This is a genomic window from Vibrio sp. QJM3NY_39, assembly GCF_057785895.1.
In genome coordinates this window covers 1,554,405-1,669,747 of the sequence record NZ_CM173505.1, presented here as the reverse complement: position 1 = coordinate 1,669,747, position 115,343 = coordinate 1,554,405, and the positions used below count along the sequence as shown (strand labels likewise).

Sequence of the window (115,343 nt, the reverse complement as noted above, 5' to 3'; positions counted from 1 at the left end):
CCGGTCAGCACATCTAATCACGTCATTTTGTGAATAGGTACGCCAGTAATCCCAGTCAACATCGTTGTAGGAATATGGTGATACATTCGTTTTATAGTTGTCTTTGTAGCTCAACTGGCTTGTCGCCCGAGCTTGATTTCCCGAGACAATCTCCCTCGTTCGAACGTTAAAAGGCACAAAACCAACTCGATTAAGCAGTTTGTCTCCGGTTGTATCTTCTCCGGGCTCATCACAAACGTATTTCCACTCGCCATCGACATAGTCCTGTTTAATCGATGTGCAAAGAATTTTGCTGGATATTGCGTCGATGGCTGTCTTTAGATCGTCGATTTTTATGTGTCGACTTGAACCCCACCTGTCGTTCATTGAACCGGAAAAGTCCGATACAAAAACAATATCGATGTTGTTATCACCAAGATAAACGGGGTACTTTCTCGCTAACGAACGTCCCGCTAAGTCCTGCTGCTGATCAAACGAAGGGATAAAGCTACTCGCAAACCAAGAGTCATGCGTGGTCTTGGCATTCACTGTGTATTGGATGTATTCAAGAACCCCAGCGCCCTCATCTTCCGCTTGATGGAGTCGTTCTGCTGAGAGGTTGGTTGATTTGATGTCTCGAACGTAGTTTTCGACATACTTGGTCGCGAGCCCACGAGCCTGATCCGGTTGGTCTTCAATGGTTACCGCTATCGCCGCAGCCTCTGCTGAATCTCTGAGTCGGCTGGTCTCTTGTACATAGCGTGTGCCCTCAACCGCCCAAAAAGTCATGCCCATGATTGGAACAAGCAATAAACCCATCCAAACCGCGGCAACCCCTTGCTGTCTTTGGAGACTGAGATGCTGGCGATTGATATGGCGATCGTGCTGCATTTTCATTTCATTATCTCCCAGGCATTATTGAAGAAGAGCCAATCTGAACCGTGGTACTGGTGCCACTGTTGAAGAAGGGTTTAAACCAAGAACTCTGCTCTTCACAAAGACTGATTCGGTACAATGGATACACAACGCCCTTTTCTACCGGCGCTAAATCTGCATGATCGAGAATCGAATCAGTTTGGCAATTTAAGCTTCTGTACTTGCTGGTTGAGAATTCAGCGACATTAACTTTATTGGTCAATGACTCTATCTTGATCGCCACGTTATCAACTGGTGTATTGAGCATTCGACTTGCCACTTTAGCCATGTCTTCTAACTCTGAATTAGTTACAGGTAGGTTTTGTCCTGCCAATACATCGGCTTCAAAATAACGAGTACGCTCTTTGATCACATTGACTAAAGCAAAGCTGGATCGATCGAGCTTGGCGCGCGCGAGTAATTGATAGCTCAAGTCTGCGCCAAACAGGTAAACGCCCCACAAGGCCACTAGAATGAAAACTAACTCAATCGTATACGAGCCTTGTTGGTGTCTTTTAGAAAGCACACGTTGTTTACGGAGCATCATCTTTCCACCCCTCGTGTTCTAGGTTCAAAACCATAGTGCTTGAAATATCCCTATCCGCAGCACCAGCCAGTTTAATGACTGGGGTGTAGCGGTAGGTCACGGTGATCTCGGCTAAGTTGTAATTGAAGTTCAACCCTTGATCAGAGTGTCCCCTATTCGCGATAAAATCATCATAGGTTTTGAAGTACTGACCTGCGATAGAGAACCTTGAGCTATCAATTAAGAAACTCCATAGATTGTCATCATCTTCGATTAGCGATTTGAACTTAGTTTCGTACTGCTCGTTGATCCCTTTACCTTCATATATTTTGGTATTCCTGATGGTTTCTCTGAGCGAATACTCGGTCATGTTCACGACGTAAATTTGGTAACTCGATTCGAAGATCGCAAAGGTGGCGAAAAACAGAACAAGCGCACCCAACACAAACTCAATCGCTGTCACGCCCTTCTGCTTATTAAGAATCTTCATCGTTAACTCCTAGCTGAGTTAATTCAGCGGCAATGCTCTTGATCTCTTCCGCTGAAAAATCGCCTTTAAGTAACTTTTTGGCCGAGTCGATTTGCTGGGTTTTCATTAGTGCGATAGCTAGGTTCGCTTTAACGATCTTATTCGCTGGGTCTTCTTTTAAAACCGGGGCTAACGTTTCGATCGCCTGTTGGTACTCGCCATTCGCCATTTTAATCATCGCAATGTTGTTCTTAACAACGACATCGTCATAACCGCGTAAACGGGCTCGATTCAGTTCTTGGTAAGCTTCATTAAATCTTCCAACTTTGGTGTATGACACACCGAGTAAGACGTGAATTTGACCCGTTGTATTTCCCGCGTCGATAGAGGCTAGATAAGCGGCAATGGCTCTTTCAACGTCATTTTTAGCATCAAACACTTGTCCTTCTAACTGGTACAAATTGGGATTTTCAACACCCTCTTTTTGCAAGTGTTGAACATAGAAGTCTGCCGACTCGATATCCCCTTTATGAAAATATGCCCATGCCAGTTTCTCTTTTACCTCTGGGTCTTCGGAGCCCTGCTCTAGCTCGGATTTGTAATAACTAATCAAGCCGTCATAGTTCTTCACTTTTTCCATGCTAGTGACGTCGGCAAGCTGCAAGTCTTGTGCTGAAGGGGCCGATTGACAGCCCGCCAACACACTCATCGACAACAAAATGAGACAAAAACGTTTTCCAATCACTCGTCGTGTCCCTATATATTCAATGTCATTTGCATGATGCTCGGCGCGAGAATCAAGATAACGATCGGGAACATGATGAAGAGGATCAATGGGACACTCATCTTCGCAGAGAGCTTACCTACCTTTTCCTCGACCGTAAGAATTTGTACTTTTCGCATGTCTTCCGCGAGGTCACTTAACACACTCGCCACGGATGTACCGTATTGCAGGTTTTGAATGATGGTCAGTACAAAACTTCGTACTGGTGGTGTCGGGATACGTTCACTCAGATCATTGAGCGCCTTCTCTAGTCCGTGTATTTTTGCAGAATCAGATGTGCGCTTAATCTGGTAACAAAGGTCTGAGTCAAATTCAGCCAGCTCCTTGCCCAAATAAACCAGCGCCGCTTCAATCGTCATACCGGTTTGAACACATACCGACATCATGTCAAGCAAATACGGCAATTGAGCTGAGGTTCGACTGATCAACATCTTGCGGCGCATTTGAAGCATTGTATCTGGGACGACAATGACGCCAATCAGCGAGAAAATAACCACGATCAGTTTGTTGGTGGATGTCATATCCCCTAACAAAACCAAGCCTGAAACCAACGCCAATACCAACAACTTGGCCGGAAAATAAAATTTGGCCCAATCCGTGTTGTAATAACCCGCCTCTATCATTTTTTGCTCGAGTTCATGGCGATATTCTTTACCAAAACGAACAAAAAAGCGATTTACGCGTGAAGGTGCGCGAGCCGAATTATCCCCGATATAGAGCGCAACCTTCTTATGTCGTTGCTCTTTACGAATAGAGTCGATAATCAAAAAGAGTAGCGAAAAAAACAACACAATAAGGGAAGCCAATAACATCATGCGCGAACTCCTCTCACTAACAACCAAACAAGAAATAGACCGAACAGTTCACTACCAAGCACGTAAAACAATACAAGCCTTCCTTCTGGATCGTAGAGAACAAACTCCACATTATCGGGATTAACGTAGTTGAGAATAAGCATAAAAATCAGAGGAATAGCCGCAACTATTTTGGCGGAAATTCGAGCCTCCGAAGTCATCGCCATTTTCTTTTTCTCTAGCGTTCGAGAGTCCACTAGCACTCTAATCAGCCGCGCCATCACGCCCTTAAGTTGCCCACCTCGAGCTATATTCGCCCTGATAGTCACGGTAAAGAATAGAAACTCTGGGTAGGGGTAGTTCTTGCACGATCGTTGAAGCACCACCTCTGGTGACTCACCCAACTTAAGTCGGTCGCCCATTAGCTTAAATTCGCGGCCTATCGGGTTGTACATCACATCGCCTACATAACTGATGGCTTGCATTAAGCTGTCACCGGCAGTGACCGCACTCATTAGAATATTCAGCGCATCTGGGAACGTATTCTCAAATTCGCGACGTCTTCTTGTCACTAGGAACCGATAACCGCAAAGTGTAAATACCATAGATGAGCCCAGCACTAACCACGTATTGGTGATTGATAGCAACTCAACAACAATGTACCAAGATGCGATGATGCTGCCCGTAATATAGAGCGCAATGTAAAGAGAAGAACGCGGGCCTAACACCATTAACGTAGGTGATATGGACTCTTTGAACTTTTGCCAGTTTTGCTTACGAACCAAAGACTTGACGTTAATGGCATTGAAGTTTTCAGCTTCTACTTCTTCAATATTGAAAAACTGATTAACCTTTTTCACCTTTGAATCTCGGATCAAAAGCAGCAGGAATGCAAAGAGGATTAACGAAAGCCAAAGCATGCTAGGCCCCCTTAAATGATGCTTTCAGCTCTTCATAGAGCCCGAAGAATTGCGCTTTTTTCACAAGCTCAGATCGTTGCATAATGCCATCGGTGACGAATTCGCCTTTTACGGTTTCTCCATAATGGGCATCGTCAGAACGAAAACGATAAATCTCTTCCATCACCACGCTGTCGCCTTCTAGGCCAACGATTTCCGAGATGCTTGTGATCTTGCGAGACCCATCGCGCAACCTGTTAACCTGAACAATCATTTGAACGGCACTCACGATCGTTCTTCTAATCGCATCAAGAGGCTGATTTAGGTTCGCCATCATCACCATCGATTCAACACGGGCAATCGCATCGCGCGGCGTGTTGGCGTGCAACGTAGACATCGACCCATCGTGTCCGGTGTTCATGGCTTGCAGCATTTCAAACGCTTCAGAACCACGACACTCGCCAAGAATAATGCGGTCTGGACGCATACGAAGCGCGTTAATAACCAATTCACGCTGCGTTACCGCTCCGGTTTGCTCAACACTTGAGGTTCGCGTTTCGAGTCGAACCAAGTTGGGTTGTTGCAGACGCAGTTCAGCCGCATCTTCAATGGTGACGATACGTTCATCCTCAGCAATGTATTGAGATAGCGCGTTAAGTAAAGTGGTTTTGCCTGAACCGGTACCACCAGAAATCAACACATTGATACGGCAACGAGAAGCGATCATCAGCACTCGCGCCATATCTGGAGACATCGACCCAAAGCCAATCAAATCTTCAAAACCGATGTTTTGCTCTCTGAACTTACGAATTGAGATCGATGTGCCATCCAACGAAATGGGAGGAATCACTATGTTCACACGGCTGCCGTCTTCTAACCTGGCGTCGACCGTCGGTGAAAGTTCATCCACACGCCTTCCGACACGTGACGCAATGCGCTTAGCAATGGCTAACAACTGTTCTTCATTCACAAACGAGACTTCGGACTTTTTCACCTTGCCGTGTCGTTCGAAAAAGATGTTGTTGGGCCCGTTCACCATGATGTCGGAAATGGACTGATCTTCGACCAAAGGCTGTAAAGGCCCTAAGCCAAACAGCTCGTCGATTAGGCTTTTCACTAACCCGGACTTCATCATCGAGGTGATCGGTCTTTGGTAGCTATTTGCTAACAAATCAACCGCCGCTTGTATTTGGGATTCAAGGTCTCTGCGGCTCATTTTCTGAACCGCTTCTGCATCTAGGGCTTCAAATATCTGGCCACGAAACGCGAGGTATAAGTCTTTGTTAGAACTCATTTAGCACGCACCTTTTTCAACCAAGAGTTCATGCCCTTCTGATCCATAGGTTGACCATTAATCAGCTTCACCAACTGTTCCATAGAACGACTAATGTGACGGTCATGCTTATGCCCGCGTTTTCCATCGATAATGATGTGCGCCAGCGCTTTGCAGTAGTCGACTTCGAGATCGACTTCTGCGCCTAGATACTTAATAAGATCAGGCTTTTGTAAGACGTAAGCGTTTTCCGGGCGATGGTAGTTCACCACCGTAATCACGCGAGTACGCGACGATAACGAAAGCTGTAAGTTGGAGACTTTTTCATACAGTCGTTTTGCACTTCTTACTGAAGACACAGATGCGTCTAACACCAACACAACCACATCAAAGTTTTCTACCAAGAGTTGAGGTTCAACTTTGAAATCCACACCACCAGAAAAGTCTTCGATAATGAAATTGGTGTTGCGCGCTAACAACTCGCACAAGGTTTGGTTGTAATTAAGAACATCGCTTTGGCTCATGTCACCATCAATCGCCAACAGTCGTAAATTTTTGCGAGCGTTGATGAGGTAACTCAACGCCCCTTCTTCATCCATTTCGTGCAATGGTGCCGTGAACTCGTCGATGGTTCTCGGCTTAAAATCTTTTAGGCCGAGCAAAACATCAATGTTGGTATCCGCATATTGATGATCGACGAGAATCGTGTCCGAGCCTTGCGTCGATAACAGTGAGCTCAACTCAGTTGTGATAAACGATGCGCCAACGCCACCTTTTGAACCGACAATCGCCACGCGCTTCGCTTTACGTTTTTGACTCACACCAGAGAACGTCTTCAGGTTCTTGCTAACGTGGTTTAAGAAGTCAGCAAACTCCTGCTTATTCACCGGCCAGAACACGTAGTAAAAACCCATGTCTTTAAGAGAACGAAGCGTAGAAATAGCATCCTCTTTACCAATCACCACCACGCCTTTGTGTGTGGGTAGTTTGCTGGCAAAGGCTTTAGCATCCTCAACAACATTGGTCGATTCATTAAGTTCCAAAATAACGATATGGCTACTCTGTTGCTCTGTCAGTTTGGTCAAACCCGCTTTGGCTTTAACACATGCAGGATCATTCCACCCTTCAAATCGAAAGACTTCTTGAACAAGATCTAAACACTCTTGAGATTGATAGAACAAAGTACACCCGGCAACCCCTGTCGTTCCGGTTTGCACTGGCTTGGCCTTTGTTGTTAACGCTTTAGTCAGGTCAAACATTATTGCTCTCCTACCAATCGAGACTTGTAAGCCACTTGCTTCAAGCGCATCGATTCAGCAAAGCAGTCTGGCTGCCTCAACCGAACGTGAATCTGTGCTGGCGCGCATTGTTGAGTCTTCAAACGCGTTAAGGTCACCTGAATCTTTAAGTCGCTTGGTAACAACGGAGCGCTTCGATACGAGACTCTTAGTGGCGCGATGACATGTGACGGATATTGATCGAAGATCTTTTGCAACATCGCTTTGCTGCGGGTTGATTTGTAATCCACGACATAAGTGGCTTCTTTGTCCGTTGATTCGATATCTTGAATCAAAGCGGTAATCTGCTTGGTGGTTTCAGCGCGGTTTTTCATCGCAAACTCAAAGCTGTGGTGTTCTTTGTACACCAAGGCTTCAGCACCATGTCCGACAAAATATTGCTCAGAGGCGCAGCCTAAAAGTGACGTGGTAAATAACGCCATTAATAGTAATTTCTTCATTGGATAAATCCTCCTTGCGACAACAGACGAATCGTTGCATCGGAAGACGTTACCGACTTGCCGTCCCACTTAATGTTTAGCCAACGCGCTAGAGTAGAAGTCTTCTTGATGTAAGGCAGTTGAATGTCTTTCGGTTTCATCGGTTCAACAAGATTCACGGTGGCAACGATGATCAATTCAGTGCGTTTTCTTTCTGTGGTTGCTTTGCGGAAGGCGGCACCGAGTACTGGTATGTCGCCAACAAAAGGGATTTTTTGCATTTTTTCCAAATCAGCACTGCTCATCAAGCCACCAAGGACGAAGCTGTCGCCATCGGCTAACTCAACGGTTGTCATCGCACGTCGTGAAGCCAGTTGCGGAACTTTGATTCCGGCCGTTTCTATATAACCTTCAACTTCGCTGACTTCTGGCGCTAATTGCATGCGGATTCTGTCTTGGCTAAGCACTTTCGCGGTGAGATCGAGTTTGATGCCGAACTCTTTGAAGGAAATGTTCACATTGTTACTGGTAGTAACGATAACGGGCACTTCGCCGCCGACAAGGAAACTTGCAGACTCACCGGACAACACGGTTAAGTTAGGTTCAGCCAGAACCTCAGCAATTTGATCATTACCTAATGCAGTGATTAACGTGCTGAGGTTTGCCGCATCGAACTGGTCGAAAACAAATTCGCCAACACTTGAACCGACGGAGCTCCAATCAACACCAACAGTTTGTCCAAATGATTCGGTGACTTGAGCCACTGATATTTTGACGTTCACTTGTTGGGTCGTTGCGACTTCAATACGTTCGATGATCCCTTCCCACGTCATGTTGCGGGCAAACACCATACTTTCGGGCTCTTCATAATTTGAGTTGTCGGACTTAAACTCCAGTTTCACCGTTTTGTCCCATTTCTCTGTTTTTTCCCGTCCAAGTAGAGTGGCAACCAAACGATAGATGTCGTCACGAGTCGCTTCGGAATCAACAAGACCACTCACGGCGACTTGCTCTCCCACAGACTGAACCTTGACTTTGGCATCAGGGAAATGGAATTTAATTTGGCGTCTAATATCAGTTAAATCCAAATCAACAATGATGCGTTCGGAAAGCAGAACATCATCATCAATGCCGTAGACGATAAGTCGTGATTGCCCAATAGCATTGGCAAACACAACAAGTGTGTTGTCGTTGATTATTTTGTAGTCGACGATATCGGGGTTATTAATGAACACTTGGCCAATCGGACTTTTTAGCTGGATGTGCTGACCATCGTTAAGCGTGATGGAACGATCAGCGGCAAAAGCGTTTGTTATAGAAAGTAAGCCAATCAGCGGTGCTAGAATGGAAGCAAACAGTACTTGCTTGATTCGATGGTGAATCATCATCACAAAGCCTCTCTCGGGTTGTTCTCGTTACCACGTAACTCAGCAATCCCGGTATAGTTATCGATAATATTGCGCACCTCTGCATACTCAGGTTGCGTGTAGGTTTGGCTTCGGTAAATTTCGATGTGCATTGTTCGTTGCGCTAATGCAAGTTTTGGTAACTCGTCGGGGCTAACTTCGATGACCACCGTAGTCAGTCCATCCTCTTTAATCGGGGCGCGTGCGGTAATAGAGCTATCGCCAGTTGCATCATTTCCAATGTTGAGTACTTTGACGTTTTTAAGAAACATCGACGCCTTCACCCCTCTAAAGCGCTTCGGTTTATCGATATTTCCAGCTAAGTTATCGTTTGGAGAACTTACAGTTAAGATATCGATGGACGTTCCAGGACGGATGTAATCGTTGATTAGGTTTTTGTCACTGACTTTAAGTGGGTATAACGTCATACCTTCCGCGATCAAAAGGTCGATGTATCCGGGCTGGCCAGGCGTCACTTGATATTCAGGTAGCACAACCTCACCTGCGCTAAGACTGCGATTGAGCAAAATGGAGGGTGAAAAGCTGATTTGTGCGTCTTCTCTGACGCCAAGCATTAATGCTTCACTAAGAGGGAGTTGTTGTTTAACGACACCTTGCGCATCGATCGCACGCCCTTTTTCATAAGGTTCCGTGGTCATCCAAACGGCAACATGTTCTTCGTTTTTTTCTTCCACCACTTCAGCGGTCGTTGTCGGTTGAGGTTCACTCTTGAACAAATCGACAACGCCTAGCGCGCCAACTATTAGGGCAGCAATGGCAACAAGTAATACCAGTCGAGATCTCATAATGTTCTCATTCTTGGGGGTTTATATATGTGGCATGTTTTGAGTTAAAATTACCAAGTAGAATCCAACGCTAATCGCTATCCCATATGGAATACCTTGTTGGCTGTTCGACGTTTTTCTTACTAGCCTTTTACTTATCAGCTTGTTGTATACGAGATAAATAACGGCTAGAAATCCACCGGCAAAAGCCGTCATAACAAACGCCCAAAGTAAATCACTGAGAGGTATGGTAAGTGATAGAACCGCGGCATATTTAATATCGCCAGCTCCAATCCAAATCAGGGCGTAAACAATCAACCCTCCCCCTAACACCAGCAGAAAGCTCATAATTTGAATGTCTAACGGTGACAAAAAACATTGTAAAAAGAGCAATATCAACAAGGTGGGATTTTGTATCTTTCGATAGAGAAAATCGGTAGCCGATACATAGACACACACGATTACCAAAATCAGTAAATACACGTCAAAACTCAAAATTAGAAATATCACCTAGATTTATATGGATTGACGTAAACATGTATTAATTGGTATTCCCAATTAACTGAGCCAGACCAATGAAAACATAGGTCTGGCACAAATATCTTTCGATATATTCTACATTAGCCAATAAGGCTTGATGTTAGCTGCTTGCAGTATCGATAGCAGTAGCTACATCTTCAAAAGCACCTTCAAGTTTGCCAATGAAACCATCAGCGCCTACTGCAGTAGTTACTAATACAGCCATTGCTACTGCAATAAGACCATATTCAATTGCAGTTACTCCGCGCTCATCGTTCTTGAATTGTGATAGAAACATGCTTGTTTTAACGTATAGCTTAGTAATCATTATTATGTCTTCTTATAAGGGCTGTTGAAAATTCGTCGCCATTATAATTAGCACCACCAATCTATGGAAAATACCCCCTATCGATTCAATCTATAGGTCGTGTAAAAAATGATCAAAACAAACACCTTAAAAATACCAACAGAAATACAAAGTCCATACATGACAAACACTTACATCAAAAAGTAGCTAAAAAACAAAATGAATATTTAAATTTATAAACTTGAAAAAATAAGACATACATCAATGTTTAACTTAATACAAAATTTATATAAGCTTTGGAACTAGCCTAATAGATAATTCATCGATCTTTATTACTCCTTATAAAACATGTTGAAATACAATTATCATCACGCTATTGTTCTTCGAATCAACAAACCATAAAAAATATAATTTCTTTGTGTCAAAAGGTTAGTCGAATCATGAAACTACATTTCGAAAATATTGTTTCGTTCATAGCAGTAGTTGAAGAAGGTTCATTTAGCTCTGCTGCACGTAAGCTTGGCAAGTCTCAGTCAACGGTTAGTACCGCTGTGCAAAACCTTGAGTCAGACTTAGGTTTCAATTTATTTAATAGAGAACACTCTAAAGTCTGGTTAACTGAGAAGGGAAAACGACTATTCCAATTATCTTTACCTGTGGTATCGAAATATCGTGAGTTAATCACTATTGCAGAACAAATGAATCTATCCGACCAGATAGTTTACCGCGTGGGCATCGATCCATTAGTTTTCAACAAAAACGTAAAAAAGGCATTGTTGGCATTTTCAGAGGCTTTTCCTAATGTCGACCTACTTGTTGTGACTAAACCAAGTTTCGTTTTAGGTAATTACGTTAATGAAGGAAAGATCGACCTAGCGTTAGGTAACCCCTATCACAAAACAAATAACGATTTTAATATAGAAGAGCTTTTTCACGTTAACTGTTGGTGGGTGGCACACGAAGACTTGGTATCCTTGAAGTCTCATGCGCCATATCAGCGCGTTCTATTAATGGATGGCTGTGAAGAGCTGCTGAACTTGTCGAACATCGCCTCATATAATCTATGGCGACTGGATGATTTAGCTACCATTATCGAACTGTGCAAAGCTCAAAAAGGCATTGCTTTTTTACCGGGGTTTCTCATCGAAGGAAACGTAGAAGACAGTAAACTTAAGGTGATTACAGATCACCCCGATTTCTTTGGCAAGCGAGTTATTGCATCCCTTTTCTGGCAAATACATTCTGACTTTAGCTTGTTTAATCAATGGATTAAGGACGAGCTGAAAACAAGCTCCAGTTATAAACAAACATTTATTGCTGACTTAGCCCAATAATGTTCTATTAAAATCATGACAATCACACTCTATTGCACTCTCCCGCTTCGAGTGTGATATTTCAATACCGATATTTATTCGAATATAAACGCCAAGCAAAGTATGTAAAATACATATAATTAACATCAGACATATCATTTAATATATGCATTTATATTTACTTAGAATTCTTCATTACCTAGCCGTTCATAAATCTGTAATAAAACCTAGATAGACACTAGCCGATAAAATTATTAAGCACTTAACTAATACTTAGTGTGTCACCAAATCTCGAACAGTGCTTTTAAGCTTTGAACGCAGAAAACCCGCCATAAATAATAACGTTCGATAATAGAATAGCTTTTCTGTAGTCACGTCAGACTAGCCCCAGCTATCAGATTTTTTTACGATGATATCGACAATGTCCGCAAGCTCTTTTCCTTTTTCTGTCAGACCATAATATACAGTCACAGGAACGGTTTCTTCTTGCCTGCGCCAAATGAAACCTTCTTTGCTGAGTAACTTCAATCTTTCACTAAGAACTTTACTGGACACTAGAGCCAACTGCTTTTGAATTTGTCCAAAACGTATTTCGCTACTCTGACCTAAGATCCAAACTATGTGAGCAGTCCATTTAGTAGAGATCAATGCCAAATATTTATCGGCGCTGCAGTAACCTTCAGGTTGCTTACCCTGTTCGGCGTTGTTGCTTAAATCAGTTGAACCTTTACCAAGTCCTGTGATCTGATCCTTTATGGTGCTCAGAACTGTGGTGACATGGATAAAGCGAAAAAGAAGATAACTAACTGGGCGGAATACAATAAGGCTCTGTGCAAGCGTGGATCGGTGACGTTTTGGATAGATGATTCAGCCATAGATGCATGGCGATGTGCAACCCATCATGGTAAGCGTGGTAAAGGTTTCCAGTATTCTGATACCGCGATTGAAACTGCCTTGATGATTAAGGGGATCTTCTCTCTGCCATTACGTGCTCTTCAAGGCTTTATTGATTCTATCTTTGAGCTATTGGATGCTCCGCTGACTACACCTGTATCAGCAAACGTTCGAAGACAGTTCAGGTCAAATATCGCAATAACTCCAAAGGAGCTATTCGTCATATAGCCATTGACTCGACTGGTCTCAAAGTTTTGGCGAGGGTGAATGGAAAGTGAAAAAGTACGGCGCCGAAAAACGTAGAACTTGGCGCAAACAGCACTTAGCTGTTGATTTAGAAACTCATGAGGCTATTAGGGCAGAAGTTAGTCTTGTAAGTGTTGGCGATAGCGAAGTGCTACCAACATTACTCAACCCCTTGCGTAGAAAGATCCTGACGGTATATGCCGATGGAGCACATGACACTAAAAGCTGCTATGAGACTCTGAAAAATAAGGGTTGTACTCCGCTGATACCTCCTAGAAAGAATGCGGCGCTTTGGAAAGATGGGCATCCCAGAAACGAAATTGTAGGGGTTCTGAAAAATGGAACAATAGCGGAGTGGAAATCTGAATCTGGTTACCACTATCGCTCAATATCGGAGACCGCAATGTCTCGATATAAAGGACTAACCAACGGTAAATTGAGCTTGAGATGGGCTTTATTGCGTAATTCAATGGAACTAAATCAAGAACCTACGATCTGATCAGCTACGTTTACTCCTTCTCGTAGCTCTATGCCTAAACCTCTTTATAAAACAACCAACTGGAAGCAATACAACCAATCACTCATTAACCGTGGTTCTCTGACCTTTTGGATTGATGAAGAAGCAATAAGCGGGTGGGCGCAAAGCAAACAGAATAAGCGCGGGAGGCCGCGTCGGTTCAGTGATTTAGCTATCACGACAGCACTGATGGTCAAACGAGTTTTTTCTATGCCATTGAGAGCGCTTCAAGGATTTATCGACTCGATATTTAGGTTAGCTCATGTACCGTTAAGTTGTCCGCATTACACCTGCATCAGTCGTAGAGCCAAGCAAGTTGAGGTTTCATTTAAGACTAAAGCGAGAGGAGCAATACAGCACCTGGCCATTGATGCAACTGGCCTAAAGGTTTATGGCGAAGGTGAATGGAAAGTCAAAAAACACGGGACAGATGGCAAGCGTAGAGTTTGGCGAAAGCTGCATATTGCCGTTGATACAAGCACTCATGAAATTATCGCAGCCGAGCTAAGTTTATCGACGGTTACAGATGGAGAAGTCCTCCCGAACTTACTGAAACAAACACGCCGAAGTATCCTTGAGGTGTCTGGTGATGGAGCTTACGACACGAGATTGTGTCATGCTGCTATTAAGATTAAGGGAGCCATTGCGCTTATTCCCCCAAGAGAAGGGGCAGCCTTCTGGGAGCGTGGTCATCCTCGAAACCTCGCCGTGGGTTGCCAGAAGTTATACGGCTCAAATAAGTATTGGAAAGAGCGGTATGGGTACCACAGACGTTCACTCTCAGAAACAGCGATGTATCGAGTTAAACAGTTACTAGGAGGACGATTGAGCTTAAGACATTACAATGCGCAGGTGGGTGAGACTTACGCGATGATAAAAGCGTTGAACAAGCTTACTGGGTTAGGTATGCCTGAAACTTGTCGTATTGACTAAGAAACACACGAAATGGGGTAGCTCTATCTATAAATTTAATTACGCAACAAAGCCCATTTTCGCCGTAGTTTCATTATTAAAACTAGCGATAAAACAAGTCTGGTAGACCAAATCAATTTGTAGGCTTTGCCATTACTAGCACACTGCAAATAAACGAGCTTATGGTATAGAGTAAAGTAAGCACAGTTCTCTTGGTATCTGACCCTTGTTTACTTTGAGCAGAAAGATGTTACTTAATACTGAATCCAACCAGATTGAAGCAGCTCAACAACCTCTGAACTCCAGCCTTTTTCATATTATACGGCTGAAAAACCAGTCCTAAAGCCGTGTGTTGAGTCAAAATTACATCACGGAACAACCTAGATCTCACAAACGATTAGTAAGAATATTCTTACATGAAAAAATCTACAGTTCCATTATGCTGAAAGAAAATCACTCTGAAATCGTAGACTATTATGAATCCCCCATCTAAAGAACTTTCTGAAGAACTAGATAAATTATTAACTCTTGAAAATGATGTCATCTGCAAATTAACCCTATTATTAGAGCAGGTTATATCTAACCTAAGAGTTAGTTTACCATTAACCGATAAGTCAACGGTGGAAAGTAACCTTTACTCACTTAAAAAATTATCTATTCAACTGGTAACTGGGATTGAGAAGTTAGAAAATGACAGCTCAATAAACCTCGATATAACTAACTTATCTAAACTTAGTTATGAGTTACAGCACTTAACTGGGTACTACTATCGATAGCTACTTTAAGGAACCCCTTCCCCTTAAGGAGCGAGTAAGAAGGCTATCATTCAGTGATAGCCTTTCTGCGTGATAGCGTGGGCGTGGCAAGTTATGGTTTGTGGTATCAGGCTGATTATTAAGAATGACACACCAAAACAATCAAATTCAAATATAATTTAATATAGAAACTATGCTATTAATTATTACCATACAATATAATGTGATATTTTCCGAGATATTAAACCAACTTAGAAAACACAGAACCCGACATTAAAAAAATAAATCAATCGAGAATAATGTATATGAAAGATGTATTAATTATAACAACTGAAGGGGTGGTTTATCACTACCTTAGAAGTATATTTGGAGGTGGATGTGTAAAAATAAGTTTTAAACAAACCAGATCTTTCTTATTATCTTCAGATAAAAAATTTGAATATGCATTTTTTGATGTCGCAAATAATCAAGGAATGTCAATCGAAACAATAGAAAAATTAAATTCAAAGGCAAAAAAGACCTTCTTTCTTATTGCCAACGGTGATAAATTGCAACTAAGGACCTTTCCATTTTACATGTTTAATGGGTTTTTAGAGTATCCAATAAATAGAGAAAGTGTTCTTAGCTTGATAAAAAAAGAGGATAACTTTGAAAAAACAAGGAAAATCACATCTAGCTACAACAAGGGAGACTTTGATAATTTGGTAGCTAATTACTTATGTAGTGTAGATAATGAACATGAACTTTTTCATATGTACGACTCTTTATTAAGTTTAAATAAATTACCCGAAGCTGAGGATTTGGTTACAGATTTCTATAAAATAAACAAAATACCTAAGCATCCCAAAATATCAATCCTCCGTGAGATTCATGTAGGCGAGAACTTTGAAAAAATACAATCAACAATAAGAGACAGACCTCTAATTTTTTGTAATTCCATTGACGAACAGATCATACTTAATTCATTCGGAGTTATAATAAATAATGAATACAAAAGTATCATCTCCAAAAGCTTAGGAAGGCGAATTATTTACCTAAATGAAGTTTTAAACAGTATAACCGACCTATTAAGAGATGGGATCATCAATAATGAGAATGGTAGTGACATTATAAATTTTTTGATTTTTAGAGATTTCTTAAATTATGAAAAAATGAGCAAGCTAAACCAGTCAATAATTATATCTCTCAGCTTAAGTTTGAACGATTACAACTCATTAACTTTTATCCTGTCTAAAAAAAATAAATTCAAACCAATTATCAAAGCAATAGTTAAGAAGGTATTAGAACGAAAAATCAGCGCTATTAGTACTAATGGTATCAATCACAAGTCCGACTTCGACAATAACAATATACATTTAGAGTTTCTAAGAGGTTATAAAAACATTAACTATAGTAGAGATAAGGAATTATTGTTAGCTTCAGTCTATAAAATATCTTTGGTTGATAAAGGTGACAAACTTAAATCTACGATAATTGGATTGTCTGACTATTACAGAACAGATGAAGTTATTAAATCTTATGACAATGGTCAATATGTTAGATTTTCACATAACTCCAAAGCTTTGTTGTTTAATTCAGTTTAGAGATAGAGTCAACCCATTTAGTTATTCGTGTGGTTATTTGTCAATACGACAAATAACCACACCAAACCCAGTAAACTCTTAAATAACGAATAGTGGTTAGGTTCGCAAGTTTCTCGGCGTGATTAGAACCTGTGTGCCATTGCTAATCACGCTGAACACATTACAGTCTCAAAGTACGATAAACTTCTATTGGGTATAGTTAAAGTGGGTATAGTGTAGTGGTCAACAAATTCCGGACACTGACTTAAGCCGATTTTCGGCATTTACTGGCGACAGCCCATCATTTGCTTGATGAGGCCGTTGCCTATAGTAACTCATCAGGTAATGGCTGATGTCTTTCTTAGCTTGAGCTTGTGTCAGGTAACCTATTACTGGTATCCACTCGGTTTTCAAGCTTCTAAATAGCCGCTCCATGGGAGCGTTGTCCCAACAATTACCACGACGACTCATGCTTTGAGTTATACGATATCGCCAAAGCCTTTGGCGATATTTACGGCTGCTATATTGGCAGCCTTGATCTGAATGGAACATCACGTTCTTCGGACATCCTCGTTGCTCCTAGGCCATCTCCAAAGCTTTAGATACTAATTCGGTATCGGGCTTATCGGATAAAGACCACCCCACAACGCGTCGGCTAAATAGGTCAAGCACTACCGCTAAATAGGTCCACTTCGAACCTGACCAAATATAAGTAATATCGCCACACCAAACGCGATTCGGAGTACTGACAGAAAACTCACGCTTCAGTAGATTTGGAATATCTAGCCTTTCTACTTTTGTATGCTTATATCGATGCGAACCTGGCTGTTTACTCATTAAATCAGCTTCACGCATTATCTGGCGAACCTTGAATCGTCCGGCTTTTATGCCTTCTTCGCTCAGCATCGAGACAAGAGTACGACTGCCAGCAGAGCCTCGACTCATGTTGAAGAGTTCTTTAATTTGGCTAGCTAGACGAATGCGACTGGCATCCGGCTTGCGTTGCTTAAACTCGTAGTAACAAGACGAAGCTACGTTGAACAGTTCGCAAAGCATTTTGACCGATTCATGCTCCCTCAACTTGTCTATTAACGAGAACGTTCGAGTTCGTCCGACATTAAGAGAGCGGTGGCCTTTTTTAATATGGATTTTTCTCGTTCTAGCCGGTTAATCCGGGCTTCTAACTCTTGGATTTTCTTTTGCTCAGGCGTGAGGGCTTTGGTCGTTGGAGTCATCCCACCTCGCTCAACTTTGAGTTGGTCGACCCATCGCCGTAAAGCCGTTTCACCTACGCCCATAGAGTTAGCTGCTTCAGGTATGGAGTACCCTTGATCAAGAACCAAACTTGCAGCATCTATTTTGAACTCAGTAGAAAATGTACGTCGTTGTCGTTTTGTCATTGAACACCTCATTTATGGTGGAGACTTTACCACCTAATTTGGTGTCCGGGATCATTAGATCCACTACAGTAGTTAAAGTTAAAGTGGGTAGGTTGTGGGTTAGTTGTATGGGAGTGTACAACTAACCCACAACCTTAAGGCCCTTTTTACCACTCATCGACAAGCTTCCCTTTGCTGCCTCTTCAATATGGTCGCTCCACCGCGCCATGGGAACTTTACGACGTTCAAGGTAGTCTGTGCGGTTATATGCGCTTCTCATCTTATCTCTATCAACATGAGAGCGCGCAGCTTCAATAATATCTGGGTCAAAGTTCTGTTCATTTAGAGTGGCACTGGCTAATGCGCGTAAACCGTGAGAGGTTTGCCTGCCCTTTATGTCCATTCTTACTAATGCTTTATTTGCTGTCTCTTTGTTGATGTGATTTTTGTTTCTTTTGTCAGCAGGGAAAAGGAATTCACTATCCCCCGTAATGAAATCAATGGTTTCTAATGGCCTAGAGTTTGTTTTGTTAAAGGGACGGTATGTACTCTCCCCTTTTTCATTCGTTCTGCAGGAATAATCCAAAGCATCTCTTCTCTGTCAATTTCATCCCAACGTGCCCCAGCCGTTTCAGTTGGTCTTGTCATGGTATGAAGTTGCCATTCGAGCAAGCAGCGAGTGATAGGTTTAATCGATGCATAGCTTATGGTCTTGAGGAGTTCAGGAAGTTCATCAGGAGTTAACGAAGCTTGATTGGTTACCTTGGCAGTTTCAAAGGCTTTACCAATACCTACGAGCTTGTTGTGCTCAATCACACCCGTATTTACTGCAAAGGTCATTATCTCATTGAGGTTGCGACACCATCGCCCTACTGTTTCTAATTTACCTTGGTTCGCAATGGGTTTAATTGTCTTGATCGCTTGGGGGGCAGTTATGTAACCAAGAGGTAACTTACCAAGATCAGGTAAGAGGTACTTCTCAATTCTTTGTTCTAGTTTCTTGGCCGTTTGCTCTTTGACACTTGTTTTCTTAACTTCAAGCCAGTCATCAAATACCGACTGTAACGTATTCGACAATTCTAACTGTTTTTCTCTGAGTGTAGTGTCACGGTGTTCTTTAGGATCAATACCATCAGCAACTAATTCTCTTGCTTCAATAGCTTTGGTTCGTGCTTTAGCAAGCGATATAGATGGGTATTTACCAATACTTAGATTTGCTCGTTTCCGAGTAATTGAACGGTAATAGTTAAAGAGCCACAATTTGGAACCATTGGGCTTTATTCTCTGTGCAAGACCATCACCATCGAGCAGGCTATATTCCTTTTCTTTGGGTTTTGCTTGTAAGATTTGAGTCGCAGTTAATGGGGTTGTTTTCCTAGCCATAGTAACATCACCAATCCATATTTCCCGTAGTGTTACTTTAAACGATGGATTTTACAACATGCCATGGAATCTTATAGGACCAAGAAATAGCTAAAATCCTGATAAAACAAGGAATTACAGGCACAAAAAAGCCCACACTAGGTGGGCTTTCTTTTTGAATTTGGTGCCTCTACTGGACTCGAACCAGTGACACCTTACATGTCATGCAAGTACTCTAACCAACTGAGCTAAGCGGGCGATGTTCTAATTTCTTATTACTACCACTGTGACAAATACAATAGTTATGCAATAAAAATAAATAAGGAATGGTGCGTCCGAGTGAACTCGAATCACCGACCCCCGCCATGTCAAGACAGTTACTGTTTTTATAAAAAATTGCCAGAATTCAACATTCACACGCAATTTACCAGAAAATCAGCCACTTAAGCACAACCCACTTTATAACAATGACTTATGTTATTTAATGATAAAGTTCTTTATTTTTGAATTTGGGCACATTATTGTCACAGCCATTTATTACAATGAGTTAGGTTATAAAATTTCAAATTGCGGCTTAAGGAAGAGGCATTTGACAGATTTATTTACTAAACTAGAGAAGTATGATACTACACTACTCTCCAATGCAGAGCTCTCTGACGTTCATCTTTGTGACATATATATTGATCCCGACCTCGCTGAAATCATTGCAGAATCAAATCCAATTTCAGCGTTAAAATCAAAGTCTATTCACTCAAAAAGTGTAAAGATTATGACCAACATTTCCGCCTTACAATCACCCATTTGGGTCTACAAAAAACGGAATCAATACTATCTTGTTTCGGGACTTTTAACCCACTTTCTGCTCTTAAATACTATCAATAGTGAAGATTCAATCACTAGGACAACCCCCGTTATTTTGCTCAACAAGAAGCCTCAAAATGATATCAAGCGCCTGCTATTTTTGTCTGATTTAACTACTCAATTACTACAAAAGCTGTTTATTACAAAAGAGAAAAACGTGAAATTTTTCTTAGAAAAGTGGTTTCCTAATGATGAACCGCAAGGCTCTTATCTGCAAAACAAAGAGTGGCAAATCATACTTCCTGAGATCAAAACCAAGAAAGAGTTACCCTACATTTTAAGTACTTCAAATAGAGACTTATGACCATGAGAGAGCGTATTTCTAGGCAAGAGCTATTGGATGAAAATGTTAACCTCAGCGAAGAAGATTTTGAAAGGTTTTACGACTTTTTCCTTCTAATTGAGTGTCCAAAATCATTTCGAGCTCTCAACGAAGTGCTCAGCAATCTACTCGAAATATCGCAGCAGTATCCACAATTTTTGAAGCAGTTTTTCTCATTTCAAGAAATGATTTGGCCCATTTAACTGAAGCTATTTCTGATTCAAACATCTCAAGAAAAGAAGATTTTTTAAACCATCATTTCGAGCGAGGTTGGTGCCAGACTCATGTCATTTACGCTTTACTTGCTCAATACAAAATGTTCGCTTCAACTTCCAACCGTGCCGTTTTTACATTAATATTTTTAGAACATTTTTTAAACATGTTAAGACTATTTCAAAGCTTGAAAGAGAAGAAGAAGTAACGAGTGCCTTCCGTAACTTAAACCGAAACAAAACATTTAACTTACCTGATTTCGACGACAGTACTATCGATGAAGTAGTTGTCAGCTTTGACTCATTACGAACAAAGAACACGCTTGAAAACTCAATAAAAAATCAGCTTCGACAACTCTGCAATTTTTTCAATTTAAGCTGGAAAAATAGAACAAAAAGGAAATCATCATCTCGAACGGTGCTGAGACAACGATTCAACAATAAGCAGCTCGAACGTGTGATCGGGACCGACGATAATGTCTATACAAGCATGATAAAAAACCAGATTGATAAAACACAATCAGGTATTGAACAGACCGAAGCATTTCCTTCGATTAGCTTCGTAAAAACAGAATCAGAAATAGACAAAAAACCAGAACATGAGATTGCCGCTATTTCACAAATTAATGAAAAGTCATCTCAATTAAAACAAATAGCAAACATATCTAACATCATCCAGCGAGCTCATAATTCAACCACTCTGGACAAAAGCATACTACAAGCCCATGACCTTTCTTTGCTACTCTTTCAATTGCAAAAGAAAAAAACTACCAAAAGCATATTGGTGTCGTTGAAACTAGAATAGTCTGCCAACTCATCACGCCTCACTCTATTTTTCTAAATCAATTGAAGATATTTGCTCACTTAAGATTCTAAACACACACTCAGAAGAAGGCGAAGGTTTTGTCTGCATCGATAATACATGGCACTTTAAAGCTGTATATACTGACAGTCTTACCGTCGCAGAGTATTCGAGATCGAGTGACCTGCTTGAAATTAGTGACTATTCACTGACTCAGGTACCAAAGTTTGTTATCTCTATATTGGCTTTGAAGCAGAGTAACTTAGGGGAGCTGTTTAAAAAAATAACAAAAAGCCGTTATCGTGACAGTTGCACTACATTCCTCAAAAAGTTGTCAGATACGCATGGTGTCAGAATAAGTCTAAAAGCAGTTCAGCACTTCAATCATAACTTCAATGAAGCCAACCAGTTAATCGACCCTGTTATTTTCGATTTTGCTTTCAATCACACCACTTACAAAACAAGAGCTAGCAGGCACTGCACTCAGTATTCATTTTCGACAATGAGCTCAAAACTCTTTTATTTTTGGACATTTGTTCTAGAAAGCATAACTTCTTTGGGGTTCATGCCCTGTATTGACGTTGGAAGGGTTAAGGAAATTACCTATCAATCCACTTGTGCCTGTGACGTTGTCGGATCGAGGTTTTTGCCGTCTACAACATTCTTTCAAAAACGTTATACCTCTCTTCAGGTCAAGCTATCTGACTACCATCAACTCGAAGTGCAGTCTTCTTTTGACAAATTAATTCACTATCATAATGATTACGTTTTTTACGTAAGCTCAATGTTACTGGCAATGACAGGTTATCGCGCTGTCTATAATCCTCTCCCGTCATTAAATTTACGGTTAAGCCGATATAAAATGCTCATAATCAGTGATAAAGATGATATCGACTTTACTCACGCACGCATCGTTCCACTTGCAGATAACCTTAATCAGCAAATCAAGCATTATCAAAACCACCTAGAGCAACTCACCAACTTTCTTCATATACTGCAACCTGAAACCGCATTCCACGCGAAGAAACAGTTAGAAGAATTGGGGCATTCATTATCAACAAAGCCATCAGAGGCAACATCTTGGTTTTCTACAATAAAGAACTCAAAAATACACCCTGGAGTACTGTTCTACTTCTCTAGGAACCGCCATGGTATACATATGAAGAATGTTCATCCAGCCTGGCTCTGTGAACAAGAAAATACAGACTTTCCCCTCAATGCAACCCGGCATTTCTTACGTACATTTTTGATAAAAAGTAAGGTAGACCCAGAGTTAATTGCATTCACAATGGACTTTGTTGCGTAATTAAATTTAGATATAGAGCTACCCCGTTTCGTGTATTTCTTAGTCAATACGATAAGTTTCAGGCATACCTAACCCTGTAAGCTTGTTCAACGCTTTTATCATCGCGTAAGTTTCACCCACCTGGGCATTGTAATTTCTTAAGCTCAGTTTCCCTCCTAGCAACTGTTTAACTCGATACATCGCTGTTTCTGAGAGTGAACGTTTGTGGTATCCATACCGCTCTTTCCAATACTTATTTGAGCCGTATAATTTCTGGCAACCCACGGCGAGATTTAGAGGGTGACCACGCTCCCAGAAGGCTGCCCCCTCTCTTGGGGGAATAAGCGCAATAGCTCCCTTAATCTTAATAGCAGCGTGACACGCTCTCGTGTCGTAAGCGCCATCACCAGACACCTCAAAGATACTTCGGCGTGTTTGTTTCAGTAAGTTCGGGAGTACTTCTCCATCTGTTACCGTTGATAAACTGAGCTCGGCGGCAATGATCTCATGAGTGTTGCTATCGACGGCAATATGAAGCTTTCGCCAGACTCTACGCTTGCCATCCGTACCGTGTTTTTTAACTTTCCATTCATCTTCGCCATAAACCTTAAGGCCAGTCGCATCAATGGCTAGGTGCTGTATCGCTCCTCTCGTTTTAGTCTTAAATGAAATCTCAATTTGCTTTGCTCTACGACTGATGCAGGTGTAATGCGGACAGCTTAATGGAACATGGGCTAACCTAAAGATCGAGTCGATAAATCCTTGAAGCGCTCTCAGTGGCATAGAAAACACGCGTTTCACCATGAGTGCTGTCGTGATAGCTAAATCACTGAACCGACGCGGCCTCCCGCGCTTATTCTGTTTGCTTTGCGCCCACCCGTTTATTGCCTCTTCATCAATCCAAAAGGTCAAAGAACCACGGTTAATAAGTGATTGGTTGTATTGCTTCCAGTTGGTTGTTTTGTAACGAGGCTTAGGCATAGGGCTACGAGTTAGAGTGGAGGTAGCTGATCAGATCGTAGGTTCTGGATTTAGTTCCATTGAATTACGCAACAAAGCCCAGAGAACGCTGAAGAATTTGGGTTCATCTCTAAAAAATTGAAACCTTACCCTCAACTTCGTTTAGTCGCTTTGATGTCAACAGAAACACGAATGATTATGGGGGCAGCTTTTGATGGTTGTCATGTCGGTGAAACGACCTTGGCTAAGCGCCTATTCAATGATATCCCCGCACACTCATTGACCTTACTTAATCGTTGTTATTTCTCGGCAGACCTTTTGTTGTCGTGGCAAGAGAGTGCGGAAAATACTCACTGGTTAATGCCTGCAAAACGTAAACTACGCTATGAAGTGTTGGAGAAATATGCGGAAAACGACATGCTCATTTCAATGCCTATCTCTCCTCAAGCTCAACGGCAGAATCCGAATTTACCCGCACGTTGGGAAGCCAGATTAGTCCTATATCAAGAGCCAAAAGGTGAGATAAAAGGTTTTATTACTTCACTTACAGACCCTAGCAAATACTCGCTAGAAAGCCTGCTGCGTGTTTATTGGCAACGCTGGGAGATTGAAGAGGGTTATGGTGAAATTAAACAGACTCAACTACAAAGTCACGTCACTTTACGAAGTCGTTTTTCAGCCGGAGTGAAGCAAGAGCTTTAGGGCGTATTACTTGCCTATAACTTAGTGCGATTAGAGATGGTTAATATAGCTTCAGAAGCCGGGGTTCGAGCTACTAGGGTCAGTTTTACCGCCGCAATTAACCTTATTGATGCGCAATTACGTTGGCTAGCTTTAAGTCCAGACGGAACCCTACAAGTCAAACTTAAAAGGATGAGAGAAAGTCTGAGTCACTTCATTCTTCCAGATAAAAGAAAGGACCGAACGTTTCCACGTTCAGTCCTCTTTGTTCCAGCCAAATATCCGTTTAGGTTCAAGCAGTAATGCTTATCCGAACGGCATTAAATCAATGCTTTGGGCTTTTTAAGGATAATCTGGCGCGGATATCATCGTGGAGCAGGGAAGCTAGTGCTCCCAACAAGGACTCCGAATAAATTAGCGCAAACCAACTCCGTTATTACTTAATTGTAGTTGCAATAACGGGGCGGACCATACATTTTTACGTCTGTCACGAACATCTTTCAAGCCTAAATCAAATACTGATTGAGAATCTTAGTCAACTTTAGTCGTCAAATCTATCAGATATTGAACTGGTGTTAATCTTTTCATTTTCCCGACTCAACCGGAGTTATCGAATTCGACAAATAATTACGTAATCGTTGGAAGTCAATAGGTTTTTGAATCACCTTGTCCATACCAGCTTCAATGCACAATTGATGTAATTTCTTATCAACTTCAGCGGTCAAACCGAATATACTTACGTCGCTGTTCTCTGAATTCTTACGGATGATTTGACAGGCTTTGATCCCCGACATCACGGGCATCTGCAAATCCATTAAAATAAGATCATAACGTGTTTTGCTAGCCATTTTTACTGCTTCTAGTCCATTGTTTGCCACCTCTATATCGATAAAGTTCATTTTACCAAGCTTCTTCATTACCTTGGAACTAATCTCAAAGTCTTCTGCTAACAAAACGTTGTATATGACTTGTGACTCATTGGACTCATTTACTACAGGATTTGCGTCGCTCTGCACCAATGCCTTTATCTCTGGCACCCTACAAAAAGGAAGGTGTATAGTGGCCGAAGTTCCTCTATTCAAAGAACTATAAATAACAAGCTTTCCGCCTACACGACTACATAGCATTTGTGTCAGATACAACCCTATACCTTGTCTGGATTCAGAATTCATACTACTATTTTCTGTAGTGTTCTCTTTGACAAAGCCTTTCCCATAATCAACAAACGTAATTTTAAACATTAGATCCGAAACGGATATCTTGACACGAATGATTGAAGCTCCCGAATGTCTGATAGCGTTCCCTATCAAATTAAGAGAGCATTGATACAGAGCTTCTTTTGGTAAAATCAACTCATTAGGCACAGAATCTTTAACTATTACTTCTAACTTGATCTTGTTACTTCTCATTAATGGGCGCATGATATCGACCATAGTTCTCGTGAAAACACTGACTTTTAATTGAGATGGTGTCTTTATATTATTTATGCCCTGCTCATCTAGATCATTTATAGAGTTCAAGAAATAAAAAAGATACTCCACCGATGTTTTCATATCTTGCACAGTATTCCGGTCTGCTACATTAATAGATTCGATAGATAAAGAATCTAAACCGAGTTTAATTGCATTGAGCGGTGTTTTTATATCATGACTTAATGTAGAGTAGATATTAGTCTTTTCAAAAATAGCCGCTTTCAATTCCACAGAAAGCTTACTTTGCTCCTTTTGGTACCAAAGCAAATTATAAATCAACATGCTAATATTTCCTTGCATCAGATTTATACTTAACAGCAATCCCTTTATTTCTTTTGCTGGCTTATTTTTAGGAATATCACACTCTTTCAATGGATTCATTATTAACGACGTTGCAAGATTTGACGTAGGAATAATAACTTTGAAGTAATAAAACCATAAGCTTCTGAATATGAAAAATAACAGTATATTAATAAAAAGTATAGAAACGAAAATAATAGACAAAAACAACCGTTTCATCTGACGTAATTCGTAAGCGATAAAAGATGATATGCGTTCACTAACACCCGAAATCTTACGAAAAGTAATATTCTTACGGTCTAAATATGAAACTATGCCCTTGCTATATTCCTCAGGGAGACGTGCATCCATTTTTACTAAATAAAAACGTTTGCTAGAGTCAAAATGCAGTTCGCGATTATCAACGTAAAATCGATATAGTTGGAGCATAAAACCTTGGTTCTTTGTGAGATACTTCCTAGCCAGATTGAGTTCTCGCACTTCGTCGCCAAACTGATGTAAATCGTTAGAGTAATCCTTAACATCATCGATTAGCATCTCAAGTTCATTATCAAGTTCCGAAAAAACTTGTTCCCAAGAGCTTGACGGCTCTAAAACGTCAACGTAAAAACTTTGCGAGCGTAATAAATTGAGATCCTCGATAAAATTTTCGATATGAGAGAGACGACCTACAAGATTCTCTTTTACCTGATACAACTCATTATATCGCGAAGAAAATATGAATGCAAAAATCAATGTTGTTATAAAAAATATAATAATCAACATCAACAAGAGCGATATTAACAAGAAGTTTCTCCTAATAGATAGCCTTATTTTCACTAAGATAACTCCAAGTTCATCCTATATCCTATACCTCTGATCGTGACGATTTCGAACGACTTAAATGCAGCAAGCTTCTTCCTTAATCGACTCACAGCTAAATCTAGACTACGAGAGTAACCATCGTATAAAACCCCGTGACAATATAATGCAATATCATCTCTGTGAGTAGTTTTACTCAAGTTACAATATAAAACCGTAAATATCTTCGTATCCATAGTAGACAATTTAAGTTGCTTACTTTCAAAGACCAGTGTGTTCTGTTCTATAACGAGCTTGTCGCTATGTTCTCTTTTTTCTTTATTCGGTTTATCCTTATCACCGATAAGGGCATCTACTCGTGCAAGTAGTATGTCGACTCCGCGACTTTTTAAAACGTAGTCATCAACTCCTAACCCAAACCCTTGAATTTCATATTTCTGCTCAGAAGACGAAGTAAAAATAACCAACTTAGCTTTTGTCAATTTTTTTATTTTATCTAGCACCTCGAAAGATGAACCAGATGGTAAATGAAGATCAAGTATCAATGTATCAAACTGGAATCTAGACAAATTTAAAAACAACCCTCCTAGGTCCGATGTGTGTCTGACCGAGTGACCTGCCTGTTCAATTTTTTTTATTAGTATTCTTGCTACAAAAATATCATCTTCTACAAGAAGCAACTTCATTGACCTTACCTATATACAAATCTAGAACACATAATATATGATTTCTAATCCTACCTTTGTTAAAGTCGAAAGAATCTTCGACTTGAGCTAAGATATTGACCTCTGAACTCAGTTCAGATAATCCCATTACATCCAAAGCTCCTTTGAGTTTGTGCAACCATTCGTTTTCCTCAAGATCACTACGTTGGCAATGTTCGATTAAATGATATCTTAGATCAATTAGTAAAGATGAGAGCTCTTGGGCATCACCACCAAACATTACTAGCATTACAGTAAGTTCAGACACTTGCTGCTCCTTTCACTGTGTAAGGAAAATTATAATATATTAGAAAATTATAATATATTAGAAAATTATAATATATTAGTAAATTATTTCAAGCATATTACCTGATATATTCCCATTATAGTTAATATTTGCTATTTATTTGTAACGTAACGACCAAGTCACCCTCTCCATATTACAGAATGTAAAAAACACCTACAAAGGGAGATTAGTAATTATTTCATGAAATAAGATAAAATTTTTGAGGCTAAGGAATTTACCTCAACAAACTAACCTCACTATAAAGAGCTTATACTTCGAATTCCCATTTATTCTAACGTTCGGTCTTATAACGAAATATGCGTCGGAATTATTAGAGATTGCCCTGGATATATATAATGACCGTTGTTCGCCACAATAGGCTTTATCCACTCATTTAACTCCATCAGCAGCTGCAATGTTATACAATGTCTATCTGCTATTCTAATCAGCCAGTCTCCACTAATAACCCGATAACTAAATGTCTTTGCTATAATTCCCTGATCTCGTGCGTATAGAACTTGATTGCATTTTTTATCTTCACCAACTATCATTAATGTGGTTGGCTTCGCTAACTCTTCAACTGATTTTATAACTTCCACCGGTTCACTAATATATTTCTGTGAATGCCCCTTCGAACCAAAATTATAGTGAAGATTAATTCCACCAGAATACAAATCTCTTTCCTTATTTCGAGTATAGTCATAACTAATATCTATAGCAAACTCCTCAGAAATTGAAAATTCAATTCCTAAACCGAGTTCAAGAGACTCAACTCGATCATTCAGTCCAATTTTCGAAAATAATGTAACATCTTCGATTTCATAATTAGGCTTAATATATAGAGACAAACTATTTTCATAGTCTGAATCATAGGTGGTATAATTTAAACCGAGATCAAAATATTGAACCATATTATTTTCGATGCCTATCTTATATAAAATAGAACTATCATCTATACTCGTCACATAACCACTACCAAAATAAATGCTTGTCCCCAGAGCAGAAAATGATGTAAATATACTACCAATTCCAATCAGAAACCATGAACAGACTCGCATTCTAAAGATATTATTTAGTTTATATAATCTCATAAAGTAGGCTCGAACATTAAGATTAAGTTATCCCTATACGTACCTGTCACCAAGTTTTCATAATCAATTTGCTCAAAACCAAACTGTAGTTTCGCACTTAGATTATTTGCGTCTCCATTATTTAATTGAGTTTCTCGGTTGAGTACCTTACCACTATCGTCAACGAGTTGATCTTTATCACAACCCAGACAGGAAACCCAATAGGGAATCTCTCGATTTCCAGGTCCTATCAGTGCATAATCACTCGCGCGCGCTTGTAGCGACATGGTAACGCCATTGCTAAACAAACCTGTAACATTTAATTCAACTTCCGATCTACCTGATGTAGTTTTGCTTGGAACATCATAAAATGGAAAGATTATCGACTCACCGAAAAAACTTACGTCCGTAATGTAAGCGGCCTGATAGTGGAAATTTAAATTCACAATCATCGGCCTAATGTACCTCGCCCTAACTCCAGAGTTTTGGGGATAATATTCATTAAAGGATTTTAGTGAGACAGTACCAGTATATGTACCAGTTGGCTTACCATCGAATGCTTTGATCAAAGCTTGCTCGTTAACTTCAAATATCGGACGAATCAGTGCAAAAGGATTTGTATAGCTAGTGAATAGATACTGCAGCCCAGAAAGGCAACCAACTGAACCTTCAAATTGGAAAAGGTTATGGTCCTGATTCTGACAAAGTGTGCCACCTGCATTATCAATTTGCAGATTATAAGAAGTGCCAGGACCTGCATAATTAACACCTTTAAAACTAAGCGGGATTATCACACTTTCTCCACCAGATGTAAGTGTGACTGCCCCTCCATTATCTTCCATCAACCCTCCCGGAATAAAAATTTCAGTCGGAGGTACATCATTAAGACTTGAGTACATTGCGGTAGTCATAGAATCATTGTTGAATGGCTTAACAACTGACAGCCATTTAATATCAGTTGCAGTAATATTTGCGTTGATCGATAACGACGCATGAGCGTTAAATGATAATATTACTACAAGTAATGTGATTACACCGAACGTTCTTTTATTTGCCATTACTTACCTGCCTTTTTAACTTCAAAGCTCTCACGATAACGACCAGTGTTTGTGTTAACGTCTAAATTTATGAAATCCTTGTCCATCACCTCAGGCAGGGGGACTGACATTTTCCTTCCTGACAATAAAGTCACTATCTTAGAGCAATCTCCTCGTTCGCTTCCAACACAGTTATTCAACCTCGCGGTAACAAAACTCCCGCCTAAGTTCTCTAATTCTATGTTACGACCAGTGAACTTTGCACGCACGTCAATTGGGCTATCCTGACCAGGTGAAATAAAAACAGCTGAGAACCCTATGGCCATCTGAACTATTTGCTCGGCTTCATTTGCCTCAGCTACGTAAGGTGTCGGTACGAAAGCAACTTTGAAGACTTTGTCGGAATTGTCATTACAATCTTTGCCACACGTTCGAGAAACCCTCAAACTTTTTTCAAATCCAGCATCAATGATGGTGCGTGCAGGTTGAACCTCTAATCCCCATTCATCGATGTTAGTGCGATTGTATTCTATAGTGGAAAGCTTGCCATTTATTACGCTGACTTCTTCTATAGATGTATTTAAAAAAAGGCGCTTACCCTCAGTATTTTTTACTACAAATGTTGCAGAGTTGCTCGTATCTGCCACTTTTAACAAACTGTCGATTTGTATCGCTTGTACGGCAGGCACAAAAACCAAAGTAAACGCTAAACTCAATTTTGGAAAATGTTTTATCATCTCGTCTTTACCTATTTAGATACACGAAGTTATCCATATCTTCTAAGTTCATTACATATATTTCGAGTTGCTTTAACGACTTATACTGGCTCTCTGTTAGATTCAAATGAGAGTCGCTATCGATATAAATATATGACTGTTCGTTAAGCTCTACCTCAACAAACTCTATATCGATTTCTTTCAACTTAGATACAATCGAAGCTCTAGCTTCACCTTTTTGAAAGACTCCGACAAATTTTTTCATAGTACCATCGTCAACGGTGTAACTTTCAAGCTCACCTAATTCGAAACTAGCCAATCGTTCAATACCAGGCAGACAGTAACCTTTACGGTATGAGCTATTTCTTTCGTCCTCGAGTTCACAAATTCCTTTTTTCGATACCAATCTAAAATCTAGTCCTTTTTTTGAACTTACTCTATAGACACCATCCATAGAAACCTGCTCTACAACACCACATCCGGGACCTATGCATTGAAGATGACTAATAGGAGTGCCATTAACATCGTCTAAAATTAACAACTGAGTCTCCATGGAGATAACTTTTGCATCTACATCAAGAACCATTCCCGGTTGAACGAAGCCATTATAACGACCACCAGAAACTAAAGTCGAAGAATTGTATGATTCGCTATTCAAACCAACGACACTATATTCATCGACCGGTATCAGGCGTGTCTCGGTTTTAACATCAACTCTACGTTGGTACTTCCCCTCTTTACTGACGTTAGACGTATAACTTCCGTCTTTATCCGAATCGTCTTTATCAGTATTAATCTTAACGTATGAACGAGACCTCTGACTTGTTGCGGCCAACCCGCTACTAGAAAGTGTTTGTCCGCTATTTAAATTCAATGATAAGTTCTTTTTCCCCATATCACTTAGATATAACGTACCACTGCCGTCTAAATAGTCAGTATTACCACTCACAGTTGTTGATAACTCACTGCTTGGACCATTAGCTTGTTCGTAAATAGCACCAACTGAGCTATTTACACGAACATCTTCACCGTTGCTATTGTGTCTAATATAGTGAGAATACCTTCCAACGCCATCGCTATCTGCGCTCGCCATTATTTGTGTACTGAGCCCAGTATCCTTCCCTAATGGTCGACTCCATGAAAAGTTAATTCTTCCTTCACTTTCTCGTTCGTAATAGTCATAGTCATAGTACGAAATATCAAAGCTGAATGAGTCCTTGCCCAACGATTTCGAAAAACCAGCAGTTAAGATTTTAGTGCCTTCCCAACTTTGACTGTTAGGATCGTATTGTACCAAACCTCTATCCGACTCATTAATAGAATATCTAAGATAACCGGGCAATCTGAATATATCGCCTGAAATACCTACAGAAATATCTCGATAACTTCTGGTACTAAAAAGTTGATTGGAAAGAGAAAATTCAGACTCATCTGTAACAAACTTTCGATAGTCAAAATACAGATTCCACAATGAAACCCTGTTATTTAGATAATAGTCATCATTGGTAAACCAACCGAGATTAGCATCAAGTTTAAATGCATCTACTGGTTGGTACCCAACAGCAGCTTGAATAAATTGTTCGTTGTTGCTTGCAGTAATGCCTCCGCCAATCATCAAATCTTCTGTGGCTCGATAGGACATAAGACCCCTTACAAAATCTTTATCGAATTTTGTATAATTTTCCGTATCGAATCGCTCTTCAAATTGACCTGCGGATAATTGATAATCGATGTTACCTATTGGAAGAACAAATCGACGTGAATTGACAATTTGCCGACTATCTCTCAAAATAACATTATCCCCTACTCTAAGGGTAAAATCGATATCATAAGAACCCTCGGGGAGTTCGTTGTAGTTAATACTTTGACGACCTTGTGAGACGCTCCTACTTAAAATTAATCGCTCGTCTCGATATACTTCTAATAACGCCGAACTTGGTGCATAGAATTCAATCTTAGTGTTATTTTCAACCTTGGATATAGAGAGATTTTGGCTAGAACCAAAAACTAACATATCACCAGATGCTTGAATTCCTACATTAAGAAAGTCTGAACTATTAAGTGATGGTGTATATCTGTTACGTCCAACAGTAAGTTGATGACCTTGGAGATCTAAATTATAGGTTGCACCGTACGTGCTGAAATCATCGCTATTCGAGGAGTATTGAGTATCGAAGAGTAGGAACCCAACGGGCAATCCAATTGTCGTATCGTTACTCCACGTGAGATACGACTGTTCGTCAAGATCGCTAAAACCAGTAAAACTTGACCAGTTCACGAAAGCACTTGCAGTAGTAGTTACGTTGTGATGGCCGTCGTTTAATTGCGAGCCTAACAAATTTGGACCAACAAATAAGCGCAATAGTCCGCTATCAAAGTCGAATACGTAGTTTACCTCATCACCCTCTGATATGATCAAACAGCGCTGAATATTTCCATCACATCGAGAATCCGTTCCAACACCTTGTTTTAACTCTGCAGAAATCTTTTGAATAGCTTTGTTAGATAAACCTTTATCACGAAGAAAAATCGCTATATGGTCTAATTCCTCTTCAGATGTAACACGAAGTTGATCATAACTAACAGTAGCATTAAACTCGCTACCTTGATGGTCACCTGCAATCTCAAATAAAATTTGCTGTTCATCTTCTATAAAGAAGTCCGAGAAATTATCGGGATAATCATTAGCTACTGCGAACGCACTGATCAAATAAAGGCTTAAAATAGTTATCTTAAAAATCATATACTAATACTAACCCCAAGAACCACGTTGCCTACACAGCTGATTGCCATTGCCTTCTGAATTATTTTAGGGAAAGTAACTTCCATTGAGTGATAACTCCAAGCTTTGCCAGCAGTAAAATTTACGAATGAAACGGGTGGGAGTTTCCCTCCAGCATCAATCTCTAAATCATCAATTGTGATAGCGACATCAAAATCATCTTCACCACAAACATGCTTTGATGGAAAAAGTTCAAATTCATATCGTGAACCGCTATTAGCAACATCACTTGTAACTGATATACCTGCTATTAAGGGGTCAAACATCTGTTCTGCCACCCTGTAATTAGTTTGGAAAACTTCTCGTTCGAAACTAATCGAAATATTTGGTGACTCTGTAGGAATAACTAAATTGGTTTCTATTGGAATAGTTAGTGGATAAGGAGAGCTAAACACCAACCCACTGAATAAAAAAAAACACAAACCAATGTCTTTTTTAAAGACCAATGCCTTGCCCTCCGTAATTTTTTTTAAAAATTTAATTATTTCGCTGACTGGCTGACTAACACCAATCAGCGAAAATGGATTGCATTAGATAGAAGCGTTTTCTATAAGAATAGTTGACTCAACGCGGACTTCATCACCAGCTTGAAGCATAGTTAGAGTATTTGGCGATTCTAACTTAAGGGTTTGGTTGATGTCGCCATTACTCACTGAGTTAGTAGCCCCAAGGTCAAGCTTGTTGCCATCACGGTCAACAAGAACAAATGCTGGGTTATTTGGGTCAATTGGCGTATCTAAGCCACCACCGTATTGCATGCTCATATTTTTAACTGTTACTTCATAATTCTGCGCACGTTGCCAATCGGCTGCACCTGCAGCAGATTCAAACTCTACATAGTACTCCATGGTTGTTGAATCTTGTAGAGTAAAACCATTTCCGTCTTCTTTGAAGATGGCAGTACCTGCGTCAAAAGGCTTTCCCGCACTAACAATACGAATAGCATTTTCTGTAGATTGACTAGGAACTGTACCTACCCACTTAAATGCACTTGTAGCATCTGCCGCCATTACGCCAGCAGAAAGACCCATTAATGATGTAAGTACTACGGTATTTACGAACAATTTCATGTTTTGATTTCCTGTAATTAACATTTAAATTTCATTTCTCACTTTGAGAACGTTGATTATGCAGCAAGATAAACCAATCTTTGTAACAGGCGTGTATCAACACATTTATTTAATTTCGTGATTGGCATCGAAATCATTGCAAAAAATGGATATCACACCGGCGTTGTTGCTTAAATCAGTTGAACCTTTACCAAGTCCTGTGATCTGATCCTTTATGGTACTCAGAACTGTGGTGACATGGATAAAGCGAAAAAGAAGATAACTAACTGGGCGGAATACAATAAGGCTCTGTGCAAGCGTGGATCGGTGACGTTTTGGATAGATGATTCAGCCATAGATGCATGGCGATGTGCAACCCATCATGGTAAGCGTGGTAAAGGTTTCCAGTATTCTGATACCGCGATTGAAACTGCCTTGATGATTAAGGGGATCTTCTCTCTGCCATTACGTGCTCTTCAAGGCTTTATTGATTCTATCTTTGAGCTATTGGATGCTCCGCTGACTACACCTGTATCAGCAAACGTTCGAAGACAGTTCAGGTCAAATATCGCAATAACTCCAAAGGAGCTATTCGTCATATAGCCATTGACTCGACTGGTCTCAAAGTTTTGGCGAGGGTGAATGGAAAGTGAAAAAGTACGGCGCCGAAAAACGTAGAACTTGGCGCAAACAGCACTTAGCTGTTGATTTAGAAACTCATGAGGCTATTAGGGCAGAAGTTAGTCTTGTAAGTGTTGGCGATAGCGAAGTGCTACCAACATTACTCAACCCCTTGCGTAGAAAGATCCTGACGGTATATGCCGATGGAGCACATGACACTAAAAGCTGCTATGAGACTCTGAAAAATAAGGGTTGTACTCCGCTGATACCTCCTAGAAAGAATGCGGCGCTTTGGAAAGATGGGCATCCCAGAAACGAAATGTAGAGGTTCTGAAAAATGGAACAATAGCGGAGTGGAAATCTGAATCTGGTTACCACTATCGCTCAATATCGGAGACCGCAATGTCTCGATATAAAGGACTAACCAACGGTAAATTGAGCTTGAGATGGGCTTTATTGCGTAATTCAATGGAACTAAATCAAGAACCTACGATCTGATCAGCTACGTTCACTCCTTCTCGTAGCTCTATGCCTAAACCTCGTTATAAAACAACCAACTGGAAGCAATACAACCAATCACTCATTAACTGTGGCTCTCTGACCTTTTGGATTGATGAAGAGGTGATAAGCAGGTGGACGCAAAACAAACAGAATAAGCGCGGGAGGCCACGTCGGTTCAGTGATTTAGCCATCACAACAGCACTGATGGTGAAACGCGTGTTTTCTATGCCCCTGAGAGCGCTGCAAGGATTTATCGACTCGATATTTAGGTTAGCCCATGTACCGTTAAGTTGTCCGCATTACACTTGTATCAGCCGTAGAGCCAAGCAAGTTGAGGTTTCATTTAAGACTAAAGCGAGAGGAGCAATGCAGCACCTGGCCATTGATGCAACTGGCCTAAAGGTTTATGGCGAAGGTGAATGGAAAGTCAAAAAACACGGGACAGATGGCAAGCGTAGAGTTTGGCGAAAGCTGCATATTGCCGTTGATACAAGCACTCATGAAATTATCGCAGCCGAGCTAAGTTTATCGACGGTTACAGATGGAGAAGCCTTCCCGAACTTACTGAAACAAACACGCCGAAGTATCCTTGAGGTGTCTGGTGATGGAGCTTACGACACGAGATTGTGTCATGCTGCTATTAAGATTAAGGGAGCCATTGCGCTTATTCCCCCAAGAGAAGGGGCAGCCTTCTGGGAGCGTGGTCATCCTCGAAACCTCGCCGTGGGTTGCCAGAAGTTATACGGCTCAAATAAGTATTGGAAAGAGCGGTATGGGTACCACAGACGTTCACTCTCAGAAACAGCGATGTATCGAGTTAAACAGTTACTAGGAGGACGATTGAGCTTAAGACATTACAATGCGCAGGTGGGTGAGACTTACGCGATGATAAAAGCGTTGAACAAGCTTACTGGGTTAGGTATGCCTGAAACTTGTCGTATTGACTAAGAAACACACGAAATGGGGTAGCTCTATCTATAAATTTAATTACGCAACAAAGCCCTTGAGATGTTACAACGCTCAAGTGGGCGAAATCATGGCGAATGTCAAAGCTATAAACAAAGTCATAGGACTAGGTATGCCTATTAGAAGCTAGCGGTTAGTCATATATGGCATCGTTGATCTTCGAGCTGATTTGATCAACAACGCCCATTTAGCCTGAGATTCAGGTTTTAGAGTAAGGGTCAAAGCCCCCTTAAACATCAAATTTAGTTGAAAGGATATCAATTGATAACCCACTAAAAACTAAACCCGCCTTCCAAGAAGGCGAGTTTTCTTTACAGTTTCTTCAAGTCTGTTGGAGACATAATTATTAAAGAAAAAATTTATTAGTAATTATATCATATCTCGAATAATAACAAGACATCAGAATTGATATAAAACTCAACCACTCAGAATAAAACACTGAGTTTAGTTGCAAAATCATAAGTTTTCTCTTTTAATTATCTCTTTGTAAACTCACCACTTTGAGTTAATACACATAACACTCCATTTATTATCTCCAACTTTCACCGTTGCATCATGGTACTCTGAACTCATCCCTGTGTTTTTATCATAGACAGCTAAAAAGCGACTAATATCACCACTTTGTTCTCTATCATTTGTTATAAAATTTGTCCGAGATAGTCTTAAAAAACGAATGTCGTCTTTTATTGTGTCGAATATCATTTGATGCTGATTTAGGGATGCAGGATGATACTCCGAGCCATAAACATCTTGACAAATATCTAGAATTTCTAAACCGGTCATCTCCTCATCTATTTGGTCGTCAGAAACAGGTATGACATGATCATAACCTATGTCAAATGGTTCAAGAAAATAATCAGCAGCACAAACAGGGTGATACCAATTTTGACTCCAAGCATTCCAAGTATTTAAATCTACAGCGTTTATAGTATTATGGTCTGTACCACCTTCTGCTTCCATCCAATAATAACGATTAGTTGTGGGATTAAACCATTGATAATCGTTAATGACATCATGATTATTCATCATATCTACCATATTTATCCGGCCGACCAATTTAGCATTTAAGTTCATAATCGGGGCAACAGTATTCTGGCAATAATACCGAGAGTTACCCATAGTGCCACGTGTATAGTCTTGAGGCATAATGCCCCAATTATCTTTTTGTAACCGTTTTGCCAAGTCGCCGTTAAGTGGACCCACAAACAAAACACCTTTATATACAATTGTTTTATAACAATCATCGTAGGTTGATTTTGTAGTGTTATTAAATTCATTACCACATAAACCCACCTCAGTAAAATAGTAATCCTTCACAATTTCACTTTTATTTCCACTGACACCCGTATAACCAACTGTCACGTCACCTGTTCTAAGTTGATCATAAGAAAAGTTTAATAAGAAATCATCACCATCATCTGTTATATCATAACTTTGGACACCGGTGACGACTATATCATTTTCCGATATATCGCCGTTAGACAATGAGTTATTGTTAATATCAGTAAAAACCAGCTTGAAAATATTCTTATCGGAAGCATCTGGGTATGCTCCATCTCTGATTTCTATAACATCGGAAATTATTGCTGTTTCGATGTCTGCGATATACTCAACATTAACACCTTTTAAATGACCATCAACATCAGCGATTACTTTGACTATTTCAGCCTTTTGATTTGTAATTGAGACTGTAACATCACCGTTAGCATTAGTGCGCTTATTAGACGATCCTACTATACTTGCAGAGCCAGATACTTCAACGCTCACTTGAGTATTAGGTACTTTGGTGGAAATAAAAACATTAACTTTATCGACGCCATCTGCAATTGCTCTGTCTTTATCAGGATTAATAATAAAATCCCTATGCTCATCGATTACGCAAGTCGTATAGTAAGTCAGAGACTGATTTGGGTCGCTTAGAACTCCAGTCTCCAATGAATATACACGAGGAATATCATCGTCCATAACCCAATAGTCTATTTCCTTTGGCCAGAGATTTAAGTCACCGACACCGCTGTTATATAAGGATTCCAATTGGTTAGCTTGAGGTAATAGTCCCTGTGTATCACAATATGAGCTAGCCTCATCAAAGTTAAAAGAAGAAACTATTAAGCTAGGGTCATAGCTATATTCAATATTTTGTCCGGATGAAATAAAGCCAATAGAGCCAAGCTCATCTTTCGTCTTCGGCGATGAAAAAGTGGTGCCATTTAAGTTGATATCGTTCCAAACAGCCTGTTGATTGCCATAAGTAACATCAACTCTTATGCTGCCTAAAGCAAATGAATTATTATGGTCAGATATAACGTAACTTACATCGTGACTTCCGGCTATTAAAGAGTCAAAAACGACCACTTTATTGTTAACATCTTCTGGGTCTTTAGGATTAACATTAGCTTGAAAACTAAATACATCGACAACTTGCCATTCAGTAGATGACGTGTTTTTAACAAACTGTTCAAGGTCTATTTCTTCCGTTTGTCCTACTTCAACAGCTGTAGGATAGACAGAGAAAGGGATAGGTGTTGGGGGTTCAGCTAATGAGCTTGATACAACGTAATAGATTACTCCAACGTAAGTATCGCCAGAGTCTGTATCCTCATAAGAATATATCAACCGAAACGAACCATTTACATTTGACCTGAAGCTCACCAACCCTTCAGTAACATCAATATTTACATCTACTTCATTAAGGTCATATCCTTCCAGTTGAAAATCTGGATTGAGTTCAAATTGTGTCCCTAGGTTGAGCTTTTCTTTCAAGTCAGTCTCAATAACATCCCCTGCCGAGAAGCCGGACTCAACGATAGGAGGTAAGATTGGGGTAGATGAACTATTACCTACAACATGAATCACAGAACTAGCTTCTGCCGAATTATCATTGCTTATCGTGTATGAATAACTACAAATCCCATTTATCTCTACCGAAAACTCAGTCCCTCTCAAAACGGTGGCTTCAGAACAAGATGCATTTGATAAGCTATTGGCAAGTGCAATATTAGAAATATTAGCTGTCGTTTCCCCTTGAATATACTCTTTAATGTTAACAACACTAACAATGTCCGGCTTAACAAACGAATAGCCTTCCTGTACTTTAAGATCATTTATTGGAGAGGGTGTGGAGGTGGGTTCCTCATTATAACAGCCCAATATTGATAGAGCACTTCCAAAAAAAATAATTTTGGTAAACTTATATAGCATAATGTTTCCCTAATTCTATAAAAGAATTATTTTAAAGAAGCACCAAGGTTTAGTGTAACAATCATGTATCAACCCAGGCTTTGTTGCGTAATTAAATTTAGAGATAGAGCCACCCCGTTTCGCGTGTTTCTTAGTCAATACGACAAGTTTCAGGCATACCTAACCCAGTAAGCTTGTTCAACGCTTTTATCATCGCGTAAGTTTCACCCACCTGTGCATTGTAATTTCTTAAGCTCAGTTGCCCTCCTAGCAACTGTTTAACTCGATACATCGCTGTTTCTGAGAGTGAACGTTTGTGGTATCCATACCGCTCTTTCCAATACTTATTTGAGCCGTATAATTTCTGGCAACCCACGGCGAGATTTAGAGGGTGACCACGCTCCCAGAAGGCCGCCCCTTCTCTTGGGGGAATAAGCGCAACGGCTCGCTTCATCTTAATAGCAGCGTGACACGCTCTCGTGTCGTAAGCGCCATCACCAGACACCTCAAAGATACTTCGGCGTGTTTGTTTCAGTAAATTAGGGAGTACTTCTCCATCTGTAATTGTCGATAAACTTAGCTCGGCGGCAATGATCTCATGAGTGTTGGTATCGACGGCAATATGAAGCTTTCGCCAGACTCTACGCTTGCCATCCGTACCGTGTTTTTTGACTTTCTATTCTCCTTCGCCATAAACTTTAAGGCCTGTCGCATCAATGGCTAGGTGTTGTATCACTCCTCTCGTTTTAGTCTTAAATGAAACCTCAACTTGCTTGGCTCTACGGCTGATACAAGTGTAATGCGGACAACTTAACGGTACATGGGCTAACCTAAATATCGAGTCGATAAATCCTTGCAGCGCTCTCAGGGGCATAGAAAACACTCGTTTCACCATGAGTGCTGTTGTGATGGCTAAATCACTGAACCGACGTGGCCTCCCGCGCTTATTCTGTTTGCTTTGCGCCCACCCGCTTATCACCTCTTCATCAATCCAAAAGGTCAGAGAACCACGGTTAATGAGTGATTGGTTGTATTGCTTCCAGTTGGTTGTTTTATAACGAGGTTTAGGCATAGAGCTACGAGAAGGAGTGAACGTAGCTGATCAGATCGTAGGTTCTTGATTTAGTTCCATTGAATTACGTAACAAAGCCGTCCTTGTCACGTATCATCACGGTATCGTTCAAGACCCCACGTCTGTCCACATTGTTTAAACAGCCACTCTGCCCTAAACGCTGCCTTGCTTGATTTAAGTACTTTTTGCTAACAACTCTTCATCAGCGAAGCCAACGACACAGACATTCATCCTTCGTGCTACTTCGGCAATAGGTTCATTACGAATGAAATCCATGCCGACAATTAACCATAAGACCATGTCACTTGGTAATCGACGGCGGCGAATAGCCGCTTTATCGGAAAGAGTGGCTGCCTTAGCAACCCACTCACCTGGGATATGTTCAGAGAACGTGGTGAGTTGAGCGATATCAACGGGATTTTCTTCGAGAAAATCAGCAAAACAGTTTTGAATAGACATAAAAAATCGGAAACCTAGAAACAGGCTTCCGATTGTCTCTTATCAGTAGGGTCGGTCAACCGATCCTTATCTAATCTACTTTGCCTAATTCGAGGGGCTTTTGATAATCTTAGTCATCTCCAAGGATGGCGTTCTATTGATAATGGATTGGACAAACATATGGGTACACTTAGGGGTAAGCGGTAGACTTAATGATGGCTCTGTTATCTCAAGTTCTAGTAACAGAGGCTGACCATTTTTATCCTCTATAAAGTCTAACCTTGCGTACAAAGTGGTTCATTAAGACCTAAACTGCTCTGAACCAAGTTCAAAATCCTAATCGCTAACGCCTTCTCTTCATCACTTGCTTCTTTTATTTTTCGATATTCCATATCAGGGGTTTTAGTCTCTCCATGTTGCGACAGTAGAGCCTCCTTTTTTATGGCGTGCGAGTATGTATTATTGAAATAAATCATATTCGTTTCGCCGTGCTCTTCTATAGTATGAAGATATGGTTGAACAATGACACCTTTATCGAGTTCCAATAAGTAGGTTACATGTTTGCGTATTTTGTCGATGTCTTTGACAGAAAGTCGAACTACACCAAACGAGTATGCGCCAATAGTGGGTTTGATCACTACCTCCTTGACATCCCAATCGCACTTCTGAATTCTATCCAATGCATGGTGTATTTCAGTTACTGAGTAAATGATTTCAGTTGGTACGATTGGAATACCTTGAGCCTCTAATTGCTTCAAATAGTTCTTGTTGGAATTCCATTCAATAACCGACACAGGGTTGAGCAGAACTGAGTTCTTTTCTATGTTTTGGCAGAACTCAATAAATGGCTGTATCTTCTCCATGTAAGTCCACGGTGAACGTAACACGACTGCGTCATACATAGACCAGTCAGGGTTTGACTCGTCCCAAAAAACCACATCTGCTTGAACGTCAGTGTTCTTAAATGCATCTGTGATTAAAGGCATATCGTAGTCGACTGACAGACTATCGCTATCAGATATTAAGGCGACCTTCTTTTTTGCGTTCATTTAACTATTCCTTTTACTACCACGGGAGAACGGATTTCATATGAACAAACTGACCACTCATTGAGTTCTCAGTATCAAGCGCAATTTCAATCGCAGTTATAGCGCCTTCCTCTGGTGTAAAAACACCATCGCCATCGTTCAAATCAGTTTTCGTATAACCTGGGTGGACACTATTAACAGTGATCGAAGTGTCTCGAAGTTCATAGGCAAGATGAGCTGTCCAAGAATTTAAAGCGCTTTTTGAAGCACTGTAGGCTGGTAAAGATTTGAACTCGTCAGAATAAGTGTATGAAGTACGATCACTATGTAGAGTTATCGAGCCCAAAAGACTCGATACATTGAGAATTTTCCCGGCCTTTGAGCGCTTAATTAAAGGCAAGAAACTACATGTTACACTCACTGCGCCAAACAGATTTGTATTAAAAGTTTCCCGCCATTGCGCAAGAGGTTGTTCAGAAGGAAGCTTGCCATACTCTTCCACTCTTATAGCGGCGTTGTTAATTAGTATGTCTAGCTTTCCAAACATACTTTCAACATGACTAGCTGCTTGTTCAATTGACTCATGGTTAGTGATATCCATTGGCAAGCAGTAAGCATCAATACCTTGCTCTTTCAAGTCGGCGACGGCTTGTTTGATTGCTGGCTCATTTCTGCCAGCAAGAAGTACTTTGTGGCCTGCATTGCCAAGCTGCTTAGCAATTTCAAAACCAATGCCTTTGTTAGCTCCTGTGATGAGCGAAATCTGAGAATCTGACATGTAACCTCTTTAGTTTCTAGCTTTAATCAAGGGAGCTTGTTTTCTGTTTCTTATCTCTATCAGCTTGCCAAACCCGATGACGAAACTAATAGCGAATAAAAGTGATAGGAAAGTCATCATCGCCATCCAATTCCCAAAGCGTTGCGCCACTAGACCTAAAGTGATTACAGGTATAGAAAAACCAATATAGGAATATATATACATACCTGCTGCAGCACGAGCCTTATCAATGCTGTGCTTGCTTGTGAACTTAAATAGGGCAGCCATGTATGTGAGCCCGTAGCTCGACAGACTTGTGCCAGATGCCCCAATCAGAATTATCGTAATTGACTTCTGATGGTATCCAAATGCTATGAGACTAAAGCCTATTATTGTCAAAAAGCACCCACAAATCAGGCTTACACTTGAAGGTATACGCTTAGCAATGTGCTGTATAAAAAAGCCAGTACAGATTGAAAGGAAAACCATCATTCCCGTCCAGTCGCTAAATCCGATTTCACTTAATAGAACCGGTACGATAGCGATTACCATGCCTGTAGTTGCCCATGCCATCATCATCCCCAATCCATAGGTCCATGTATTGGGGGGAAAGCAAGGTGAAGTGATGATCTTAAGATCTGGCTTGATGATTTGATTGGTAGGTAGTCGAGAAAGCAATACCATCAAGATAGGAGCCAGTAAAAATAGACTTAGATAACTGTAGGGAAGCACTGTCACTCCAGTCACACTTAGACTCGTGCTGGTTGCAAGCGCACCACTACCAAAGCCAATTGATGTGGAGGCAGCAACAAGCAAAGTGCCAAACTTCAGTTCTTCTTCGTCGATAAGATCATAAATATACGCAGAGACGGAAGTGGTGGTTAACGCAGTAGCGACACCTAATAACAGTCTTGCAATAAATAAGGAGTTCCAGTTTGGCTGCATGACTAGGAGCGCTGTTGCACCAACGCTCAAAACTAAGGCAATGAATATCGGCTGCTTTCGGCCTACCTTGTTTGATATACCACCCAATAAGAACAAAGTAGGTAAAAGCCCCAATACATAAGCTGCAAAGGCCACGGTTAAAGCCGCAGTACCCATATTACTATTTTCGGCATAGAGGCTATAAAGCGGAGCCTGAAGATTCACAGAATAGGTCACGCTGAACATAACCAGAGCCAAAACACTTAACGATATTCGCTTTTCCATACGCTCATTCCTTTAATTAGTATTGAGTGAGATTACGTGTCACACTCAGCAGTAGATCGAGTTTCACTCCATGTGGTAATGCAGCTATCCGTTTCTTCATTTCCAAGATCACCAAATAGCTCTGTTGATAAATATCTCTCTCCGGTATCAGGTGCCATAGCTAATATGACGCTTCCTTCGGGGGCAGTCTTAGCAAGCTCTAACGCTGTCGCTACGGTCGCTCCTGCTGAAATACCAACAAGAATTCCTTCATGTCGGGCTAAATCTCGTGCAGTAGTGATTCCTTTATTGCCATCGATTACGACGAGGTTATCCACCACATTTTCATCAAGAACACTTGGTAAAAAATCCGGTGTCCATCCCTGAACTGGGTGAACCGTCCACTGATTTTTTGCCAGAATACGAGCGCCTTTAGGCTCAGGTACGACAATTTCTACGTCAGGTCGCGCTAGCTTAAGCATCTGTCCAATACCTGTAAGAGTTCCGCTTGTACCAAATCCAGTAACAAAATAGTCCAACCGTTTCCCAGCGAAATCACTGAGTATTTCGCTCGCCGTAGTCTCACGGTGATAGGCAGGGTTATCGAACTGACGAGGTCTAAACCAACCATTTTCTTCAGCAAGTTAATCTGCGATTCGATTTCCACCGCTACTACCTTGTTCACTCGGAAATAAAATGACTTCTCCGCCGTATGCTCGAATTAATTTTCTGCGCTCTAGTGAGTATCCGTCGCCCATCACGGCAATAAACTTGTAGCCTCTTGATGCGGCTACCATAGCAAAGGCAATTCCAACGTTGCCCGAGGTGCATTCAATGATCGTGTCACCTTTCTTGAGCTGACCCTTTGCCTCTGCATCTAAAACGATTGAGAGCGCAAGTCTGTCTTTTACTGAGCCTCCCGGGTTGAAAGATTCAACTTTTACGTATACCTCAACTCCTTTGGGAGCTAAGTTGTTAAGTTTGACGATAGGAGTACGTCCAACGGTTTCAGTTATTGAGTTGTACAAAGTCATTAGCTTTCTCTCTCATCATTTGTGTTATTTGAACGGACACTGACTCGGTCTAAGAACATTGGTTTCTTGCAACTGATACTGTCGCCACTCAAGGTTCTCTTCGTCACCATAAAAGCCAAGTTCAGTTGGCATAAGACCATCATTGTAATTTTTTACACGACTTCGAATGCGTTCCCTTGCCTATCTTCCACCTTTGGTTTCTCCATTGGCGACAATGTCAAAGATTTCTCTCGCGTTAACTACGAAGTTAAGATGCGAGCCTAGATTCCTATTTTTAAGTTGATGATGTTGATTCGTGCTCATGTTGATAAACAACTCGACGCCATTAAAGCAATAAGTCCACTCTGATGATTCGGGTTCTCTAGGCACATGGCTTGGCCACTCGTAGATGTCGTGCTGGTGAGTCCAGTTAAGAATGTCCCAACCTAGCTCATGCCCAGACAATGAAGGCGAGATGTCAGGGGCAAAGAAAACGACTAATGGTGAAAACATGCGCTTGTTGACTGGAGTGGCATTTATCATGTCTGTGTAAGCGATTAAGCCATGCAAAAACTGATAGTAACCATTGTGTTCATCCGCATCGCAAAACAGCAAATGGATAGATTTAGAGCTCCAAGCTCTTTTACTAAACAAACAGGGAAATTCTGGCGAACTGACTCTAGAGCTGAATTCTTCCCATGCTTCTTTTTTCCATACTGATAATTCATCCTACTTTAGTAGGAGCTCTGCATGCGTGAGAAGAGTTTTATGGCGTTCATTACAAGCAGGTATTGATAGAGGGCTTTCGATGGTTTTCATTATAAAGAGTCCTTATTCTGTTTGAATAGGGAATCCACTGCTTGAGAGATTAGATCAAGTCCTTCTGAGTTAGCTGCTGATAAATGACTGTCAGCGCAAAATTCAGCAAGTTCTAATCCCATAACTTGAGCACTAGGTAGTGATTTGAAAAGTTCTAATAACTGAGCAAACTTCAGCCCACCTTCGACTTTGAAGTCAGCTGAGATCTGACCCGGGTCCATAACATCCCAATCTACGTGTATCCAAACTTTGGAGTCTCCAATGAAATTAACAACCGAATCTGGAGTCAATTCGGCTGGTGGTATGTGTAATACTCCAGCGGAATTAACATTGCTAAACTCTTTTGCGTCGATATCATGAACGCCAATTAAAGCAACATTTTTAGAGTTAACGCCCACTCCGTAGCCGCTATCCCACAGCCCACAGGTTGCTGCCAGCACCATGCCTCCAAGGTAGCCACTTTCTGTAGTCTCCGGTGTGTTGAAGTCGCTATGTACATCAATCCACAAGACTTTGACATCTGGATAGCTAGAGGCAACAACAGGGAGCGTTGCTAGGCTTGCAGAGCAGGTATTTGAGGCAAAGATAACAGGGACGTTACTGTTTGATAGACATCGAGACAGCTCACTCTGCAATTGATCAAGCGTTTTTCCTGCTTCAGGTAGGGCTACACTCCAATCATCGTTTTTAGCAGGCGACCTCTTGCCTATATAGTTCGGTGTAGTCTCATACTTTTGAGCTAGTTTCTCAGCTGTAAGTTTTGCACCTTCTAGCATTCGATCAGACCTATCTCCGACATGGCCTTGAGAGCATATAATTTGAAAGGACATTTAAAAGACTTCCATAATATTAAAAAGGAAGTGGGTTTATAACTCATTTCAAACAAACTTAAAATATATAGAAAACACTGACTGTTAATTATTAATAGCACATCAAACCTAAAACAAGAAGATATTAAGATGTATCTATAAAAAGATAACGCTTGATTGACTACAATATATTATATGCACCTTGATTATTAACATAACAATCCAAATTAATACTTGTGATATTGATCTAACAAAAAACGAAAATAAATTAAAACTCATTAATTTCATATATTTAAAGCAATCAACCCAATTAAGCCACTTTAGTAAATAAGGCTACCATTGGAATTTTAAATATTATTTATCGAATTTATCTAGGGAAAATTGTATCTATTACAATTCAGAAATTGAATTAGGAGTCTATGTTTTACTGATATAAAAATAGGGATAATGTATTTATTACAATATTTAAATTACCATCATTGCGACAATAATAACGACGAAATAGATTACTGGCATATATACGTTTATTAGCACCTAACTGATATAGAACATCCGCAAGATAAGTCAATCATAACTAGATGTTAAACCCTTGTATCTAAGTCGCTAATCTTGTAAAAAGGTCAGAGAGCCAACACAGTTTCATGTTTTAAAAATCAAACAGTTATGAGGTCTAATAGTGAAAGCTAGATACAAAAACATTGTTGATAGATATGCGGACGCGATTAGATCTGGTCGTTTGCATTCTGGGACAAAACTGCCTACACATCGTAAGCTTTCCTCTGAAGAGTCGATTTCATTAGCGACTGCAACGAGGGTCTACGCTGAATTAGAGGTTATGGGGCTGGTAAGTGGCGAAGTAGGTAGAGGGACGTTTGTGCGGGACATTAGTCTTCCCTCAAATCATGGTATGGATCAGCAAATGATTGCCTCTGATGTTGTAGACCTAAACTTCAACTACCCCTCATTGCCTGAACAAGGGGAGCTTCTGAGGCATGCACTGCGTTCTTTGTCATTCTCAGGCGGCATTGAGGCTCATCTTCTATATTCACCTCATGCGGGCTCATTGAGCGATCGCGAAATCTTTGCTCTTCATTTTTCAAAACATGGCATGACATTTAGTGCCGAAGAACTTTTAATCGTAAATGGAGCTCAGCATGGGCTAATGGTAGCCGTTATGGGCTTGTTGCAGCCCGGAGATGTCGTCGGTGTAGACGCATTAACTTATCCCGGATTTAAAGCTTTAGCACAGCTCTATCATATTGAACTAGTGCCAATCCCATTTGATACAGATGGCCCAAATCTCAATGCACTTCGCCAGCTTTGTAACCAAAGAAAGATGAAAGCAATCTACACGATGCCAACCTTGCATAATCCACTAGGCTGGGTGTTAAGTGCTCACCAGCGTATTGAGATCGCTGAAATTGCTCGCCTGCATGACTTACTGATAATTGAAGATACAGCCTATGCCTATCTAGTTGAGAACCCACCATTGCCGATTTACCACTATGCGCCTGAGCGAACGGTAATCGTAACGGGTTTTTCAAAAAATGTTGCCACAGGCCTGCGCATTGGGGTTGTAATTGCCCCTAAGAATCTTAGAGCTGTGCTAGAAAGAGCAATTCGTGCTACCACATGGAACACGCCATCCATATTAACTACTATTGTCAGAAATTGGGTAGAAGACGGGGTCGTTAAGGAGCTAGAAGAGAAAAAGAGAGCAGACGCGATATCGCGGCAATTCTTAGCGAAAGAGATCTTAAGCCCACTTAAATATATCAGTCATCCCACATCATATTTCATTTGGTTACCTTTAGAGGAAGGCATTCGTTCTGAAAATATTACGTCAACTCTAATAAAGCACAATATCTCTGTGTCTACAGCGGCCCCTTTTTCTGTAACCAAAACGATTCCGCATGCACTAAGAATAGCACTTGGTTCTGTTAGTACATCGTCACTACAGTCTGCTTTACAGACAGTAAGAGATTGCATTATTGACATTGACTTAAGCTCTCCACAATAGCGGCAATAAGGACAATAAATCCTAACTGAATAATTTGAAAAAGCCCCTCGCATTAGGCTGTGTAGATTAGATAAGGATCGGTTGACCGATCCTACTGATAAGAGACAATCGGAAGCCTGTTTCTAGGTTTCCGATTTTTTATGTCTATTCAAAACTGTTTTGCTGATTTTCTCGAAGAAAATCCCGTTGATATCGCTCAACTCACCACGTTCTCTGAACATATCCCAGGTGAGTGGGTTGCTAAGGCAGCCACTCTTTCCGATAAAGCGGCTATTCGCCGCCGTCGATTACCAAGTGACATGGTCTTATGGTTAATTGTCGGCATGGCTTTCTTTCGTAATGAACCTATTGCCGAAGTAGCACGAAGGATGAATGTCTGTGTCGTTGGCTTCGCTGATGATGATCTGCATCAGGCAGATTAGACACCAAGTTAAGCGACTTTCCATACTTGTAGTTATTCATTATTTTCTAATTTAGCAAAATCGCTAGCAAACTTTTTGTCCAATTTTGAGTCACGATGCCAGCGGAACGTGTGTACGATTTCATCGTGACTTATCAGCAAAGTTGTCAGAACAAGTATGAGCTAGTGCGGTTAAAATGTGTGAGCTATACGTTGCTTTTTCACTCCCATGCAACTAACCCACAACCTTAAGGCTCTTTTTACCACTCATCGACAAGCTTCCCGTTGCAGCCTCTTCAATATGATCACTCCACCACGCCATGAGAACTTTACGACGTTCAAGGTAATCAGTACGGTTGTATGCGCTTCTTACCTTATCTCTATCTACATGAGAAAGTGCAGCTTCAATAATGTCTGGATCAAAGTTCTGTTCATTTAGAGTAGTACTAGCTAATGCGCGTAAACCGTGAGAAGTTTGCCTGCCCTTCATGCCCATTCTTACTAGTGCTTTATTTGCGGTCTCTTTGTTGATGTGATTTTTGTTACTTTTGTCTGCAGGGAAAAGGTATTCACTATCACCTGTGATGAAATCAATAGTTTCTAATAGTTCTAGAGTTTGTTTTGTTAAAGGGACGGTATGTACTCTCCCCTTTTTCATTCTTTCAGCAGGAATGACCCAAAGCATCTTTTCTCTGTCAATTTCATCCCAACGTGCACCAGCAGTTTCAGCTGGCCTTGTCATGGTGTGAAGTTGCCATTCTAGCAAGCAGCGAGTGATGGGTTTAATGGATGCGTAGTTGATTGTTTTGAGGAGCTCTGGAAGCTCACCTGGGGCTAACGAAGCTTGGTTGGTTACCTTAGCGGTTTCAAAGGCTTTACCAATGCCTGCGAGCTTGTTGTGCTCAATCACACCCGTGTTTACTGCAAAGGTCATTATCTCATTGAGGTTGCGACACAAGCGCCCGACTGTTTCTAGCTTACCTTGGTTAGCAATGGGTTTAATTGTTTTGATCGCTTGAGGGGCTGTTATATCACCAAGAGGAAACTTACCTAGGTCAGGTAAGAGATATTTCTCAATGCGTTGCTTTAATTTCTTAGCCGTTTGCTCTTTGACGCTTGTTTTCTTCACTTCAATCCAGTCATCAAATACCGACTGTAACGTATTCGACAATTCTAACTGTTTTTCTCTGAGAGTTGTGTCACGGTGCTCTTTAGGGTCAATACCATCAGCAAGTAGTTCTCTCGCTTCAATAGCTTTGGTTCGAGCTTTGGCTAGTGAGACGTCAGGGTACTTACCTAAGGCTAGGTTCAAGCGCTTTCGTGAAATGGGATGATAATAAGAAAAACGCCATAGCTTTGTTCCTATAGGCTTAACCTTCAATGATAATCCATCACCGTCACCTAAATTATATTCTTTCTCTTTAGGCTTTGCTTGTTTGACTTGAGTTGCCGTTAAAGGCTGTACTTGTTTCGCCATCGTACCCCCCTGAAGTAACCTCGAAATTGCTTAGATCTTAAAAGACTACTTCAGAGATTACTTAAACGGTGGATTTTACAACACATCATGGGAACTCTTGGGACCAATAAATGGCTAAGGTCCTGATAAAGCAAGGGATTAAAGGCACAAAAAAGCCCACACTAGGTGGGCTTTCTTTTTGAATTTGGTGCCCGCTACTGGACTCGAACCAGTGACACCTTGCATGTCATGCAAGTACTCTAACCAACTGAGCTAAGCGGGCAATGCTGTGAAACTTGTTTAACCGATTTACTAAGTGGCTAACGCTTCAGAACGAGATGGATAATAACGAGTGAATGGGTAGCGTGCAAGGATAAATTTGCACAAAACGGTTCGTTTGCTTTTAAAAACAACAATCAGAATAAATTTTAAACACAAAGCAGATCAATGGCTTGAAGTAGATCACATTTCGCCTCTAGTTCAATAGCTATATACATCTGCCTGTTTCGTGTCTTACCCCTCTGATAAAGTATTTTAACTCAAGATATTAGTTAGAATCTTCATCCACATCGAATACAACGTTGTAGTTCTCTGTATACGTACAGTTTGGCTGACGGCTGCAAGTGAAGAATCGTCGGCCTTTGTAATCGCCTTGGCTGGCCAGTTTGATGATCATCGGGCTGCCGCACTTCTTACAGAATCGAACTTCTTTTGATGGCTCGATTAAATCGATGTGTGCTGCCAGTAATCTCTTCAAACGGCTCACTTGGTAGCTGTGTTTAATAGATGCACCAATCAGTGGCAAGCCTGCCGATTTACACACGTGGATCAGTAGCTTTTCTCGATCGGCCTTTCCCTTGTTGAGCTCTTTGCCGTTATCAAGTTCGATGATCACGCGGGGCTCTAACGTTCGCGGGTCGCACACGACAAAATCAAAGTAGCTACGTGAGATTTTGTTGTTGGCGATAAACCAATTCTTCTTGTTGTTCGCCTTAGCAGGAACAAGAACGTTCGACATGCTGACCTTGGCAAACACTTCGCCATGGTTACCCACCGCGGATTTAAGTGCGTTATAAAATGTCGCCTGTTGCGCCGACATCAACGATCCTTTTTTCTGATAAGCATGATCTTTGGTGTCGTCATGCTTCACTAGATACTTTTGGATAAAGTAAAAGAACACAACCAGAACAATTACAACGATAAAGATATTAGTCATTTTCCAACACAATCACGTCTGTATAGGGATTAAGAGAGTGGCTAGCGTATGTAGAAAAGCCTCACGTGGCAAGCAAAAGAGCGAGAGTTGCCAACCAGAATCACGACCTTTGAATGCTGTAATCAACAAGAGGTCGCTCATACGCTAGACACACCTCTCCTATTTGATAATCAAATCATCAATTACACTCTAGATTGATTTAGATCAATTTACCTAAATTTGTGATCAACTAGTCTGAAAAACGTTAGGCAAATGTTAATAAGGAAATTGATATGGAACTCAAACAAGACCCAAGATGTTATACGGACGTATGTGTAGACGGTAAATGGTTCCACTATGACCACTGCGGAACTCGAGCTTATATGTTAAAAGGCGGTGCTTCCGCGGTGATTGAGCTGGCAAGAGAACCGGCTACAGAGGGCGAACTGGTTGAAATGCTGCAAGGTGCCGCTAAATAACTCATTTAGAAAATGTTGATATAAATAAACTCGACATATCGCTAAGTAAACCCCACTTCTCACTCAAATTTTGATATTAGCGATCTCAGAGTGTTCCAGAAGCCATTCTTATCTCACGAAGATCAGAATGGCTTTTTGTTTCCTGATTAGCGATTAACTTTCAGCGATGATGACTTGATTCCTACCCGACTCCTTCGCTTGATATAATGCATCATCCGCGGCTTTGAGGTACTTCTTGTAAGTATCTTGATTGAGTTGCTCATGAGCAATACCAATCGACGCCCCTATCGATGTGGTGAGGTCTAAAGAACCGGAGTGCGTATCAATTGGCGTTTCAGCAATGCCTAAACGAATTGCGTTCAATTGTTGTTCAGGATCGACGGATCCAGATAGCAACAGGACAAATTCTTCACCGCCCCAGCGAGCCACTACGTCATTCGGAAGCAAATGTTGTTTAACTCGCCTTGCGACTTCCACCAATACCTCATCACCAACATCATGTCCAAAGGTGTCATTAACGCGCTTAAAGTGGTCAAGATCTAAAATAACTAAACTGATTCCAAACCGTGAAGTATTAAATGTCATTGGCTGAGTTAACAACTGCTCTAGATAGCGTCGGTTGTATAAACCCGTTAGCGCACACGTTGTAGATTGGGTAACCAACGCTTTATTTTTACTTTGAATGCTGCGAAGCCTTATCAACAACAATGCGACACTGATCATCACCATTATTCCCAACGCGACAACAATTCGATTTCGTAACTGCTGCTTATCTAACGTCAGCTCACCAAGCTCCTTTTCTGCGTTAAGCAGTTCATTTTCTTGGGCTAATGATGCCGTGGTGAAATCTTGCTCTAGTAAAAAGATATCGCTCTGACGCTTATCAAACAACAGCGCTTTGTTACCTTTGTAGTAGAGTTTAAAGTAACGAAGTGCGTTTTCGCTGTCGCCTCTCGAATCGTAATATTCAGCAAGAGTTCTTAAACCGAGGACTTTCCAACTGCGAGTACCCACAACGTCGAACATTGCAGACGATCGCTTAAGATCAGCAAAGACAAAATTATCTCGGTTCAAACCGATATTTGCTAAGGCTCTGTTTAAGTAACACTGACCCAGTTGAAGTGTGTATTTGTCCACTCCCGGATATCTGAGACACAAATTTGCGACCTGCCGTGCTAACTCAAAGTTCTTTTCCGCCAACAACACATCACTCTCTGCTTTCAACAAGATGATTTTGTATCGCTCACTCACATTATCGCCATTGAGCTTAGCCGCACTTTGATACGCCTCTCGGCCTTTAACCAAATCACCACTGCGCAGATAAGCAAAAGACTCATTTACATGCAGCACACCGATGGTAGAAGCTTCTAGTAGTCCACTCTTGTAATAGAGTCTTTTAGCTCTTTTAATCAACTTGAGCGCTTTAGGCCAGTCTTCTAAATAGATATAAAGCAGTGCCATATTTGACACTAACTTACTATTATAGATGTGTTGAGGGTACTTCTTGCCAAGCTCTAAGCCTTTATGGAAAAAATATTGAGCTTCAGGAAAGTCATTGCGGATATTATTGATGACACCAGCCGTGTTATAGGCCTTAATCAACAACTCTTCATAGTGGAGTGATTCCGCGATATCTATCGCTGCTCTGATTTGGATTTCAGATTCCGCTAGCTCGCCCTTACTGATGTATTCGATCGCCAGTTCAACAAGAGATTGGGCCTTTAGCCAACCCATATGTTCGTGTTGTGCGAGTGTTTTAATCTGTCTGACGTATTCTGAAACCGCTTTGGTATCCAGCTTGTGTTGGGCGAGGTTCGACAAAATCATCAATTCATAGGCACGATAGATGGCTTTATCTTGATGGGGGAACTTAGCTCGCAGAGCCTCTAGTTGTTGGGCAGCTAGATTAGGATCACCACGAGACACATCGAGAATATCAATCAATGTAGCTCCGTATTGAGAGAGTAATAACTCTTTCTCTGGACTATAAACACTCGGATTTTCAGGGCGAATGTGCTTTAAATCATCGTCATAAGTTGGATAGAGCAAATACAGCCCCAGCACAACACTCATTAGCACCACTAAAAGGAATGAACCTAACACATTGTTTCTATTCATTTATCAGTGCCATTATTGATTACATTCCAATTTCATCGACGTTTTTTCAAAGCGGTTAAACATTATACCCGACAGATATACAGATTAAAATCCTGCGCATTGGAGAATCTGAGTTGGCTTTTTCTCATCAATTAGAATAATCAGGCAACTTTCTTGATTTAACTCAGATAATCATCTACCTCATTGGCGTTATAGTAATTTTCCTGTTCCTACCTCCGCGGCTTCTTTAGAACAAGCGGAAGCATAATGAGAATTAACAATGACCCAAATTAATGAACAACGTCTTGTAGAACATTTCTGCAATCTAGTGAAAATTGATAGTGAATCTCGTAATGAAAAAGCGATTGCTGAAGCTTTGGCTGAACAACTTGGTGAACTAGGCTTTGAAGTTCACAAACTGGCTGTCCCTACAGAAGTGTCTAACGGTTTCAACATATACGCTCGTCTAGATGGCACTCTTCCAGGAAGCACAGTGTTCAGTTGCCACATGGACACAGTAACGCCAGGCATCGGTATTGAGCCAATCATCGAAGACGGCATCATCCGTTCAAAAGGCAACACGATTCTAGGTGGCGACGACAAGTCTGGTATCGCTGCTATCATGGAAGCGGTTCGTTGCATCAAAGCTGAAGGCAAAGAGCACAAGACTATCGAAATTGCATTTACTGTATTCGAAGAAGGTGGTCTGTTCGGCTCTTTGAACTTCGATATGTCTTACATTCAATCTGAGCACGCTATCGTACTTGATACAGGCGGCCCAATTGGCACCATCGTAAACGCAGCTCCGGGTCAGCAGAAGATGGTCGCGAAGATCAAAGGTCGCCCTGCTCACGCTGGTTTAGCGCCAGAAGAAGGCATCAGTGCCATTCAAGTTGCTGCAGACGCTATCACTAAGATGAACCTACTTCGTATCGATGAAGAAACTACGGCAAACGTCGGTATTGTTGAAGGTGGTCAAGCGACCAACATCGTAATGCCAGAGCTTAAAGTAGTGGCTGAAGCACGTTCACTAAACGGCGAAAAGCTAACGGCTCAAGTTGAGCACATGATCTCGACATTCCAAGAGAGTGCAAAACAGTTTGGCGCTGAAGTAGAAATCGAATCTACTAGTGCTTACGATGCATTCGTGATTGCAGACGATCACCCGCATATTCTTTCTATCAAATCAGCGTTTGAGAAGCTTGGCGTAACCGCAAATACTAAACGCACTGGCGGCGGTAGCGATGCGAACAACTTCAACGCGAAAGGTCTAACAACGGTTAACCTTTCTACTGGTATGGCGAAAGTTCACACCACTGAAGAATACATTGCAGTGAAAGACATGGTTGCAATCACTGAATTTGTTGTGGCTTACGTAACGCAATAATTTAATCCATTAGTTAGGTAGTCACTTCTATCTAGCACAATGAAAAAAGCCGAGTACACATACGACGTGTGACTCGGCTTTTTATTGTCTGCGTTTAGCCTAAAGCTAACGTCTACCAGAAATTTCGTCTAAAAACCCCTACGCTTCCAGAATTGGCCTTCGTCTTTTGCAACAAGGTCGAATGTCTTATCGGCAATGATGTTGCCTTTTAACTCCACGGTCATGCGCCACTTGCCTAGCTTGTTCGAGACTGGCGCCCAGATGGTGTCACCTAAGTAGAAATCCCAGTCGTTGTTACCGACATGCTCTTCACCATCGAACGGTTCGAGCACTTCGCCCTTGTCTGTAGTGATATCCGGGTGATAGATGCAGTAGCGGATCTTTTCACCTTTGGCTTTCTTGATATTCAAGATATAGCCAAACTCTACGTCGATTTCAGCACCAACAATGGTGGTGAACTCTTGGATTTTTGGAAGGTCTTTAGATTTGGAATCCCACGTTGTGTAGATCCCGTATGATGTCATGTCGACCACAACAGAGCGCTTTGCCATTTCAATCGTTACCTTGGAGTTGTTCTATTCATCTAATTCTATTTGCCATTCAGCCACGCAAGCAGAGGAAGAACGATGCTATTCTTGCCAATCTTTTGCCATGCGCTTAATCACTGACGGTTCGATGTCGTGAATGCTGCCATATTGCTCTCGGCATACTTCGATGATCAAGTCAGCTTTGTATTTTCTTGCAAGTTGGCGGTAAGCCTTCATTTCCCAATGCTTAATAAAGGTATTCGACACTACAACATCTAACCCTTGCTTCAAGCCGTTTTCCGCCGTGTTTTGACACCACTCATGAGCTTGCTGTAACTGCCTTGGATCAAAATAGTAGTCACCTTGCTCATTCACGTAATACATATCCGCTTCGACATGTAATGCATCGTAGGTTTTCGCTTTTGTTGACTTGCCAGAACCGGGCAACCCTCGAATGAGTATTAACTTCATCTGTCACTTTACAGGCTAATTCGAAAACATGAGTTTATCGTAAATGCTAACCGCTTGCTCTGATAACTGCCTAGTTCTACATAACAGAACCAAGCACTTATGCATTACTCGGGTAGTCGTTAAACATTATAAGACTCCCTCGACGTCGGAAGGTGGCTTCTGATAGAAAACACAAATAATTTACATCTATCCATTTTGGATATCGACAAGCGTACCAAACTACTATAGATTTAGATGTATAGACGTCTACATATCTAGCTTAGGGAGAAAGCTTTGCCTATTCGCATTCCAGACCAATTGCCAGCATCTGATGTTCTTCGCGAAGAAAACATCTTCGTGATGCCGTTATCAAGAGCATCGACGCAGGAAATTCGTCCACTTCGAGTCTTGATCCTCAACCTAATGCCGAAGAAGATTGAAACTGAAACTCAATTCTTACGCCTACTATCAAACAGTCCATTGCAAGTGGATGTAGAGCTGCTGCGCATTGATGACCGACCAAGCAAAAACACACCGACCGAACACCTTGATAACTTCTACCGCCAATTTGAAATGGTCAAAGGGAGAAACTTTGATGGATTGATCATCACTGGTGCACCGCTTGGCTTGGTTCAATTTGAAGATGTGATTTACTGGGACCACCTAAAAACCATCATGGAATGGGCAAACAAGCACGTGACCTCAACCTTGTATGTGTGCTGGGCGGCTCAGGCTGGTTTGAAACTACTGTATGATTTGCCAAAGCGCACTCGTAAAGAGAAGCTTTCTGGTGTTTATAATCACGAGATTCATCACCCTTACCACCCGCTTCTGCGTGGCTTTGACGATACCTTCTTAGCACCGCACTCTCGCTATGCAGATTTCTCTCAGGAATACTTAGCCGAGCATACCGACCTTGATGTTCTTGCGACTTCTGATGTGGCTGGCGTATACCTAGCGGCAACCAAAGATAAGCGAAACGTGTTTGTAACGGGTCATCCTGAATACGATGCGCATACATTGCACGGTGAGTACGTTCGTGATTTAGGCGAAGGTATGGAACCCGTGATTCCAATCAACTACTACCCGAACAACAATCCAGATAATAAGCCTGTCGCAAGTTGGCGTAGTCATGGGCACTTGCTATTCTCGAACTGGTTGAACTACTGCGTTTACCAACAAACGCCTTACGATTTGGATCACTTCAGCGAAGACAACTTTACCAAAGACGATTAAGTTCTTTCTTCCGATTCACAATCACATAAAGCCGTGTTCAGTAGGTTGTTGATAAAACACCAAATTGGACACGGTTTTTTTATGGTGTTTGAGTCGCATTCCATAATAGATTTACCACTTCAATAGGTTTGATTTCATATGATGGGTTGGTGTTCATAAGGAGCTTCACATGCCCGCCAAGCCGTTATTATCTAAACCTATTTCGTTATCCCGCCCCCTTTCGTTATCGAACCTGATACTACTCGCCTCTCTTTCGTTGGTCGGTTGTGTTTCTGTCACTGAAGGACCGCCAAAGATCGAAAGCGACCCTATTGCGATGTCTGAATCTCGTATTGAATTAGGTTTGGGTTATATGGGACAAGGGAATATGGTGAGAGCACGTGAGAACCTAGAACTCGCCATCAAACACGCACCTAGCTACTATCGAGCTCGCCTTTCCATTGCGCACTATTACGAACAAGTTGGGGAAGTTGACGAAGCAAGAGACGCCTATAAGAAAGCGCTGAGGTTAGACGCAAGAAACGGCAATGTATTGAACAACTACGGTACATTCTTGTGTAAACAGGGCGAATACGAGCAAGCCGATAAATACTTTAACCGTGCCATCGACCAACCCTATTATTATCTCGTCTCTGCAAGTTATGAAAATGCCGCATTCTGCGCGTTTAAGGCCGGAGAGGTCGAGCAAGCAAAATACTACTTCTCTCGTGCGATTGACCACGACCCAAATCGAGCTAGATCCGTACTACAGCTTTCTAAAATTGAAGTCAGTGAGGCCGAATACAATGACGCTAGGCTCCGCTTATTCAAATTCCACCAACGTTATGGCTATCAAATTCCATCGCTTCAAATCTTGGTCGAACTCGAAAAGAAGGCGGGTAACCGTGCACTTCAACAGAAATACCAAAGTAAATTAGACGAACTGCTCTCCGTTTAAGACTAACTAAGCTTAGAGTCGTTGCGATAGATATAAAAAACGGGCTTGTTGCGTTAACAACAAGCCCGTTAGTAATTTCAGCTCAATATCTTAACTAAGTACAGTCTGTTATTTAAGCGCAATCCACTCTTGTCTTTGTTCGTCGTCCATAAAGGTCCATGCGATAAAGCGACTCACCTTCTGGCCTTGTGACATCTCAACCACTTTTACTTGTTTAGCTCTCAGCTTGCCAAGCTCTGAACGAACCATATCAACGTTGTCTTTCTTAGAAATCAATGTCGTAAACCACAATACTTGAGTAGCAAAAAGCTGGCTCTCTCTCGCCATTTTCATGATGAAAGCTGCTTCACCACCCGGACACCAAAGTTCAGACTTTTGGCCACCAAAGTTTAAGGTTGGTTTCTCTTGCTTAGTTGATTTGTCTAACTTAACTGGCTTCTTGTTCGTTTCTGGCTTGAACGACTGGCCGGCTTTCTTAGCACGGTTTGCCGCTAGGTTATCCAGTTTACGTTGTGATCCCTTTTCCGCCTCTTCTAGAGAGCTATGGAATGGAGGGTTACAAATTGTGACATCGTAACGTTCATTATCCTTAATCACGCCCTTAAAGATAGATTCTGAGTCGGCTTGCAGGCGAGCTCGAATCTTACCTTTTAGATTAGGGTTACTTTCCGCAATGAAGTTCGCTGTTTTGATGGAGACTGAATCGACATCAGTACCTGTCCAGCGCCACTTATACTCTGTCGCACCAATGATTGGGTAAATACAGTTTGCACCAACACCAATATCTAGTGCTTTCACAGAAGCATGATTATAAGGTTCACCTTGGCCATCGCTATTAAGGATATCTGCCACTCTGTGAATGTAGTCTGCACGGCCAGGAATTGGCGGGCACAAGTAGCCAGCAGGAATATCCCAATGCTTAACGCCATAGTGATGCGCCAGTAAAGCCTTGTTAAGTAGCTTAACGGCTAATGGATCAGAGAAATTAATGGTGTCTTCGCCCACCGGGTTCTTGATCAGGTGTTCTTTTAGCTCAGGCAATGCTGCAACCAATAACTCGAAGTTATAGCGACCTGTATGTTGGTTTCTTGGGTGCAATCCACCTTGAGGTTTTTCAGCCGAGCGTCTTTTCTGGGCTGCGTTTTTGTTAAAAGCAGTTTTATTGAAAGAACCCTTATTCGATGATCCTTTATTCGCACCCGGTTTACCTTTGTTATCTTTTGCAAAAGGTCGCTTTGCTTTGTTGTCAGCACCTTTGGGAGCACTGTTTTTGCGGTCTGATGTGTTCTTTGTAGAAATACGCTTGTCGCTGCTTGGCTTGCCTGCATTTGGCTTAATATCACCGTGCTTACGGTTACCTTGATCAGCTTGGTTGTCTTTTGTTTTTGTTGATGAGGTACTGTTTTTCGACAGGCTTAGCGTAGTTCTATTTTGTGATTGGCTCATTGGGCTACTTCTTTAAGTCTAAATACATCATGAATAAACGGGCATCTAACTCAAGTTGATGATATTCCGGCTCCATGTGACAGCATAGTTGGTAAAAGGCTTTGTCGTGTTCTTTCTCTTTGATGTGCGCCAGTTCATGCACCACCAGCATTCTCAGCAAAGGTTCTGGTGCATTTTTAAAAACACTGGCGATACGAATCTCGTTCTTCGATTTGATCTTTCCACCGTGATTCTTCGCGACGTAAGAGTGCAGACCTAATGCATTATTAATTAGGTGTATCTTGCCGTCGTAAATCACTTTACTGATCGGTGGCGTTTTTTTCATGTAGCGATTTTTAATCTCAATCGCATAGTCAAACAGGGCTTTCTCGCTTTTGATTTCATGATTCTTTGGGTAGCGAGCTTCAAACCACGGCACCAATTTACCTGATTCAACAAGTTGAGTTACCGGGTCGAGAATGTGCTTCGGGTAGCCTTGAATATAGCGTAAAGAAGGATGCATGCTGAAAGACCGTACAAGTTACACCACGACAATATGTTGTGGTCTTGAAAATTGAGCCGCATAGTGTAACTGATCACACTTTTCTAATCACCTAGGATTCGTTACACTTTAGCGAGATTCACCAAGAGCTACACTCAAAAAGAGATTGTAAAAATGAAACGTGTTGTATTGTACGTCGCAGACAAATGCCCGCACTGTAAAGATGCACAACGCTATTTGGATTCGAAGAAAATTGAATATCGCCTAACGAATGCAAAAATGCAGCGTGGCCGTAAAGAATTACAGGCGATGGGTGCTCGCTCTATCCCTGTGCTGAAAATCGGTGACCAAGTGATGGTCGGCTGGAATCAGAAAAACTTCGATAAGATGTATAACTCAAAGAACACCTAACGTGTTTTGAGCCAGTCATACTTCTATACAACAAAGCCCGCAGATCCAACCAAGGATGTGCGGGCTTTGTTTATTTAAATCTTACTAAATCACACATATCGCTTAACGAAATCAATAAAGGTTCTGTCGGCTTTCGACAAATACCCTTCCTTTCTCCAGGCCAACGATAGATTCAGTTTTACAGGATCTTTAAATGGCACGCCTATCACGTCTTTTTCATATTCTGTCACTAAGCTCAACAGCGCGGTGATCGCAAACTCTTGTTTAACGATAGAAAGAATCATCGGGAGCAAGTTGGTTTCAAACGCGATGGTCATGTCAAGATCGTACTTCTTACAGGTCGCATCGATAAAATCACGGTGGAAATAGCCCGATTTGAACATGATCAACTCTTGAGCAAAGAATTCTTCAAAGGTCATCGAAGGCTGTTGTGCTAGCGGATGCTCCTTACCGACAACGGCGACCATCTCAGAACTTAACAGATGATCCGTTTCCAAATCATCAGGGACGTTCTCATGATTAATTACACCAATATCGAGTTCGCCGTTTAACAGCATTTCACGAATCGATGCGGTGCCAGCATCAATCAAGGTCAACTTTAGGTTTGGGTATTGGCTTTTAAATGCCATCACGACTTGGGGGAAAAAGTAACTGCCCATCATACTTGGAGCGCCTAATCGAACCTCACCTTTTTCTAGTCCCTTTAGTTCATTCATCGCGAGCTGAGCATCATCAAACTGCTGGGCGATTCGCTTCGCATGCTCAAACAGTACTTTGCCCTCCTCCGTTAAAGTGACGGATTTATCTCCACGACGGAATAAAATCAACTCAAGTGTCTGTTCTAGCTTTTTAATGGAAATACTCAATGCAGGCTGTGCGATGTGCAGCGCTTTGGCGGCCTGAGTGAAGTTACCAAACTGCGCAACAGCCAGAAAATGTCGAAGAGGTTTTGATTCAAGCATGGCGATATATTTTATATATGGAGGCGATATCTTTAATATATTTCTTTAATCGAACCTGTACTGATAACTTGTTCACAAATAGCTTACTAACTTGCGCAGGCACAACGTCAATGTTTGATAAAGGCAGTCCTCAATACAAACGTATCACCCAATCATTGGCGATTGGTTCATTTATCATTTTCTGTAACCTTTACCTCTTTCAGCCTATCTTGCCGCACATGGCGGAGCACTTCCAAGTATCTGAAACTCAAATCAACTGGCTGTTTGCCGCGACAACACTTGGCCTTTCGATTAGCTTGGTGCCTTGGGCAATCGCTTCTGAAACCTTTGGTCGAAAACCCATTATTCTGTTCAGTCTGTTCGCTATTCCTTTGATTGGAGTGAGCATGGTGTTCACAACCACTCTACTACAACTTGTTATTGCCAGAGCATTCATGGGAATCGCAGTCGCTGCTTTTGCGGGCGTGGCGGTTGCCTATATGGTCGAAGAGTTATCACCCAAAGCATTCGCAGTCGCGATCGGCGGTTATATTGCAGCCAACTCATTGGGTGGAATTTTCGGACGTGTCCTTGGAGGTTTAATCACGGATTACTTTGACTGGCACTCTACGGTATTGTTTTTCGTGGTCGGCTCCTTAATCGGCGCTCTCTATATTGCGTATAGTCTGCCTGACCAACAAAACTTCAAACCTCAAAAAGGGTTGTTCTTTCATCATAACCGCTCGGTTGTGATGCACTTAAGAAACCGTACCTTGTGGATCGCGATGTTGATTGGTGGTGCTAACTTCGCCCTATTCGTTAACCTGTATTCAGTAATGGGCTTTAGGCTTGTATCTGCGCCTCACTCAGTGCCTGTTGGCTTAGCTTCACTGATATTCCTATGTTACTTAGCCGGTACGGTAAGCTCTAAGCTCTCCAACAAATGGACACTTCGTTTTGACCCGTTAAGCGGAATATTGATGGGCGTGTGTATTAGCTTAATCGGAATGCTAATTTCTGCCGTCGACAAAGTCCCGTTCATGTTAGCAGGCTTGTTATTGATTAGTGGCGGCGCGTTCTTCGCCCATACCCTTGCCTATTCTTGGGTAAGTCAAAAAGCACCAAGCGCTAAGGCGACGGCAACAGCACTTTACTTAGTTCACTACTACATTGGCGGGAGCTTAGGTGGTTTCTTACTCTTGTATTGCTGGCAACTGTTCGGTTGGAATGGCGTGATTGCGGGCGGTTCAATCTTCTATGTCGCGATATTTGCATGGGTCTATCAGTTAAAACAACTTCAAGTATCGGCCTCTAAACTCGCACAAGCATAAGTACGACTGAGGTTGTAACTCAATTATTGCTTTTGATTGACGTCCGTTCTGATATCCTACGCAAAATTTCATTTCGGAACCTGTTATGTCGAACACTCAAAGCACAGATCTTCAAACCATCCACGACCAAGTAAAACAGTGGTTAGACGATGTCGTTATTGGCCTAAACCTGTGTCCATTCGCAGCCAAGCCACAACGTAATAAACAGATTAAGATCTTTGTGAGTGAAGCGAATACGGAAGAAGCGTTGTTGGAAGACATCATGGCGCATTTCGTAGAGTTAGATAACACGCCAGTCGCAGAATTAGAGACGACGTTGGTGGTTGTACCTAACATGCTGCAAGATTTCTTCGACTACAACATGTTCATTGATTGGATTGAAGCGTTGATCAAGCAAGAAGATTGGGAAGGCGTTTACCAAGTGGCAACCTTCCACCCAGACTATTGCTTTGGTGGTGCGGATCCAGAAGACGATGAAAATCTGACTAACCGCTCTCCGTATCCGGTTTACCATTTGATTCGTGAAGCAAGCATGGAAAAGGTGTTGAAGCACTACCCTAACCCTGAAGCGATTCCTGATACCAACATCGCGAGAGTTGAATCTTTAACACCAGCGGAACGTCGTCAACTGTTCCCTTACCTGTTCAGTTAATCGCTTAACAAGATGGCTCATATTCCTGAGCGTTCTTGATGATATGGACGAGAAATGAACTGATCTCGTCCATTTTGTTTCGCAATGTACAGGCATTCATCGGCAACTTTGATGAGCTTATCTAACGCCGACATTCTTTCCCCTTTGGTATCCCCTGTACTCAACTCAAAATGACACGCACCGATTGATATAGTGACTGGCTTTCTATCCAGTGTGATTTTCTTCATCTCTTGCAAAAGAGTCATGAACTTATCTTCAACACAACTTGGTGTTTTATTTGGATACCAAAGAATGAACTCTTCGCCACCAAAGCGCGCCACAAACTCACCCTCTTGAGTGTTATTGCTCAGCACGTTCGCCACTTTCTTTAATACAACATCACCCATTTGATGACCATAAGTGTCATTAACCTGTTTAAAGAAATCGATGTCGACAACCGCTAAGGTTCCTTTACCTAAAGAACCTTTTAACTGCTCCACTTCTGCGTTCAACGTTTTGAACAAGCAACGTCTATTCGGCAAGTGTGTCAGAGGATCGTACATAGCTTGGTACTCTAACTTCTCATTCAGCTCTTTGAGTTTTCGTTCTTGCTGTCTTCTAACCAGTTCCACTTCGATCCATGAGGCCATTAACCTCATAACGTCGATATCGAACTCTTTGAACTCACGATGATAGGGAGCCGGGCTTGAAAAGTTTAAGGTGCCATAAAGCTCATCATTAACGAAGATAGGAATACCAATGTACGATTCCAAACCAAAAGACTGGTAGGCAGGGTGAGTCGCGTACTTATCGTGTTTGCCGCAATGTTCTATGCAGGTAGGACCAATAGATTTACAAGTAATTTCACAATAGGTAGAACGATAATCGAAGGTATCTCCACTATTGAGCTCAACCTCTTCAGGTGTCACACAATGTTCAACGAAGTAAGTATTACCGTCGACTTTGGATAAGATTCCAATATCTAGGTTGAAGCGTTCAAGCCCCATGATAAGCAGCTGAGCGATCTGACTATCGAAGCCCTTTCGATAATCATTGGTGATTTGATACAAGCGGCGTATCACAATTTCACTTTCACTGGCTTGGTTCATAACTGGGATCCCACTGCTGCCGAGTTTAATGACAACATCAATATTTGGTATATTAAGAAGAGTAAAGGGTAATAAAACACAATAATCAATTGGTTTGTATGCAAAATACCTCATTGGTCCAATGAATAAAAGTCGACTTCTTCGACTTTGCGTTAGCACCCTATTCCCAGCTTTGGTAAAATACCCCATTAACGAAACAGAATGGATAGGAAAATGAACCTTTCTCAACTAAGCCAAGAAATCTACGATCACCTTTACCGCGACATTGAAGAGTTCCGCAGTACTTTTGATCTGCCTGTTGCTGCTCCAGAAACAATGGACGAAAAAGGCGATACGCTACATACCTCTCTAGCGATCGAAGAACTAACAGAACTTGCAGAAGCTGACTCAAAAATCGAACAAGCGGACGCTATTGTAGACAGCGTTTACGTTTTGATGGGGCGTCTGGTTCACCTTGGCCAAGCTAAGGTTGAAGACAATCTAGCAATCAGCTACCTGATCGACCTGCTATTGAATGTTTCTAAAAACCGCTCAATTGACTTCTTACCTTGCTGGGACGAAGTACACTCAAGCAACATGAGCAAAGTATGTCGCAACGAAACTGAATACGCTGCAACAGAAGCTTTCTATGCTGAGCAAAACATCAAACTGATGGCGGTTCAAAAAGGCGAATACATCATCGCTAAGTGTGCGGAAGATTTCGTATCTGAAGGCAAGACAGTTCGCCAAGGTAAAGTACTAAAATCTGTACACTACCGCCCTGCGAACCTTGAGCCACTAACGGCTTAACTAAGTTTACGACTGAACTAAGGTTATGGCTGTAGCTCTTTAAAGCACCAGCGCACCAAAATAGCAAACGCCACGTTTAAATAACGTGGCGTTTTATTATCTGTCAGTCAATTCTAACTGTGTTAATCGTAGCTGTGTGTTAATAGTAGCTAAGTGCTATACCAGTCGCGCCATATGATAAGCCGCTACATATTCGCCGTTTCTAAAGGCAAATCCTGCTGACTCCCCTTCAATCACGAAGCCAAATTTCTTATACAGGCTGATCGCTCTTTCGTTATCGGTATAGACCGTTAGCTCAAGTCGTTTGATGTTAATCCAGTTATCACACAAATCGATTGCTGTTGCGAGCAGTTGACTACCCACACCTTTGCCTAACACATCGTCTTTAACACCCATACCAAATGAAGCAACATGTCGTCTTCTTGGATTCACACACACTTCCATTCCCAAGTTGCCAACAATCTCATCGTCGATCATCGCGACATACGAGTACACGTTATCAGGCATATTAGAGATTCGTTTTTGCCAGCTTTCCAGAGATGGATTTGGGAGTTGCAGCGTACCGGTATAAGCATTAGTGCATTCGTAAACTTCTTTGATTCCCTTTGCATCTGACGGTTCAGACCGTCTCACTATAATACTCATCGCAACTCCTACTATTTTCATCGCTAAATATGAAACACATCCTTAATGTGCACCTAGACACACTATCAAATAGTAAATATTTAACAATAGGTTAGATGAAATTGTTTTTATTGGCGCTGATGTGGGGAATGTATGTGGATGATCTGAAGAAGTAAATTTGAGGAATCAAGGTTAATTAAACTGAAGGTAATTCGATATGGGCACCTCGGGTGTGCCCACGCCGCCAAATCTATGGAGTTAGTTAGCTTTGGTTCATCATGATCTAACTGATTCTGTTCTGGTTAATCTTGATCTAGTTAATCACGCTCACATTGAACTTGCATGACTTTAAGGTCTGTTGCATTTAGCTTCTCAGCTAGCGCTGCGCCTTCTTCATTACATTGCTCAAGGGTCGTAAATTGGGTGTTAACTTCCATTTCTGCTGTGCTGTCAGCGCCACCCATCATTAGGCTTAGAATCAGTGTGAGTTCGTACATAAAATAATCCTCTTTCGAGCTTTCAAAGCATCCATTCGAATAAGATAAAGTGACTAGAATCCGCCCTAATTCACTTGTTTCGTTTGAGATAATTCTAGTCATTCACTCGATTCGGGTCTTACCATTTTGTGCCACTAACTAATAAAGCAGCATAACCATGATTTAAAGGTATAAAAAAGACCAGAGCATCATGCTTCTGGTCTTTTTATGAATTAAAGCGTCAATCATAACTCAGTTTCTGAGTCACTTTTCTCTAAGCTAATGACATTCAAAACTGCAAATGCAGAGGCTAGGAATAAGCCTAATATCCAAACAAAATACCACATGAAAAACTCCTTAATACAGTGAATGGCCATTACGTTCGACATACTCACTATCGAGTCGTCCAAACATGGTTCGATAACTGAACGCGGTATAACACAGAATGATAGGTACCATCACAAACGCCACGCCTGTCATGATGTTCAAGGTCAGTTCGCTCGATGTTGAATCCCACAGCGTTAGGCTATTACTCGGGTTAACGCTAGACGGGATAATGAACGGGAACATCGAGAAACCCGCCGTTAAGATGATGCAAGCATTAGTCAGGCTTGAACTAATAAAAGCAATCGCATCCCATTTCAACCTTGCCCCAATTAAAGCCAGTAGTGGAATGGTCACGCTGCCGATCGGTGCAAACCACATCCAAGGGTACGTATCGAAGTTGATTAACCAAGCGCCTGCTTGTGTGACGACTTCTTTGTTCAAAGGATTCGAAGCCGAGCTATGATCCATAGCACTGACTATCAGATACCCGTCAATATGGTTTATCGCCATACAGCCAATCACCATGAGGAAAGCGATAAGTACCGCACTCGCCTGCGTCACCGTTCTTGCTTTTTTGTACACTGCGTCTGTGGTTTTCATCATCAACCACGCACTGCCTTGTAACAGCGCCATCAATAACCCGACTAGACCACACAAAAGCGCGAAGGGGTTGATCAAATCGATAAACGAACCATGGTACTCAACCATCATGAAGTTATTGAGCGTAAAAGGTAAGCCTTGCATCAAATTGCCAAACGCCACCCCAAATAAGATAGGAGGGAAGAAGCCTGAGAACGAAATTGCCAAGTCACATACTTGTCGCCACTGATCGCTGTCGATCTTTGCTCGATACTCAAGCGCCAAAGGACGCAACCACAATGAAATAAGCACCAAATACATCGCCACATAAAGGCTTGAAAACGATGTCGCATAAACCAGAGGCCAAGCCGCAAACAACGCACCACCTGCGGTAATTAACCACACTTGGTTGCCGTCCCAATGGGGCGCGATAGAGTTAATCATGACTCGTCTTTCAGCGTTCGTTTTACCAATAAACGGTAACAACGCCCCCACTCCCATATCAAAACCATCGGTGATCATAAAACCAATCAGCAGTACACCAATCAGAACCCACCAAATTAAACGCAATGTGTCATATTCGAACATGAGTCAGTCACCTTATTGTTGAACTTGTTGTGCCAATTTGGCTTCAAGTGAAGTTGTATTTTGTTCATAGTGATAGCGACCCGTTTTTAAACTGCTTGGGCCTTTTTTAGCAACGGTAATCATCAAGTAACTTTCAACAATGATAAATACGATATATAGGCTGATAATGAGAGCAAGAGACGTAAGCAGGTTTTCAACGGTTTGAGAAGAAGCCGCGACGGTCACAGGAAGAATTTCACCTACTGCCCAAGGCTGACGGCCGTATTCCGCAACAAACCAGCCAGCTTCAATGGCAACCCAAGGTAATGGAATTGACCATAGCGCCGCTTTCAGTAACCAAGGCTTTTGCGTAATGTTTTTACGGTAGGTTTGCAGGAAGGCCGCACCAAAGACAAACAACATAATGAAGCCACAACCCACCATGATTCGAAATGACCAGAAAAGTGGCCACACTGTTGGAATGGAATCATCTGCCGCTTGTTGGATTTGCTGTTCAGTCGCATCGGTTACGGTATCGGTGTAACGCTTAAGCAATAAGCCATAGCCGAGATCGTGCTTAGTTTGATCGAAAGCTCGTTCTGTCTCATGTGAGGTATCACCAGATCGCAAACGCTCTAGCAATTCATAAGCAATGATTCCGTTACGAATACGGACGAGGTGCTGGTCACGTAGGTCATGAAGACCAGTGACTTGCTCATCCAAAGATCGCGTTGCAATAATTCCCATCACATAAGGGATTTTGACCGCGAAGTCGGTTTTGCCCTCTTCTTGGTTTGGTAATCCAAACAAGGTAAACGCCGCAGGTGCAGGTTCTGTATGCCATTCCGCTCCAATTGCAGCGAGTTTCACTTTTTGAACGTCACCCAGTTCATAGCCCGACTCATCACCTAATACGATCACCGAGATAATAGAAGCAATGCCGAACGAAGCTGCAACAGCAAACGAACGTTTGCAAAAGCAACGTCTCGCCCTTTCAACAAGTAGTAAGAGCTCACACCAAGGATAAACATCGAGCCACAGGTATACGCTGAGGCCACGGTATGCAGGAATTTAACTTGCGCGACAGGGTTAAGCACCACTTCTGCAAAACTGGTCATTTCCATACGCATAGTTTGGTAATTGAACTCTGATCCAATCGGGTTTTGCATCCAACCATTGGCAACCAAAATCCACAGTGCAGAAAAACTCGAACCCAGAGCCACCAGCCAAGTCACCACAAGGTGTTGGCGTTTCGATAGCCTTTCCCAACCGAAGAAGAACAATCCAACAAAGGTGGATTCTAGGAAGAACGCGACAAGCGCTTCGATGGCTAAAGGTGCACCGAAAATATCGCCGACATAGTGAGAACAATAAGACCAGTTGGTGCCAAACTGGAATTCCATGGTTAAACCGGTCGTGACACCCAAGGCAAAGTTAATGCCGAACAGTTTGCCCCAGAAGCGGGTCATGTCTTGATAGATTTGTTTACCGGTGAGTACATAGATCGACTCCATGATCGCCAGTAAGCACGACATACCGATAGTCAGAGGGACGAAAAGAAAGTGGAACATAGCGGTTAGCGCAAACTGTAAACGCGACAATTCAACTACATCAAACATTTAAGCTCCAAACATCATAATGATGGCTTTCATATTAAGAATTGGAGCGTATTTCAGCACAGTTCTCACGAACCAAACTAGAACAGATTGATTATTAAAAAACAGAACAGATTTACTTATTAGACGAACGACTAGTCAGAGTTTAGCTGCAACTATTGGCTTGCAATTCCATTGCCTGAATCAAGCCGCCTAGCGTTCGAATGGCTTCTGCTATTTTGTCGTCACAAGCATACGAACAGTTGAGTCGAATGTGATGAGAGAACTTTTTGTCACTGCTGAATATGATTCCCAGTGCGACAGAGATGTTTTGTTCAAGGGCTAGCTCATACAGCTTCTCAACACAAACAGAGTGCGGCAGTTCTATCCAAATGAAGTAGCAACCTTGGCTTTTATGAATCAGAGCACTCTTAGGCAAACTGGATTCTAACAATGCTATATGCGCCTTCTTCCTTTCATTCAAAAGCTTGCGAAGTTTTTTAAGATGGTTGTCATAACTATAAAATGTCAGATAGTGAGACAAGCCAAGCTGAATCGGAATACTGCTGGAGAGTGTCGAAAGGTGCTGCAATCTCTGAATCTTTAGCGCTTGTTTCCTTGCAACTACCCAACCGATTCGAAAGCCGGGCGACAATGATTTGGAAAACGAACCACACAACATGATTTGCTCGCCAGTGTCATAGGCTTTAGCAGGCAAAGAGCTTTGATTACCGACGTGAAGCTCTCGATACACATCGTCTTCGATCATCGGGATCTTATGTTGGTTCACCAACTCGGCCAATCGCTGCTTGTTTCCATCACTCATCGAATAGCCAACAGGGTTTTGCGATTCTGTCATGAACCAGCACGCTTTGATGTCCATTGAAGCGAACACCGACTCCAACACATCTAAATCAATCCCTATTGTTGGGTCTGTTGGAATCTCTACGGCAGTGAGGTTTAGTCTTTCAATTGTCTGTAACACACCATAGAACGCAGGATACTCGATAGCGACCAAGTCACCCGGTTCGGTACAGGATTGCAGGCATAAGTTAAGTGCCTCCATCGCCCCAGACGTGATCACAATATCGTCTGGCAGTACGTTCAAACCTTGAACTTGATAACGTTGGGCAATTTGCCTGCGAAGTGTTTCACTGCCTGGAGGTAAATTGGTGAGCATACTGTTGTCGGGCACTTGACGACTGGCATTAGCTAAACTGCGTGACAATGCTTGATGCGGAAACAAAGCAGGGTCTGGGAATGCCGAGCTAAGTGGAATGATGCTAGGGTCTTTGGCTCGTTGGAGCACATCGTAAAGCAGGTCACTGATTTTAACGGGATACGGCTTGATGGCTTTTTGTTTTGAATGATCCGAAACGAATACATTTCTGCGCGGTAACACGAAATAACCAGACTTTGGTTTTGAGCGAACATAGCCTTGGTCTTCAAGCTGCTGATAGGCTTGCAGAACCGTCTCTATGCTGAGTTTATAGCGCTTACATGCATCTCTAATTGATGGGATCTTCTCACCACTCAACCAAATATTTTGCTCTATCTGATTCTTGATTGTATTGGCGAGTATCTGTGATTTTTTCATCAAAAAGTTCTTTCTTATCCAGTGCGCTTAAGCTTCCCGAACTCCCGATATTCAAAGCATTCGAGGTGAACTGAGCATTCGAGGTAAACCAAAGCCCTACCCTAAACGCAATTCTCTTCACGGTCGACTTGTTTATTTCTCCCATAAGAAAAGACACCACACTCGTCAATAAAGTGTGGTGCCTTGGTTATTACTTTAAAGCTAACTAACTAACTAACGCTAATTAAGATTAGTTGGCTGGACGCCACACGCCCCACTGATCATTTTCGTAGGTCGCTTTAGGGTTTATACCACCTTGAATCCACCACTGTGCTTTCCAAGACTGGTTTGAGTACGTTACTACTTCACCGCCTAGGTAAGTTGCTGATGAGTCCCACGTGCCTGGGTCTGGAGTCGGATCAGGATCCGGCGTTGGATCTGGGTCTGGTGTTACGCCACCGTCATCGGCAATTACTTCAAACGTGAAGGTTTCAACACTGTCGCTTTCAATCGAGCTAGCCATAAACGATAGAGTTTTGTTTGCAGTGATGCCAGTGGTATCAACTACGATAGAATCCGTGCCATTGTTTTGAATGCTTACTGCAGAGCCTTGTGTCTGAGTTAGATTTGCCGCTTCGCTTGTTGCAATCACAACTTTGTCGCCAGCATTCACTACGTTGTCACTCTTCACTAGCTCGTAGATGTCGCCTTTCAATGGTTCAACACCACCGTCGCCACCATCAATCAGCGTTAACTGACCAGAAGCACGGCTATCTTTTGAGTTGAAGAAGTTGCGTGAAGAATCATTTTGGAAGTACATGTAGTGCTGCATTTCAGCGTGCCAGTCACCAATGAAGATCGCGCCATCCTTAAACTCTTCGTGCCAGCCGTTAATTTCTGAAGCCAACAAACGAGCCCAATCGTTAACGTTTGAAGCATCAATGACGATGTCGAAGCTTCGCGCTACTTCACCATACTTGTTGATGATGTCGTACTTAACGGTGTCGCCAACTTGTGGAGTACCAAAACCTTCTGAAATGAATAGGTCGCCACGTACGAGATCAGGCTCAGGACCTGGCTCTGGTGGAGGGGTTGTACCACCCGCGATAGTGATGTCAGAACAGTTGTAGAAGCCTTCACCCGCGGCATCGTCACGTTGCCAACGTACGTATAAGATTGCGTCGCCAGAGCGGTCTGAAGGAATCGTCACGTTGATACGGTATTTGCCACCGCTTACAGGTACATTCCCCACTTCTTGGATAAGATCTAAGTCCCCCCACGCTAGGCCTTTGCTCAGGTCTGCGTTTGGTTTCGTTAGGTAGAACTCCCAGAAAGAAGGGTTGTGTGGCGCTGTCGCATTGAATACATATTCAAATGTACCTGTGCTTAGTTCGGTTCGAGTCCAGCCTGTATGAGGTGCACCCATGCCGCGTTTTTGCGAATCATTGGCGTAACATAAAGTGCCGTCAGGAATCGCCGCTTTTACAGCATTGATGTTGTTGAAATCTTGGATATTTTTCGCGTACTCGTTACGTTGAACGAACGGGTATGAACCAGAAATATCTTTTGCTTGAGCACATGCAGCATTTGGTGGTGTACCTGACCAAACCCCGCCTTGCTCGTAACACGTGTTCTGACGTGCGCTTGGAAATTCAGACCAACCATGAGCGTTTGCCACTGACGGCACACTCGATAGCATAGCCATACCTACTGCTACTTTTAGAATATTATTATTTATTGTTGTCACTTTCCCACTCTCTATTATTTTACCCTAAACACAAAACCAATTGGTTACTAACCAACCAGCACTGTAATTCGAAGGTTTATAGTTTCTGACTTAAAGAACAACGAAAAATATATACGTCAATTTTATCAATAACAGCGGGTTTTATATTGATAGGAATCAGCATCACACAACTCAAACAAATGCGTTGTAGATAGATGATGTTGCTTCGAATTATGACATTTCAGTATTCTGTGTTGATTGAGGGAACATCATTCAAAATGAATAAAAAAGCGACTTTATGATTAAGCCGCTTTGGGGATATACAGGAAGTTAAATAATGAGAAGAGCATTAATAACGGCTATGCATGCCCATGCGATGTGACATGTCGTCGTCCATACGACCGCCCTTCCAGCCGCTTCCACCCAAGAGGTTGAGCACATCACGTGCGGTGTAGTCTTCGCCGCCGAAGAAGTCGTTAGACACATCATTACGTAACAGTTGGATAGTGGGAACCAATTCAACATCAAGATCTTGTGGATCCGTAAACAAAGACAATGCGATTTGTTGTTGGCGTTTACTTAGTTCATGAGCGCTGGTTTCAACTTGCCCAATCGAGAAAAAGTCACGGCTTCCGTAACTCTGTACCATCTTTGCAGACAGTAACTTAATCACCTTTTTGATTCTTCGTCGTTGAATATATCTAAACACTCTAGTTCCTCTTTCAATTTACAAATATCACATCAAATGTTGTTCAGATTTGAGCAACACTTAGAATGTCACTCTTTATGACGATGCTCAATATATAACGTCAGTAATATACTGATTAACAATGCAAAAAGGCAATTTCGAGACGAATACACTTTGCACCGCTTCTCATTGAAACGGATCAATAAGTAAATTTTTAGGTAAACCATGATTCAGAACACTAAGTACTTTCTCACGCAACCATAACGTACCTTGGTCACGTTGATGCCGCACATGCCAAAACATTGAAATGGGCCCCGGCTGCATGAGGAATGGCGTTTTCTTGATCACCAGTTCTCCCTTGCTCACGCTCTCCGATATTATCGGCAATGGAATCGTCGTGATCATGTCAGTATTAATGAGCAACTTAGGTATGGAGTAACAGTGGTTCACCGTCATGGCGATGCGCCGTTTCATTCCCTTCTGTCCTAGTAGCATGTCTACCCCGCCCGTCGCTTCACCTGATAACGAGAGCAACAAATGGTCAGCGCTAGCAAACGCACTTAGCGATAGCTCTTCACTGGCCAACGCGTGATCGGCACGCATTGCGCACACAAAGTGATTATCAAACAGATGTTGAGTTTGAACTTGAGCTGAGTTGCCTTCGAAATAATCCAAAACCATATCGACATCGGCACTGAGCAATAACTTTTCTCCATTGACGTTGTAAGGTACGGCGTGAATATTAACGTCAGGCGCTTCAAGCTCTATTCGTTGCTTTAACGGCAGCCAAAACAGGTCTGCCATCCAATCTGTGGTTGCGATTCTAAACGTGCGCTTTAACGTCGCAGGACGAAACTCATCACGCTCAGTTGCAATCCGTATTGCCTCTAACGGCTCACCAATCGTTTTCCACAACTCGACGGCGTAAGGGGTTGGGCGAATCCCTCTTCCTTGTTTCACGAATAAAGGATCTTTCCAAGCGTGACGCATTCGAGAGACTGCGTTCGATACCGACGGTTGCGTCATCGACAATCGTTCTGCGGCCACGGTAATCGAGCTTTCCTGCATGATTGCATCAAAAATAACCATTAAATTCAGATCGACATTAGCCATCTTACTTGCCTAATTACACAGGGAGTTAGTGAATGAGTATCGACAAACTCATCATATTAATCAATGCATATTATACCAATCATCAATTAGACGATAAGTAACAAGTTGGGCAAAGTGAGTTCCACAAACAGATTAACCCGCTGGTAGAAAAACAAATCAGATGACTCACTTATAAGGAAATACGATGAAAGCCGTGTATTTAGAAGAGTATGGAAGTGCGCAGAACTTAACGTTCGGCGATATAGCGAAACCGACCATCACACCAAATCAAGTGCTGATCAAAGTACAAGGCGCGGGGGTAAACCCTGTCGACTGGATGGTAAGAGAGGGATTCTTACAGGCTAGCGGTCAACATGAAATGCCACTCATTGTTGGCTGGGATGCAGCAGGGCAAGTTGTCGAAAAAGGCAACAATGTAAGCAACCTTAAACTTGGGGAGCAGGTCTATGTATATGCGCCCATTTCTGAACAAGGCGCCTACGCCGAATATCTTGCTGTCGATAGTGATTTAGTAGCAAGAGCGCCCAAGTCTCTCGACATCGTGACCGCTGCAGCTGTGCCATTGGCCGCAACAACAGCATGGCAAGCACTTGTTGAAGGCTGCCAACTCAAAGCTGGTCAACGTGTCCTTATTCACAATGCATCCGGAGGTGTAGGCAGCTTTGCGGTTCAAATAGCGAAAGCGCTCGGTGCTTATGTTATCGGAACAGCATCAGCCAGCAACAAAGCCTACTTAACGGCTTTAGGGGTCGATCAATTCATTGATTACCAAACTCAACGCTTTGAAGACGAGGTTGATGAGTTAGATACTGTACTCGTCGCTGTTGGGGGTGATGGCATCGCGGAGCGTTCACTCGAAGTCGTACGAAAAGGTGGCAACGTAGTTTCACTATTAGATGACATTGAAAGCGCATTACCACTGCAACTAGGCGTAAATTTTCAACGTTGGTGGGTTTCACCCAATGCCAGAGATCTACAACGTATTGCCGCTTTAATTGATGATGGCGTAATTAAAGTGAACATCGATAAGGTGTTCCCACTATCTAAAGCCGCTCAAGCACAGGAGTTAAGTCAATCGAAACGTGCTCGTGGCAAAATCGTATTGGAAATTTCGCTGTAAACACTATCAAGTAGAGAGGATATAAAATGGCCATTAAACAAGCTTTTCGTAATAAGAACCTACCCGATATGAGCAATGCGTTTAGTTGGGGACTGAAACTAAGTGAATTCAGCGAAGTATTCTTTGTGACAGGACATGCTGACTGTAACCCGGACTTTATCACTCAACACCCTAATGATCCTGTTGCTCAAACACGATTGATTTTAGACCAAATGAAGGCATTCTTAGAAGAAGCTGGCTTTAGTGTTAACGACATTGTCAGGACGGATTGGACATTTACCAACGAAGTAAACTCTGCACAATTCGAAGGTATTGCTCATGTCTGGGAAGAGTTTTTAGGGGATGTTGAAGTAAAACCAGCGACAGGCACGTTGCGCTATGTTCAGCGTTTAGGGATGCCAGATATGATGGTTGAATATGAGATGATGTTAGCCCGATAACTGCCGAGCTTTCCAACCCTAAATTCAACCGTCTTACCCAAACGATAAAGGCTTAACCAAACAACAGATAAGTTTGATTATCGACTGAGATACTTTTGACTTCAGTGTTGAACACGGACTCTAGCTGCTCAGGTGTAAGCACTTGTTCTGCACTGCCAGACGCTTGTAAAACGCCTTTGTCGAGCAACAATACTTGGTCGGCGTGTCTTAAGGTCCGGTTCAGATCGTGGTTTGCCATGATCACCGCAATGCCTTTTGCTGCTACTCGTTCAATGAGCTTGTAGAGTAAGGCTTCTTGAGCAATATCCAATGGAGCTGCAGGTTCATCGAGGATCAGCAGCTTCGCGTATGGGTTAAGCGTCGGCCAAATTTGCAGGCACATTCCCGCCAAACGAACGCGTTGCCATTCACCACCAGACAATGTCTGAATTGAACGATGGAGTTTGTCTGTGATGTCCAACATCTGGCTGATTTCGTCCAAAGCTGCGTTGATTTCAATATCAAGTCCGTGTGATGAACTTGGCAGTGACAACGCAAGGTACTGGAACACTTCCAAGTTGAAGGCAGGTCTTGCACTTTGACAAAGATAAGCACGATGCAATGACAAGTCTTGCAGTGATAATACTGACAAGTCTTGTCCGTCGAGCTTTATATCACCTTTGTAGCCATCACCAACGCCAGATATCGCTTCGAGTAAGGTACTTTTGCCACTGCCATTTGGACCGATGACATGAGTCACCTGCCCTTGCTTGAGCTCAAATGATAGTGGTAATAGACGAGCGCCGACGCTCAGACTCTTAATTTGAATCATGATTTTTAATTAACATCCAAATGAAGATAGGCGCACCGATACTGGTGGTCATCACACCCAAGGGTAGTTCTGCTGAATCTAGTAAAGTTCTTGCACAAATATCAGCAAATACAAGCAATGCTGCACCGGCAACGGCAGACAAAGGAAGAAGGTATCGGTTGTCAGTACCAATCGCTAAGCGCAACAAGTGTGGCACAACCAAGCCAACAAAGCTGATCACGCCGCCTAAGGCAACCGCGCAGCCGACTAAAATAGACACAGCGAAGATCAAGCGCCAGCGTAATCTCGGAACGTTCACGCCTAACTGTGCAGCATGAGTCTCGCCAATCATTAACTTATCTAGCTTACTACCTTGCAGGCACAACCAAATAATCACGGGGATCATCACTAAAGTGAGCGAGTGTTGATACCAAGTAACGCCACCTAAGCTGCCCATCAGCCAATACATCAGTAAACGAAGACTAAGGTCATCACTAAAGTAGAAAGCCCATGTCACCATCGCGCCAGAAAGAATACCTAGCGCCACGCCCACCAGCAATAATTTGGCCGTAGTCAGTCGCATCGTTTTGACCATGCTCACCAGAATAACGGTAAAACAGAGTGAGCCTAAAACGGCGGCAATCATGAACAGTTCTGGAGTAGGAGCAAACGGCAAGAAGAACAGTACAATAACCATCGCCAAACTTGCGCCACCAGAAATGCCGAGCACACCTGGCTCTGCTAATACGTTACCCAATAAGACTTGTAAGCTTGCGCCAGATACAGCTAACCCTGCCCCGATCGCAATCGCTGCTAATAATCGAGGTAAGCGTAAATCAATCAGAAGTTTTTGTTCTAACGTGGACAAGGTGCCCAGAGGGGAAATGAAAAGATCGCCAACCATTAGGTAAATCGCACTCAGCGCGACAAGCAGTGCTGCCATCAGATAAATGGCTCGGGTCCATTTGCGCTGTTTTTGGTGAAGAAGTTGTTGGAAATCCATATCAAGCTACTTTGAAATTGTTCGCGTAACCTTACCTGTATCCCTAAATAAACTCAAGGCTCACACCGTAATGTGAACCTTGATATTTCAACCAGTTGAGTAGTTGTTTTAGTCGATTAAACCCGACACGGTATTAATCGTACACAAGCTGACCGTGGTCGAATCGCGTTTCAACTTCGCACACCATTAAGGCCGCTCGTTGACCGATAGCCACGTTTCGATTCGGGAATACCACGGCTTCGTTTTCATTCTTCGCCATCAATGGCTTATCACCATCATGACCAAATACTTCACCGTGCTTGAACGCGGTAAAGTTCTCTACAGAATCAGAGAACATGAAATCAAAGTCATCGTGCAAACGAACAATAGTGCGGCTCACACGATACATGATAGTTCGCTTAGGCAGATGCTCAGGCTCAGCTTCAGCAATCAAGTTACGCATTGCCAAATCAAAAGCAGTGAGCTTATCAAGTTGGTTCTCACCAATTTTTGCGACCTGACCCAATTCCATTGTCAGTGCTTGCGCTTCAAAGTTTTCAGCGCTGTACCAACTGAAGGTGCTCGTTGGTGCATTCGACAGCAACACAGCTTCAACGTGGGCACTGTTGATGAAATCGAAAAGCTCTTTATTACGTACTTCGTGGCGAACCTTAGGGCTCACCGCGAACGAGTAATGCTTAGACAAACGGATTGCGCAGTGCAGATCTAAGTGCCAACGAGTGGCAGGTACCGTTTCCTTGTAAAACTCAGTAACCAAGAACTTCAAGTTCTTCGCGATATCCACTTCTCGATTACTCTCGTGCTGTTTTTCATCAAACAGACGGTTCATATTCACATCAAGAAAACGAGTATGCGCATTGGTTGCTTCTGGGTGAGCAATGATGAACAAACATCTTGCTGTCACTACTTGGAAGCCTGTTTCAATATCCTCAATGAGCTTATCAATCAGCTCCATTGGTGAAGTTTCGTCGCCATGAACACCTGTTGAAAAGATGATGTTCTTGGTTTCAGAATTATACTCAGCGGGAATCACTTCCAATACACCGCGTTGATGAAGCTTAATTTGAACACCGTTACTCAGTACGGTCTGTCCTGCAACCACTTCTTGCTCAAGATCTAGGCTGTCAAAAAGAAATGATTGGCGAAAGAGGGTCTTCGTCATGCGTTACTCCTTAATTGCACGGCCGTATGTTAATAAATTGTACATAGAAATTGTGTTGCTAGGATCGCACTTATCAATAGAAACTCCGTTATCACTCACAAATACTACCCATATATTTTTGTATTACCTGCTGATTTTACTAACCGACATCTGTTCCAAATAACTTTTTCTATTTAAAGCAATTTTGGTTGTCTCAGCTTTTCTCAAGTCATGTCAGCAAGATAAGAGCCACGTAAGCTAACACAGCTCTTACCTGCCATGAACAGATTGAGATCAATTAATCTTCCTGATCGAGCAATCTTTCAAATTCATCGATTTGAACTTTGACCATATCGATGCTTTGTTGCCAAAAATCAGCTTGAGTCAGGTCCATTCCTAAGTGCTTCTGAACGACTTCTTCCGCCATCATGCTGCCCGTATCACGAAGCAATGACACGTAATCGCCGTAGAATTGCTCACCTTTCGCATCGCGCTGAGCGTAAACACCTTTACTGAACAGATAACCGAACAGGTATGGATAGTTATAAAAGCTCACTTGAGAGATGCTGAAGTGCAACTTGCTCGCCCAGAAATAAGGGTCGGCTTCTGTCATTGCATCGTCGTACCACTCTTTCCAAGTTGTTTCCATCAAGTCACACAATTGTTTAGCCGTCAGCTCGCCTTTCTCACGCTGCTCGTAAAACGCTTTTTCAAACTCAAAACGAACGGGAATGTTCACCATTAATGCCAAAGAAGAAGAAAGCTCTTCCCACAGCATTTCAAGTTTCTCATTGCGTGTTTGTGCTTGTTGTAACAAGTGGTCACGAACGATGTTTTCAGCGAAGATTGAAGCGGTTTCTGCTAGCGTCATTGGGTAGCGAGTTTGACACAACGGCATGTCTTTCATTACCCAGTTATGGAATGCGTGGCCCAACTCGTGTGCCAGTGTCATTAAGTCAGAGCGACTGCCACTCCATGTCATAAACACAAGTGGCGTGCGTGTCGCGGCAAACTTAGTGCAGTACGCGCCTAAACGTTTGTTGGCTGCTGGTGCGGCATCAATCCAGCCGTTCTCAACCATTAATGCGACAAAATCTGCCATCTCTGGATTGACTTCGGCGAAGGCGGTTTTGATCACTTCGATCGCTTCATCAAATGGATAGACCTTAGATTCACTGTCACCCAGCGGTGGCATCGCGGCTAAATGGTTCCAAGGCTTCATTTCATCTAAGCCGTGAACTCTTGCCATCAACAGACCCGCCTTTTGGCCTACTGCGCGATTGGCTTTCGCTACCGACATCATAGTGTCTAGGGTTTCTGGAACAATTCGGCTGCCATGTAGGCTTGGATCTAAGAAATGTACGTCGCTTATTTTTGAGCGCTTTTTGTTTTCAGTCAGTCGCCACCCAGCCAATGCGTTTAGGATCGAAGCAAAAGACTCTTGATGCGTTTTCATCGCACCTTGGACCGCGCGCCATGCCGGTTCTTGTTTGTCGAATTCGCTGCCGTACAACAGGCTCGCGGCTTGTGAAAAGCCTAGAGCTTCATCTTCACCGTCCAGCTTTAGCGACAGTTTTAAAGAACCGGTTAGGTTATCGTATAAACGCCCCCATCCGTCACGGCCATCAACCTTCATCGCGGCTAATAACTGCTCTTCAGCAACACTGAGTCGACTGCTTGATAACTTACGTGAGCTTTCGATAGCAAAGCGTTGCCCTGCAACATCCGCGCTCTCATGCTCTAATACTGCATCAATAAATTCTGGTTCTGCGTGAATTAGCGTGTCTTCGTAAGGGCTGAACGCTTGAGACATTTCAGAGTTCAGCTTCGCTACACGACCAAGTAGTGCTTTGGCTTCTGTGTGCGTCGCGTCTACCGATGCGTGGCAATTAGCGAAGGTGTTGATCGTGCTCAGTAACGTGCCTGCCGCTTCAGAAGTTTGAATGGCGTTTTGCATCGCTAGGATAATATGACGCTTTTCAACATGCAGGTACAACAGTTCAATACACTGTTGAATCAGTTCGATGTCTTGTTCGATTTTTGCATCATCAAGATCGCGATAAGCAATGCTTAAATCCCAACTTGGAGTTGTCATGACTAAATTCCTTTCACGTAGGTAGTAATACCAATCTGGTATAGAGACTGTAAACGCCGCTTTATACTTCTATTTATATTTCTATTTCTATCTACAGTTCTAATAGATTGTTAATTCTTAAAACTGTGTATTTTTAACACTCAGAGAAGCGGTAGCCCTATCGACTTTACACTGATAAAACTCTGTGCGAACTGAGTGACTTGAATATGAGTTATCGACGCGTTTTCTATCGATAGCTTCGAATAGAGACTCGGATTTTTCCAATCAATATCAAGGCAATGCGCCAATAACATTCGAATTACGCCACCATGAGTAACCAGCAGTAGATTGTCACTTGGATCATTCAAAAGTTGCGACCAAGCTTGAGTTACCCTGTCATGGAAGCTCTGTAAACTTTCCGCACCAGTCAGTTGATGGTTTGCGGGATCTTGCCAGAAAGTGTCGAGCATCGCCCACTTGTCTTCAAGTTCATCAAATGCGACCCCGTCAACTTCACCAAAGTTCATTTCTTGAAAATCTGGTGCAACAGACAAAGGCACTGACATACGCTCTGCATATAGGTTTGCCAGATCACTGCATCGTCTTAGTGGTGAGGTAATAGCACCATCGAAAGCGACATCGTACTGAGCCAACGCATCGCAAATCTGCTGTTGAAGGTTTGGGTTAACCAACACATCAGATAAACCATTGAGTGCAGCTTTTCCGTCGACTTTGCCATGTCTTAGCAGGTAGATGTTTTTGGTTGTTCCATTGACCATGTGTGCGACCTAGCCTTGAGTATCAAGCAAGTGATTAGATGTTTTTAAGCTCAGTGGTAACCCTGCAGCGACCAGTGTGACGCGTTCAACTGCGCGAGCCAATGCTTGGTTCATTCGCCCCGCATTGTCGACAAACAAGCGCGACACTTTACCCAGAGGTACCACACCTAAACCGACTTCGTTAGAGACCATGATAATTTGCGCTGGGCTTTGCTCTACGCTTTTGACCAAGGCTTCAACCACTGCTTCCACTTGTTCATTAGTCGCGTCATCACCCAGTTCAAAGATGATGTTGTTCAACCACAATGTTAGGCAGTCGATCAGCACCACATCATCTTGATCAAAAGACTGCAGTTTCGAGGCTAACTCGACGGGTACTTCATGCTCAATCCACTGCTCGCCACGACGTTGTTGATGGTGCGTGATTCGTTCTCGCATTTCATCATCAAGATATATCGCTGTCGCAATATAATTGAGGCGTCCATTTGAACATGCTTCAAACGCACATAATGCTTGTTGCTCTGCAAAACTCGACTTGCCAGAACGAGCCCCGCCCAATACCAGATGGCTGTTTCGCTGACTTGCTTGATTAATTTGATTAGCTTGAATAGTTTGATTTGTGTTTGTCATAGGAAACCGTTATAGAAAGCCATTGTAAAATGCAGTAATGAATACAAGGTAAATCAGTAACTCCATCAACTGTTGAGCGGCCCCCAAGCAGTCGCCTGTAAAGCCGCCAATTCGAGCCGTTAACCACTTTTTGAAACCAGTTCTGAACAGATAAGCGACGACAGATAAAACCAAAGCGAATTCAAGACCAAACCACAGGCTTGGCAGAACGCCAACAAGCAATAGAAAGACAAGTTCGCCCCTAGTTTGCTTATTGGCCAATGGCTTACTTTTACTGGTATCTAAATCGCTGACATAGGGCATGTCATAGATAAGTGACGCAGCAATTGCACGGCTAAAGGTATAACTGGTAACGATAACCATAAACAAGGCTGTCATGTTCACCAGTTCATTCAATAGCACCCACTTGCCAAGCAGAGCCATAGCCAGTGCAGACGCGCCATAAGTGCCAATTCGGCTGTCTTTCATAATGGTCAAACGGCGTTCTAAGGTCATGCCGCCGCCAATACCATCCGCCATATCGGTTAAGCCGTCTTCATGAAAAGCACCAGTGAGCATCAAGCTAAAACTGATCATCAAAAAGATCGCCACCGCACTCGGCAATATGGCATCAAGTAGCAAGAACACACCGCCACAAAGAACACCAAGTAACAAACCAACCGTTGAAAAGTAGCGCCCAGAACGATTCATTCGCTCTGATGAATAGGGCGTGTTCTTCGGCATTGGCAAACGAGAAAAGAAGCCCATTGCCAGCGCAAACAGCTCCCACTGATAAGTAACTCGGCCTTTCAACGATCTTTCTGATGCATCACTCATTAAACAGTGACTCCAGCACTTTCGAAGCTCGCCATGTTGTTATAGAACTCGGCTGCCGCACGAATAATGGGCATAGCTAGCGCAGCACCAGTGCCCTCACCTAGTCTCAATCCAAGATCGAGCAGTGGCTCAGCGTCTAGCAGTTCTAATAGAATTTTGTGCCCTGACTCTTCAGACCGATGAGCGAAGATCATGTAATCACGGCAATTCGGTTCAATTAAAGTCGCGACATACGCTGCAACCGATACGATAAAACCATCGACTAATATTGGTGTTCTGTTCTGGTAAGCGCCAAGAAAACCACCGACCATTTGAACGATCTCATAGCCACCGACTTGTGCCAGTACCTCTTTAATATCTTTAAGCTTTTTCACTCCTTTAAGCTTTTTCACTCCTTTAAGCTCTAAACCTTTGCAACGTGCGACACCTTGCTCAACCACAGCCACTTTACGTGCAAGCTGTTCATTGTTGATGCCAGTGCCTAGGCCGACACACTCCGCTGCAGCACGATTCGATAATGCACTTAAGATCGCTGATGCGCTGCTGGTATTACCGATGCCCATTTCACCAAACATGATGATATTGGTGCCATTCGAAATGCTTCTAGATACAAGCTCTGTACCCAGTTCAATGCCACGTTCAACCGTTTCTAAACTCATTGCCGCTTCATTGGCAAAGTTATTGGTTCGCGTACCCAAGCGCTGAGAGATCAACATGTCACTGTCAGATTCCACAGGCAACAATATCCCAGTATCGACTACCGTGATATCGATATTATTCACCGCACAGAAGCAATTGATCGCCGCGCCACCGCTTAAGAAGTTCAACACCATCTGCTGTGTGACGGCACTTGGAGCAATACTCACGCCTTCATCTGCTATGCCATGGTCGCCAGCAAAAATGATGATACTTGGCTTATTCAATTCGATGTGTTCAACCGCAGCTTCTTTGCCTTGGCTCTGAATCAATGCCAATTGATGTGCGACTTTTTCTAGTAAGCCAAGCGCACCGAGTGGCTTGGTTTTTTGGTCAATTCGGTGTTGGATGAACTGCGAGTATTGGGTATCTAACATAGTTTTTAAAAACGCTTATTCTGGGTACGTTAATTTAGGATTGGCTATTTTGGGCGACCAACAGAGAACACATTAGAAAGCGTCGCGTATTCACCGCCACCAAGTCGAGACAGTGGGTCCAATGCCAACGCATCAACCTTAAGACGTTCACTCTCTTCATCGATCACATCTTCGGAAATGTACACGGTTTCGACTTGAGCAAAGATAAGGCTTTGTGGCACCTCTCCAACTTCTTTTACTTCGTACAAGGTACAGCCAAAAGCGACCGCGCACTCTTTTACTCTTGGTAAAGAAAAGCCTTCAAATTCAACCAGCTCAATATCATTCGCGGTGACTTCAGAATCACCATGATCAAGAGTGGCTGCTGTTGCTGTCATTGTTTCGGCAGAACTTGAAGAAGCAATGTGAATCACTAGCTTACCCGTTTCAAGGGCATTACGGGTGGTATCTTTGATTTCCCCCGATGGCTTCTTCCCAACCGATAACATCAGTAACGGCGGATTGCTGGAAACAGGCGTGAAATAAGAGAAAGGCGCGAGGTTGTACTCTTGGTCAGAAGATTCCGTCAATGCCCACGCAATAGGCCTAGGCACAACAGTTTGTGTCATCAGGTGATAAATCTGAGTAGGAGCAAGAGTATCAAGCTTGAGGTTCATAGCACGTCCTTGGTCTATGTGAATTACGACTCAGTTTACGTGTTAAGCAATGCTGTATCTATGCCTAATCAATAGAAACCGTAGAGAGTGTTCTTAATTTAAACAGATCTCGCTGAGTTTTTCTCAAATTGACAATCAAATTGACGAACCCTAAAACACAAACAACACTGATAATAGATTTATCAATAACTTACATTTTGGCATCGTTTATGCTTTATCTAAAGTACTTATTAATCTCTCCATTGATAAGTACCCATACAGTGAATGACCACAACACTGACGCTACACAAAGAAAGACAATCGATTGAAAGACAAAACAAAACAACGATTTAGGAGGTGTAATGATTCCAAATTCAAGTAAAAGAAAACCAAATAAATCAAGTAAGAAAACCAGCAAAAAGGTAAGGAAAATCCCACTATCCTTCACCTAGAGAGCAGCAAAGTAAGTAACAAAGCCCGTCGCCCAGCGGGCTTTGTTATTTTTAACATCTTAGTTATGTTTAACGCCGTACTTATGCGTCAAGCCAAACTAAATCATCTCTTTTTCCATAAACAGGTGACTCCCCACACACTACTGACCACTCGTTTAACAAACTTTTATTCGCTTAAAATTCAAACACTGTTTATATTAAACAAGCACTTGTGGAGTGAATAAGGGATTAGAATGAGCATTGCTGGAGACAAAACATCGGTTGTTGTGGCTGGTGCAACAGGGCTAATTGGTCATCATGTGATGAGGCAGCTCATTGATGAGCCCGCGGTCGACAATATCTATGCGTTATCCCGAAGATCACTCCATGCACAATTTGACTCCAATAAACTCCACACACTCATTCATAATGACCTGCAAGTCACGAATTGGGATGATACGAATGCGACGCCTAAACTTGGCGTTATCTGCTTAGGTACGACTAAGAAAAAGGCAGGATCAAAAGAAGCACTTCGCAAAGTCGATGTTGAATTGGTTAGCCAGGTTGCACAGTCGATGAAGTTTCTTGGGGTACAACGCGTTGCCGTTGTTTCGAGCTATGGCGCTTCACCAGATTCTTATTCACACTACCTTCGTTGCAAAGGGCAAATGGAGCAAAACTTAAAACGTATTGGCTTCAAGCAGCTTTTCATCGCACGTCCGGGGCCGCTGGTTGGTGAACGTGATGAACCAAGAGCCGATGAAAAACTCCTGCAAAGCATCTTTCCTTTAGTCTCTCCCTTTATGTTTGGTCAGTTCAAAAACCTACGCCCTATTCAAGCGGAAGACGTAGCGAAGGCAATGTTGTTCCGATTATTCGAAAATAATTTTAAAAATACCGAAATTTACTCGTCAAGTGACATGCTCAATTTATTGGCAAAATATCGCTAAAAAGCTCACCTATTCATCACAATGTTGAATATCCACCCATCCCATTGAGTGGATATTACTAATCGTTCTAATAAATTACTTTTCCTTATTTTACGTTTTGTAACAGAACGTTATTTTAGCAGCAGTACTGACACCTATACATCTAGGTGCTTAATTGATTTAGAGCTATTCATAAGGAAAACAAATGTCATTTTCAGCTATCGCTGCCTTAGCGGTATTCACTGGTATCCTCTTTTTTCTCTACGGACAGCAGAAAAAAGAAAACACACTTTCTCGCCTCGTTTTACTCGGTTTAGTTTTTGGTAGTGCATTTGGCCTTGGTCTACAGCTGCTATTTGGTGAAGGCAATCCCATCATCAAAGAGACACTAGACTGGGTAAACATCGTTGGTCGTGGTTACGTTGGATTGCTTAAAATGGTAATCATGCCATTAGTCTTGGTTTCAATGATTGCGGCTGTAGTGAAGCTTGAAAAAGGCGGTTCACTGGGCAAGATTTCTGGTATCACTATTTCAGTATTACTCGCAACAACAGCGATCTCTGCGATTGTTGGTATTGCAGTGGCTCAAGCATTCGGCCTTTCTGCTGAAGGCTTAACAGAGGGCGCGCGCGAAACAGCTCGTATTGCAACACTAGAAAGCCGCATGGGAAGTGTTTCAGACCTAACCATTCCACAAATGCTGGTTAGTTTCATTCCGACTAACCCGTTTGCAGATCTAACGGGCGCTCGCTCTACGTCTATCATTGCGGTTGTTATCTTCGGCGTTCTAACAGGTATTGCTGCTCGTAAAGTAATGGCTGAGAAAGAAGAGCTAGAATCACCGATCCGTACTTTCGTTGACGCTGCGCAATCTATCGTTATGCGCTTAGTTAAGATGATTATGGCACTCACGCCATACGGCATCGCTGCGTTAATGGCGAAAGTTGTAGCAACATCAAGTGCTTCTGACATCCTAAGCTTACTGGGTTTCATCGTTGCTTCTTACGTCGCAATCATCCTGATGTTCGTCGTTCACGGTGTGTTGGTCTCTTTTGTTGGTGTAAACCCGAAAGAGTACTTCCAAAAAATCTGGCCGGTCCTAACGTTCGCTTTCACTTCACGTAGTTCTGCTGCAACGATTCCACTGAACGTTGAAGCTCAAATCACTAAGCTAAATGTGCCACCAGCGATTGCTAACCTATCTGCTACTTTCGGTGCGACGATTGGTCAGAATGGTTGTGCGGGTATCTACCCTGCAATGCTAGCAGTCATGGTTGCGCCTACGGTTGGTATCGACCCAATGGACATCAACTTCATTCTGTCTCTAATTGCTATCATTACAGTGAGCTCATTCGGTATCGCGGGTGTGGGTGGCGGTGCAACATTCGCGGCACTTATCGTGCTACCCGCTATGGGGCTTCCAGTAACGATTGCAGCACTGCTTATCTCTATCGAACCACTTATCGATATGGCACGTACAGCGCTTAACGTATCTGGTGCAATGACAGCGGGTACGATCACAAGTCGCCTATTGGGTAAGAAAGACAAGCAACAGGATCTAGAACAAGCGAACGCTTAATGGATTCATTAACTTGAGTCTCTTTAAACAAAAAAACCGATGCACATGCATCGGTTTTTTATTATCTGTTGTATCTAGCTTCAGTTACTTCACAAGCAACAGCGCTTAGAGCACTCGTTGGATCACTTTTTCGGCGAGCGCTTCATCGTCATCTTCACTCAATCCGCTGATGCCAATTGCGCCAATCACCTGCCCCTTTATCTCAATGGGAACACCGCCTTTAAAGCCAGTGATCTTTGAGTCGGTCCAGTAACTTAAGTCTTTACCAGTTTCTCTCGCCCAAACACCTAAGTTACCACTTGGCTGCCTGTCTCTTGCAGACGTATAAGCTTTGTTCTGTGCTAACAACCCGGCTTGTACGCTCACATTATCCATGCGAATAAACGCCAATAACTCTCCGTGCGTATCACACACGCTCACCGCAATTGCTTGTTGATGATGCTCAGCAATATCGAGAGCGTTAGACACCAACTGTTGTGCGATCTTTTGATTCAACATGTTCATTCCTTATGGCAGTGCTTGACCACGTGAGTACACGTATAAGTTGTACCACTCTTCACGAGACAGACTTATCTGAGTCGCTACTGATGAAGCTTTGATTCGCTCTAGGTTTGTGGTGCCAATAACAGGTTGGATACGAGCAGGGTGACGAAGCAAAAATGCCAACACAATCGCTTCACTTTCTACCCCATATTGGTTCGCTAACTGAGCCACGTAGTGCGCCGTCTTTTTCACGTTTTCATGTTCTGAATACAAACCTTGCTCAGCAAATCGACCTTGTGCCAAACAGCCCCAAGCTTGCAGTTGGATGTTATTCATTTGGCAATGTTCTAGTGTGCCTGCGGCGAAATCTGATTGATGATGCCCTTGCGAGTTAATCATCACCCCATCATTCAACCAATCCAGCTTGGTTAAGCTCATCTCAATTTGATTCGCGACAATGGGCTGCCCGAGCGCAGATTGTAGGTACTGAATTTGGTGGCTGTTCATGTTCGACACACCAAAGAAATCGACCTTACCTTGCGCTTTTAAGTGCTCTAACACTCTTGCCAGCTCATCAAGTTCCATCAGAGGATCAGGACGATGTAATAGCAGCACATCGAGTTTTTCAGTATTCAATCGGTTGAGAATACCGTCTACCGATTGGCTTACCCAATCAGCCGAGAAATCATAACGACCAACATTGCCCTCACCTTCAAAACGAATCCCACACTTAGATTGAATGAACATCTGCTCTCTCAGTTCAGGCGCTTGTTGTAATGCTTGACCAAAGGCTTGCTCGGCTTTGCTGAAGGTATAGATGTCCGCATGGTCGAATAAATTAATACCCGATTCTAATGCTGTGTCGATTACGCTTCGTGTTTGAGCAACATCCGCACTTGTCACTAGATTATCATTCCAGCCACCACCTAACCCCATGCAGCCATAGGCAACTTGGCCGACATTCGGCAAATAATTTGATAACGGGATACTCTTTTTCTCATTCGTTTTGTTTGTAGATTCAATGCTGTTCGTCATATCGATTCTCGCTTAGAAGATTTGCTGACCAGAAATATGCCTCTATCATATTGTTCTTTTTAAAAAACAGAATATGCTAGTTACGAAATGATTGTTTGATATGACGAACAATAGATAGGTAGGAACGCGCAAATGAACGAACACAAAAGAATAGAACGACTGATCCTGTTTGTAGAACTTGCTCAGCAACTCAACTTTACCAAGGCAGCCGAAAAGCTCGGTATCTCTAAGAGCTACCTTTCTGAGCAGATCAAACGTTTAGAGAACGACTTACAGTGCCCGCTTTTGGTCAGAACCACACGCAGTGTTCGTTTAACCCAAGAAGGCGACCGCGCGTTACAACAAGGCTTAGAGATTCGCTCGCAAGTCTTACAGCTTGAACGCAGCGTTTCGGAGCAACATGACATCGTAAAAGGTCTATTACGCCTCACTGCGCCAAAGATGTTTACTGAGGTATATCTATTCGATATCTGCCAACAGTTTAGGCAACAATACCCTGAGATCCGCTTCGAGATAAACAGTAGCTACACCAACTTTAATCTCAACCAAGATGATATCGATATCGCGTTTCGCGCCACCAATACGCCACCTGACAACATGGTGGCGAAACACTTGATTAGCTATCAGCATGATTTAGTCGCGACTCCCGGCTATCTTGATCAATTTGGCCGCCCCAACAATGCCAACGACTTAAATGACCATCAATGCTTAGCAACGCTGCACCAAACCGAGTGGCCTTTAAAATCGGCAAATATTGATGTGTCCGGCTGGCTTTCAAGTAATGACAACCACTTACTTAAGCAACAAGCTATGGCGGGCAGTGGCATCATCCGTATCGCAAGTTATTACGTCGCAAAAGAGGTCGAGCTTGGAGAATTAGAGCGAGTGCTGCCTGATGAATGCCTGCAACAAGGCAACAGTATTTATCTTTTCTATCCGCAAGTTATTTATCCTGCAAAGAAACACCAAGTGTTCGTTAAATTTGTTCAGCATTACTTTGAGAGCTTGATAATTTAAGAGCTTGAAAACTGGAGAGCTAGATCATTTAAGATCTTGAAGATTTGGTAGTTTAAGAATATGAAAGCTGAGTTAACGAGTTGAAAAAACGGAAACCGATGAACAGATAGATCAAATAACACGAAATAAGGTTTAAATAACTTTCTTGATTTATATACCTATATTTAGAATGGGATTATCGAACAATAATAAAGCGATTTTTTTCGAATGCTCTCATCGATGATTGTTCTTGATAGAAAGAAATCGTGCATTTGTTCAATAATACAATGAGTTATCTATGAATGATTAACATAACTGATATATGATGCACCGCTTCAGTATGTCACATCATCTTGGCACCAGTTCGATAACAGGATCCTCATGAGCTTTATTATATTATTACTTCTTCTGCTATTCGTAGGCTTTACACGTTTACTTGAGTGGCGAAAAACCTCTCTGTTTTTATCTCTTGTTCTTATATCGTCATTTGTGTTGATTGGTTCAGGCTTAATTCCTCGTTACTTACTGAACGACCTACAAGCCGATTACGAAAGTAAGCCTGATATCCAATGGTCTGACAATAACGCTATTGTTCTTCTGGGTGCGGGAACGCAGTTAATTAAAAGCACGCAAGAGTTCGAGCCAGCCTTTTTCTCTTTCGGCAGAATCAACGAAGCGGCAAGCCAATATAAAGATTGCGCCAAAACCCAAACCACATGCGCAGTTATCATCAGTGGTGGCGATGCACAAAATAATGGTGTAACTGAAGCAGAAGTTTATCAACAACAATTGCTGAGACTTGGCGTTCCAATACGTGACATCATTCAAGAGCCAAATAGCGTAAACACTTGGAAGAATGCACAGCTCACTAGTGACCTAATGAAGCATCATAAATTCGATAACATTGTGTTAGTTTCGTCTGGCCTGCATATTCGTCGCAGCGAGCTCTACTTCAACCACTTCGGCTTAAATGTTATTCCAGTAAGAGCCGATTATATGGCAGCTCAAGTTTCGTGGTTGCCACTATGGTACAACTTTGCGGTCACAGATTTTGCTTTGCATGAACAGATAGGCTTTGCTCGTTACAACATCTACAACTTTATGGGTTGGAACAGTAAACGCGAACAGCCAGGTGATGCTTAAACATGTTCAATTGAGTTAACTAGAGCCATATAAAACAAAGATGCAGCAACAACCGAAAGGTTATTGGCTGCATTTTTTGATCCTGCCTATCACAACACCATTTCTTATTCTCATTTACGTCTGTTCTTGCCGTTCGGCAACCATTCCTGCTAGCTAATCACTCAGCCAATTTTCCAAATAGCAGGCTACGAAAATATAAACGTTCAACAATCAACCACCTAATATTTTGATAGTTGAAACTAATTGAAAACAATCGCAATAACCCTTTATAAAACAACAATCCAATCAACATAACTAGCTGATAATTATAAGTATTTATTTTCAATTCATTTCAGTATTTTTGGCATTGTTTTATATGACAGAGTACACCCCGCTAGTAACCCTCGGCTTTAAATAATATCAATAAAATCTAATAACTCGATTCTAATAAAAATAGCCAAATAATGGCATTTAGGAACTTATTAATGATTAACGTCAGTAGAACCATTCTATTTAGCACTGCCCTATCGGTAATCTCTTTTACTGCTCATGCGAAGATATACTCAGACCAAATCGTCTTAGATAAACTTGGAGAAGATATCTGTCGTTTCGACTATCGCGCTCTCAACAATTCAGAAGCTCAAGAACATAAAACAGCACTGATATCCCGTATGAATGTTTGGGACGTTGTTGGCCTTCAGCATGATTGGGTGATCATGGGCTCCGGCTATCATGGCCTCATTAAACCAGGTCAACCAAGCGACAAAACCTGGTGCTACCCCAATACACCAGAAGCGGGCTTGCCATACTACGAAGCACAAGCTATTCAAGAGAACAGTAACCTTGAAGTTCAACGAGCTTTAGTCAATGACGACACGAACTTTATCAGGCCGCTAAGTTACTTAGCTCACAGTCTTGGGTACGCTTGGGTTAGCGGTAATAACGGGCGTTACGTCGGTCAAGATATGGCAATAAAACCGCTTAACAATGGTTGGGAGATCAAAGGGAATAACAATGGAAGCTGTACCGGTGAGCGTTGTAATGAGAAGACAACCATCACTGTCGATAACTTCTCTTACGTACTCGATAACACTGCGTTTTGGCACGGCTCGGTAGAAGAAACTAACCAAGAGCTGGTCAACACCCTTACAGCTTATGCTATTAACAAGACTGATCAGCCGAAACAAATCGTCGTTGACCTTCATTTTAAGCAATCAACACAATGGAGTAAAACACAGCGCTTCGACCTTGCTGATTCAGTCGTCATTGATGAGACCTTTCATTGGCCGCAAGTTCGAAAAACAGAGGTAAGAGTCGTGCTAGAAGAAGGCCAGCGCTTCTCTGATACCAACAGTGGCTCTCGCTTTGAGCCGACTGACCTACAAGCCATCATCACTGTACCAGCGAACTCAGTACTTCCCTTTCAGGTTGAGTTCTTGCGCTCTACCATTTCATACCCATACCGTATCAAAACGAGCATGAGTTACGACGTGAACTTCACAGGTTTCCTCCGTTATAGCGGCAATGCGCTAAGCTCCCACCCAACAAACCGCCCTACTGTCTCGCACACCTTTACGATGGGCACCAACAGCGAAAAGCAAGCCAATATTCGCTACCAATGGGACCATCGCTATATACCTGGTGAAATGAAATGGTGGGACTGGAGTTGGGTAATCAACACAAATGGGCTGAGTAGCATGCAATATGCCGCAGGTGCCAGTGTGCGTCCGTTCTACTCTCACGTGTCTGGTCAATTCAGTGCTGAATCTCAATATTCAGGGATGATAGATATCGGCGCTGAGCATTCTGTTGATTCATTTAATGCCATGACACTTTCAGGCGATTACACAACCTACTACGCGGGTGACATCGAAGTTCTGACTGACTTCGACCCTGCAGCCCTAGCAGAACTGGGTTATAACAGCGCTCAGCTAACGCTTACCCCAATGCAGAAATAACCCCATAGAAAGTGTCATCTGTTATTCCAAGCCCATTGCGCCTGCTCTGGGCTTGATTCGCCTTATATTCTCTCGGTCGAACATCTGCATTGATGCCTAGGTATTCACTCTCTGAATCGTTTTTCACTGACTTAAAAGTGAAATCATAACGACACACTAATTTGCGTAACTTAAGGTGCAAATAGGCAATTAGATTACAGTGCCTATCAGGAGGATGTATGAAACCAAATAGATCTACGGGACTCACTGGACATATAAGACATTGCCCATGTTGTTCTACCGAACTGGTCATCAAAGACCACATTCACGTTTGCCCGCGCAATGAAATTGGCGACTGTTACTTCGATGGCTATGACCAACACGAACAGCGCGCTAATACCGATTTTATCGAGCATGCAAGTGCCAATGGTAGCCTTGTTTACGGCATGTCAGAACATTAAGCGTTATTCAAGATTTGTTGAAGTCATTTCGCGCAAAAAAAAATGCAGCGCCAATCGAGTGATTGTTCGCTGCATTCTTAGATCCTGTAAACTTAGCTAGCCATTAGAATGGAGCTAGGTAAAACGGATTACCACATTAGATCATCAGGGATCACGAAGTCTTTGTACGGGTCATCTTCGTCTACTTCATCAGAGCTTGAAGCTTGAGTATCAACGATAGATTCTTCATCACGCATCGCGATCTTGTTCGCTACCGCAGTAGGAATAACAACATAGCTTTCGCCTTGACGCGCGATACTTAGAATACCTTTACTTAGTTGCTTTTGAGTCAGGTCTTCTACGTAAAGGTATTTAACTAGCGTACCATCGGTGAAGTTGTATTTGATCTCACCATTCTTCTGTTCGATCTTGTTCATCTCAATCAGTTGCTTCACTTGAGCTTTAATTTCTTTGCTCAACTGCTGTTCTTTCAACTGTTGGTTTAACTCTTTGTCTTTCGCTTGCTGCGCCAGTTTAGTTTCTTCTGCTGCCGCTTTTGCTTCACGAGACTGAACGCGAGACTTTTTAGAGCCTTTTTTCGCCTTCTTTAATTTTTTCTCATTTACCAAGCCAGCTTTAAGCATTTGCTCTTGGAGTGTTAACTTTGCCATGACTTTCCCAGTTCAGGATTAAAAACGACACTATCATACCTGTTTTTGAGGAATCTGTTTACTGAACAATGGCAAAATTTTTGCTGATAGAGCAAGGCGGTTAGCGTTATTCCTTATCGTGATTCACAGCATCCATTTCTGGTTATTTACCGACCTATGATTTCCACGAAAACAACCACTAATGACTTACCCTCAAACCCAAATCGTTCCTCTATTTGTTAGCGTGCGCGCGTATCACTTATCATTCCGACAAAGCAATATGTTAATTATCAATGAGTAATCGAATTTATAAAACCATGGCATATATCTAATATTTGGATAATTCTGATAGAGTTATAACTCCAATGTCATAACTCTTTACTACGTTATTCTTTAAACCAATCAGTAAGGATAACGTGAAAATGAAAACTCAATGGACTTGCCTGAGTGCATTACTTGCATCAGCTTCATTCATTTCAACCTCGGCTATTGCAGATACCGATGTGTACCTGACCAATAACACTAGCCAAGTAATGACGATTCAAACCAATCACACAGGTACTGACCAGCTTCAATTCGGTGATGAGTGGCAACAGCATGTTGAACAGATTGGCCCTTGGGAGACGAAGAAGCTGATCAGTTTCAATCGCTGGACTGGTGTGAAATCTGGGAAGACCTACGAGTTTGACACTGTAGTATCGAACGCTGTGGGAGAGAGTGTCACGCTCAACCAAACCATGAAAGGTCATTGGTACAACTCGACACTGCAACATGGTTTAAGTGCCGCAGACGTCAACCTAACGCTGCATGACGATCGTAATATTCATCGCAGCACAACCGATGCATTCGGGGCCAATGCAGAGCTTGCACTTAAAGCCGATTCTACGGCGCGCTACGATGATATTTATTACACCATCACCCCAACCAAAGTAGATGAGCAACCAGAGCCGGATGCCAATACACTCAAAGTCATGACCTATAACATCTGGGCGCTGCCTGCCATCGCTTCGCATATTGGTGACCGCTACGATCTTCTCCCTCAATATGTAAAAGGCTACGACGTGTTGGCGCTACAAGAGGTGTTTGCTAACGGCAGAGATGAATTCTTGCGTGAACTTGCAAAAGAATACCCGTACCAAACCAAAATGCTCGATAAAGATGGGATTAACATCTATGACGGTGGCGTGGTCATTGTGAGCCGCTACCCTATTGTCAACGAAGCGCAATACGTGTTCCCTGATTGTACAGGCACAGATTGTTTCGCTGATAAGGGCGTGAATTACGCTGAGGTCATCAAAAATGGTCAGGCTTACCATGTGTTTGGCACTCACACCGCGTCGTTCGATACGGATACCGCTCGTGACTACCGACAGCGTCAATTTAAACAGATGCGTCAGCTTGCTCAATCTCTGAATATCCCAGCATCAGAAACGGTGGTATACAGCGGTGACTTCAACGTGAACAAGCTGAAGTTCCCAGGCGACTACCAACAAATGTTCGCTAACCTGCAGGCTGATGAACCACAATATTCAGGTTACACCGCGTCTACCTTTGACCCACGCATCAACAACTTTGCGGGCGAACCTATGTCTGGCGGGGAAAACGTCGAATACTTGGATTACGTAGTGGTGAGTTCGGAGTACGCACAAAAAACTCACAACAATAACCGCGTTGATGTTCCTCGCTCAACAAGCAGTAAGTTATGGAAGCACTACAACCTTTCAGACCACTTCCCTGTTAGCGCTGTCATCAAGTAACTCGGTGAACCAATAATGCATCGAGTTATATTAATCCTAATGCTCGTCTTAACGGCGAGCATTATTGGCTATTCGTGGTCCTCAAAAACGAACGAAACACCGCTATCTTCTGCTCAACACACAGAAGCTAAGCCGCATGTTTCTACGACAACTGAAGATGATAATTCCACACCAACGGCAACCGTCAGTTCGGAAAATGCAGCATCGCAGAACAAACAAGCCGAAGCAGAATCATCGGGCGGAGAAACGCATGTTGAAAACTTAAGCGAACTTGAAGGTAAAGCTCTATTCGATGAACTCGATGGGTTCTGGGCGCTTTGCCAACAACGCGATGACTGCGCAGAGCAACTCGCACGATTGAAATCAGAATTGCCGAGTATATGGTTTGAGTTACTGAGCGACTATCCGCAGCTATCAGTCGACTGGCAATTAGCCCAAAGTACCATCCCACTTGAATCCATAGAGACTCTTGAAGATCGTGTTGCCTTATTCAAGCAGTCTGCACAGCAAGTATGGGGCGAGTTGGCCCACCAGCTATTCGCAGACCAGTTTGCGCATCTAGATTTTACGCTCGACGCAAACACCCTTAAAGAAAACGAAGCGAGCCAGTTTTTGGCCAACTATCAAGGTTTGCTTAGTGAATGGCAAAACAATACGGACACGTTAAACGCCGAAACACAGCTTCAAAAATATGAATTGGCAGTCTCTTTGATACCCAGCAGCTATAGCCCTGCTGAGATAGTATCAGTCAAAGCGGACCTTCAAGAGACCTACTTAGATGAAACTGAGGCCAATAACATTGCCGCACGAGAACAACAAGTCGCGCAACAGCAACAAACAGTGATGACTTACCACGAGCAACTGGATCAGCTCAAAGCGACCTTAGGCTCTCAGCGTTCCTCAAGTTATGCCACTTGGACTCAACAAGATTGGGACAGTTACTATCAGCAGCAAGTATCCGATTTCAGGGAGCAGTTTTTTAGCAAGTAACGCTTTAACTTAAACCGTTACGGAACTGCGCAGGCGTTTTATTGAGCCACCCTTTAAACGCCCTTCTGAAGTTTGCAGGATCGCTATAACCGAGCCTTTCACCGATGTCATCAATGCTCATGGTTGTGCCGAGTAACAGCTCTTTGGCCAGTTCCACTCGAACTTCGGTAAGCAATAATTGATAGCTGGAGTCATTGGTCACTAGCTCTCTCCTGAGCGTACGAGAGCTACAACCAAACTCTTCTGCGAGTTGTTCAATATTCGGGAAGCTACCTGCAGTTTGATAAAAGATCGTTTTGATCTGGTTAGTCAACAAATGTTCCGAGTCCAACGTTTCCACTATCGACTGGCAAGACGCGAGATAGCGCTTCAGTGTCGCGGCATCATGAGTCAATAAGGTTTGTGACAAAACAGAAGCATCAAAACGCAGTTCACAATGGTTTTGTTCAAAAATCACCGGGCACTGGAAGCGGCTGTCATAAAGCTTGGCGCAATTGGGACGAGCATAAGGAAAAGCCAGAGTGTTAATAGCTAAATCATAACCAGTCAGTTCTTTGAACAAAGAGACAATTGAACTCAAGAAATACTCACTGCAGAAAGGAAGCAGTTCTCCCACTTCCAAGGTGTTCTCAATCTGAATCACCGCTTGCTCGGAATCTAGAAACAATTTAACCGAGAAGATAGGACCATTCAGGCGCAAGTACTTGAAGCCCGACTTGATGGCCTCCCCGACATTTTGACTGGTTGATAGCGCATAACCCAAAACACCAAAGTGGCTCAGACTTGCATGCTCTCCCAACCAAAGACCTAGACCATCGTGAGGAAAACTCTGATTAGCCGCGCTAAACAACGCAAGTTTATCAGCGTAAGTCAGCTTTCCATTCGGGTCTCGCCAATCCTTGGTTTCTAAACCCACATCCATGAGTAACCTTTCAATATCGCTACCTCGTTGCTCTAAGGTATTCAACAGCAACGCGATATCTAATGTGCCCAACTGATGCCGATGTCCGGTTGGCTTATACTCCGCGATAATCTCCAATCGTCTCTCCTTATATCGAGCCCATTCCCATAAACATGATTACTCAGCTTCAACAACACTGCTGACAAAATCGTGATTGGTAACGCGCTCTTGTCCGAATATGACCTCCCAATTCTACGCTACTCATCGCACAATGGCTTTAATTGTTAAATTTATGTGAACCATCGCAATGATAAAAACGAACCCTGCCCCACACAGTTTGATTGATTCTAATGGTCAGCCGATCATTGGACATTTCGATGGCATCCCAAAACAACTGAACATCGAGAACTTTGACTACCGAAACTCGATGGATTCAAAAGCAGGTCCTTGGCAGAAGCACTTTCACTACAAGCAATTTCAATTTGTCAGCATCGTCACCGGCACGCACATTATTGGTGCCGCTATCGCGGATATTCGCTACTTAGGTTCTGCGTTTTGTTATGTGTACGATATCGAGAGTAACAAACTAGAAGAGTGTTCATGGTTACGACCACTGGGTGTTGATAAACAAGTAACACCTTCACCATTTAAAGGAAAGACAAGCATTGCAAGCCAAAGTATGACTTTCGACATCGAAGACGGACAATGGCAAGTTCACTTGAATACCAAACTCATCAAGGCCGATATCGCTTTAAAGCCTGAAGCCGAAAGCTTGCCCATGGCGATGTGCAGCCCAACGGGGTATTCAGGTTGGACTTACACCCAAAAGCACAATGCTTTGCGCATCAGCGGTGAAATCCAAATCAAGGGAGAATCACTCGTTCTCGAACAAGCTCGTGCCGGTTATGACTTTTCAGCGGGCTACATGAGACGTGAAACTAGTTGGCGCTGGGCAAGCATCAACACGCAATCCAATGGCACAGATATTGGCCTAAACCTCGCGGCGGGCGTGAATGAAACCGGAGGCTGCGAAAACGTGTTATGGGTCAATGGAACCAGACACTTGCTTAACCCGGTACAGTTTACGTTCAGTCGCCAAGACACGAACTTGCCTTGGCAGATAACATCACAAGATGGACGTATAAACCTGGCCTTTATGCCCCTTAATAACCGCAGCGAAAAGCTCAATTTATGGCTGTTAAAGAGTAACTTTCGTCAGTTCATTGGTCACTTTTCTGGCTCGATTGAAGACAACAATGGAGTAACACATAAACTCAATGGCGCTCTTGGTCTAACAGAAGATCACTTTGCACGTTGGTAGCGAAATTCTGCTTACTGAATCACAAACGATCAAGTCTAAGCAAATTTAGTATTAAGAACGCGTATGGCTTCTCAACAAGGATAAAACATGAATATCGACGCATTAATCAATCACCCAGAATTGCTACTGTTGGTATTAGCGCCCTTGTTCGTGGTGTGCATGTTGGCTGAGTATTTTATCGGTCAGAAACAAGGTCGACTACCAGATAACTCCAGCTATAAACTTTCAGAGGTGATGTGTAACTTCACGCTTGCGGGAATGCATCAACTCTCCGATTTACTCACCGGGTTATTGGTCGTGCAGCTGTATCTTTGGATGTTCGGTTGGCACTTAATGGACATCGACATGGGAGTGCTGAGTTTTGTTGTATTGATGGTGTTACAAGATTTTTTCTATTATTGGTTCCATAGAGCAAGCCATCGTATTCGCTGGATGTGGGCCGCGCACGTCGCGCACCACAGTTCAGAACAGATGAACTTCAGTACGGCTTTCCGTCAGAGTTTGATGTACCCATTCGCAGGCATGTGGTTATTTTGGGTACCGCTCGTCATCATAGGCTTCGACCCTAAATGGGTCATCTTTGTGGTGCTTCTCAACCTTGGTTTGCAATTCTTTGTCCATACACAATGGATACGAAGCTTGGGACCACTTGAATACATCTTTAACACCCCATCACACCACCGTGTGCATCACGGCAAAAACCCGCAATACATCGATAAAAACTACGCTGGTGTTTTGATCATTTGGGATAAGTTGTTTGGTACGTTCGAACCGGAAGTTGAAACCGTACGTTACGGCGTCACCAAGCCAGTAAACAGTTTTAACCCGATAGTGGTCACCTTTCAAGAATGGAAGGCCATATTCAAAGATTTGAGGAACCGAGAGTTAACCATGAAACAGAAAGTACGATTGATACTGTCGCCTCCTTCAGACTAATCAAAACGATCGGATTTAGTACACCTTATGAAAATCAATGAGGTTGAATGTGAGGTCGCTTACCCAGAAATCGCCGTCCAAGTCGGCACCTTGCACGTATCGCTTGTCGCCCATTTCTAAAGTCACAATGTATTTGCCCGCGATGAGCCCCTCTACCATGTAAAAGCCATCGCTCTCAATCTCGCTCGAATACTCGGTGCCTTTCTGGATATGTTTAAAGTGCAGATAAGCACTGTTTTCTAGATCGCCTTCCACTGTGCCATCGACGCCAAATGACACCACCATTTCGATGTGAGCATGAGTTAACCCGACTTGCTTAGTGTTTACAAACACAGGGTTTTGAATCGGCGTGAGGTTAAGGTCGAGTGCCCCTTCATCGATATAGATAGGTAGATTATCTCGAGCCGGAACACTTGAGAATTCAAATCGGCCTTTTGCATCACTGACCGCTCGTTGGTCCAAGATTTGTAGGCTTACGCCTAGTATGGGTTGTTTGTGGTGATCGTAGACAACACCCGTCAGCTTAGAATGGTTGTATCGATTCCACTCAACAAACTCACCAATGCTTTCATCAAAGTAAGTTTTAGCACCGAATTCTGTCGTCATCTCGACACCGTATCGGTCTTCGGTTCCTTCTAGCTTAAAGAGTAAATAAGGGTTCACTCGAGCTTCTAAAGAGGCGGAAAACGAAACCTCCTGCTTTTGATAGCGAGCCGATACGTTCGTCGTGAGCTCTTGAAAAACCTCCAACGGATCTAACAGGCACTCTTTGCACGCATTTCTCAGAGACAGCTCCGTTCGTTCATGATGACCAGAGCCATCAACGGTTCCAGAAATATTCCACGACGTATCTGAGAAACCGCTTTTGGCCAAGCCAATCGTGTGTAGATAGTCTTCTTGATGAGAAGCTTTGGTGTATCGATAGTCACCGGCGTATGAGACAAACAGATTACGAGCCACTTTCGAGTTCAACTTGGGTTCAACGCTCAACTCATCTTCATCATCCCTTACTGTTAAAAAGGCCGTTAGATTGGCAAGCGACAGGTTGTATTTGAACACATCGTACTTCATCGACTCTAAGTCCAATTCATCGGTTTTATTGAGCTCTATCGATGCCGACTGATCGCCGTTGATCAAGATATCAAACTCCATTGGAAAGCGATTGAACTCAGGTAACCAACCGATATGACCCGCGAACCAATGCGCCGGTAAGTATCGTCCTTGAACGCCAATCAAGTCTTTGCCATTTTGCCTCATAAAGGCACTACCCACAGTGAAGTAATCGGCAAGCCCATATTCGAGCGACACAGCGCCAGCTCGGTCTGCACCTTCATTGCCCACCACTTGCACACCCCACTCGTTGCTTGGCAGAAATTCATCTTCTAAACCGGCAACGGTGATCTCTTCTTCCTGCCAGACACCTTTCGATAAGTAGTAGCGAAACTTGATGGTGTCACCTGGGGAAATGTTATCTTCTTCAACCACGAAGCGTCCAAACTCATCAGAGCGATAAGTGGTTTGATAAATGCCATTGACTAAAACATCGATGCTGATATTAGGTTGAGTAGTTCGTTCGAGTTGAAGGTTGCCGAACTCTGTCTGTCGCTTTCGGTTGGTGTAATAGAGCCCATCTTCGAGGGTTTGATTCACGGTAAATACGCTGCCATCTAATAACACATGGCCGACTTCCAAAGAGCCTTCACCGTCATGAGCTTCTACCGCAATGTTGTAATAAACGATGGGGTTATCTTCTCGTGAATCAATCGACAAGCGAGACAAAGAGTGTTCAGTGCTTAATATGGTGTCTGAGATTGCGTAAACATCACCGCCAGTTTCACTGTCGTGATAAACCGAAGTCGCTAACCGAGTCGCCAAACCCACAGCGGCAACAGGTTCGAAAGCTGGCGTGCTTTCAGCTCGCTTGAGATCCTCGGCCTTCTTACGTGATTCATTTTTCATCTTAGAAATAGCGGCTTCCAGTTCAGTCAATGAACTGAATTCTGGAGTAACGGTGAGCCGATAATCATCAATATCCCAACGCACTTTTGCCGGGATACAAACTTGTAAGCTGTACCAGTGAATGTAAGTTTCTGAGTCGATGACTTGATATTTGATCGACTGGATATTGTTGTCATCGCGATAACAAATGGCTTGTTCGGTATCTAAAATGTACGGAGGAGATTCTCTTCCCACATCTTGAGGCAAATACAATTCGCAATATCCGCTTTCATCACACTGACCATTCATTTCGAGCAGATAAAAAGCAGCATTGGATATCGAAATGAAGGGTTCTTCGTAGTCATCCATCATGACACGATAAAAGCTATCCCCCACTTTCCCGACTCGAACTTCAACATGGGCTGGATAGAGTTCACTCGCCTCACTTTCTGCTTTAGATTGCGAATACGCACCAAAAGGAAACAGTGAAGCGAGCAACAAAAGTCGCCAAACCATGCAATTGAACACTGGCTTTTACAGAGTCAGCGACAATGAAACGAGCACTACAGAACACATTCGTACAGAGGCTGTTCGTTCTGAACCAGTGAGATCTTTGAGCCTTTAGGAAAAGGCTTGGTTAATTCAGCATTACGAAGTAGCACCACTTTTTCGCTATGCTCATCAACATTCAATTTCGCAGTAAATTGAAAGTTACCATCGTTGCGAATCTTGATGCTTTGGTTGTCACACGCAAACTTAACATCTTGCACCTGCTCACCTTTCTGAACATAAACAGGCACATAACTGTTGATGTGAAAGTTCAGTTGAAAGGCTGAACCATCACTGTTGGTTTTGCTCGAAGACAACGCAATGTCTGATAGCTCTGCAGCTTTTGCTATTGGGGAAAACCACAAGTAAGCACGATATTCACCATCAGCCATGTCAGCAGGTAAAGCATTCATACGTAAGCGAACCGTGCGTCTTTGATTGGGTTTAAGTTCACGAATTATTGGTGGTGACACTTTAATCCAACTCGCGATATCTTCTGATTGCGCGATATTAGCGTCAGTTCGAACTAAGCCATTCGCCTTTACCGGGCGATAAATCGGTTTTATCTCCAAGCGAATCGGTTGATCTGAATTGTTTTCGACGACGATTTTTTCAGTCACCGAAGTGTCGGCGTCCAGCACAAAACGAGTCGGTGCGATGAGTAACTGAGCATAGGCTTGTGTTGTGAAGATTAAGCCGAGAACACATGAGATAAACAACTTCATTTATAATTAACCTCAAAAGGGATTGTACTGGTGTAAAGGCCTGCTGGGTGATTAGCGCCGATTTTCACTTTGGCACCAATACACAATAATTTGCTTCTTCCATTCCCTTTGATTTTGGCTCGACCTCGCTTGGATAAGCCACAACCAAAATAGAACTTTCTAATACGCAGGCGTTTGGATTTACGAGAATGGTTTAGATATTGCTTGGAAGGGAGAGAAACCACGATTTTTTTACCAGGCTCACCTTCAACATAAAAACGAACCACATAAACCTGACTATTGGATGGGTTTGAATCGGCATTCTGGCCCGACCCAGAGATATACATGCCCGGAAATTTCACTTCCATATTCTCAGGAATAATTTCTAGCGCATGAAAAGGGCTGGAGTAAATCATCAGGCCAATATAAATCGCGTATTTGAATAGAACACTCATAGTAAAAGCGGCTGCTTTATAGCAGCCACAATATTACACTGGTTTCATTTAATTACTGGTAAGTAACATCTACTGCAACGTTAGCAGTATATGTACCAGCAACTAATGTCGCACTTGAAGTACGTGCAGTACCACCAATATTAAGAGCCGCAGTACCACCGGTAAGAGTAATAGCGTTATTAAAGTCGAATTCAGCTGCAATAGTATTTACGCCGTTAACCAAGTTAGTATCAGAAATACTTACTGTTACTGCATCACCAGATTCTCCAGAAAGAGTAAATGCCGCAGCTCCAGCATCACCTTGAGCGATAACAACGTCCGTTGTGTTGTCTGAAGTGATGATACCGAAGTCAAGATCACTTGTTTTTGTCATTGTAATCGCTTGTTTTACTTCTAGTGTTGCATCAAAAGTGTCACTCACAGCGAAAACGTTCGCTGAAGAGATAGAAAGTGCAGATACAGCAACAACCTTAAAGACTTTGTTCATTTCTTTAATCCTTTATATAAAATCGGCTTTATTATTAGGGTTACCTAATAGTCAATCAAAGTTAACAATTAAGTAACAACAATCCTATTTAGAAAATATATATATTGACACTTATTTATAAAGAAATGAGGCGCAGTGAGAATAAGATCACGCAAATTGATATAAATAACACTAACAATAATAATGGTATTGGTTCATTTTCACCAATTATATATAAAACTGGTTTTACACTTAACTCCTTTATTTTTGTACGTAATTATTTCTATAAAAAGACCTTAATTAAAGTAACCCTAAAATAAAGGACAAGAATAAACCCTTATTATATTCAGGTTAACTACTATATAGATCACCGTGTTGCAATGCAGTCTCAAAAATGAAACATACTGACAATTAAAATAAACTGTAATGAAAATGAAATATTAGAGCTTTCTTTATATCCAATTCAAACACGGATTATAGAAAGTATTAAAAATGAGACAAAAATAACACTCCAGTAAAATTAACTCCGACAATCATAAATACCGAAAAATTAATTAAATCTAAGAGGATTGTATTGCGAAAAACACCTTGATTGGACAGAGCCAAGACAGGCAAGTGAAGCAGTTTAAACATCTGTGCTACGGATTAGACATCTGCGCTGCGGTTTAGACACAAGCACAGCGGATTAGCTACAGGTACAGCCGATTAGCCACCAGTCAAAAAACAACGAGATGTTTCTAATCACACAGCTTTAGAGTAAAAGACAAACAAACTCATTCGCGGTAAACCTCAAACCCGACTCATCGCCTTACAACAGCTAAGGTGAAAAGATAGGGAAAACAGAGGTACACAGGCAGAATTGTGACCATAGAAAAGCCACAATTGGATTCAAAACCTTCCCCACCGACTCGATTGAATAGTAAAGCACCGTTTTCCGGCAATTTATTTGTGATCTGGGTTGCACGCGTACCGCATACTATCAGATACTGAACAAAACTAACCTTCAGCCACAGTAAACGTTCCGCGCTTGCTGTTCAGGAAATTCAATGAGTTCAGATAATCAGCCGACCTACTTCTTTTTCGATTACGAAACGTGGGGCGTTAGCCCAGCAAAAGACCGTCCGAGTCAGTTTGCGGGTGTTCGTACCGATCAAGATTTCAATGTTATTGGAGAGCCTCTGGTTATCTATTGCCAACCTCCCGCTGATTATCTCCCTGCGCCTGAAGCTGCACTGATCACCCGTATCACACCACAAAAAGCGGCTTCACAAGGTCTTCCTGAACCAGAGTTTATCGCTAAGATCCATGCTGAGTTGGCGAAACCAAATACCACAAGCCTTGGCTACAACAGTATTCGATTCGATGACGAGGTAACGCGTTACACCTGCTACCGAAACTTCATCGACCCATATGCGTGGAGCTGGCAGAACGGCAACTCACGTTGGGATCTATTAGATGTAATGCGCGCTGTTCACGCACTGCGTCCTGAAGGCATTGTTTGGCCAGAGAACGAAGAAGGTTATCCAAGCTTCAAACTAGAACACCTATCTGTGGCAAACGGCATTGAACATGAGAACGCGCACGATGCGATGGCCGATGTTATTGCGACCATCGAGTTAGCGAAGAAGCTGAAAGCTGCACAACCTAAGATGTTCGATTACCTTTACAACATGCGTCATAAGCGTAAGCTGAATGACCTGGTTGATATTGTAAACATGACACCATTGATGCACGTTTCGGGCATGTTTGGCCGTGACTGCAACTACACAAGTTGGATTGTGCCTATGGCTTGGCACCCAACCAATCAAAATGCCGTTATCGTGGTTGATTTAGCCAAAGATCCAAGCCCACTGTTAGAACTGGACGCTGATGAACTCAGAGACAGACTCTACACCAAACGCAGTGAACTGGGTGAAGACGAGCTACCCGTACCAATTAAATTGGTTCAACTGAACAAGTGCCCTATTCTTGCTCCAGCCAAAACGCTGACGGCTGAAAATGCCGAAACCATCGGTATCGATCGTCAACAATGCTTGAAGAACTTGGCACTGCTGCGCGAACACCCAGAGATCCGCGAAAAACTGATCGGCCTGTACTCACAAGAACGAGAGTACGAAAAGAGTGATGATGTTGATACACACCTTTACGACGGTTTCTTTTCACCTGCTGATAAAACAGCGATGAACATCATTCGCGAAACTGACCCAAATAACTTGGCAGCTTTAGACATCACCTTCGGTGATGAACGTATTAAACCGTTACTGTTCCGTTACCGTGCTCGTCATTTCCCATGGACGCTCGACGAAGCTGAGCAATTGAAATGGGCGAACCATTGTCGTGAGTTTTATGAGAGCCGTTTAGAAGAGTACATGCTCAACCTTGAAAACCTCGCGCATGAACATGAAAGCGACGAGAAGAAAATGGCTATCTTGAAGTCGGTTTATCAATACGTAGAAAAGTTAGCTAGCTAATTCCATTATCAAGAGACGTAACACTTTGAAAGAAAGATTGATCCAGCTGGTTTACTGCTTAATCTCCTTCACCTTAATCATAGGTGCACTTACAGCAGGTAACGCGTTACAGCACTTTTTGGATACCTCAATCCCAGGCAGTATTTTTGGCATGTTGATTCTGTTTGCCGCCATGGTGATTGGTATTGTTCCTTCGCACTGGGTACAACCCGGTGCAAGCTTGATTATCCGCCTAATGATCTTACTGTTTGTTCCGATCAGTGTTGGGTTGATGGATCACTTCGACATGCTCATCGCGAACGCATTGCCAATTATGGCGAGCGCCGTTGGTGGCACGTTGCTGGTGTTGGTGTCCTTATCATGGTTTTTAGACCGCTTGCTTTCGAGAGGTAACTGATATGTGGATTCTACTCACCATCGTGGTATTCCTGTTTGCTCGCTGGGTAAGTCAAAAAGTAAACTCACCGCTGTGTAATCCCCTGCTGATCAGCATTGGTATCATCATTCCGATACTCACGTTCTTCAAAGTACCGTTTGAGACTTACTATGCAGACAACACCTGGATTACCTACATGCTGCAGCCTGCGGTTGTTGCCCTTGCTTATCCGCTTTACGAACAGCTACCTCAAATCAGAGCCAACTGGCGCATCATCACCTTTGCTTGCACGCTAGGTAGTGTGATGTCGATGACAACGACAGCATTAATCGCAGTGGCTTTTAAAGCGGACTTAACTTTGATTGCGAGTTTATTAGGTAAGTCAGTCACCACGCCAATTGCTATGGAAGTGTCGAGCCATTTAGGTGGTGAAGCAGCAATTGCGGCAATACTGGTATTGATTGTTGGTCTGTTTGGGGCAATTTTTGCTTACCCAATCTACAATCTCATTGGCATTAAGAGCCCTATCGCGCGTGGTTTAACCATGGGTACCGTGTCTCACGCTTTAGGTACTGCGACCTGTGCTGAAAAGAATCAGGAAGATGCTGCATTCAGTTCGTTGGCATTGGTTCTTTGTGGGGTTATCACCTCAATCATTGCACCGAGTATATTTTCGCTCGTGGTTTGGTTCTATTCTTAACCACTTTGATTACAGTTTATACGCGCTCTAATCGATGAGTTGGTAAATAGCTAAACTCACTGGTTCGCGACTTTTAAGCGTTACAGATATCAATAAGCCCAAGCATAACCTGATTATTTCAGTGGTAGCTTGGGCTTTTTTCTCTCATTTATTCATCAATACGTGACAAACCGAACTCAATTTCAAGCAATAAGTGCGATATCAATGGTAGTTTTTACTCTTGCAATCGATTTCATCTGTGACCTCACTCTAATTATGCAAACCAATGTAACAACAACAACGCAGTAGTGATCAAAGTCACAGAAAATTCCTGAGCATTGCATAGAATTAAAGCCTAAGGTCAATTAAGGATTCAACATGAACAGTCGTATTACCCTGGCGCTGGAAAGTGCTCCAACAGCAATCAAAGCACTTTTGAGTGACATCGTATTAGCAGACAACTTTGACGCGACATTGTCTCCAGAACAATTTGCTAGCCTACTGCAAGCAAGTGGTTTAGCGGATGACGAGCTACGTATTGCGCTACTTCCTTTTGCCGCAGCCTATTCTTACGCTCCGTTATCTGACTTTTATGTTGGTGCAATCGTGCGTGGTTTGTCTGGCACTCTGTATTTTGGTGCAAACCTTGAAATCGCTGGTGCTCAACTTGGCCAAACAGTACACGCTGAGCAATCTGCAATCAGCCACGCTTGGATGAAAGGCGAGCAAGGTATCTCAGATATCACCATCAACTTCAGTCCCTGTGGTCACTGTCGTCAATTCATGAACGAACTGACCACAGCGAAAGAGCTTAAGGTTCAGCTTCCACAACGTGATGAAATGTCTCTGCAAGAATACCTGCCAGACTCATTCGGCCCTGCTGACTTAGGTGTGACGACTGGCCTAATGACTAAGCTTGATCATAAGCACACGACTGAAGAAACAACGCCTATTGTTGTAGAAGCGCTAGCAGCACTAAACCGCAGCCATGCTCCTTACACCAAAAACCTAAGTGGTGTTTCACTGCAATTGACGTCGGGTGAGGTTTTCACCGGTGCTTACGCTGAAAATGCAGCGTTCAACCCGAGCTTACCTCCTCTACAAGTGGCGTTGATTCAACTTAAACTGGCTGGCTTCGATTTTGAACAGATTGAAAGTGCAGCGTTGGTTGAAATTGCCGAAGGTAGCATCAGTCACCTAGCGGATACGCAATCTACATTAGAAGCGATTAATCCCGACATTCCAGTGACTTACTTAGCAATCTAAGTACATCTAATTAACAAAATTTTAAATAAGCAGCTCTATTTAACGAGGCTGCTTTTTTTATACCTGTAATTAACGCAACAACTTGCGCAAACGTTTGCTTTTATCATTGAAATAAGTATGATCACCCCGTTTTCAATCAATCGCTCAAAAGATCGGAAGGAATTTCTATGTTTGGTACTGCTACTCGTGAAAATGCTACTCGTGTACTTCTATTAGGTTCAGGTGAACTCGGCAAAGAAGTTGCTATCGAGTGCCAACGTTTAGGCTTGGAAGTTATTGCATGTGACCGTTACGCAGACGCACCCGCAATGCAAGTTGCACATCGTAGTCATGTATTAGACATGTTAGACGGCAATGCACTGCAAGCAGTCATTGAACTTGAAAAACCAGATTATGTGGTTCCTGAAATTGAAGCTATTGCCACTAGCAAGTTGGTAGAGCTGGAAGCGCAAGGCTTAAATGTCGTTCCCACTGCAAATGCGACGAAGCTAACGATGAACCGCGAAGGTATCCGTCGCCTAGCTGCAGAAGAGCTAAAGCTGAGCACTTCTCCTTACCGCTTTGCAGACACCTTTGAAGACTTCGCTGCCGCTGTTGAATTCGTGGGCATGCCTTGTGTTGTTAAGCCAGTAATGAGCTCTTCAGGTAAAGGCCAAAGCGTTATCAAAACAGAAGAAGACATTCAAAAGTCTTGGGACTACGCACAAGAAGGCGGTCGTACTGGCGCGGGTCGCGTAATCGTTGAAGGCTTCATCGACTTTGATTACGAAATTACGCTTCTAACCGTTCGCGCTGTTGATGGCGTTCATTTCTGTGCGCCTATCGGTCACCGCCAAGAAGATGGTGATTACCGTGAGTCATGGCAGCCACAAGTCATGTCAGACAATGCACTTAAAACCGCGCAATACACCGCTGAACAAGTGGTTAATGCACTAGGTGGTCACGGTATCTTCGGCGTAGAGCTGTTTGTTAAAGGCGATCACGTTATCTTCAACGAAGTATCCCCTCGCCCACACGATACTGGCTTAGTGACTCTTATGTCTCAAGACTCATCGGAATTCGCACTGCACGTACGCGCCTTTACTGGTATGCCGATCAAATCCATCACGCAATACGGCCCGTGTGCATCAGCGGTTATCCTTGGTCAAGGCACTTCAACCAACATTCGTTTTGAAGGTCTTACAGAGGCGCTAGACGCACCACAGACGCAAGTTCGCTTGTTTGGTAAGCCTGATATCGATGGTCGCCGTCGTCTAGGTGTGGCACTTACTCGTCGCAACAGCACTGAGACAGCGATTGAAGATGCAATTGAGAGCGCGTCTAAAGTAAAAGTGATTTACTAGCTGTTAATTACCATTTTCTAGCTAATGACTACTAATTGGTAACGACTAACTCAGATCTGAACCATTACGTTCTCGCATCTGAACAATCACGACTTCAAATCTGAACAATAAAAAAGACGGGCTATCGAGCCCGTCTTTTTGTTGGTGTTATCTTTTTTATTGAAGCGGTTTTTTCGCTAGAGAGTTCACTGCGCTTAAGCGTCTGACTCAATCAAGTACACTTCTTCACTAAATCGAGACAAGCCTTTTTTGGCAATCTTCGGATGTTCATCGTCTGCAATATCTTGATTCAACAATGTGATTTTGTATCCCGCGAACAACTGATCAATCTCTAGTTTAGGGACGCTAAACGGAGGCCCTGCCATCTCGCTTTGGTCGTAATCCAGAGTCACTAGAAGGATCTTACCACCCGGTTTCAGTCGTTGTTTCAAACGCTCTACATACTGTACTCGCATCTCTTCAGGCAATGCGACTAAAGACGCGCGATCATAAATGGTATCGACAGGCTGGATTGGCGCTGAGAAGTAATCGCCCGTGTAGATGTTCAGTTCATCGAATTGATACAGCTCGTGCTGACCACTGATTTGAGTCACAGTCGGGGTGTAAAGGTGCTCTGCAAAAAATGCGCGAACCGCTATCTGGCTTAACTCGACACCTTGGACATCTTCATGCTTTGAAGCTAGCCAAATCAGATCTTCACTTTTGCCACAAAGTGGAACAAACACACTCTTCTCGTAGCTAGGCTCAGTCTTTTCCCAAAATTTAATCAGAAGTGGGTTTACATCTTCGAGGTGGAAACCAATTTGGTTGGCTGCCCATTTATTGTGCCAAAATTCAGGATTATTCATCTTTCGTTCATGTTAAACAGTCATAATGCAAGGGTACAGTATAGAGAGGTAAGAGCAACCTTAGCTTGGTTTAAAGTACCACATTGGTTTCGATAAAATCAGAAACTGGCTAAGTTCAAAGTTCTGATAATTGCGGAACTAACGGTTGGATTATTTGTCTATATCTTCACATTTTAAAGCAATATTAAACGTTAGAGTTGGTTTCTGTCTTAGCTAGCCCCATTTAATATGTAGTGAGTTTAGTTAAGCTGTTTTTACTCTTATGCGTTACTGGTTACCCCTTTTGACTACCCGTTTTTGTAACCTTGTATTTTGGAGTTTGAATGAGTGTATTTCTCCGTACGACGGCCCTAATGCTATTGGTATTGAGCCGAGCGCCTGCATTCGCAGCAGCACCTGTTTCAACAAGTTCGACTGATCAAACGCGCACTCCTGCGCAAAACCAAGTTTCATCAAACGTATTCCGTCATAGTTTGAGTGGCCTTTACGGCATCAAAGCCTTCGACTCACGCCCGACTCAGCCTTACACCGACTTCGATATTCTGTACAGCAAAGCACATCAAGGCCAAGCTGAACTAGAAACTATCTGTAAAAGTACTGCCCTACTCACCAATTCTGAAGCGCTATTTGCTGGCGTTAAATCTCAAGCTCGTGCAGAAGAAAAAATCGCCCTTGAGCTTGATGGTGATGTGACAAAAATTACCGACTTAGCCCGTGCAACTATCATCGCGAACGATGTAGAGAGCTTGGTTGAAGTTTACGAAGCGCTAAGCCGTGAAGCAGACGTTGTTAAGCTGAAAAACAAGTTTAAATCACCAGCCGACTCTGGTTACCGTGACCTTAACTTGTTGGTTCGTTTGCCAAAGACCAACATCATTGCAGAGGTTCAACTTCACTTAAAAGCGATTGCTGATGTGAAAAGTGGCCCTGAGCACGAGCTCTACGAAATCATCCAAGGCATTGAGCGTCACGCAATTGCAGAACAACGCCCAATCAATGACATTGAAGCGGCACAAATTAATAGCCTAAGACGCCAATCTTTAGAGCTTTATCAACAAGCATGGCAACCATACATTACCACGCACATCAAAGCGGCTTAACCACTGGCATAAACGCTTATCACAAACAACAACGACAAAGGGCCGCATAATCGCAGCCCTTTGTTTTATTTACTTTTTTACCTATCGCTATCTACTGTTTTACCTATCGAATCTCGTAAAAACCTACTTAACCAACTTCCCAGAAAGCCTCACCTATTGGTGATAATACTCTTTAGTGCGATTGTATAAATCCAATGGCTTCAACGTGCTATAAAACGCCGCCGCATCTTGTAAGTCTTCATCCGAAAGGTGTTTCACCACCGACTGCATGTACAAATCTTGGCGCTCATCGCTTTTAAAATTGCGCAGCTGCTTAAGAATATACCCTGCTTTCTGACCTTTGATGTTTGGATAAGATTGTACGAAGGGAATGATCTTGTCACCATGACACTGACTACATAGATTCTGAACCAACTTTTCACCTGCAACTAAGCTCGGAATGTAATCCTCAGTGATTACCTTGCTATCGACAAGAGTTTCAACCTCAGTTTTAGCTTCCGCTTTAAGCTTCGGCGCTGGTTCTGACTCCATGCCCAATGATTCGACTCGCGAGGCAACTTTATCTTCAGTGCTCGGCTTTTCATCAGTACACGCAGACAGCGACAAAACTACTGCTGCAGCGGCTATCGCAATAGCTCTATTAACAACAGCTCTATTAACTACAGCTCTAATAACAACAGCTCCATTCGCAACAATTCCATTCGTAAGAGAGGCCCGCTTTAATCGATTGATGATCATAGGATGTCTCGCGGCATAGGTGGCATCAAGGCGCTATCAATAGGCTTACGACGATACTTGTTCATATCGATGCCTTTGTCTTGATAGTAAGTACTGAGGTAATCCAATACCGGATCCCAAGTATCAGATAGATCCCACAGCCCTTGAGTGTCGACCATCCATTGAATGGTTTCACGCCATTGCTCTCGGTTACCGCTGTTCTGGGCAACGATTAAGCTGGTATGGCAGGCGTTACATTGCCCTTTCACGGTCTCCCAACCGGGTGCCATGATCAGCCCCGACGCTTTATCTACGCCATAGTACTCTTTTGGGTTCTCAGGAATGTCTTCAGCATGAACAAGCATCGACGTTAACAAGCTGCACACCAATGCCGCTCTCATTATGCCTTTACGGTAACCGAGCTTGCTGACAGGAGTTGAGTCTGCATGAAATGAGAGGCCATCAATCAAATTGACTTGTTTCGAACGGCCATAATTAGGCTTATTGGAAATAGACGGCATCACGACACTCTTACAGCAATACGGTGACAACCATTGAACAGATAACCTTTAGGGTTCCATTGCGGTTGTACGACTGGCTGGCTATCGCCTTCACTGTCGGTTGCCTTTGCCCAGATCTCGTAATAACCAATCGTAGGAAGGTCTAAATCAGCTTCCCACTGTTGCCACGCGCCCTTATTTACTGGCTTGTTCAGCTTCGCATCATGCCAAGTAGTACCGTAATCGTAACTCACTTGAAGCTTCTCAACGGTTCTCAAGCCAGC

The 115,343-nt window shown here is 42.6% G+C and carries 106 protein-coding genes, 1 tRNA gene and 9 pseudogenes (2 of these 116 cut by a window edge); 41 read left to right on the top strand and 75 right to left on the bottom strand.

From position 1 onward, the window contains the following. From AC3CHU_RS07585 to AC3CHU_RS07525, 13 genes are all read right to left on the bottom strand, one after another. Positions 1-870, bottom strand: the 5' portion of a protein-coding gene (locus AC3CHU_RS07585; protein ID WP_488525479.1) for a TadE/TadG family type IV pilus assembly protein. Its footprint begins 687 nt before the window's first position; 870 of the gene's 1,557 nt are visible here — the first part of the coding sequence; it begins with the start codon at positions 868-870; the stop codon falls past the left edge of the window. Between the two features lie 10 nt (positions 871-880). Next, positions 881-1,438 (bottom strand): tight adherence pilus pseudopilin TadF, encoded by a 558-nt coding sequence (gene tadF / locus AC3CHU_RS07580; protein WP_488525478.1) that lies wholly within the window; start codon positions 1,436-1,438, stop codon positions 881-883. Then, positions 1,428-1,910 carry a TadE/TadG family type IV pilus assembly protein gene (locus AC3CHU_RS07575; RefSeq protein ID WP_488525394.1) on the bottom strand — a complete coding sequence of 161 codons (483 nt, stop codon included), beginning with the start codon at positions 1,908-1,910 and terminating at the stop codon, positions 1,428-1,430. The genes tadF and AC3CHU_RS07575 overlap by 11 nt, the downstream gene beginning before the upstream one ends. Further along, positions 1,897-2,598, bottom strand: a complete 702-nt coding sequence (locus AC3CHU_RS07570) for a tetratricopeptide repeat protein (RefSeq protein ID WP_488525477.1) — start codon at positions 2,596-2,598, stop codon at positions 1,897-1,899. Before AC3CHU_RS07570 ends, AC3CHU_RS07575 begins: the two co-directional genes overlap by 14 nt. Positions 2,599-2,645: 47 nt before the next feature. Continuing rightward, positions 2,646-3,488, bottom strand: a complete 843-nt coding sequence (locus tag AC3CHU_RS07565; protein ID WP_488525393.1) for a type II secretion system F family protein — start codon at positions 3,486-3,488, stop codon at positions 2,646-2,648. Next, positions 3,485-4,387 (bottom strand): type II secretion system F family protein, encoded by a 903-nt coding sequence (locus AC3CHU_RS07560; protein ID WP_488525392.1) that lies wholly within the window; start codon positions 4,385-4,387, stop codon positions 3,485-3,487. The genes AC3CHU_RS07565 and AC3CHU_RS07560 overlap by 4 nt, the downstream gene beginning before the upstream one ends. Before the next feature lies 1 nt (position 4,388). Then, positions 4,389-5,660, bottom strand: coding sequence for a TadA family conjugal transfer-associated ATPase (locus AC3CHU_RS07555; protein ID WP_488525391.1), 1,272 nt, complete (start codon positions 5,658-5,660; stop codon positions 4,389-4,391). Beyond that, positions 5,657-6,898: a CpaE/TadZ family protein gene (locus tag AC3CHU_RS07550; RefSeq protein ID WP_102502736.1), complete on the bottom strand. Its 1,242-nt coding sequence runs from the start codon at positions 6,896-6,898 to the stop codon at positions 5,657-5,659. The genes AC3CHU_RS07555 and AC3CHU_RS07550 overlap by 4 nt, the downstream gene beginning before the upstream one ends. Continuing rightward, positions 6,898-7,377: a hypothetical protein gene (locus AC3CHU_RS07545; RefSeq protein ID WP_488525390.1), complete on the bottom strand. Its 480-nt coding sequence runs from the start codon at positions 7,375-7,377 to the stop codon at positions 6,898-6,900. Before AC3CHU_RS07545 ends, AC3CHU_RS07550 begins: the two co-directional genes overlap by 1 nt. After that, on the bottom strand, positions 7,374-8,744 hold the full coding sequence (locus tag AC3CHU_RS07540) for a type II and III secretion system protein family protein (RefSeq protein WP_488525389.1): 1,371 nt from the start codon (positions 8,742-8,744) through the stop codon (positions 7,374-7,376). Before AC3CHU_RS07540 ends, AC3CHU_RS07545 begins: the two co-directional genes overlap by 4 nt. Then, positions 8,744-9,568: a Flp pilus assembly protein CpaB gene (cpaB, locus tag AC3CHU_RS07535; protein WP_488525388.1), complete on the bottom strand. Its 825-nt coding sequence runs from the start codon at positions 9,566-9,568 to the stop codon at positions 8,744-8,746. The genes AC3CHU_RS07540 and cpaB overlap by 1 nt, the downstream gene beginning before the upstream one ends. A 21-nt stretch (positions 9,569-9,589) precedes the next feature. Beyond that, the gene (locus AC3CHU_RS07530) at positions 9,590-10,030 is read right to left on the bottom strand and encodes a prepilin peptidase (protein WP_372243872.1); all 441 of its coding nucleotides are present in this window, start codon (positions 10,028-10,030) and stop codon (positions 9,590-9,592) included. 157 nt (positions 10,031-10,187) lie between these two features. Next, a complete protein-coding gene (locus AC3CHU_RS07525; protein WP_017080668.1) occupies positions 10,188-10,394 on the bottom strand; it encodes a Flp family type IVb pilin in 207 nt (68 codons plus the stop codon). A 419-nt stretch (positions 10,395-10,813) separates the two neighbouring features. On the opposite strand from AC3CHU_RS07525, the gene AC3CHU_RS07520 reads away from it, so the two are divergent. Then, a complete protein-coding gene (locus AC3CHU_RS07520; RefSeq protein ID WP_488525387.1) occupies positions 10,814-11,707 on the top strand; it encodes a LysR family transcriptional regulator in 894 nt (297 codons plus the stop codon). 360 nt (positions 11,708-12,067) lie between these two features. Here AC3CHU_RS07520 and AC3CHU_RS07515 read toward each other — a convergent pair whose 3' ends face one another. After that, a complete protein-coding gene (locus tag AC3CHU_RS07515; RefSeq protein WP_488525476.1) occupies positions 12,068-12,430 on the bottom strand; it encodes a winged helix-turn-helix transcriptional regulator in 363 nt (120 codons plus the stop codon). A 33-nt stretch (positions 12,431-12,463) separates the two neighbouring features. Here AC3CHU_RS07515 and AC3CHU_RS07510 point away from each other — a divergent pair, with 33 nt between their 5' ends. The 5 genes from AC3CHU_RS07510 to AC3CHU_RS07490 all read left to right on the top strand — a co-directional run bounded on the left by AC3CHU_RS07510 (position 12,464) and on the right by AC3CHU_RS07490 (position 16,593). Continuing rightward, on the top strand, positions 12,464-12,808 hold the full coding sequence (locus AC3CHU_RS07510) for a transposase (protein WP_488525369.1): 345 nt from the start codon (positions 12,464-12,466) through the stop codon (positions 12,806-12,808). 46 nt (positions 12,809-12,854) lie between these two features. After that, positions 12,855-13,325 (top strand): IS5 family transposase, encoded by a 471-nt coding sequence (locus AC3CHU_RS07505; protein WP_488525386.1) that lies wholly within the window; start codon positions 12,855-12,857, stop codon positions 13,323-13,325. A 30-nt stretch (positions 13,326-13,355) separates the two neighbouring features. Then, on the top strand, positions 13,356-14,276 hold the full coding sequence (locus AC3CHU_RS07500) for an IS5 family transposase (protein WP_488525385.1): 921 nt from the start codon (positions 13,356-13,358) through the stop codon (positions 14,274-14,276). A 455-nt stretch (positions 14,277-14,731) separates the two neighbouring features. Beyond that, entirely contained in the window at positions 14,732-15,031 is a 300-nt protein-coding gene (locus AC3CHU_RS07495; RefSeq protein WP_488525384.1) for a hypothetical protein, read from the top strand. 284 nt (positions 15,032-15,315) lie between these two features. Next, positions 15,316-16,593 (top strand): hypothetical protein, encoded by a 1,278-nt coding sequence (locus AC3CHU_RS07490; RefSeq protein WP_488525383.1) that lies wholly within the window; start codon positions 15,316-15,318, stop codon positions 16,591-16,593. A gap of 222 nt (positions 16,594-16,815) precedes the next feature. Here AC3CHU_RS07490 and AC3CHU_RS07485 read toward each other — a convergent pair. Both AC3CHU_RS07485 and AC3CHU_RS07480 read right to left on the bottom strand, forming a co-directional pair. Further along, positions 16,816-17,972: pseudogene (locus AC3CHU_RS07485) on the bottom strand (IS3 family transposase). 121 nt (positions 17,973-18,093) lie between these two features. Further along, a pseudogene (locus AC3CHU_RS07480) lies at positions 18,094-19,334 on the bottom strand (integrase arm-type DNA-binding domain-containing protein). Positions 19,335-19,902: 568 nt separating this feature from the next. Between AC3CHU_RS07480 and AC3CHU_RS07475 the strand changes: the two are divergent. From AC3CHU_RS07475 to AC3CHU_RS07465, 3 genes are all read left to right on the top strand, one after another. Beyond that, positions 19,903-20,478, top strand: a complete 576-nt coding sequence (locus AC3CHU_RS07475; protein ID WP_488525382.1) for a hypothetical protein — start codon at positions 19,903-19,905, stop codon at positions 20,476-20,478. A gap of 291 nt (positions 20,479-20,769) precedes the next feature. Continuing rightward, a complete protein-coding gene (locus tag AC3CHU_RS07470) occupies positions 20,770-21,513 on the top strand; it encodes a hypothetical protein (protein WP_488525381.1) in 744 nt (247 codons plus the stop codon). 238 nt (positions 21,514-21,751) lie between these two features. Further along, positions 21,752-22,816, top strand: coding sequence for a hypothetical protein (locus AC3CHU_RS07465; RefSeq protein ID WP_488525380.1), 1,065 nt, complete (start codon positions 21,752-21,754; stop codon positions 22,814-22,816). 39 nt (positions 22,817-22,855) lie between these two features. Here AC3CHU_RS07465 and AC3CHU_RS07460 read toward each other — a convergent pair whose 3' ends face one another. After that, a complete protein-coding gene (locus tag AC3CHU_RS07460; protein WP_488525379.1) occupies positions 22,856-23,776 on the bottom strand; it encodes an IS5 family transposase in 921 nt (306 codons plus the stop codon). 69 nt (positions 23,777-23,845) lie between these two features. On the opposite strand from AC3CHU_RS07460, the pseudogene AC3CHU_RS07455 reads away from it, so the two are divergent. Further along, positions 23,846-24,739: pseudogene (locus AC3CHU_RS07455) on the top strand (IS4 family transposase); the annotation flags it as partial. A gap of 281 nt (positions 24,740-25,020) precedes the next feature. Here the strand turns inward: AC3CHU_RS07455 and AC3CHU_RS07450 are convergent. The 9 genes from AC3CHU_RS07450 to AC3CHU_RS07410 form a co-directional block, all read right to left on the bottom strand. Next, complete coding sequence (locus AC3CHU_RS07450) at positions 25,021-26,994, bottom strand: response regulator (RefSeq protein WP_488525378.1); 1,974 nt, start codon at positions 26,992-26,994, stop codon at positions 25,021-25,023. Positions 26,995-27,026: 32 nt separating this feature from the next. Then, a complete protein-coding gene (locus AC3CHU_RS07445) occupies positions 27,027-27,695 on the bottom strand; it encodes a response regulator transcription factor (RefSeq protein ID WP_488525377.1) in 669 nt (222 codons plus the stop codon). After that, positions 27,670-27,981: a hypothetical protein gene (locus AC3CHU_RS07440; RefSeq protein WP_488525376.1), complete on the bottom strand. Its 312-nt coding sequence runs from the start codon at positions 27,979-27,981 to the stop codon at positions 27,670-27,672. The genes AC3CHU_RS07445 and AC3CHU_RS07440 overlap by 26 nt, the downstream gene beginning before the upstream one ends. Before the next feature lie 323 nt (positions 27,982-28,304). Further along, on the bottom strand, positions 28,305-29,090 hold the full coding sequence (locus AC3CHU_RS07435) for a LysM peptidoglycan-binding domain-containing protein (RefSeq protein WP_488525375.1): 786 nt from the start codon (positions 29,088-29,090) through the stop codon (positions 28,305-28,307). Further along, the gene (locus tag AC3CHU_RS07430; protein ID WP_488525374.1) at positions 29,087-30,127 is read right to left on the bottom strand and encodes a hypothetical protein; all 1,041 of its coding nucleotides are present in this window, start codon (positions 30,125-30,127) and stop codon (positions 29,087-29,089) included. Before AC3CHU_RS07430 ends, AC3CHU_RS07435 begins: the two co-directional genes overlap by 4 nt. Beyond that, complete coding sequence (locus AC3CHU_RS07425) at positions 30,127-30,843, bottom strand: hypothetical protein (protein WP_488525373.1); 717 nt, start codon at positions 30,841-30,843, stop codon at positions 30,127-30,129. The genes AC3CHU_RS07430 and AC3CHU_RS07425 overlap by 1 nt, the downstream gene beginning before the upstream one ends. Before the next feature lie 7 nt (positions 30,844-30,850). Further along, positions 30,851-33,565 (bottom strand): TcfC E-set like domain-containing protein, encoded by a 2,715-nt coding sequence (locus AC3CHU_RS07420; protein ID WP_488525372.1) that lies wholly within the window; start codon positions 33,563-33,565, stop codon positions 30,851-30,853. Further along, positions 33,562-34,050 carry a hypothetical protein gene (locus AC3CHU_RS07415; protein WP_488525371.1) on the bottom strand — a complete coding sequence of 163 codons (489 nt, stop codon included), beginning with the start codon at positions 34,048-34,050 and terminating at the stop codon, positions 33,562-33,564. The genes AC3CHU_RS07420 and AC3CHU_RS07415 overlap by 4 nt, the downstream gene beginning before the upstream one ends. An 84-nt stretch (positions 34,051-34,134) precedes the next feature. Then, the gene (locus AC3CHU_RS07410) at positions 34,135-34,674 is read right to left on the bottom strand and encodes a hypothetical protein (RefSeq protein ID WP_488525370.1); all 540 of its coding nucleotides are present in this window, start codon (positions 34,672-34,674) and stop codon (positions 34,135-34,137) included. Positions 34,675-34,911: 237 nt separating this feature from the next. Here AC3CHU_RS07410 and AC3CHU_RS07405 point away from each other — a divergent pair, with 237 nt between their 5' ends. From AC3CHU_RS07405 to AC3CHU_RS07395, 3 genes are all read left to right on the top strand, one after another. After that, the gene (locus AC3CHU_RS07405; RefSeq protein ID WP_488525369.1) at positions 34,912-35,256 is read left to right on the top strand and encodes a transposase; all 345 of its coding nucleotides are present in this window, start codon (positions 34,912-34,914) and stop codon (positions 35,254-35,256) included. Positions 35,257-35,302: 46 nt separating this feature from the next. Further along, positions 35,303-35,599, top strand: coding sequence for a transposase (locus tag AC3CHU_RS07400; protein ID WP_488525368.1), 297 nt, complete (start codon positions 35,303-35,305; stop codon positions 35,597-35,599). Between the two features lie 203 nt (positions 35,600-35,802). Next, positions 35,803-36,723 carry an IS5 family transposase gene (locus AC3CHU_RS07395; RefSeq protein ID WP_488525367.1) on the top strand — a complete coding sequence of 307 codons (921 nt, stop codon included), beginning with the start codon at positions 35,803-35,805 and terminating at the stop codon, positions 36,721-36,723. A 510-nt stretch (positions 36,724-37,233) separates the two neighbouring features. On the opposite strand, the gene AC3CHU_RS07390 is transcribed toward AC3CHU_RS07395, so the two are convergent. The 9 genes and pseudogenes from AC3CHU_RS07390 to AC3CHU_RS07350 form a co-directional block, all read right to left on the bottom strand. Continuing rightward, positions 37,234-39,942 (bottom strand): Ig-like domain-containing protein, encoded by a 2,709-nt coding sequence (locus AC3CHU_RS07390; RefSeq protein WP_488525366.1) that lies wholly within the window; start codon positions 39,940-39,942, stop codon positions 37,234-37,236. A gap of 130 nt (positions 39,943-40,072) precedes the next feature. Next, positions 40,073-40,993 (bottom strand): annotated as a pseudogene (locus AC3CHU_RS07385) (IS5 family transposase). 89 nt (positions 40,994-41,082) lie between these two features. After that, positions 41,083-41,452, bottom strand: a pseudogene (locus tag AC3CHU_RS07380) (transposase domain-containing protein); the annotation flags it as partial. A gap of 254 nt (positions 41,453-41,706) precedes the next feature. Next, complete coding sequence (locus AC3CHU_RS07375; protein WP_488525365.1) at positions 41,707-42,480, bottom strand: ATP-grasp domain-containing protein; 774 nt, start codon at positions 42,478-42,480, stop codon at positions 41,707-41,709. Between the two features lie 16 nt (positions 42,481-42,496). Beyond that, complete coding sequence (locus tag AC3CHU_RS07370; RefSeq protein WP_488525364.1) at positions 42,497-43,237, bottom strand: SDR family oxidoreductase; 741 nt, start codon at positions 43,235-43,237, stop codon at positions 42,497-42,499. 9 nt (positions 43,238-43,246) lie between these two features. Then, complete coding sequence (locus AC3CHU_RS07365; protein ID WP_488525363.1) at positions 43,247-44,425, bottom strand: MFS transporter; 1,179 nt, start codon at positions 44,423-44,425, stop codon at positions 43,247-43,249. Between the two features lie 32 nt (positions 44,426-44,457). Then, positions 44,458-45,438, bottom strand: a pseudogene (gene cysK, locus AC3CHU_RS07360) (cysteine synthase A). A 24-nt stretch (positions 45,439-45,462) separates the two neighbouring features. After that, positions 45,463-46,071 (bottom strand): annotated as a pseudogene (locus tag AC3CHU_RS07355) (YqcI/YcgG family protein). Positions 46,072-46,235: 164 nt separating this feature from the next. Then, entirely contained in the window at positions 46,236-47,012 is a 777-nt protein-coding gene (locus tag AC3CHU_RS07350; protein ID WP_488525362.1) for an arginase family protein, read from the bottom strand. A gap of 709 nt (positions 47,013-47,721) precedes the next feature. On the opposite strand from AC3CHU_RS07350, the gene AC3CHU_RS07345 reads away from it, so the two are divergent. Then, entirely contained in the window at positions 47,722-49,065 is a 1,344-nt protein-coding gene (locus AC3CHU_RS07345) for an aminotransferase-like domain-containing protein (RefSeq protein ID WP_488525361.1), read from the top strand. Positions 49,066-49,205: 140 nt separating this feature from the next. Then, a pseudogene (locus AC3CHU_RS07340) lies at positions 49,206-49,472 on the top strand (transposase domain-containing protein); the annotation flags it as partial. 228 nt (positions 49,473-49,700) lie between these two features. Here AC3CHU_RS07340 and AC3CHU_RS07335 read toward each other — a convergent pair. The 3 genes from AC3CHU_RS07335 to AC3CHU_RS07325 all read right to left on the bottom strand — a co-directional run bounded on the left by AC3CHU_RS07335 (position 49,701) and on the right by AC3CHU_RS07325 (position 52,137). Continuing rightward, entirely contained in the window at positions 49,701-50,942 is a 1,242-nt protein-coding gene (locus AC3CHU_RS07335; protein WP_488525360.1) for an integrase domain-containing protein, read from the bottom strand. A 185-nt stretch (positions 50,943-51,127) separates the two neighbouring features. Continuing rightward, positions 51,128-51,204, bottom strand: a tRNA-Val gene (locus AC3CHU_RS07330). A 264-nt stretch (positions 51,205-51,468) separates the two neighbouring features. Next, positions 51,469-52,137 (bottom strand): DUF2726 domain-containing protein, encoded by a 669-nt coding sequence (locus tag AC3CHU_RS07325; protein ID WP_004734944.1) that lies wholly within the window; start codon positions 52,135-52,137, stop codon positions 51,469-51,471. A gap of 272 nt (positions 52,138-52,409) precedes the next feature. On the opposite strand from AC3CHU_RS07325, the gene AC3CHU_RS07320 reads away from it, so the two are divergent. Beyond that, positions 52,410-52,595, top strand: a complete 186-nt coding sequence (locus AC3CHU_RS07320) for a hypothetical protein (protein ID WP_004734943.1) — start codon at positions 52,410-52,412, stop codon at positions 52,593-52,595. A gap of 153 nt (positions 52,596-52,748) precedes the next feature. Here AC3CHU_RS07320 and AC3CHU_RS07315 read toward each other — a convergent pair whose 3' ends face one another. Then, positions 52,749-54,713: a GGDEF domain-containing protein gene (locus tag AC3CHU_RS07315; RefSeq protein WP_488525359.1), complete on the bottom strand. Its 1,965-nt coding sequence runs from the start codon at positions 54,711-54,713 to the stop codon at positions 52,749-52,751. Between the two features lie 259 nt (positions 54,714-54,972). On the opposite strand from AC3CHU_RS07315, the gene AC3CHU_RS07310 reads away from it, so the two are divergent. Next, entirely contained in the window at positions 54,973-56,079 is a 1,107-nt protein-coding gene (locus AC3CHU_RS07310) for a M20/M25/M40 family metallo-hydrolase (RefSeq protein WP_488525358.1), read from the top strand. A 128-nt stretch (positions 56,080-56,207) separates the two neighbouring features. On the opposite strand, the gene AC3CHU_RS07305 is transcribed toward AC3CHU_RS07310, so the two are convergent. Further along, a complete protein-coding gene (locus AC3CHU_RS07305; RefSeq protein ID WP_114633419.1) occupies positions 56,208-56,630 on the bottom strand; it encodes a DUF3859 domain-containing protein in 423 nt (140 codons plus the stop codon). Between the two features lie 78 nt (positions 56,631-56,708). Further along, positions 56,709-57,077, bottom strand: a complete 369-nt coding sequence (locus AC3CHU_RS07300; RefSeq protein ID WP_054546426.1) for an ATP-binding protein — start codon at positions 57,075-57,077, stop codon at positions 56,709-56,711. Positions 57,078-57,350: 273 nt separating this feature from the next. On the opposite strand from AC3CHU_RS07300, the gene metA reads away from it, so the two are divergent. Together metA and pilW are read left to right on the top strand one after the other, a co-directional pair. Further along, complete coding sequence (gene metA, locus AC3CHU_RS07295; RefSeq protein WP_004734938.1) at positions 57,351-58,292, top strand: homoserine O-acetyltransferase MetA; 942 nt, start codon at positions 57,351-57,353, stop codon at positions 58,290-58,292. Between the two features lie 169 nt (positions 58,293-58,461). After that, complete coding sequence (gene pilW, locus AC3CHU_RS07290) at positions 58,462-59,229, top strand: type IV pilus biogenesis/stability protein PilW (RefSeq protein WP_488525357.1); 768 nt, start codon at positions 58,462-58,464, stop codon at positions 59,227-59,229. Positions 59,230-59,337: 108 nt separating this feature from the next. Here the strand turns inward: pilW and rlmF are convergent, their stop codons facing one another. Then, positions 59,338-60,675 carry a 23S rRNA (adenine(1618)-N(6))-methyltransferase RlmF gene (gene rlmF / locus AC3CHU_RS07285; RefSeq protein ID WP_488525356.1) on the bottom strand — a complete coding sequence of 446 codons (1,338 nt, stop codon included), beginning with the start codon at positions 60,673-60,675 and terminating at the stop codon, positions 59,338-59,340. A gap of 4 nt (positions 60,676-60,679) precedes the next feature. Then, positions 60,680-61,177 carry a YgjP-like metallopeptidase domain-containing protein gene (locus AC3CHU_RS07280; RefSeq protein WP_004734935.1) on the bottom strand — a complete coding sequence of 166 codons (498 nt, stop codon included), beginning with the start codon at positions 61,175-61,177 and terminating at the stop codon, positions 60,680-60,682. 153 nt (positions 61,178-61,330) lie between these two features. Here AC3CHU_RS07280 and AC3CHU_RS07275 point away from each other — a divergent pair, with 153 nt between their 5' ends. Then, entirely contained in the window at positions 61,331-61,567 is a 237-nt protein-coding gene (locus tag AC3CHU_RS07275; RefSeq protein ID WP_004734934.1) for a glutaredoxin family protein, read from the top strand. An 89-nt stretch (positions 61,568-61,656) separates the two neighbouring features. Here AC3CHU_RS07275 and AC3CHU_RS07270 read toward each other — a convergent pair whose 3' ends face one another. Beyond that, positions 61,657-62,529, bottom strand: coding sequence for a LysR family transcriptional regulator (locus tag AC3CHU_RS07270; protein ID WP_017066171.1), 873 nt, complete (start codon positions 62,527-62,529; stop codon positions 61,657-61,659). Between the two features lie 110 nt (positions 62,530-62,639). Between AC3CHU_RS07270 and AC3CHU_RS07265 the strand changes: the two genes are divergently transcribed. Further along, positions 62,640-63,839, top strand: coding sequence for an MFS transporter (locus AC3CHU_RS07265; RefSeq protein WP_488525355.1), 1,200 nt, complete (start codon positions 62,640-62,642; stop codon positions 63,837-63,839). An 85-nt stretch (positions 63,840-63,924) separates the two neighbouring features. After that, positions 63,925-64,491, top strand: coding sequence for a DUF1415 domain-containing protein (locus tag AC3CHU_RS07260; RefSeq protein ID WP_171312903.1), 567 nt, complete (start codon positions 63,925-63,927; stop codon positions 64,489-64,491). A gap of 17 nt (positions 64,492-64,508) precedes the next feature. On the opposite strand, the gene AC3CHU_RS07255 is transcribed toward AC3CHU_RS07260, so the two are convergent. Further along, on the bottom strand, positions 64,509-65,579 hold the full coding sequence (locus AC3CHU_RS07255; protein WP_488525354.1) for a sensor domain-containing diguanylate cyclase: 1,071 nt from the start codon (positions 65,577-65,579) through the stop codon (positions 64,509-64,511). Between the two features lie 213 nt (positions 65,580-65,792). On the opposite strand from AC3CHU_RS07255, the gene AC3CHU_RS07250 reads away from it, so the two are divergent. Next, positions 65,793-66,368: a nucleoside triphosphate pyrophosphohydrolase family protein gene (locus AC3CHU_RS07250; RefSeq protein WP_488525353.1), complete on the top strand. Its 576-nt coding sequence runs from the start codon at positions 65,793-65,795 to the stop codon at positions 66,366-66,368. 156 nt (positions 66,369-66,524) lie between these two features. Here AC3CHU_RS07250 and AC3CHU_RS07245 read toward each other — a convergent pair whose 3' ends face one another. The 9 genes and pseudogenes from AC3CHU_RS07245 to AC3CHU_RS07205 form a co-directional block, all read right to left on the bottom strand. After that, complete coding sequence (locus tag AC3CHU_RS07245; protein ID WP_017109820.1) at positions 66,525-67,013, bottom strand: GNAT family N-acetyltransferase; 489 nt, start codon at positions 67,011-67,013, stop codon at positions 66,525-66,527. A gap of 296 nt (positions 67,014-67,309) precedes the next feature. Beyond that, complete coding sequence (locus AC3CHU_RS07240; protein ID WP_017095358.1) at positions 67,310-67,489, bottom strand: hypothetical protein; 180 nt, start codon at positions 67,487-67,489, stop codon at positions 67,310-67,312. A 224-nt stretch (positions 67,490-67,713) separates the two neighbouring features. Beyond that, positions 67,714-67,815: a cytochrome bd-I oxidase subunit CydX gene (gene cydX, locus AC3CHU_RS07235; RefSeq protein WP_017109819.1), complete on the bottom strand. Its 102-nt coding sequence runs from the start codon at positions 67,813-67,815 to the stop codon at positions 67,714-67,716. A gap of 10 nt (positions 67,816-67,825) precedes the next feature. Continuing rightward, entirely contained in the window at positions 67,826-68,962 is a 1,137-nt protein-coding gene (gene cydB / locus AC3CHU_RS07230; protein WP_488525352.1) for a cytochrome d ubiquinol oxidase subunit II, read from the bottom strand. A gap of 12 nt (positions 68,963-68,974) precedes the next feature. Beyond that, a pseudogene (locus AC3CHU_RS07225) lies at positions 68,975-70,512 on the bottom strand (cytochrome ubiquinol oxidase subunit I). A gap of 190 nt (positions 70,513-70,702) precedes the next feature. Next, complete coding sequence (locus AC3CHU_RS07220) at positions 70,703-72,133, bottom strand: aminotransferase-like domain-containing protein (protein WP_488525351.1); 1,431 nt, start codon at positions 72,131-72,133, stop codon at positions 70,703-70,705. A 229-nt stretch (positions 72,134-72,362) separates the two neighbouring features. Beyond that, a complete protein-coding gene (locus AC3CHU_RS07215) occupies positions 72,363-73,817 on the bottom strand; it encodes a lytic polysaccharide monooxygenase (protein WP_488525475.1) in 1,455 nt (484 codons plus the stop codon). 370 nt (positions 73,818-74,187) lie between these two features. After that, entirely contained in the window at positions 74,188-74,547 is a 360-nt protein-coding gene (locus AC3CHU_RS07210) for a DUF6559 family protein (protein WP_488525350.1), read from the bottom strand. A 165-nt stretch (positions 74,548-74,712) separates the two neighbouring features. Further along, complete coding sequence (locus tag AC3CHU_RS07205; RefSeq protein ID WP_488525349.1) at positions 74,713-75,639, bottom strand: LysR family transcriptional regulator; 927 nt, start codon at positions 75,637-75,639, stop codon at positions 74,713-74,715. Positions 75,640-75,823: 184 nt separating this feature from the next. On the opposite strand from AC3CHU_RS07205, the gene AC3CHU_RS07200 reads away from it, so the two are divergent. Both AC3CHU_RS07200 and AC3CHU_RS07195 read left to right on the top strand, forming a co-directional pair. After that, complete coding sequence (locus AC3CHU_RS07200; RefSeq protein ID WP_488525348.1) at positions 75,824-76,759, top strand: NADP-dependent oxidoreductase; 936 nt, start codon at positions 75,824-75,826, stop codon at positions 76,757-76,759. Between the two features lie 26 nt (positions 76,760-76,785). Continuing rightward, positions 76,786-77,199: a RidA family protein gene (locus tag AC3CHU_RS07195; RefSeq protein ID WP_017057425.1), complete on the top strand. Its 414-nt coding sequence runs from the start codon at positions 76,786-76,788 to the stop codon at positions 77,197-77,199. A gap of 52 nt (positions 77,200-77,251) precedes the next feature. Here AC3CHU_RS07195 and btuD read toward each other — a convergent pair whose 3' ends face one another. From btuD to AC3CHU_RS07150, 9 genes are all read right to left on the bottom strand, one after another. Further along, positions 77,252-78,010 carry a vitamin B12 ABC transporter ATP-binding protein BtuD gene (gene btuD, locus AC3CHU_RS07190; RefSeq protein WP_488525347.1) on the bottom strand — a complete coding sequence of 253 codons (759 nt, stop codon included), beginning with the start codon at positions 78,008-78,010 and terminating at the stop codon, positions 77,252-77,254. Beyond that, complete coding sequence (gene btuC / locus AC3CHU_RS07185) at positions 77,997-78,992, bottom strand: vitamin B12 ABC transporter permease BtuC (protein ID WP_004734896.1); 996 nt, start codon at positions 78,990-78,992, stop codon at positions 77,997-77,999. Before btuC ends, btuD begins: the two co-directional genes overlap by 14 nt. Before the next feature lie 133 nt (positions 78,993-79,125). Then, entirely contained in the window at positions 79,126-80,154 is a 1,029-nt protein-coding gene (locus tag AC3CHU_RS07180; RefSeq protein WP_065205363.1) for a succinylglutamate desuccinylase, read from the bottom strand. A 277-nt stretch (positions 80,155-80,431) separates the two neighbouring features. Then, positions 80,432-82,228 carry a M3 family oligoendopeptidase gene (locus AC3CHU_RS07175; protein WP_488525346.1) on the bottom strand — a complete coding sequence of 599 codons (1,797 nt, stop codon included), beginning with the start codon at positions 82,226-82,228 and terminating at the stop codon, positions 80,432-80,434. Between the two features lie 140 nt (positions 82,229-82,368). Then, positions 82,369-82,986, bottom strand: a complete 618-nt coding sequence (cobC, locus tag AC3CHU_RS07170; protein ID WP_488525345.1) for an alpha-ribazole phosphatase family protein — start codon at positions 82,984-82,986, stop codon at positions 82,369-82,371. 9 nt (positions 82,987-82,995) lie between these two features. Beyond that, on the bottom strand, positions 82,996-83,616 hold the full coding sequence (gene cobU, locus AC3CHU_RS07165) for a bifunctional adenosylcobinamide kinase/adenosylcobinamide-phosphate guanylyltransferase (RefSeq protein WP_488525344.1): 621 nt from the start codon (positions 83,614-83,616) through the stop codon (positions 82,996-82,998). A gap of 9 nt (positions 83,617-83,625) precedes the next feature. Then, a complete protein-coding gene (locus AC3CHU_RS07160; protein WP_488525343.1) occupies positions 83,626-84,432 on the bottom strand; it encodes an adenosylcobinamide-GDP ribazoletransferase in 807 nt (268 codons plus the stop codon). Then, the gene (gene cobT, locus AC3CHU_RS07155) at positions 84,432-85,505 is read right to left on the bottom strand and encodes a nicotinate-nucleotide--dimethylbenzimidazole phosphoribosyltransferase (RefSeq protein WP_488525342.1); all 1,074 of its coding nucleotides are present in this window, start codon (positions 85,503-85,505) and stop codon (positions 84,432-84,434) included. Before cobT ends, AC3CHU_RS07160 begins: the two co-directional genes overlap by 1 nt. Positions 85,506-85,549: 44 nt before the next feature. Then, entirely contained in the window at positions 85,550-86,161 is a 612-nt protein-coding gene (locus AC3CHU_RS07150; protein ID WP_488525341.1) for a flavin reductase family protein, read from the bottom strand. A gap of 664 nt (positions 86,162-86,825) precedes the next feature. On the opposite strand from AC3CHU_RS07150, the gene AC3CHU_RS07145 reads away from it, so the two are divergent. Next, complete coding sequence (locus AC3CHU_RS07145) at positions 86,826-87,521, top strand: NAD-dependent epimerase/dehydratase family protein (protein ID WP_171312875.1); 696 nt, start codon at positions 86,826-86,828, stop codon at positions 87,519-87,521. 184 nt (positions 87,522-87,705) lie between these two features. After that, positions 87,706-89,079, top strand: coding sequence for an L-cystine transporter (locus AC3CHU_RS07140; RefSeq protein WP_017077997.1), 1,374 nt, complete (start codon positions 87,706-87,708; stop codon positions 89,077-89,079). Between the two features lie 105 nt (positions 89,080-89,184). Here the strand turns inward: AC3CHU_RS07140 and AC3CHU_RS07135 are convergent, their stop codons facing one another. Both AC3CHU_RS07135 and AC3CHU_RS07130 read right to left on the bottom strand, forming a co-directional pair. Then, positions 89,185-89,577 (bottom strand): GlcG/HbpS family heme-binding protein, encoded by a 393-nt coding sequence (locus AC3CHU_RS07135; protein WP_488525340.1) that lies wholly within the window; start codon positions 89,575-89,577, stop codon positions 89,185-89,187. Positions 89,578-89,586: 9 nt separating this feature from the next. Further along, positions 89,587-90,597, bottom strand: a complete 1,011-nt coding sequence (locus tag AC3CHU_RS07130) for an aldo/keto reductase (protein WP_065205372.1) — start codon at positions 90,595-90,597, stop codon at positions 89,587-89,589. A 132-nt stretch (positions 90,598-90,729) separates the two neighbouring features. Here AC3CHU_RS07130 and AC3CHU_RS07125 point away from each other — a divergent pair, with 132 nt between their 5' ends. From AC3CHU_RS07125 to AC3CHU_RS07110, 4 genes are all read left to right on the top strand, one after another. Then, positions 90,730-91,614 carry a LysR family transcriptional regulator gene (locus AC3CHU_RS07125; protein ID WP_488525339.1) on the top strand — a complete coding sequence of 295 codons (885 nt, stop codon included), beginning with the start codon at positions 90,730-90,732 and terminating at the stop codon, positions 91,612-91,614. Between the two features lie 360 nt (positions 91,615-91,974). Continuing rightward, positions 91,975-92,736, top strand: a complete 762-nt coding sequence (locus AC3CHU_RS07120) for a YdcF family protein (protein ID WP_488525338.1) — start codon at positions 91,975-91,977, stop codon at positions 92,734-92,736. Positions 92,737-93,200: 464 nt separating this feature from the next. Then, positions 93,201-94,673: an aerolysin family beta-barrel pore-forming toxin gene (locus AC3CHU_RS07115; protein ID WP_488525337.1), complete on the top strand. Its 1,473-nt coding sequence runs from the start codon at positions 93,201-93,203 to the stop codon at positions 94,671-94,673. Positions 94,674-94,891: 218 nt separating this feature from the next. Further along, positions 94,892-95,113, top strand: a complete 222-nt coding sequence (locus AC3CHU_RS07110; protein ID WP_102427808.1) for a hypothetical protein — start codon at positions 94,892-94,894, stop codon at positions 95,111-95,113. Positions 95,114-95,241: 128 nt separating this feature from the next. Here the strand turns inward: AC3CHU_RS07110 and AC3CHU_RS07105 are convergent, their stop codons facing one another. Next, a complete protein-coding gene (locus tag AC3CHU_RS07105) occupies positions 95,242-95,763 on the bottom strand; it encodes a DUF2058 domain-containing protein (protein WP_004734880.1) in 522 nt (173 codons plus the stop codon). A gap of 401 nt (positions 95,764-96,164) precedes the next feature. Between AC3CHU_RS07105 and AC3CHU_RS07100 the strand changes: the two genes are divergently transcribed. Both AC3CHU_RS07100 and AC3CHU_RS07095 read left to right on the top strand, forming a co-directional pair. Continuing rightward, entirely contained in the window at positions 96,165-97,499 is a 1,335-nt protein-coding gene (locus tag AC3CHU_RS07100; RefSeq protein ID WP_488525336.1) for a sphingomyelin phosphodiesterase, read from the top strand. A gap of 39 nt (positions 97,500-97,538) precedes the next feature. Further along, positions 97,539-98,489 carry a chromosome partitioning protein ParA gene (locus AC3CHU_RS07095; RefSeq protein WP_488525474.1) on the top strand — a complete coding sequence of 317 codons (951 nt, stop codon included), beginning with the start codon at positions 97,539-97,541 and terminating at the stop codon, positions 98,487-98,489. 4 nt (positions 98,490-98,493) lie between these two features. On the opposite strand, the gene AC3CHU_RS07090 is transcribed toward AC3CHU_RS07095, so the two are convergent. Continuing rightward, entirely contained in the window at positions 98,494-99,528 is a 1,035-nt protein-coding gene (locus AC3CHU_RS07090; protein ID WP_488525335.1) for an AraC family transcriptional regulator, read from the bottom strand. A gap of 169 nt (positions 99,529-99,697) precedes the next feature. Between AC3CHU_RS07090 and AC3CHU_RS07085 the strand changes: the two genes are divergently transcribed. Further along, positions 99,698-100,711, top strand: a complete 1,014-nt coding sequence (locus tag AC3CHU_RS07085; RefSeq protein ID WP_488525334.1) for a DUF2804 domain-containing protein — start codon at positions 99,698-99,700, stop codon at positions 100,709-100,711. An 87-nt stretch (positions 100,712-100,798) separates the two neighbouring features. Beyond that, positions 100,799-101,647: a sterol desaturase family protein gene (locus tag AC3CHU_RS07080; RefSeq protein WP_146454685.1), complete on the top strand. Its 849-nt coding sequence runs from the start codon at positions 100,799-100,801 to the stop codon at positions 101,645-101,647. 15 nt (positions 101,648-101,662) lie between these two features. Here AC3CHU_RS07080 and AC3CHU_RS07075 read toward each other — a convergent pair whose 3' ends face one another. The 4 genes from AC3CHU_RS07075 to AC3CHU_RS07060 are packed head-to-tail and all read right to left on the bottom strand — an operon-like array spanning position 101,663 to position 105,780. Further along, a complete protein-coding gene (locus tag AC3CHU_RS07075; RefSeq protein ID WP_488525333.1) occupies positions 101,663-104,101 on the bottom strand; it encodes a carboxypeptidase-like regulatory domain-containing protein in 2,439 nt (812 codons plus the stop codon). Between the two features lie 47 nt (positions 104,102-104,148). Further along, on the bottom strand, positions 104,149-104,859 hold the full coding sequence (locus AC3CHU_RS07070; protein WP_488525332.1) for a fimbrial biogenesis chaperone: 711 nt from the start codon (positions 104,857-104,859) through the stop codon (positions 104,149-104,151). Next, a complete protein-coding gene (locus AC3CHU_RS07065; protein ID WP_004734872.1) occupies positions 104,856-105,293 on the bottom strand; it encodes a DUF4402 domain-containing protein in 438 nt (145 codons plus the stop codon). Before AC3CHU_RS07065 ends, AC3CHU_RS07070 begins: the two co-directional genes overlap by 4 nt. A gap of 52 nt (positions 105,294-105,345) precedes the next feature. Next, on the bottom strand, positions 105,346-105,780 hold the full coding sequence (locus AC3CHU_RS07060) for a DUF4402 domain-containing protein (protein ID WP_004734871.1): 435 nt from the start codon (positions 105,778-105,780) through the stop codon (positions 105,346-105,348). 1,025 nt (positions 105,781-106,805) lie between these two features. On the opposite strand from AC3CHU_RS07060, the gene sbcB reads away from it, so the two are divergent. The 5 genes from sbcB (at position 106,806) to purT (ending at position 111,894) form a co-directional block, all read left to right on the top strand. Beyond that, complete coding sequence (gene sbcB, locus AC3CHU_RS07055; protein WP_054546465.1) at positions 106,806-108,230, top strand: exodeoxyribonuclease I; 1,425 nt, start codon at positions 106,806-106,808, stop codon at positions 108,228-108,230. Between the two features lie 25 nt (positions 108,231-108,255). Then, entirely contained in the window at positions 108,256-108,627 is a 372-nt protein-coding gene (locus AC3CHU_RS07050) for a CidA/LrgA family protein (protein WP_004734867.1), read from the top strand. Position 108,628: 1 nt separating this feature from the next. Further along, positions 108,629-109,306, top strand: coding sequence for an LrgB family protein (locus tag AC3CHU_RS07045; protein ID WP_004734865.1), 678 nt, complete (start codon positions 108,629-108,631; stop codon positions 109,304-109,306). Positions 109,307-109,663: 357 nt separating this feature from the next. Beyond that, on the top strand, positions 109,664-110,551 hold the full coding sequence (gene cdd, locus AC3CHU_RS07040; RefSeq protein ID WP_017086319.1) for a cytidine deaminase: 888 nt from the start codon (positions 109,664-109,666) through the stop codon (positions 110,549-110,551). A gap of 167 nt (positions 110,552-110,718) precedes the next feature. Next, entirely contained in the window at positions 110,719-111,894 is a 1,176-nt protein-coding gene (purT, locus tag AC3CHU_RS07035) for a formate-dependent phosphoribosylglycinamide formyltransferase (protein ID WP_237290566.1), read from the top strand. A 194-nt stretch (positions 111,895-112,088) separates the two neighbouring features. Here purT and AC3CHU_RS07030 read toward each other — a convergent pair whose 3' ends face one another. Further along, positions 112,089-112,742, bottom strand: coding sequence for a thiopurine S-methyltransferase (locus AC3CHU_RS07030; protein ID WP_017080641.1), 654 nt, complete (start codon positions 112,740-112,742; stop codon positions 112,089-112,091). 323 nt (positions 112,743-113,065) lie between these two features. Between AC3CHU_RS07030 and AC3CHU_RS07025 the strand changes: the two genes are divergently transcribed. After that, the gene (locus tag AC3CHU_RS07025; protein ID WP_017077978.1) at positions 113,066-113,842 is read left to right on the top strand and encodes a RelA/SpoT domain-containing protein; all 777 of its coding nucleotides are present in this window, start codon (positions 113,066-113,068) and stop codon (positions 113,840-113,842) included. A 153-nt stretch (positions 113,843-113,995) separates the two neighbouring features. Here AC3CHU_RS07025 and AC3CHU_RS07020 read toward each other — a convergent pair whose 3' ends face one another. The 3 genes in view from AC3CHU_RS07020 to AC3CHU_RS07010 are tightly spaced (each overlapping or abutting the next) and all read right to left on the bottom strand, a layout consistent with a single transcriptional unit that may run on beyond the window. Next, positions 113,996-114,580 (bottom strand): c-type cytochrome, encoded by a 585-nt coding sequence (locus tag AC3CHU_RS07020; RefSeq protein WP_488525331.1) that lies wholly within the window; start codon positions 114,578-114,580, stop codon positions 113,996-113,998. Further along, complete coding sequence (locus tag AC3CHU_RS07015; protein ID WP_488525330.1) at positions 114,577-115,080, bottom strand: cytochrome C; 504 nt, start codon at positions 115,078-115,080, stop codon at positions 114,577-114,579. Before AC3CHU_RS07015 ends, AC3CHU_RS07020 begins: the two co-directional genes overlap by 4 nt. After that, positions 115,080-115,343 carry the 3' end of a sulfite oxidase gene (locus AC3CHU_RS07010; RefSeq protein WP_488525329.1) on the bottom strand. 963 nt of this gene lie beyond the right edge of the window, so only the last 264 of its 1,227 coding nucleotides appear in the window; its start codon lies off the right edge, out of view; it ends in the stop codon at positions 115,080-115,082. Before AC3CHU_RS07010 ends, AC3CHU_RS07015 begins: the two co-directional genes overlap by 1 nt.

Excerpts from the sequence above, each read along its gene's own strand:
- tadF (WP_488525478.1), bottom strand. The coding sequence starts at position 1,438 with ATGCTCCGTAAACAACGTGTGCTTTCTAAAAGACACCAACAAGGCTCG.
- AC3CHU_RS07575 (WP_488525394.1), bottom strand. The coding sequence starts at position 1,910 with ATGAAGATTCTTAATAAGCAGAAGGGCGTGACAGCGATTGAGTTTGTG.
- AC3CHU_RS07570 (WP_488525477.1), bottom strand. The coding sequence starts at position 2,598 with ATGAGTGTGTTGGCGGGCTGTCAATCGGCCCCTTCAGCACAAGACTTG.
- AC3CHU_RS07565 (WP_488525393.1), bottom strand. The coding sequence starts at position 3,488 with ATGATGTTATTGGCTTCCCTTATTGTGTTGTTTTTTTCGCTACTCTTT.
- AC3CHU_RS07560 (WP_488525392.1), bottom strand. The coding sequence starts at position 4,387 with ATGCTTTGGCTTTCGTTAATCCTCTTTGCATTCCTGCTGCTTTTGATC.
- AC3CHU_RS07555 (WP_488525391.1), bottom strand. The coding sequence starts at position 5,660 with ATGAGTTCTAACAAAGACTTATACCTCGCGTTTCGTGGCCAGATATTT.
- AC3CHU_RS07550 (WP_102502736.1), bottom strand. The coding sequence starts at position 6,898 with ATGTTTGACCTGACTAAAGCGTTAACAACAAAGGCCAAGCCAGTGCAA.
- AC3CHU_RS07545 (WP_488525390.1), bottom strand. The coding sequence starts at position 7,377 with ATGAAGAAATTACTATTAATGGCGTTATTTACCACGTCACTTTTAGGC.
- AC3CHU_RS07540 (WP_488525389.1), bottom strand. The coding sequence starts at position 8,744 with ATGATGATTCACCATCGAATCAAGCAAGTACTGTTTGCTTCCATTCTA.
- cpaB (WP_488525388.1), bottom strand. The coding sequence starts at position 9,568 with ATGAGATCTCGACTGGTATTACTTGTTGCCATTGCTGCCCTAATAGTT.
- AC3CHU_RS07525 (WP_017080668.1), bottom strand. The coding sequence starts at position 10,394 with ATGATTACTAAGCTATACGTTAAAACAAGCATGTTTCTATCACAATTC.
- AC3CHU_RS07520 (WP_488525387.1), top strand. The coding sequence starts at position 10,814 with ATGAAACTACATTTCGAAAATATTGTTTCGTTCATAGCAGTAGTTGAA.
- AC3CHU_RS07510 (WP_488525369.1), top strand. The coding sequence starts at position 12,464 with ATGGATAAAGCGAAAAAGAAGATAACTAACTGGGCGGAATACAATAAG.
- AC3CHU_RS07500 (WP_488525385.1), top strand. The coding sequence starts at position 13,356 with ATGCCTAAACCTCTTTATAAAACAACCAACTGGAAGCAATACAACCAA.
- AC3CHU_RS07495 (WP_488525384.1), top strand. The coding sequence starts at position 14,732 with ATGAATCCCCCATCTAAAGAACTTTCTGAAGAACTAGATAAATTATTA.
- AC3CHU_RS07490 (WP_488525383.1), top strand. The coding sequence starts at position 15,316 with ATGAAAGATGTATTAATTATAACAACTGAAGGGGTGGTTTATCACTAC.
- AC3CHU_RS07460 (WP_488525379.1), bottom strand. The coding sequence starts at position 23,776 with ATGCCTAAGCCTCGTTACAAAACAACCAACTGGAAGCAATACAACCAA.
- AC3CHU_RS07445 (WP_488525377.1), bottom strand. The coding sequence starts at position 27,695 with ATGAAGTTGCTTCTTGTAGAAGATGATATTTTTGTAGCAAGAATACTA.
- AC3CHU_RS07435 (WP_488525375.1), bottom strand. The coding sequence starts at position 29,090 with ATGAGATTATATAAACTAAATAATATCTTTAGAATGCGAGTCTGTTCA.
- AC3CHU_RS07430 (WP_488525374.1), bottom strand. The coding sequence starts at position 30,127 with ATGGCAAATAAAAGAACGTTCGGTGTAATCACATTACTTGTAGTAATA.
- AC3CHU_RS07425 (WP_488525373.1), bottom strand. The coding sequence starts at position 30,843 with ATGATAAAACATTTTCCAAAATTGAGTTTAGCGTTTACTTTGGTTTTT.
- AC3CHU_RS07420 (WP_488525372.1), bottom strand. The coding sequence starts at position 33,565 with ATGATTTTTAAGATAACTATTTTAAGCCTTTATTTGATCAGTGCGTTC.
- AC3CHU_RS07410 (WP_488525370.1), bottom strand. The coding sequence starts at position 34,674 with ATGAAATTGTTCGTAAATACCGTAGTACTTACATCATTAATGGGTCTT.
- AC3CHU_RS07405 (WP_488525369.1), top strand. The coding sequence starts at position 34,912 with ATGGATAAAGCGAAAAAGAAGATAACTAACTGGGCGGAATACAATAAG.
- AC3CHU_RS07395 (WP_488525367.1), top strand. The coding sequence starts at position 35,803 with ATGCCTAAACCTCGTTATAAAACAACCAACTGGAAGCAATACAACCAA.
- AC3CHU_RS07390 (WP_488525366.1), bottom strand. The coding sequence starts at position 39,942 with ATGCTATATAAGTTTACCAAAATTATTTTTTTTGGAAGTGCTCTATCA.
- AC3CHU_RS07375 (WP_488525365.1), bottom strand. The coding sequence starts at position 42,480 with ATGAACGCAAAAAAGAAGGTCGCCTTAATATCTGATAGCGATAGTCTG.
- AC3CHU_RS07370 (WP_488525364.1), bottom strand. The coding sequence starts at position 43,237 with ATGTCAGATTCTCAGATTTCGCTCATCACAGGAGCTAACAAAGGCATT.
- AC3CHU_RS07365 (WP_488525363.1), bottom strand. The coding sequence starts at position 44,425 with ATGGAAAAGCGAATATCGTTAAGTGTTTTGGCTCTGGTTATGTTCAGC.
- AC3CHU_RS07350 (WP_488525362.1), bottom strand. The coding sequence starts at position 47,012 with ATGCTAGAAGGTGCAAAACTTACAGCTGAGAAACTAGCTCAAAAGTAT.
- AC3CHU_RS07335 (WP_488525360.1), bottom strand. The coding sequence starts at position 50,942 with ATGGCGAAACAAGTACAGCCTTTAACGGCAACTCAAGTCAAACAAGCA.
- AC3CHU_RS07325 (WP_004734944.1), bottom strand. The coding sequence starts at position 52,137 with ATGACTAATATCTTTATCGTTGTAATTGTTCTGGTTGTGTTCTTTTAC.
- AC3CHU_RS07320 (WP_004734943.1), top strand. The coding sequence starts at position 52,410 with ATGGAACTCAAACAAGACCCAAGATGTTATACGGACGTATGTGTAGAC.
- AC3CHU_RS07315 (WP_488525359.1), bottom strand. The coding sequence starts at position 54,713 with ATGAATAGAAACAATGTGTTAGGTTCATTCCTTTTAGTGGTGCTAATG.
- AC3CHU_RS07310 (WP_488525358.1), top strand. The coding sequence starts at position 54,973 with ATGACCCAAATTAATGAACAACGTCTTGTAGAACATTTCTGCAATCTA.
- AC3CHU_RS07305 (WP_114633419.1), bottom strand. The coding sequence starts at position 56,630 with ATGGCAAAGCGCTCTGTTGTGGTCGACATGACATCATACGGGATCTAC.
- AC3CHU_RS07300 (WP_054546426.1), bottom strand. The coding sequence starts at position 57,077 with ATGAAGTTAATACTCATTCGAGGGTTGCCCGGTTCTGGCAAGTCAACA.
- pilW (WP_488525357.1), top strand. The coding sequence starts at position 58,462 with ATGCCCGCCAAGCCGTTATTATCTAAACCTATTTCGTTATCCCGCCCC.
- rlmF (WP_488525356.1), bottom strand. The coding sequence starts at position 60,675 with ATGAGCCAATCACAAAATAGAACTACGCTAAGCCTGTCGAAAAACAGT.
- AC3CHU_RS07280 (WP_004734935.1), bottom strand. The coding sequence starts at position 61,177 with ATGCATCCTTCTTTACGCTATATTCAAGGCTACCCGAAGCACATTCTC.
- AC3CHU_RS07275 (WP_004734934.1), top strand. The coding sequence starts at position 61,331 with ATGAAACGTGTTGTATTGTACGTCGCAGACAAATGCCCGCACTGTAAA.
- AC3CHU_RS07270 (WP_017066171.1), bottom strand. The coding sequence starts at position 62,529 with ATGCTTGAATCAAAACCTCTTCGACATTTTCTGGCTGTTGCGCAGTTT.
- AC3CHU_RS07265 (WP_488525355.1), top strand. The coding sequence starts at position 62,640 with ATGTTTGATAAAGGCAGTCCTCAATACAAACGTATCACCCAATCATTG.
- AC3CHU_RS07260 (WP_171312903.1), top strand. The coding sequence starts at position 63,925 with ATGTCGAACACTCAAAGCACAGATCTTCAAACCATCCACGACCAAGTA.
- AC3CHU_RS07255 (WP_488525354.1), bottom strand. The coding sequence starts at position 65,579 with ATGAACCAAGCCAGTGAAAGTGAAATTGTGATACGCCGCTTGTATCAA.
- AC3CHU_RS07250 (WP_488525353.1), top strand. The coding sequence starts at position 65,793 with ATGAACCTTTCTCAACTAAGCCAAGAAATCTACGATCACCTTTACCGC.
- AC3CHU_RS07245 (WP_017109820.1), bottom strand. The coding sequence starts at position 67,013 with ATGAGTATTATAGTGAGACGGTCTGAACCGTCAGATGCAAAGGGAATC.
- AC3CHU_RS07240 (WP_017095358.1), bottom strand. The coding sequence starts at position 67,489 with ATGTACGAACTCACACTGATTCTAAGCCTAATGATGGGTGGCGCTGAC.
- cydX (WP_017109819.1), bottom strand. The coding sequence starts at position 67,815 with ATGTGGTATTTTGTTTGGATATTAGGCTTATTCCTAGCCTCTGCATTT.
- cydB (WP_488525352.1), bottom strand. The coding sequence starts at position 68,962 with ATGTTCGAATATGACACATTGCGTTTAATTTGGTGGGTTCTGATTGGT.
- AC3CHU_RS07220 (WP_488525351.1), bottom strand. The coding sequence starts at position 72,133 with ATGAAAAAATCACAGATACTCGCCAATACAATCAAGAATCAGATAGAG.
- AC3CHU_RS07215 (WP_488525475.1), bottom strand. The coding sequence starts at position 73,817 with ATGGCTATGCTATCGAGTGTGCCGTCAGTGGCAAACGCTCATGGTTGG.
- AC3CHU_RS07205 (WP_488525349.1), bottom strand. The coding sequence starts at position 75,639 with ATGGCTAATGTCGATCTGAATTTAATGGTTATTTTTGATGCAATCATG.
- AC3CHU_RS07200 (WP_488525348.1), top strand. The coding sequence starts at position 75,824 with ATGAAAGCCGTGTATTTAGAAGAGTATGGAAGTGCGCAGAACTTAACG.
- AC3CHU_RS07195 (WP_017057425.1), top strand. The coding sequence starts at position 76,786 with ATGGCCATTAAACAAGCTTTTCGTAATAAGAACCTACCCGATATGAGC.
- btuD (WP_488525347.1), bottom strand. The coding sequence starts at position 78,010 with ATGATTCAAATTAAGAGTCTGAGCGTCGGCGCTCGTCTATTACCACTA.
- btuC (WP_004734896.1), bottom strand. The coding sequence starts at position 78,992 with ATGGATTTCCAACAACTTCTTCACCAAAAACAGCGCAAATGGACCCGA.
- AC3CHU_RS07180 (WP_065205363.1), bottom strand. The coding sequence starts at position 80,154 with ATGACGAAGACCCTCTTTCGCCAATCATTTCTTTTTGACAGCCTAGAT.
- AC3CHU_RS07175 (WP_488525346.1), bottom strand. The coding sequence starts at position 82,228 with ATGACAACTCCAAGTTGGGATTTAAGCATTGCTTATCGCGATCTTGAT.
- cobC (WP_488525345.1), bottom strand. The coding sequence starts at position 82,986 with ATGGTCAATGGAACAACCAAAAACATCTACCTGCTAAGACATGGCAAA.
- cobU (WP_488525344.1), bottom strand. The coding sequence starts at position 83,616 with ATGACAAACACAAATCAAACTATTCAAGCTAATCAAATTAATCAAGCA.
- AC3CHU_RS07160 (WP_488525343.1), bottom strand. The coding sequence starts at position 84,432 with ATGAGTGATGCATCAGAAAGATCGTTGAAAGGCCGAGTTACTTATCAG.
- cobT (WP_488525342.1), bottom strand. The coding sequence starts at position 85,505 with ATGTTAGATACCCAATACTCGCAGTTCATCCAACACCGAATTGACCAA.
- AC3CHU_RS07150 (WP_488525341.1), bottom strand. The coding sequence starts at position 86,161 with ATGAACCTCAAGCTTGATACTCTTGCTCCTACTCAGATTTATCACCTG.
- AC3CHU_RS07145 (WP_171312875.1), top strand. The coding sequence starts at position 86,826 with ATGAGCATTGCTGGAGACAAAACATCGGTTGTTGTGGCTGGTGCAACA.
- AC3CHU_RS07140 (WP_017077997.1), top strand. The coding sequence starts at position 87,706 with ATGTCATTTTCAGCTATCGCTGCCTTAGCGGTATTCACTGGTATCCTC.
- AC3CHU_RS07135 (WP_488525340.1), bottom strand. The coding sequence starts at position 89,577 with ATGTTGAATCAAAAGATCGCACAACAGTTGGTGTCTAACGCTCTCGAT.
- AC3CHU_RS07130 (WP_065205372.1), bottom strand. The coding sequence starts at position 90,597 with ATGACGAACAGCATTGAATCTACAAACAAAACGAATGAGAAAAAGAGT.
- AC3CHU_RS07125 (WP_488525339.1), top strand. The coding sequence starts at position 90,730 with ATGAACGAACACAAAAGAATAGAACGACTGATCCTGTTTGTAGAACTT.
- AC3CHU_RS07120 (WP_488525338.1), top strand. The coding sequence starts at position 91,975 with ATGAGCTTTATTATATTATTACTTCTTCTGCTATTCGTAGGCTTTACA.
- AC3CHU_RS07115 (WP_488525337.1), top strand. The coding sequence starts at position 93,201 with ATGATTAACGTCAGTAGAACCATTCTATTTAGCACTGCCCTATCGGTA.
- AC3CHU_RS07110 (WP_102427808.1), top strand. The coding sequence starts at position 94,892 with ATGAAACCAAATAGATCTACGGGACTCACTGGACATATAAGACATTGC.
- AC3CHU_RS07105 (WP_004734880.1), bottom strand. The coding sequence starts at position 95,763 with ATGGCAAAGTTAACACTCCAAGAGCAAATGCTTAAAGCTGGCTTGGTA.
- AC3CHU_RS07100 (WP_488525336.1), top strand. The coding sequence starts at position 96,165 with ATGAAAACTCAATGGACTTGCCTGAGTGCATTACTTGCATCAGCTTCA.
- AC3CHU_RS07095 (WP_488525474.1), top strand. The coding sequence starts at position 97,539 with ATGCTCGTCTTAACGGCGAGCATTATTGGCTATTCGTGGTCCTCAAAA.
- AC3CHU_RS07085 (WP_488525334.1), top strand. The coding sequence starts at position 99,698 with ATGATAAAAACGAACCCTGCCCCACACAGTTTGATTGATTCTAATGGT.
- AC3CHU_RS07080 (WP_146454685.1), top strand. The coding sequence starts at position 100,799 with ATGAATATCGACGCATTAATCAATCACCCAGAATTGCTACTGTTGGTA.
- AC3CHU_RS07075 (WP_488525333.1), bottom strand. The coding sequence starts at position 104,101 with ATGGTTTGGCGACTTTTGTTGCTCGCTTCACTGTTTCCTTTTGGTGCG.
- AC3CHU_RS07070 (WP_488525332.1), bottom strand. The coding sequence starts at position 104,859 with ATGAAGTTGTTTATCTCATGTGTTCTCGGCTTAATCTTCACAACACAA.
- AC3CHU_RS07065 (WP_004734872.1), bottom strand. The coding sequence starts at position 105,293 with ATGAGTGTTCTATTCAAATACGCGATTTATATTGGCCTGATGATTTAC.
- AC3CHU_RS07060 (WP_004734871.1), bottom strand. The coding sequence starts at position 105,780 with ATGAACAAAGTCTTTAAGGTTGTTGCTGTATCTGCACTTTCTATCTCT.
- sbcB (WP_054546465.1), top strand. The coding sequence starts at position 106,806 with ATGAGTTCAGATAATCAGCCGACCTACTTCTTTTTCGATTACGAAACG.
- AC3CHU_RS07045 (WP_004734865.1), top strand. The coding sequence starts at position 108,629 with ATGTGGATTCTACTCACCATCGTGGTATTCCTGTTTGCTCGCTGGGTA.
- cdd (WP_017086319.1), top strand. The coding sequence starts at position 109,664 with ATGAACAGTCGTATTACCCTGGCGCTGGAAAGTGCTCCAACAGCAATC.
- purT (WP_237290566.1), top strand. The coding sequence starts at position 110,719 with ATGTTTGGTACTGCTACTCGTGAAAATGCTACTCGTGTACTTCTATTA.
- AC3CHU_RS07030 (WP_017080641.1), bottom strand. The coding sequence starts at position 112,742 with ATGAATAATCCTGAATTTTGGCACAATAAATGGGCAGCCAACCAAATT.
- AC3CHU_RS07025 (WP_017077978.1), top strand. The coding sequence starts at position 113,066 with ATGAGTGTATTTCTCCGTACGACGGCCCTAATGCTATTGGTATTGAGC.
- AC3CHU_RS07020 (WP_488525331.1), bottom strand. The coding sequence starts at position 114,580 with ATGATCATCAATCGATTAAAGCGGGCCTCTCTTACGAATGGAATTGTT.
- AC3CHU_RS07015 (WP_488525330.1), bottom strand. The coding sequence starts at position 115,080 with ATGCCGTCTATTTCCAATAAGCCTAATTATGGCCGTTCGAAACAAGTC.